Source organism: Dyella nitratireducens (assembly GCF_014642835.1).
GTDB classification, from domain to species: Bacteria; Pseudomonadota; Gammaproteobacteria; order Xanthomonadales; family Rhodanobacteraceae; genus Dyella_B; species Dyella_B nitratireducens.
Map to the genome: position 1 here is coordinate 345,940 of NZ_BMJA01000001.1, position 115,343 is coordinate 461,282.

Consider the following 115,343-nt stretch of genomic DNA (forward strand, 5'->3'; position numbering starts at 1 on the left):
GAACAAGCAACACTTTCCCAGGACAGCAGTGGGAGAAGGCCGGAATGACGGTGAGGGCTAGGTGGATTTCTCTCGAGGTTGCCCCTCACCCCAATCCTTTCCCCGCAAGGGAGAGGGAGCTGACCACGCGCTGCCAGGCAAAATCCCAAGCAATACGTTCCTGCTCCAGGCGCACTTGTTTGTAATCACCCTCACGCAATGCACGATACAAGCTCTGCTCTTCTTCGGTGAGATGTGCAAACTCCAGCGCCGCATGCTGTTTTTCTTCCTTGCCCCACAGTGGCTTGAACGCCAGCAATGTCTGCTGATCCATCAGCAACGACTGGACCTGCGGCAAATACGAACGCAAGCGACTCAAAATGGCCAAACCGTGCGTATCGATATCACCCCAGTAGTGCACGGGAAGCTGCGCCAGCCATGGCAGCTTTGCCAACGCATCTACTGCATAGCCGCGGCGCATGAAGACCAGCGTGCCGGACAGGTCTTCGCAGGCAAGACCGGTGACGAGGTTTTCCACGATCAGCACCCGCCGCGCAGGTAATTCCAACCGGATGAATTCGCCGGCTGGCGCTTCGATATCGGAAAGCCCGCCCCATGCCGCACGTAGCGCGGGATCGAGCAAACGCATACGCAAGCGATCAGGTGCCGCGCGCAAGCCTGTCAGCGCATAAAAGTCGGCCGGCACCTCGGAACCATGCAACACGCTTACCCAAGCTGCGACAACCGCGCGATGTGATTCGATCCATTTACTGTCGATGCCCGGAATCGGCAATTGACGGGGATAAAGCCCCGATGATGGATGGCGCCACAACCATTCCACCACCCGGCACAGCCGCTCGAAGTCCGCCTGGTCCAGATCAGCCAGCAGATCGAAATGGCGCGACAACTCCGTTTGCCAGGTCGCATCGGGTTTCCACGCCGCGAGCTCGTCGAAGCGCCGCCTCGCTGACAACCAGCGCGCAGACTGACCCAATTCCCTGGCCACCGCTTCCGGCGTGGCAAATTCCCAGGCACATGGCACCTGTTGCTCGCCCACGCGTGTCCATGTGCGTGTTTCATAGCGCACCACGCTCTCGCCATCGCGAGAAACGTCACGCCACTGTACAAGCCAAGCGTCGAAGCGCGCCCAGTCGTCCAGCAGTTTCGCTTCCGTGGGCGGTTCGGTGCTCAAGGGCAGCGGCCATTCGCCCACCCCTAGCAACCAGTTACGCCGCTGGTTTTGCCAACGCGACCGCAGACGCCTACGCAGTTCCTCAGGCGTCCGCATTGGCCTGGCGCGCCTTTTCGGGCAAGGCCAATCGCTTGTTGTCCTCGTCGTATTCAATCAGCAGCACGCCCGAATCGTGGCGGCCGGTGATATCGACGAAGCAGGCGCCGCCGATGAATGGCTCCAATGTCATCACGGATTTCAGCGGCGTCGCCACCACCATCTGGAAGCCGAAGTTCTCGAAGATGTTCATCGCCAGTGCGGTGAATTCGTTGTCGGCCTTGTCAAAGGCTTCGTCGAGCACGACCGGCGCGTAGCGTGGCAGATGGCCATCGTCACCGCCGAGCTGATAACGCAAGGCTGCGGCAAGGCAAGTCGTTGCGAGCTTCTGGCGCTGACCACCGGATTTTCCGGCGCCGCTGCGATACACCTCCACCGTATCCCGCGTATGGGCATCCTTTTCCACACCCACGAATTCCACATGCTGGCGAACATCAAGCACCTGTTCGCGCCAGCGCTTGTGCTCGGGATCGTCGGCGGCCAGCTTGGCCACAAGCTGCCGCAACACGGCAAACTGCGCTTCGGCGCGATCGCGGTCTTCGGTCTGGTGATGCGAGAGCACCTCGCGCAACTGCTGCTGGAAGTCACGCACCTCCGGCAAGTTGCGGTCGGTCAGTTCGATCTGCAGGAGGGTGCCGCGATTGAACGGCACGCGCTCCAGGCTTTCGTTGACCTCGTCCATGCGCTGGCCGATCGACTTGCGCGCCTCGATCATGTGTTTCTGCAGCACCAGCAGGTTCTGCTTGCTCTGGCTTTGCAGCAGTTCGAAGAAGCGCGCCTCGTGCTTGGGCAAGCCATCCAGTTCCAGGCGGCGCAAGCGTGAGAGGAAGCCTTCCACCGAATCCATGTTGGGTGTGAAGTCAGCACTGTCCTGCGGCCACTTGCGGCAAAACACTTCAAAGCACTTCTCAATAGCGTGAACAGTATCTTTGTCGCGCTCATCAAGGCTCTTCAGATCCTGACTCAGTTGGCGCTCAACCAAGTTGACTTGCACATCGAGCTGACTCAACGCAACGGGCCCATGATCGGACAGTCGCGCTTCCAGGCTTCCCGATTGGGTGGGTGAAAGCGTCATAGCCTGAGCCAACGGCAAACATGCTTCACGCCGCTTGGTGAAATCCTGCAGGTCTCGCCCAACAATGCGACGTTCGTCCTTGGCATCCTCGAGCGACGAGTTTGCCCGCTCCCATGCGATGCGTTCCGTATCAAGCTGCCGCATGATCTCCTGCAGCGTGGCGTCACCGGCACGCAGCTGCTGCAGCTGGTTTTCGATATCGCCAAGGCGGCGCAGCTTGGGCGCTACGTCGATCTCTTCCCACTCCAGGTTGGCGAGCTGCGAGGCAGCCAGGCGGCGGTCGCCGTCGGCATCGCGTTCGTTTTTCAGCTTGTCCAGCTCAGCGGCAGTTTGCGTAATCGCCTGCGCCAACTCCTGCCCTTCGCGCTCGAAGACAGACAGCTTGTCACGATTGTCGAAACCCAGCACCCAGTTGCGGCGATCATCCACCGCGCGACGGTCGTCCTTTTCATGGCGATCGCCACCATGTTTCACCAGGCCTTCGCGTGTGATGGCACGATCGGCGTTGCGCAGGGCGGCAGGTGTGTCCACGCAGGCGTAATCAAAACGGCGTGCCAATTCGTTGGCGAGCCAATCGCGATGCGCGTGATCGCGTATGTCCAGGCGATGCACCAGCGAACGCGATTCCAACATGCGATGGCCGAGCGAGTCGACGCGACCCACGCGGTAGTACACCAGCTTGCCGCCCAGATGGGTCTTGTTGACCCAGTTGGAGACTTCGGCGTACTGACGCTCGTCCACCAGCAATGACAAAGCGAAGCCGTGCAGCACGCGCTCGACAGCGCCGCGCCAGGCGGCAAATTCGGTTTTGACTTGCAATAGTTCGCCCACGAACGGCAGCGCGTTCTCCGACCAGCCCAATTCGCTGCACAGGCGCGCGCGCATCGCCTGGATCGGCGCGGGCATGTTGGACGGATTGCGCTTCAGGGCGTCGATTTCAGCACGCACACCGGCAAAGCGCTGGCTGGCCTGATCACGCTCACGCTTGAGCGCATCCATGCGTTCTTCCAGGCCAGCAGCACGATCGCGTGCGCCGTCGAGCAGTTCGCGCGAGCTGCCGACGGTCTCGGCAAAGCCTCCTGCGGTGGATGGCATGGTCCAACCCAGCTCGCCGCAGGCTCGCTCGGCTTTGTCTCGCCGCTTCATGCGTTCGTCGCGTTCACGCGAGACTTGTTCGTGTTCACGCTCGAGCTGGTCGATCAGATCGCCGCCTTGTTCGCGGCGCTGTTGTTCCAGGTCAGCCAGGTGACGCTCGTGATTTTCCAGTGTCTGGCGGCGCTGGGCGATTTCGCCTTCCAGCGCGACGTCACGTACCTTGAGTTCGGCCAGGCGCTCATCCAGCAACACCAGGCGGCGCTGCTCGCGCCAGGTGTCCACGCACAGGTGCAACTCGCGCAAAGTGCTGGTTTCGCGCCGCAGCTTTTGCAGGTTTTCGTGTGCGGTGCGTGCTGGCACCAAGGTATCAACTTGCTCGCGTGCAATCACCACAGCCTTGTGCGCAGCATCCAGCTCCCCGAAGTCCGTCACCAGGCGATTCGCCGCGCCGAATGTCTCCGGTTCATCCAGCATGAATCCGCGCAGGAAGCCGTTGAGGTCGCCCAGGTTCTTGGCCGACTGTGTCTTGTGCAGCAGCTTCAGCGCCATTTCGTTCTGGATGCCGAGCAGGCGGCGGAAGCGTTCGGCGTAGCCGGCGAAGGTATCGAAGTGATGCACGTCTTCGCCCAGGCGCGTCTTGAGCTTGCGCAGGTCCAGGTCGAAGCCTTGCATGTCGGTCGCCACGTCGAACGCGCGCTCGCACACCATGTAATGCTTCTTCACGTCCGCTGCGGTGGAGCCGTTGCCGGCGATCCAGAATAGGCGGATCAGGCTGACTGTTTCGCCTGCGGCATTGCGATATTCCAGCACCAGCGCAGACCACGTGCTGCCCTTGCGCAAATACTGCGTGGCGATTTCGCCGGATTCACCATCGTGCTGATCCGCCCAGGCACCACGTACGTAGGACACGAGGCTGCGGTCCCGTCCGCTGCGTTCGGCTTCACGCGCGGCGGCGTTGAAGTCCACCAGGTTCGGCGGCACCAGCAAGGCCGACATCGCATCGAGCAAGGTGGATTTGCCGGAACCAGAACGCCCCACGAACAAGAAGCCACGCTCGGCGATAGGCACATCGACCAAACCGCTGAAGGTGCCCCAGTTGAGCACCTGCAAGCGCCGCATGCGGAATTGCTCATCACGCGGATCCGGCAGATCCGAGAGAAACAGCGACGGTGTGGTATCGCGCTTTGGCGGCTTGCTCGCGGCTTTGGTTTTGGTCTTGGTCTTAGCGTTCATCCGCAACCTCCTCCGTGGCTTCGTCCGCTTCGCGCAGTTGACGATAGATTTGCGCCAGGTTCTGCACGTCCTCGGCGGAGAACAGCAGTTTCAATGTCGGCGACACTTCATAACGGTCTTCGCTGCCACGCAGCTTTTCCAGCACGTGGTTGTCCTTCATCTTGGTGATGGCCCCAGTGACGCGCTTGTTGAAGCCGGCGCGATCGGTGGAAAGGTTCTTTTCGTAAACCGACAAAGCATCCACCAGTACGCTTTCCTCCACCACCGCACGATGGCCTTGTGCATCGGCTTCGGCCAATTGCTGGCGCAGATGCAGCAGCAGTACCGAGTCGATGAAGGTGAGCGGCGAGGAACGCAGCAAAACCGGGGTTTCCAGTTCGCCGGTATCGGCCTGGCGTGTAAAAGCCACGCCAGCATCCCGATCAAGCACCAGTTCCAGGAACAGATCGTTGAGATGCGCGCGTAGCTGCGCTTCATAACGCAATACGGCCGGCCACAACTGGCTGTGCCGCCCTTGATCGATACTGGGACCACTCAGCAACTGGCACAACGCGCGCCGCGCATCCAGCGGCAGTGTGCCGGTGTCGCCGTCGAACAGTGCGCCATCGCGCGCGGACTTCTGTTCCTTTTCGACGGGAACTGCTTCGTCTTCGAGCAAATTCATAGCGTTTCTCTTTAACAATAGCGCTGCGTATTCATCAGGTATTCTCCCCGCTGCGATTTCCCAGCCGAGCGCGTGAGCGCTCGATGGCCTCATGCAGCTTGGCCTGCAATACTTCTTTTGGCGGCAACACGGTTAGGTACTCGGCAACATGGATACCGCTGGCATCCAGTTCCAGCAATTCAATTTGTTCCCGCTTCTTGCCGCTGCATAGGATGATACCCAGCGGTGGAGCTTCACCAGGCTCTTGCTCATGCCTGGCAAGCCAGCGCAGATAAAGCTCCATCTGGCCTTTGTATTCGGACTTGAAATCGCCCAGTTTCAGCTCGATGGCCACCAGGCGCTTCAGGCGGCGGTTGTAGAACAGGAGATCGATGTAGAAATCGTCGTGATCGATCTGGATGCGCTTTTGACGCGCCACGAAGCTAAAACCAGCCCCTAGTTCCAGCAAAAACAGTTCGAGCTCGCGCAAGATCGCGTCTTCCAGATCCTTTTCCAGATAGCGATCGTTTAGGCCCAGGAAATCCAGTACATAGGGGTCTTTGAGCAGCAGTGTGGGATTGAGCTCGTTGCTTTCGCGAAGACTTGTCAGCTCCTGCGCGATCAACTCTCCAGGCTGTTTGGACAGTGCCGTGCGCTCAAACAGCAAAGAATTCTTACGCTCGCGCAAGATTCGTACGCTCCAACGTTCCTGCATGCACATTTGCGCATAAAATTCGCGCTGTAGCGAATCTTTCAGGTAGATAAGTTCGAGAAAGTGGCTCCATGCCAATTGTCTTGACAGTGTCGAGACAATTTCGGCGTCAAGAAAGGTCTCGGCAAAGCGCAACATGTGGCGCAGATTTTTTTCCGAAAATCCACGCCCATACTCGGACATCAATTGTCTCGACAGTGCGGAGACAATCTGCTCACCATAAGCCGCTCGCTGCTCTTTGAGCACCTCCGTTCGAATGCGCTGGCCAATGTGCCAATACAGCACGGTCAAGGCACTGTTGACGGCGGCGGCCAGCTGCTGACGGCTTTGCTCGATCAGCTTACGGATGTCACCCAGCAATTGTGGGTTGATGGGCGCGGCAGAGGCGGAGGGCATATTCATGCCTCGAAATCCTCCGCTATAGACGGCATAAAGCTAGGCAAATTCATTGCGTTTCCCTTTCACAAACCACACCAGGGGAATGCGCGCCTGGCGCCATTGGCCGTCACCGCCTTTCCAACGCACGGCTTCCTGCTCTTTACCAATCACCCCGTGACGCGTAGCCAGCGAGAGATAACCCACCACGCTGCCCAGCCCCTGCTCAGCCGGCTTGCGCTCCAGCACTTGGGCGATGGAAAGCTGATCGTGCTCGGCCAGCAGTTCATGCAGATCGCGACGCAGGCTGCGGAAGTCGATTTCCGATTGCGATACCAGTTCGCTCACGCTATCCAGCGAAATCGCCGCACCTTCGCTGCGCACGATGCAGCCGTCCACCTGGGCGTTGCGCGGGTCGTGCAGGCGCCATTGCGAGAGCGAGCGCAAGCGGCTGGTAGTGAGCTGCAGGGTGTACGGGGTGCGTTGGCGCACACTGACTGAATCGCGCAATAGCAGCGCTTCGGCCTGCGCTTGTTTCAGCAATTGATTCAAGCGGCGCTGTTCGAGATAGCCACGGCTCTGCACGAAGCCACGCAAGCTGCGTGCAAACTGTTGCAGCACGTCGTGCACGTTGCCACCGCGCTCCAGCATCACGCTGGTGAAACTGCGCAGGAACTGACGCTCGTGACGCTGCAACTTTTTCGCGAAATTGCGGGAGAGCACACTCTCCAGTGCCGCATCGAGCTGCGCACTTTGCTCCATGTCGTTGAGCAAGTTCCAGAAGGCATTGAAGCTGCGTCCGGCGTCGCTCTCGGCGATCACGTCGACGCCTTCGAACAAACGATCAAGCACGTCGCCGCGCTCGCCTTCGTCATCGATGATGCGCTCGCGGAATTCGCGGTTGAGCTGTTCGAAGTCGTCGCGCACGCGGCGGAAATCTTCGGCCAGTTCATCGGCCAGCTGGATCACTTCGCGTGCGCGTTCCAGTGCGCGCTTGCCGTCCAATGCGGCCACCTTGCCGGTGCTGACGCGGGCAATTTCCGCATCAAGGCGATCACGCTCGGCATATAGCGCCTGCAAGCGCGTGGTCGGGTCGGTTTCGGTCTGCTCGGCCAAGCGCACCAACTGCAGGATCACCAATGACAGGCGACTTTCAGTCGCAGCGACACGCGGCGTGTCCAGTGTGCTGACGAAGCGAATGGCTTGCGCGGTCTGTGCGGAGAGCTCGTATTCCTCTTCGCTGGCGCCCTCAGGGAGGCGACGTTCCAGAAAACCTTTCGCAAGCCAGTCGGCAACATAAGCCTGCGCGGTGCGCGGCAATTCGCGCGGCAGGTCGGAAGCGTTGATGGCGTCGAGCTGATGTTGCAGGCGCTCGAACAAGACGGAGGCGCTGAGCTTGCGCTCGCCGTCCATCAGCAGGGTTTGCAGCAGGCCGATGATTTCCGGTGCGTGGTCTGCCGCGAGCAGGCGCCAGAGAGGTTCGTCGCGCAGACGGCGGTAGGTGGCGATGCGGGCTTGGAGTTTCATGCTTCGTTTTTCTCCCTCTCCCCTCCGGGGTGAGGGTTGGGGTGAGGGGCCACGCTCGCCGTCAATTCCATCATCGCCCTATTGATGTGCCGTCTTTCCAAGAATCGTATTTATAACCTTTGTAGCGAACCCCAGCGCGCTCCCCGAAGGAGAGAGCGCTGGTCAGGGCAAGAATCAAGATTCCCCACGCAGCCGCACATCGCCCGGCGGCATGTCAGTGCGCTCTTCCCGCGCCTCATGCTGCGCTTCAAAGAAACGCTGGATCTGCTGGCACACGTTCATGGTGTTCTCGCGCGCAATGGCCGATACCAGGAACCACGGCTGGGTCCAGCCAAGACGCTTGACGATGTCCTCGGCTACGGCCTGACGCTCATCCTCCGGCAACACGTCCGCCTTGTTGAGCACCAGCCAGCGCGGGCGCTGCAGGAGCTCCGAGTCGAACTTCTCCAGCTCATGCTCAATGGCATGCACCTGCTCGGCGACATCGGAGCCATCGATCGGCGCGATGTCCACGACGTGCAACAGCAAGCGCGTACGCGCCACGTGCCGCAGGAATTGGATACCCAGACCCGCGCCCTCTGCAGCGCCTTCGATCAAGCCAGGAATGTCGGCAATGACGAAGCTATGGTCCGTCCCAAGGCTGACCACGCCCAGGTTCGGGTGCAGGGTCGTGAACGGATAGTCGGCTACCCGCGGCGTGGCAGCGGAAACGGCCCGGATAAAGGTGGATTTGCCGGCATTGGGAAAGCCGAGCAGGCCCACATCGGCTAGCAGCTTCAGTTCCAGCTTCAGCTCGCGCACTTCGCCCGGCGTCCCCGGCGTGGATTTGCGTGGCGCGCGGTTCACCGAACTTTTGAAATGGATATTGCCCAGGCCACCCTTGCCACCCTGCGCCACCAGCAGGCGCTGGCCGTGCATGGTGAGGTCGCCGATGGTTTCGTCGGTGTCGACGTTGGTGACGACGGTACCGACCGGCACGCGGATCGTGGTGTCGTCCCCACCCTTGCCGTACATGTCGCTGCCCATGCCGTTCTCGCCGCGCTGCGCCTTGAAGCTGCGCTGGTGGCGGAAGTCGATCAGCGTGTTCAGGCCCTCATCGGCCACCAGCCACACCGAGCCGCCCGAACCGCCGTCGCCGCCGTTTGGGCCACCGAAGGGGATGAATTTTTCACGGCGGAAGCTGATGCAGCCGTTGCCGCCGTCCCCGGCGTGAACTTTGATGATCGCTTCGTCGACGAATTTCATGGGAAGAGTGCCGGGAGTCGTTATTCGGGAATCGTACCCTTAGGGCCGTCATTCCCGCGAAGGCGGGAATCCATCTTGCTCTTGGGCGAACGGGGAAAATGGATTCCCGCCTTCGCGGGAATGACGGCTCCTGAGAGGAGTCGGCGGTTGATCGATCATTGACGATCCCCGCCAATAAAACAAAAGCCCCGCCGGAGCGGGGCCTTCGTTGCAACATGAGGCCTAGATTAATTCTTGACCACGTTGACGTACTTGCGGTTGTTCGCGCCGCGGGTCTTGAACTCGACCACGCCATCGACCAACGCGTACAGGGTGTGATCACGGCCCAGGCCCACGCCATTGCCGGCATGGAACTTGGTGCCGCGCTGGCGGACGATGATATTGCCGGCTTCGATGGCCTGGCCACCATAGATCTTCACGCCGAGGTATTTCGGGTTCGAATCGCGACCGTTGCGGGATGAACCTACGCCTTTCTTATGTGCCATGACTGATTACTCCAGATTGGCGGATCAGGCGTTGATGCCCGTGATCTCGACTTCGGTGAAGTGCTGACGATGTCCCTGCTGCTTCTTGTGGTGCTTGCGGCGGCGGAACTTGATGATGCGGACCTTGTCGGCGCGGCCATGCTTGCGCACGGTGGCGGTGACGGTGGCGCCGGAAACGGTCGGAGCGCCGACGGTGATGGTTTCACCGGAGCCGACCAGCAGCACCTGGTCGAAATTCACGCTGGCGCCTTCTTCGGCGTTCAACAGTTCCACGCGCAGGACGTCGCCCTGCTGGACGCGGTATTGCTTGCCGCCGGTCTTGATGACTGCATAACTCATGGGAATGGCCCTTGTGTCGTTATTCTCTTGGGTACGCCACGGCCTTTACGGGCGTAGCGAACTGCGGATTATAGCGACGCGGCCGTTTGCTGGTCAATCACTGACCAGTTGGGCTCTGACCACCACCGGTCGCCGGGCAGCGGCCGTCGGCGCCCAGTTTCCCCTGCTTCTGGAGATCGGAAAACATGTCCGCCGTGCGCTGGCGGCTCCATTGCTGGCCGCTCTGCGCCGCCTCGACCAGGGTGGCCGGCATCTGGGCGACCAGTTTCTGGCCCAGGGGCGACTTGTAGAACTTGATCAGGCCGTCCACCTCATCGGCGGTGAAATGGTGCTGATAAGCCGGGATCATGGCGGTAATCAGCTGCTCCGTCCCCGCCTTATCGATATAGCCCTTCCAATAATCGGTAGGCACGCAGGGCAGCTGCTGCCCCATCACCTCGGCCATCTGGTCGTTCATGGCGGCGAACTGGCTGGATACGTTCATCACCTGCATCAGCTGCCGCACCTGCGCCTCGGAGGGTTGCGCCGCGAAAGCCGGACTGGCCGCCAGTGCTGCGCACGCCGCCAGGATCATCATCCGCTTGCTTGCCATATGCCCTCCGCTCATGTGATCCGGAAAATCCAAGCCGGCGAGCATAGTCGCGGCATGTGGCGTTGCCTAGGGATGCTCTGAAGCTGGCCTGCTGACATAACGCTGTCAGCAGATTTCCGTGCACACCATACGGGCTTGAGGCAACCACTTGTTATAGTGGACGGTCACCCAAAATAGTTCAGCGTGATGGACACCATACGCATTCGCGGCGCGCGCACGCACAACCTCAAGAACATCGACCTGGACCTCCCCCGCGACCGGCTGATCGTGATCACCGGCCTGTCGGGTTCGGGCAAGTCTTCGTTGGCCTTCGACACCATCTACGCGGAGGGGCAGCGGCGCTACGTCGAATCGCTGTCCGCTTATGCACGGCAATTCCTGTCGATGATGGAGAAGCCGGACGTCGACCACATCGAGGGCCTGTCTCCGGCCATCTCGATCGAGCAGAAATCCACCTCGCACAACCCACGCTCGACTGTAGGCACCATCACCGAGGTCTACGACTACCTGCGCCTGCTCTACGCTCGCGTGGGTACACCGCGCTGCCCGGACCACGGCATCCCGCTGGAAGCGCAGACGGTCAGCCAGATGGTGGACACCACGCTGGCACTGAACCCGGAAAAGCGCTTCATGCTGCTGGCACCGGTGATCCGCGAGCGCAAGGGCGAGCACGTCCAGGTGTTCGAACAGCTTCGTGCTCAGGGCTTCGTGCGCGCCCGCGTGGATGGCGCCGTCTACGATCTGGACGCCGTACCGCCGCTCACCCTGCGCCAGAAACACACCATCGAGGCCGTCATCGATCGCTTCCGTCCGCGCGATGACATCAAGCAACGCCTGGCTGAATCGTTCGAAACGGCGCTGCGGTTGGGCGATGGCTTGGCGATCGTGGTGGACATGGATGATCCCAAGGCGAGTGAACAGTTGTATTCCTCCCGCTACTCCTGCCCGGTATGCGACTACTCACTACCGGAACTGGAACCGCGCCTGTTCTCTTTCAACTCGCCGGTAGGCGCCTGCCCTACGTGCGATGGCCTGGGTGTGACCCAGGTGTTTGCACCTGAGCGCGTGGTGCACCATCCCGAGCTGTCGCTGGCCGGTGGCGCCATCCGCGGCTGGGATCGCCGCAACGCGCATTATTTCCAGCTGATCATGTCGCTGGCCAAGCACTACGGCTTCGACGTCGAAACGCCATGGCAGAAGCTGTCCAAGTCCGTGCAGCAAGCGGTGTTGTACGGCAGCGGGAAAGAGAAGATCCAGTTCCGCTACCTCACGGAACGCGGCGGCAAGGTCACGCGCGAGCATGCGTTCGAAGGCATCCTGCCGAACCTGGAACGCCGCTACAAAGAAACCGAATCGCCCGCAGTGCGCGAAGAACTGGCGAAATACATCAGCGACCAGCCGTGCCGCGAATGCGAAGGGCAACGCCTGAATCGTTCGGCGCGCAACGTGTTCGTGGTCGATCATTCGCTGCCTTCGCTGACGTCGCGCTCCATCGATGACGCCCTCGCTTTCTTCGAAACACTCAAGCTCACCGGCTGGCGCGGCGAGATCGCGGTAAAGATCGTGAAGGAAATCCGCGAGCGCCTGAGCTTCCTCAATGACGTCGGCCTGAACTACCTCACGCTCGATCGCCAGGCCGATACGTTGTCCGGTGGCGAAGCGCAGCGCATTCGTCTCGCATCGCAAATCGGTGCGGGCTTGGTCGGCGTGATGTACGTGCTGGACGAACCTTCCATCGGCCTGCACCAGCGCGACAACGAGCGCCTGCTGGGCACGCTCACACGCCTGCGCGATCTCGGCAACACCGTGATCGTGGTGGAGCACGACGAAGATGCGATCCGCGCCGCCGACCATGTTCTCGATATCGGCCCCGGTGCCGGCGTGCACGGCGGCGAAGTGGTTGCGCAAGGTTCACTGAAAGATATTCTTGCGTCGCCGCGCTCGGTCACCGGTCAATATCTTTCCGGCAAGCGTGAAATCAAAATACCGGAAGAACGCCGCGAGCAGCTCGACAAGGATTCCTGGCTGCACCTGCGCGGTGCCAGCGGCAACAACCTGAAGAATGTCGATCTGGCGATTCCAGCCGGTCTGTTCACCTGCATCACCGGCGTCTCCGGTTCCGGCAAATCCACGCTGATCAACGACACGCTGTTCGCGCTTGCCGCCGCCGAATTGAATGGCTCAAGCGTGCAGCCTGCGGCGTACAAGTCGGTAGAAAACCTGGAACTGTTCGACAAGGTGGTGGACATCGACCAGTCGCCCATCGGCCGCACGCCGCGCTCGAATCCCGCCACCTACACCGGCCTGTTTACGCCACTGCGCGAGTTGTTCGCACAGGTGCCGGAAGCGCGCTCACGCGGCTATACACCCGGCCGCTTCAGTTTCAACGTACGCGGCGGCCGCTGCGAAGCCTGCGAAGGCGACGGCATGATCAAGGTGGAGATGCACTTCCTGCCGGACGTGTATGTGCCTTGCGACGTCTGCCATGGCAAGCGCTACAACCGCGAAACGCTGGAGATTCTCTACAAGGGCCACACCATTGCCGACGTGCTCGACATGACGGTGGAAGACGCCGCCAAGCTGTTCGAGAACGTGCCGGTGATCGCACGCAAGGTAGACACGCTACGCTCGGTGGGCCTGGATTACATCAAGCTCGGCCAGAGCGCGACCACGCTGTCTGGCGGTGAAGCACAACGCGTGAAGCTGTCGAAGGAACTCTCCAAGCGTGAAACCGGCCGCACGCTGTATATCCTCGATGAACCCACCACCGGTCTGCACTTCCACGATATCGAGCAATTGCTCGATGTGCTGCATCAACTCGTAGATCAGGGCAACACCGTGGTGGTGATCGAGCACAATCTCGATGTGATCAAAACCGCCGACTGGATCGTGGATCTCGGACCGGAGGGTGGCTCCGGCGGTGGACGCATTCTTGTCACCGGCACCCCTGAAATCGTTGCGGCCACACCCAGTTCGCATACCGGCCGTTTCCTCGCCACGCATCTCAAACCCGCCAAGGTGTCGCGCATCAAAATCGAAAGCGACAACGGCAAGGCCAAACTCAAGCGAAAAGTGGCTTCATGAACACGGCAACCGACTCCTCCGTTCCCGTACTGTTGTACACCGCCGCCATCAGTGTGCGCTGGCGCGACCTGGATGCATTCAACCACGTCAACAATTCGACCTATCTCACCTATCTGGAAGAAGCGCGCGTGCAGTGGTTGCAGCATCTTCCCGGGCCGTGGTCCAGCGAACATGCCATGCCAGTGATGGCGGCCAGCACGCTCAACTATCGCTTGCCGATCGAGTGGCCTGGCGAGGTGCATATCGAGTTGTATTGCGCGCGGATGGGTAACAGCTCGATGACTGTTGCCCATCGCATCGTCGATGCTGGCGACAGCAGCAAGTTGTATTGCGACGGCAACGTGGTGATGGTGTGGATGGATCCGTCGACTGGCAAATCGGTGGCGTTGCCACCGGCGATTCGGAACGCTGCGTCGGCGTGACCGGTGGCCGCGACGCGGTCGTAGGCAGTAATACAGATAGCGGTCATTCCCGAGAAAGCGGGAATGACCAACGTGAGGAGCACCCAGATCGCAGCGCGTTTCTCCGACGCGCAGATGGGTCATCTGTCACATATTGCGCGCACGCTCAGCTCACTAGAATTCTAGTGTTCCACGCCAGGAACATCCCCTTCCCAACCACGGAGTCACGCGCATGGAAATCCAGCCTTATCTGTTCTTCGATGGTCGCTGCGAGGAAGCCATCGCTTTCTATCGCGATGCACTCGGCGCACAGGAACTCATGAAGATGCGCTTCAAGGACGCACCTGCCAGCAACGACTACCAGACCTCCCCCGAGCTCGCCGACAAGATCATGCATGCGGCTCTGGCGATCGGTGGCTCGCATCTATTGATGTCGGATGGCCAGGCCGACGAGAAGAAAGTGGCCCACTCCGGCTTCAGCCTTTCGGTCACTGCGAATGACGTGGCCTCAGGTGAAAAGTATTTCAATGCGCTGGCACAAGGCGGCCAAATCACCATGCCATTCCAGAAAACCTTCTGGACCGATGGTTTCGGCATGCTGGTGGACAAATTCGGCGTGCCGTGGATGGTGAACGTGCAGCACGAAGGCGCGTAAAGCTAAATCGCCCATCCATGGTGTTTCTTTGAGCCCTTTCGGAGCAAATCCAGGAAGGGCTCTGCACAACGCTGAACAAACCGCGCAATGCTGTTCAGCAAGCCTGACATAGGCATCGGCACCGGGAAAATTAGGACTAGACCTACTACCAGTCTGATGTGAATCAGTCACGCCTGACTGATCCAAATACCCATGATTTCTAGCATTTCCTCATCACCAACGTTCTGATGAGGAGCACGCCATGCACGTGGCAAATCGTATTAATCCCAGCCCCAAAAAGGGGCGCTTCACTCGCAGCCTGATCGCCGCTGCCCTGGCGGAAGCGATCTTGATGGGCTCGGCGATGGCTGCTGGCACCGGTGCACCGAACACGCTGGTTGCAGAAAGCGACAACATCGTGGTGCTCGACGATACCAATGATAACGATTCGACGAACAACAACCCATCGCACACTTATCTCACGCCCCCGTTATTCCCGATGAGTACGGTTCAGCGTGGTGCCATCGGCATCACGGATGTATCGGGCGAGCAATTTGCCGCCGAGGGCGTAACAGGCCTCAACTACGCATCTCTCGACAATACGAGTTTGCCCAATGCAACCGCGCTTGCCACGGGTGTGATGTCGAATGCCAACGGTGGCAACACCGTCGCCATGGGTCTGAGTGCCGTCGCCGGCTCGGATAACTCCGTTGCAGTGGGCAGCAATGTCACAACCGGTGGAAATCAGCCCTATGCCGTAGCAGTAGGGTCCGATGCCAACACCGACGGCGCGCAAGCCGTTGCCCTGGGTGCCCACGTCGTGGCGAAAGGGGACAACGCACTGGCCGTCGGCAGCAATAACACGTGGGCACTGGGCGAGAGTTCAATCGCCATGGGCAATAACGCAAAGGCAAACGTCGGCGCTACCAACTCTATCGCTATGGGTACCAATGCAACCGTAGCCAGAAGCGTCAGCAATGCGATGGCGCTTGGCGCAAACACCAGCGTGGCCACGAATGCCGACGGTAGCGTGGCATTGGGCGCTGGCGCCCAAGTCGTCGCAGGTGCTTACGGCAGTATCGCCTTGGGTGCCGGCTCCATCGCCGATCGCGCCAATGTGCTTTCGATTGGTTCCTTCGGTGTAGATCGCCAGATCATCAACGTGGCACCAGGCACACAGCTCACGGATGCGGTGAACGTAAGCCAGCTCAAAGGCGTCACGGATGTCTTGGGTGCCGGCGCCGGCATAGCGCCGGACGGCAGCATCACGCAGCCTAAATTTACGGTCTTCGGCAACGAGTATTTCACCGTCGAACAGGCCATCCAGGCCGCAGCCTCATCGGGTGCCACCGATTCGCTAGCCGTGCGATACGACCTGAATGATGACGGTTCCACCAACTATGGTTCAGTAACGTTGGGTGGCCCCGCTTCGTCGCCGGTGATTCTGACCAACGTGGCGGATGGCAAAAATCAGTATGACGCCGTCAATTTCGGCCAGCTGAGCGCGCTGCAAGGCCAGGTCGACAACTTGAACCAGACGGTCACCAGCATCGGCGACCGCGTCACCAACATCGAGAACAACGGTGGCGGTGGCGGTGGCAGCGATGGCGGTGGTTCGTGGAACTACGACGCCCAGGGCAACAAGATCACCAACGTCGGCGACGGTGCGGTGAACGCGGGAAGCAAGGACGCCGTCAACGGCTCACAGCTCGCTGCCACTGCGCAAAGCACGGCCGATGCACTCGGCGGCGGCGCCACCCTCAATGCGGATGGCACGATCAGCACGCCCACTTATACGATCGGCGGCCAGCAGGTGCGTGGTGTCGAAGGCGCGGTGAATCAGCTCGACCGCCGCATCGATGGTCTGCAAGGTCAGGTCGACGGCTTGCAAGGTCAGCTCAACAACACCACGCGCGGTGCTTACTCTGGCATTGCCGCCGCCACGGCGCTGACGATGATTCCGGGTGTCGACGTAGGTAAGACAGTGTCGGTCGGTGCCGGTGTTGCGAACTACAAGGGCTACACCGCCGCCGCATTGGGCGGGGAAGCTCGCGTCAGCGACAATTGGAAAGTTCGCGCGGGTGTGGGCCTATCCAGCAGTGGCAACACGGTGGGTGTCGGCGCTTCGTTCCAGTGGTGATGAAGCAGAGCTCCCCTGCTTACAGGGGAAGGTCGGGGTGGGGTTGTTTGAGCTTGCCGCATAGCTGCGGTTCAACGCGAGGTTGACTTCACCCCACCCCAACCCTCCCCTACTACACGTAGGGGAGGGAGCTGATCCAGCAAGTTGACGTGCTCCTTGATGTTGCGTTCCTTCAAAGCCTGGCCTCCGCCAGGCTTCTTTTTGTGCGCATCAATGCGCAGCCGGACGCGAATCAAGCTGACCACGCAATTGTTGTATCTCGGCCTTCATCGCCGCCATCTCCTCCTTGAGTTGCATCAATTGCGCAACATTCACCGCATCGTTCGGTTCCGTGCCTGCCGATACGTGGACCACCTGCCGCGTGCCAACGCTACCGCCACCAATCGAGATCGCATTGCCACGATCTGCCACCGCGCCGTGACCCAACGCAACGCTGCCGATCGCTCCTGCCGTCACGCTCGCGCCTGAACCCAGTGCCAGCGCATCGTTGACATTCCTTGCCACGGTGGCGCTCCGGCCTATGGCGATGCTGTTCTCGCCGTACGCCGTCACACCATCACCCATGGCAATGGAGCTGTCGCCGATCGCAAAGGTCCTGTTGCTACCTAGCGCCACGGAGTATTTGCCATTGGCCCGCGCTCCCGTGCCGACGGCTACCGAGTACGGAGCATTGGTTTGAACGTCCGACCCTACCGCCACGGAGTAGTCATGATCCGCGCCCGTCTGCGCCAAATACCCTAGTGCCACCGAGTAATTCGAGCCGGCCAGGTTGTGCAAGCCCATCGCAAGCGCATTGATGCCGTTGGCGGTCGAGAACGTGCCCATGGCAGCTGCCGTCGCATCATCCGGACCACCATTCAACGATGCAATGTTGTTGCCGCTGCGACCATCAATGGCCGCTACCGGATCGCTTGCGTCGTTCACGCCCGCTCCGCGGGTGGTGGCTGCGATCTCATCCAGTGCCTTACGCAGGGTATACAACTGGCTTCCGTTGATGGCGTCTTTGCTGTCAGCGTTGATCTGGCCATCGTTGACATTGATGATCCGCCGCTCACCGCCGATGGTGCCCACCGACACCACCGGATCTATTTCGTTGGCGAGGGAGTTAAAGCCAATGGCCACCGAACTTACGCTCACGGCACGCGCGTTTTTGCCAATAGCAACCCCGTTAGTCCCGGTGGCACTGCAAGCCGAGCCAATGGCGACCGTATCGGGGCCATTCACCTGGGCCGCAGCGCCGGCCGAGTTGACCTTGATGTATTTAAGATCAATGGCACCGTTACTCAGATCCGACGTCAGCTCAGTCTTCACATTGGTCAAGCCAGTCGTCAATTGCGCCACGTTGACACCGTCGGTATCGGCCGTGCCTGTTGTCATGTTGTGTAGCGGAATCGGTGTGGAGGCACCCGCGCCGCCAAGGGTCACGCCATCTTTCGATGCATCGTCATACGTGACCGCCAACGAATTACCGTTCGGATCGAGCAAGCCGCTGTTCTCCAGCGTGTCCTTGAGATTGCCGATCTGCTGATTCGTCGCGTACAGCTGCCCACCGTTCACCGCATCCGTACTCGTGGCTGATGACGCATCGCCCGGCGCCACGTTCGACACGCTTACCGGCGAAGTTGCCCCTGCACCGCCCAACGTCACACTGTTCTGCGAAGCGCCGTCATAGGTCACCGCCGCAATGGGCTGCCCGTTCTGATCCACCAATCCGGAATCAGCCAACTGGTTGTTGATGACGGTGTAGAGATTAGTCAGTGCATCGCCCACATCGTGGGCAGTTGTGCCATCGATCGCATACTGAGGCGGCGTGACGGTGCCATCCGAATTCACCGTAGCACCACCACCTAGGCCATTCGCAATGGTCTGCGCCGTACCGTACAACTGCGAACCATTGATGGCATCGGCACTGGTCGGGGCAACGTTGCCTGCGCTTACGTTGGTCAACAAGGTGCCGGCGGTGCCGCCCAGCGTGATCTCGTTTTTCGTCGTGTCGTCATACGACACGGCATTGGCATCGGTCATGCTGGCCACGGCGTCGAGGGCAGCACCGACATCGGGATAAGGCGTTCCATCTATCACGTACGAAGGCGGCACGATGCTGCCGTCCGCGCCTACGCTTGCGCCACCGCCGAGTGCGCTCACCGCCGCTTGCAGCTGGCCGATGTTCACAGCATCTGTCGCTTGCGTGCCGGCGCTCACGTTCGACACGGTCACGGGCGTACCCGCTGCGCCAAGTGCAATACCCTCCTTCGATGCGTCGACGTAGGTCACCGCTAACGAATTACCGTCCGGATCGAGGACACCACTATTGTCCAGCGCATCTGCCAACTCAGTAACTGCCTGATTCGTTGTGTACAACTGCCCACCGTTCACCGCGTCCGTACTGGTGGCTGATGACACATCGCCCGGCGCCACATTCGACACGCTTACCGGCGAAGTTGCTCCTGCACCGCCCAATGTCACACTGTTCTGCGAAGTGCCGTCATAGGTCACCGCCGCAATGGGCTGCCCGTTCTGATCCACCAACCCTGAATCAACCAGCTGGTTGTTGATCACGGTGTAGAGATTGGTGAGTGCACCGCCCACGTCATCGGCTGTCGTACCGTCGATCACATACTGAGGTGGCGAGACGGTACCGTCTGGGTTCACCGTAGCACCACCACCCAGACCGGTCGCGATGGTCCGCGCCGTACCGTACAACTGCGAACCATTGATGGCATCGGCACTGGTCGGGGTGACGTTGCCGGCGCTTACGTTGGTCAACAAGGTACCCGCGGTACCGCCCAGCGTGATCTCGTTTTTCGTCGTGTCGTCATACGACACGGCATTGGCATCGGTCATGCTGGCCACGGCGTCGAGGGCAGCACCGACATCGGGATAAGGCTTTCCATCCACCACGTACGAAGGCGGCACGATGCTGCCGTCCGCGCCTACGCCTGCACCACCGCCGAGTGCGCTCACCGCGCCTTGCAGCTGGCCGATGTTCACGGCATCCGTCGCTTGTGTGCCGGCGTTCACGTTCGACACGGTCACAGGCGTACCCGCGGTGCCGAGTGCGATACCGGTCTTCGAATTGTCGGCGTAGGTCACCGCCAGGGAATCACCTGTATCCGGATCAATAACACCGCCCTGATCCAGTGCATTCTTCAGATCGCTGACGGCTTGATCCGTCGCATCCAGCTGCTGATTCGTGGCGAACAGCTGTCCACCATTCACCGCATCCGTGCTCGTGGCCGACGACACATTGCCCGCCGCCACATTCGTCACCGTCACCTGCGCGCTTGCTCCCGTGCCACCCAGCGTCACCCTGTTCTGCAGCGTCCCGTCATAGGTCACGGCCGCAATGGGCTGCCCGTTCTGATCCACCAACCCGGAATCGGCCAACTGGCTGTTGATGACGGTGTAGAGATTGGCGAACGCCTCGCCCACATTGTCTGCGGTCGTGTTGCCGATCACGTACAGCGGTGGGTTCAGCGTGCCATCCGGATTCACCCCGGCGCCACTACCCAGACCTGTTGCAACGCTCTGCGCCGTGCCGAACAATTGCGAACCGTTGATGGCATCCGCGCTGCCCGCCGTGACGTTGCCGGCGCCCACGTTGGTCAACAAGGTGCCGGTGGCGCCGCCGAAAGTGATCTCGTCCTTCGTCGTGTCGTCATATGACACCGCATTGGGATCCACCATGTTCGCCGCAGCGTTGATGGCGGCACCGACATCGGAGTACGGCGTCCCGCCAACCATGTACGAGGGCGGCAAAATGCTGCCATCCGCACCCACGCCCGCACCACCGCCGATGGCACTCGTCACGCCTTGCAATTGCGTCACATTGACGGCATCCGTGGCTTGTGTACCGGCCGACAAGTTGATGATCTGCCGCGTACCGACCGGGGTGCTGCCGGTGGTTGCGCCTAGCGACACCGCATTGCCGCGATTGGCCACCGCACCCTGCCCCAGCGCCACCCCCCCGTTGGCATTGGCCGCGACGCTTGCATTGGTACCTATCGCAATCGCATCGTTCAAATTAGTCGCCACGCTCGTGCTGGTACCCATGGCGATACAACTGGTCGATCCGGTCAACACCGTGGCGCTCTTGCCCATCGCGATGCCGCTGACGCCACGATCCTTTGCGCTATTGCCAATCGCAATCGAGCTCGCGCCCAGCGCCCAGGTGCTATTGCTACCGACCGCCAGCGCATACTCGTTATTGGCCTGAACATGCACGCCCACGGCGACGGCTTGCCCCATCGCGGTGTTGTTAATAGGTTCGTTGACCTGTGCATCGGACCCCATCACCACCGAAAAGGGCATATTGCCGCCGACCGTGCTATTGCTGCCGAGCGCAACGGCATTGTCGGAAAAGGTGATGGCACTCAAGCCAAACGACACTGTGTCAATGCCGGAGGTGCTCGATCCCGAACCGAACGCCAGGGCTGTGTACAACGAGGGATCCCCACCATTGAGCGAAGCGATGTTGTCCGACGTCACCCCTTCCATCGCGTAGACTGGATTTTCGACATCCAAAATGCCGGCACGTGCCGTAGCCCGGGTGTTCAATGCTTCGAACAGTTGCGAGCCATTGATGGCGTCCTTGCTTTCGGCATTGACCTCGCCGTCAGCCACATTGATGATCTTGCGCTCGCTGCCGGGACTGCCTACCGATACCGTCATGGCGTAACTGGTCTGGGAATTGTTGCCAAGCGCCACGGAACCGATCTTCGTTGCGCGCGCACCGATGCCGATCGCCACGCTGCCCGTCTCACTCGCACTGGCGGTCGAGCCAATCGCCACAGAATTCGGGCCATTGGCAATGGCATTGGTGCCTGTCGAATTGACCTTGACGTAAGCGAGATTGGAGCTCAAATCGCCGCGCAGAGCACTTACCGCACTCGTCACCTGCCCGACGGTCGCCGCATCGCTGCTCACCAGGCCGTCGGCGACATTCATGATCTCCACCGGTGTGTTCAAACCACCGAGCACCACGATGTTCTTATTGGCATTGCTGTAGGTCACCGCCAGCGATGTACGGCTGACCGGATCGATCAGACCGCTGCCGGTCAATGCATCTTGCAGTTCGGCCACCTCCTGGTTCGTCTCATCCAATTGCGAACCGGTCACCGCCTCCGTGCTCGTCGCCGAGACATCGCCCTTGGCCACGTTGACGATCTTTCGTTCACTGCCCGGTGCACCCACCGACACGGTGTCGGCAGCATCCGCCTTGCTGTTCGCACCGAGCGCCACCGCATTGTTGGCGCTTGCGTTCGCACCGCTGCCCAGGCCAATGGCATCGTTCCCATTCGCTTCGGCGTCCGCACCCGTGCTGTTGATCGCCAGGTATGGATTATTGCCGCCGCCCTCGCTCACCGCCTGGTCCAGCGCATCCAGCGCCGCATCGAGACTGGTATGCACACTGCCATCGGCGAAGGTGTACGTAGGGCTGGTCACCATGCCCGTCACCGGATCGATCGCCGCGCCACCACCCAGCGCCGCTACCACCGGCTGCAACTGGCTCACGCTCACCGCATCATCCGCCGCGGCACCGGCCTCCATGTTCACCAGCCGACGCTTCAGGCCGAGCGGATTATTGCCAATCGATACCGACAAGTCGGTATCCGCCAGGCTGTCGCTGCCCAGGGCAACGGACTTCTCGACCGCGGCACGCGCCCGCACGCCGACGGCAAGCGCTTCATCCTTCGACGCCACTGCCTCCGATCCAAGCGCGACGGCATCGGCACCGCTGGCATTGGCGTCGGCGCCGGTCGAATCGACCTTGAGGTAGGCGATGCTCGGGCTCAATTCGCCACGCAGCGTGTCCATCGCCCCGTTCAACTGGCTCAGATTCACCGCGCCAGTCTGATCGACGGCCGTGGCAACATTCGTGATCGCCACCGGACGACCCGCATTGCCCAAGGGAATCATGTTCTTCGTCGCCGTGCCGTAGGTCACCGCCAGCGTGTCGCCTGTGCCCGGATCGATCACGCCGCTGTCTTTCAGGGCACTCTCCAGGGCATCCAACTGCTGGCTCGTCTCATAGAGCTGCGCGCCCGTTACCGCTTCCGTGCTTGTCACCGAGACATCGCCGCGGGCCACGTTGACGATCCTTCGTTTGATGACCACACTTCCTATCGAAACCGTATTGTCCTCGGTGGCCGTGGAGTTCATGCCAAGTGCCACGGAATCTTGTCCAAAAGCGTACGCCGGCCCCCCAATGGCGACGGCCCCCAGCCCATTGGCTTGCGCCGGTATCGAGTCTACGACGGGATTGAAAGCGAAATACTCGTTATTTCCACCAGCTCCATCACTCACCGCCTTGTCCAACGCGCTCAGCGCGCCACTAAGCGTGGTCTGCACACCGCCATTGGCAAGCGTGTAAGTAGGCCCCGTGACATCTCCTGTCGCCGGATCGATGGCAGCGCCACCGCCCAGCGCGGTCACCACCGGCTGCAACTGATTCACGTTGACGGCGTCGTAGGTTTCCAGACCGGCATCCATATTGACGATCCGATGCCGCATGCTGGTGGTTCTGTTGCCGACGGAAACGGTCATATCGGCATCTGCCAGCGTGTTGGCGCCCAGTGCTACGGATGCCGTGCCAGACAAAACCTTGGCGTTATCGCCGAGCGCGACGCCGCCGGCGTAGCTGGTGACGGCACCTCGGCCAATCGCGGTTGAGCTATTGCCGTAAGCCATGGCGCCATCACCGAGTGCAATCGATCCCGCTCCGGTTATCGAACTGTCGCCACCGCCATTATTGATTTTTGCATTGCGCCCGATCGCAATCGCGCCGTCACCGGTGTTATCGACGAGCGCATTCGAACCGATGACGATGTTTCCATCGCCGTCTACATTGGCGGTGCCCTTGCCCGATAAGGCACCCGCACCGATGACGACGGTATTGCTGCCGACGGCGCTGGCCTGGATGCCCACGGTCACCGAATAATTTCCCGCTGCCGATGCAGCCTGGCCGAGTGCGGTTGCCGCCACACCGCTCGCGTTGGAGCTATGGCCCATGGAAGTCGAGCTATCGGCGCTGGCGGTGGAAAGAGCGCCAAAGGTCGAAGAGCGCAGGCCGCTTGCCTTGGCTTGCAAACCCACTGCACTGCTGCTCTGTCCAGTTCCTTGCGCCAAGGTACCGATGGCGATGGCATTGAAGCCAGCGACGGTATTGCCACCCAGTGCCACGGCGGACTGCGCGTTCGCATTGGCATTCGGTCCCAATGCCGTGGCGCTATTGCCCGCTTGGGCATTCAAATCGTCAGCGGCAGTGCCCGCTTTGACGTTGAGATATTTGTCGTACACGCCACCGGCTGCATTGCTCACGGCTTTGTCCAAGGCACCCAGCGCACCACTGAGCGAGCTCTGCACACCGCCATTGGCGAGCGTGTAGCTGGGACCGGTTACCGCACCGGTCGCGGGATCGATGGAAGCGCCACCGCCCAAAGCCGTGATAACCGGCTTCAGCTGGTTCACATTCACCGCATCCGTGTCCAGCACACCTGCGGCCATGTTCATGACGCGACGCTCACTACGCACGGCGCCCACGGAAACCGAGTTGTCCGCCGTGGTCACCGAGTTACCACCCAGCGCGACAGCGTTGTTGTTAGTGGCGGTGGCGAGCTGACCGATGGCCACGGAAACGGTGCCGGATACGCTCGCGCTTTCGCCGACAGCAACAGAACCCGTACCAGACGTAACGGACGCCTCGCCAATGGCGATGGCGTGAACCACTGACGCGACTGCCGATATAGTCTGGCTGCCGCCAATCGCGATAGAGCCGTTGCCAGGCGCTTGGGCGCCATAGCCCAACGCCGTGGCTCCCACGCCCGATGCGTTTGCGGCCGAGCCGAGTGCCACGGTGTTAATGGTCGTTGCCTTAGATAATGATCCGATCGCGACGGACAGATTGCCCGATGCATTCACGTTGTATCCGCCAGCAAACGCCTGTGTACCAGTCGTAAATTCATTGAGGCCGTCCGCAGCACCCACATACGTGGAATAGTTACCTGTTGCAGCTGCGTTGTTACCAAGCGCAAGGGCTGAGGTACCTGAAGCATTCGAGCCGCTTCCGACGCCAACCGAACTGCTGTTGATAGCCTGCGCATTGTTGCCAACTGCAATGCTAGCGGCGCCTGATGCGTTGGCAGGGGTGTAGCCGGCACCGGGATTAGAGGATTGAACTGCAACGGCATCTAGGCCTACTGCAAGAGGGCTAATATCTTGCACATGACCATTGCCGAGAATGCGCGGTGAGGTCCCAGCCCGTGACGGTTTCAAGTCAACCCGCCGGCTGCCGATAGCCGGCCGACCTGCCGGGTTTGCAATACTTTCCCGTCCAGCCGTTTGCGCCAGCTTATGGGCAATTTTCTTGGCCAATGTGGCCTGCAGGCCGCTCGGCGAATGGCCGACTTTCGACTGGGCTTGACCATTGGAATGACCGTTGTGCTTTTTCATGACGACACGTCCTTTTAGCAATGAGAAGTGAATGGGGGTTCATTCACGCAACCACGTGCAAACCGGGCCTCGCATCGACACATCAACTTCTTTTATCAACGCTGTCGCGCTTTCGACACTCGGCATTGCCACGCAGACACGCTTGCTTCTGACTTCATGGAAAGATCCAACAGGGTGGTTGGAATGGAGTTGCTGCGATGCGTTTCGCTTGATGCATCACAGGAGATGGAAGGCGTGAAGAAGATGGCTCGTGCCTTGAAAACCCCATTTGGGATTCATGGCAAATCGCGACAGGACCGGCGTGCGCAACATCGCACGCCGGATACTTCGCTTGTTTTATTTTCCATGGCGTGAGCGAGCCATCCCTTCAGCGCGCACGCGGTGCGCCTGCCGTGGACGTCATCGCCGTTCGACGTTTGCCTCCGGTCGAACTGCGCCGGACGACGTCAATGGTCACATCGTTCATCAGTTGCCAACCCATGTAATACAGGCGATTGGAACCACACAACCATTGCGCCAATACGCCAGCCGAAAGCGTTCCTCGCGTAATAGGACCTGTCTTGACGAATTCGATCGCTCCACCCGACGTTCCATCGTCGTATCCATTACCGTAGGTTCCCGCCGCCGAGGTTTTTGGCCCGGCAGAATGTGGATCGTTCGTCGTTCCTTTACATCTAAACCCCACGCCTGCTATGCCCGTCGGGAAAAGCACCGAACTATCTTTCGGCTCACCGCCAGCCTGATTGATCAGGTAAGAGGAATAAGAGGTTGAACAAGTAAAAGAGGTCTGCGCACTAGCAGGGGCGGTAGGAGTCGTTTCGATGACAGCACCGACCGGCAGGTCTTCCGGGATCGTGATGCTTGATCGGGCAGTGCAACGATAGAAGCTGGTCGTACCGACAACGAAAGTAACATTGCCCTGCAAAGCAGGGGCTTGAATCGCCAGGCTAAGCGATAGCGACTCCCTCGGAGGCGCCTCCGGCGTGCCAGCCCGTTTGACGGTGTAATAAATCTCTACCGTCTTGTTGTTGTTGGGCGTAATCACCGTGTTGCCGACCGTAAAAAAGATCGGGCCAAGGGTTTCAATCTTCACGGCCTGCTGCTGCGATCCGGCCCCGGCCGCACCTTCCCAGATCATCGTCACGGTGTCACCGATCGCCATGTCGGCGTAGTCGATCACGACATGAACCCCATCGACGGGCTTGACCAGATTCAGCGTGTCAGTGAACGGGTCTGCTTCGGTGACGACAGGTGCAATCAGTGTCGCATCGGTAACGTGGATGGTTAGATCGTTCAGCAGTTGCCAGCCCATGTAGTACAAGCGATTGGAACCCATCAACCATTGCGCCATCACGCCAGCTGAGAGCCTTGCTCCTGATGCAATTGGACCGGTCTTGACGAATTGGATCGCTCCAGTCGTTCCGCTATTACCGGTAGTTGCCGTATCTCCAGAGATTGGCCCAGCAGTTAAAGGGCTCGGATCGGATGACGAATTTTTTGTGTAAATGAGCCTAAATCCCACACCCGGTATGCTCGTCGGAAAGAGCGTCGAGTCATCTTTCGGCTCGCTGCCAACAAGATTGATTCGGTAATACGACCGCAATGTTGAAGAACTAGTAGAGGTCTGCGCGCTAGCACTGCTTGCCGGGGTTGTCTCAATCACTGCCCCAACCGGCAAATCGTCTGGAATCGTGATGATTGATTGGGTGGTGCAACGGTAGAAGCTGGTAGTACCAACAGCAAATGTGGCCGTGCCTTGCAGGGCGAGGTTTTGAATCGCTAAATCAAGCGATGACGATTCCGCTGTCGACTCCTCCGGCTGCCCTTTCCGCAGGACGGTATAAAAAATCCGTACGGTTTTGTTGTAGTTGGGCGCGATCGTGGCACTGCTCACCGTAAAAAGGAGGGGACCAGGCGTTGTAACCTCCACAGGCTGCGTATCGGATCCGCCTCCGTCCGTGCCTTGCCAGATCATGGTTACCGTGTCACCGATCTCCATGCCGTCGTAATCGATCACGATGTGGACACCAGCATCGACGGGCTTGACCAGATTCAACGTATCGGTGAACGGGTCGGCTTCGATAACGATGGGCGCCGTCAGCGCCACCAGCACCGCAACCCTGAAGTTCCACGCAAGCGACACCGGCTCGCTGCCATACAACCCCTTAGCGGTGAAGCGGTGATTTCCATCGGCAAGCCCGGTCACTGCACGGGTCCACACGCCAGCGCTATTCACGTCGACGATACCGTGCGAAATGGTGTCGTTGTCGAACAGTTCGACGGTCGTATCAGGAGTGGCTGTGCCGCTAAGCGTCACGGTCGTGTCTTCCGTTACGCCACCTTCGAGAATCTCGCCCTTCGAATCCCTGACCGAGGTGATGGCCGGGATGATGTCCTGCGCCGCACCCACGCGCAGCGTCCGTGATGCCGATGGTCGTGGGCTTCCTACCTTCGGTGTCACCGTATAGCGGATCGTTACCGTGCCGCCGTCATTGGCGATCACGTACGCCTTGTCCACGTCGAACAGCACCGGCTTGTTGACCGTGGCGGCACGGATGTTGATCCAGTCGCTGAAGCTGCCACCGGGTCCGCTGCTGCCGATCCAATCCATATCCACGCGGTCGCCATCGGCCTTGTCGTACTCGATGCGCACCTCGGCATACAGGCCGACGGCATCCGGATCCAACGTCACGTTGTCCGGTGCTTCATCCACGGTCGGCGCAGGCAGTGTCACGCCTTGCGTGTCGCTCACCCGCAGTGTCCGCACCAGCGAAGGACGCAACGGCGTACCGTCGCCAATCATCACCTCGTACCACACCTCCACCGTGCCACCAGCCAACAGCGCAATCTCCGCCCCCGGCACTTGCAGCACCACTTCCTTGCCCACCGCACTGCCGCTGATCGTGCGGTCGAACGAATACACATGCGACTCGCCATCGGCACGCATGCCCGACCAGATCAGTGTTACCACGTCCCCCGCATCCATGCCGGGGTACGGCGGAATGCGCACCGTCGCCCGCGACAACGTCGCGTCCAGTTCATCGTAGTCGTTCGGCGCTTCGTCCACCGTCGGTGCCGGCAACTTCGCCGCCTCGCCGACGATCGTCACGCGCACCTGCTTGGAGCTGCGTCCGCTTTGCAAGCGGTACGACACCACCGCATCGCCTTGCGCGAGCGCAACCACGCTGGCGTTGGGCACGAAGAATTCCAGCGTCTGCACCGGGCCGCGCGTAACGTCTTGCGCTTCCTCATATGGTACCAACACACCTTCGGCGGTATGACCCACCCACTGCAGGGTTACGGTATCGCCGACCGCAAAGTCCGGCGCAAACGCCGTGACCAGCACCCGTACATCCTCACCGCCTAACTGCGCCAGATCGATCACGCCGTTGTCGTCGGCATTCGTCACTTCCGGCAAGAACAGCGCATTGCCTTGCACATCCACCACCACCTCAGTGGTGGGCGACCAGCCGGAGCGGTTGCCTACCAGGTCGAATACCTGATACCGCAGCACCACCGCATCACCGTCGCCAGCGGCGCGGATGGTGGCGTCGTTCACGACCACCATCACAGGTAGATTGACCTCGCTGCTATCGCGCAGGGTGTACTCCACGAAAGCACCGCCCCAGTTCAGCCGGATGCGATCGCCGACGGCCATGTTGGGATACGGCTGGATCATCACCGGCACACCGCGAGCGGCCCAAGAGGTATCCACTCCATTGCGAATAACCTCGTCAGGCAGGTTCGGCGCCGCCAGGTTCGGGTTCTCGTCCGGCGCGGGATCGACGCCGCCAGGCGGGTCCAGCTTGACCAGCACGGGCAGCAGTGGGGACAGCTCCTGGAAACCGCTGCCTGCACGCGTTACGCGGCACACCACATTGATCCAACCGGCGACCACATCGTCTTCCGGCACAGTCAGCAGCACGGCTTTGTTGACTTCTTCCGGGAATTGCAGGGTTTTGCCAGCGACCGGCGTGCCCGGATAGCCCGGGCTTTGCGGATCGTCGGGTGCACCCCAGAACAGATCGAGCCGATCACCCACCTGCATCGGCGACCACGGCTCCATCTGCACGATCACACCGCCTTCACGCACGTGCAGGCCGATACCTTGTTCGCCGTTATCGCCGATCGGCACGGATTTGAGGATCGTGGGTTGCAGCAGAATGCGCGACAGCCCAGGCGACTCACTCACGGCGGCTGTGAGAGCTTTTGCACGATGGCCGTAGCCCACCGCGGGTGCCCGCGCCTGCGTGCCAGCATAGGCCATGGATGCGTCAGCTTTTAGAACAGGGCGCGCAGGAAGCTCCGCATGGCGGGGACGCGGCTCGGCCCATACCGTCTCCCAGGGATGCGGCGTGCGACCAATGGCCGGCTGGTCATCACCGTGTTCCAACACGTGCCCGGTTTGCGTCAGCGCAGGGGGGATGTTTTCTCCCAGAGTGGCTTGAAGGCCGCTCGGCACGGGGCGGGCCTTCGACTTGCCATGATCAGTGGAGTGACCGTTGTGTTTTTTCATGACGACGCATCCTTTCTTTCAGCAATGGGGATGAGGAGGTTTACGTCACGCCGTCACATGTCATTCCAGCGTCACATCCACACACAGCTTCATAAAACCGCAACGCTTTCGGCACTTAACATGACGGCGCATGCACGCTTGCTGCTGGCTTCACGGAAAGGTTGAAACAGATTTCTTGAACACACCTCAGCTTTACCCTGAAAAACCTTCGGCGAAACGAAAGGAAGCTCAGCACAGGAGCTGATGGTTGACGCGATGGAGCAATCAATCGATGGACTTCCTCCGTGAAGCAAATATGAGGCGCAGCGAGCCCCATCACATGCCATGACACTGGCAACGCGACGAGGATTCGCTAAAGATGTGGCCGCCCGGTGGAATGGCGGTCGTACCGCATGTCAAAACGATTAACGGTTACCCATGCATCGCAAAAGATGCAGAGCATGTGAAACCATGACACGTATCCCGATAATCCCTTGTGAAGGGCATGGCAAGTTGCGATAAAGCCAGCGTGCACACCATCGCATGACGAATACTTCGCTACTAACTTCCTATAGGTTCTTACTCCCATGGAAGACACGGTGAACCGTTATCAGCGACGGCTACTCTACGGCGGAGGCATGGTCATCTCGATCATGCTTGCCGCCGCCACCTGTGTCTTGTTGTATTCGATGGCCAGGGACGAGATAGCGCGGCGCTATGCCGACTTCGCTGTTCGAAAGCTGCTCGTCCAGCTCGAATTCCAGGCGCGTGACTTCGCGGTGCGTACGTTTATCGCCCACGAAGAAGCCGTGTGGCCCACGAGGGAATCGGCCTCCCCAGCCTTGATCGCCACCTTCGCAGCGCAGCATGGACGTGTCGTGTTGCAGGGCAATCCGCATTTCGCTCCTGTCCTGGCACTGGGTGACGTGACGCCGCAACAGCCCTCCGACACCTTCGGCCGCTATCTCGCACTTGCCAATGAGATGAGCTATCGGGCTGGTGCCTATTTCAAATTGCAATCGCAAGCGATGTCGGGTTATTTGTACAGCCCGAGTCACGATTTCATCGTTTTCATTCCGGCTCCCGGACCAGACAGCACACTCCAAACCCATGACGCCAACGATGTGCGCCGTCTGATTGGGACGATTGCACCGAGTGACAACGAACCGGGCCAATCCACGACATCGGATGTGTCGGCCACTTCCCGCTTGAGCTGGCTTGTGCCTGCGCTTGATCCCATTCAGCACCAGCAAGTGATACGACTGGTCGCCACAGCCTTCGATAACGGCAAGCCATTCGCCACCCTCATCAGTAATTTGCCTACGCGTTCGGTGCTGGCAAAGCTTCCTGTAGATCAGTACGACACGGTGTCATTCATGGTTGACGGCAATGGCCAGGTCCTTTTGCACACCCGGCATGGCCTGCCGTCAGAAAATAGTATTTACTTGGCGCTACACACTCTGCCTACGCTACACAGCGAGCAGCCGGTTGCGATGTTCCGCGACGGTATGTTCATCATCAGCCAGGGCATCCAAGGCACCGACTGGACGCTGATCCATACCTTTTCGTGGGGCACCCTCATCGTCGCACTGTGGCCGAAACTGGCCGCCTGTGTAGCCACCCTGCTGCTTGTGATCGGCCTGATCTGGATTGCACTGGTGTGGCTGGACCGCAAAGTGTTCATACCTGCGTGGCGCCGCTCGCAACGCATCGTGGAAAGCGAGAACCTCAATCGCACCATGATCACTACCGCGCCGTTCGGCTTTGCGTTGATGGGTTTGCACGACAAGGCAGTGCTTCTTCAGAACGACGTGATGCGCGCTTACGATGCACAGATACAAGGTGACGAGCCGCTGCATCGCAAGCTGATGCGCCTGTTTGACCCGGATCCTGCAGCACCCGAATGGCAGCATGATCTGGAAACAGCCATCGCGATGAAAGACGACACCACCTCCGATCTGCTGGTGAGCCTTATGCGCACCCGCTACCAGGGCAACGACGTGGTGCTATGCAATTTCACGGACATCACTGCGCGCAAGAACACCGAGCGCAAGCTGGATGAAGCACGCCGCGCGGCTGATACCGCGAATGAGGCGAAATCGGCCTTTCTCGCCACCATGAGCCACGAAATACGCACGCCGCTCAACGCTATCCTCGGCAATCTCGAATTGCTCGATCGATCGCCGCTGCTGCCCGAACAAAGCGAACGCCTGAACACCATCACCTCGTCTTCTTATGCACTGCTGGACACGATCAGCAGCGTGCTGGATTTCTCCAAGATCGAATCGGGAGAAATGCCCATCGAAACCCTGCGCTTCGACCTGGCCGATCTGATTCGCCAGATCGGCGCGATGTTTGCGCCGATCGTGGCAGCCAAAGGTATCCAGTTCGATTGCGTGATCGACGATGCGCTTGCATCGCATTACCTCGGCGATCCGACACGTATCCGACAGATCGTCACGAATCTGCTCAGCAATGCCGTGAAGTTTACAGCGCAAGGTGACATTACGCTGGAGGTTTATCTTGGTGGCGATACCGGCGAAGACTCGCCCATTGTTGTTGGTGTCAGCGATACGGGCGTGGGCATCACACTGGAGCAGCAGCGAGTGCTGTTCCAACCCTTTGCTCAGGCGGATTCATCCGTCGCGCGACGCTTTGGTGGAACCGGGCTCGGGCTTGCGTTATGCAAGCGGCTTACTGAATTGATGCATGGGACGATCGCGGTAAAGAGCGAGCTTGGTGTCGGCAGCACATTCATGGTCACGCTGCCGCTGCGAGTGGCCACGCCTGCAGATCATGTACTCCGCAACACCGATGCCATGCCACGTCCCATCGGACATATACCTGATCGCGAGCACCCGCTACGCATGCTGGTGGTAGACGATCATCCCGCCAATCGCGTGCTGATCCAGGAGCAAATGAAAACACTCGGCTACCAGACCGATGTTTCCGAAGATGGCCACCACGCCCTGCAGTGCTTTGCCCAGGCGCGTTACGACGTGGTCATGACCGACCTCAGCATGCCGGGCATGGATGGCTATACGCTCGCACAAACCTTGCGTTCGCAGGGTGTGACCATTCCCATCATCGCCATCACCGCCAGCGCGAGCATTACCGAGCACGAACGCTGTGCCGCAGTGGGTATGGATGCCGTGCTGGTGAGACCTATCCTGCTGGATACGATCGATCGCCTGATACGCCAGCTCGTCAGCCGAACGGTCGAGTCGGACCGCCCTATCGCTGCGCCGCAGGATCTGGCCTATGGCCCGTTACCAGCGAAAGTCCACGCGCTGATGCAGCAAACCTTGCAGCAGTCGATGGAAGCCCTGAGCGCGGCATTGGACCAGGGTGATTGGAAAAGCGTGCGCGATCATTTGCATGCGTTGCGTGGATCGTTCGCCTTGATTGGCGAGTTGGAAACGGCCGATAGCGTCAGGCAGATGGAAGAACTGGCCGCCAACCATGACCAGCAGGCGTTGAAAACGGCCATGCGTGTGTTTGCTGAGCGTGCGTCGTCCGTGTTGGATCAACGCCCGGCCGTGTGACCGTAGGTTGGGGTGTAAAACCCAACATCGCCATGCGCACAGACATCATGATGTTGGGGTTTGCACCCCAACCTACGAACCTTTCGGCGCACCCGGCTGCGATGAGGACGCGACAATCCCGTGCTCCATCGCATAACGCAACAGATCGACATCGCGCTCGATGCCCAGCTTCTGCATCGCGCGCGCTTTCTGCGTGCTGATCGTCTTCTTGCTACGGCTCACGCGCTCCGCAATCTCGTTGATGGTCAGGCCGCTCGCATAGAGCCGCAGCACCTCCAGCTCACGCTTGCTCAACGGTTGCGGTGCATTCCCGCCGCGCCGATCCATGTCGCGCAGGCTCATGCTTTTTTCGATGGATGGCGAGTAATAGGTGCCACCCGTTGCAGCGGCATGAATAGCGGGAATCAGATGGCTCACTGCGTCCGACTTGCTGACAATGCAGACGATACCTTGCCCCTGCAATGCACTGAGCACGGCCGGATTGTCCAGCATGGTCAATACGACCAGCTTCACCGAAGGGTAGCGCCGCTGGAGAAAGGAAAAAAACGCGATGCCGTCACCGTGTTCGTTGCCCGGCATGGAATAGTCGGAAACGAGCACATCGCAACAGCCGGTATCCAGGATGCGGATCAGCTCGGTCGAGTTGCCCGCCGTGCCGGTCAATTGAATGGTGCTAACGGAAGAGAGGCGATATTCGACACCTGCGATCATCCCCGGATGATCGTCCGCAAGCACCACTCTTAGTGAAAAGCCATCCATTTGCCGCCCTTGGGTCCGTTGCGCATTCGACCATGAAAGTATCCGGCGGCGAATCGATGCGTATTCGTGTCGCACCGGTGAACGGGAACGGCGCCGATGGTACGCCAGTTGGGTCGCCTAAGACACCGTCCTGAAGCAGGCAAGAACGGCTGGCTGCTGCAGCACATACGCCACCGCAGCCGGCTCGTTATGATCGGCCCCACCCGTCGACAAAGGAGTGCATCATGCCGATCAACTACCGAACTGTTCTGGCCGTCGCTATCGCCACGTTATGCGGTGTCTCGCGCGCCGAAGCCGCCGATGGTGCGTCGATGACCCTGTATCGCAGCGATAGTCCTGCTTTGTACTCAAGCAGCGGCGACAGCGACGTCAACAACGGTTACGCCGTGGTGCGCGAGCAGCGCAACGTGACGTTGCAGTCTGGCGTACACGACCTGGTACTGGGCGATCTGCCCAATCATCTGGACGCCGAGGCCATGGCACTTGGGTTTCCCGGTGGCGAGGCCAAAGTCATCTCCCAGCGGCTGCTGCTTGGCCAAGGCCCCAACGCGGCATTGACTGGCTTGACAGGCAGCAGCATCAACGTGCTGGGCGACAACGGTCAAGCGCTGGCGAGCGGCACGTTGCTGCGTGCCGGTGAAGATGGGTTGGTGGTGAGCACGGATCACGGCACCACACTGATTCGCCAATATGCCGCAGTCAGTACGGCAGGCGACCATTTTCCGACCGGCTCCAGCCTGCGCCTGCGCGTCGATGCCTCGCGCAGCGGCCAGGCTGATGCCACGCTGAGCTATCCCACCTCCGGCATCGGCTGGCGCGCGGCCTATGTCGCCACGCTGCAACCAGGCAATACGTGCAGCATGCAATTCGAATCGCGCGCCAGCATTGCCAATCGCAGCGGCCGCGACTGGCACGATACGAACCTCACCCTGATTGCCGGCGAACCCAACTTTGCCAAAACCACAGGCCCGCGCCCGATGATGATGCGTGCCATGGCGGCGGCAGCGCCGGCCGAGCCATTGCCGGAACAATCGTCCATGGGTGATTACCGCAGTTACACCCTGCCTGCGCCCGTCGATCTCCCTGATGGCAGCATCAGCCAGGTGCCGCTCTACGCTGCGCGCACGGTGAGCTGCGAGCGCACGTCGCTTTACGAGAACGGCGGCAATTGGATGCCGCCGCAGCCGATGCTCAACGAAACGTTTAATACCGACAGCAACACCAGTGTCATCAGCACGCTGCGCTTCACCGCTTTCGATAGCCTGCCTGCCGGTTACCTGCGTGTGCTCACCGCCGATCGCAACGGCGTGCCGCAATTCATCGGCGAAGGACGCATCAACGACACGCCCAAGGGCAGCGATGCCACGATGACGCTGGGCACGGCTTTCGATTTACGCGGTCAGCGCGAGCGCACCGGTTTTCATGTCGACAAGGCCGGCCGCACCATGGACGAAGCGTTCCGAATTACGCTCACCAATGCTGGTGAGAGTGCACGCACGGTCACGGTGCGTGAGCATCCGAACCGCTGGCGCGAGTGGACGGTCACGTCGTCGACCGTGAAGCCCAGCAAACAAACTACGGATACGTTGGAATTCAAGGTCGATGTGCCCGCCAACGGCAAGGCCGTGCTCGACTATGGCGTACGCTATACCTGGACGGCTGACGTGCAGCCGCAATCCTGATCAGGGGAATCTCTTCATGCTCAACATCATCAGGCACGAGGCCGTTGTCGAAATCCAGATGGCGCGTCCGCCGGTCAATGCGCTGAATCTGGATCTGTTGCAAGCGTTGCAAAAGGCATTGGCGGATGCCGTGCACGAAGAGGCGCGCGGCGTCTTGCTATCCGGCGCACAAGGCATGTTCTCGGCCGGCGTGGATGTGCCGGCGCTGCTGACGCGCGACCGTGCTGGCGTACGTGAATACTGGCGCGAGTTCTTCGCCACCTGTGCCGCCCTCGCCCACTTGCCGATACCGGTCGTCGCCGCGATCACCGGCCATAGCCCTGCTGGCGGTGCGGTGCTTTCGCTGTTCTGCGATTACCGCGTGATGGCGCAAGGCCCCTACCGCATCGGCTTGAACGAGGTGCAGGTGGGGTTGATTGCGCCGGATTGCATCCAGATGGCGTTGCGTCGCGTGGTGGGTGCGTATCGTGCGGAGCGCTTGCTGGTTTCCGGTGCGCTGATTGATGCGGAGCAGGCGCTGGCCTTTGGCTTTGTCGACGAACTCACCGCCGTGGATCAAGTCGCTACGCGCGCGTTGCATTGGCTGGGTGAAACCATTGCCCTGCCCTCACACGCCATGCTGGAAACACGCAAGATTGCACGCGCGGATTTGACGCGCACGTATGCGGATATCGATGCCTTGCCGATTGATGCGTTCGTGGATGCGTTCTTCCATCCGCAAACGCAGGCGACATTGCAGGCTTTGGTGGAGAGGCTAAAAAACAAAGCCAAATGAGGCGTTATTGCCTTAAAAACGAACCTTGCCATATGGCCGTCATGCCCGCGAAAGCGGGCATCCACCTTGCTCCGATGCATCCTTAAAAATGGATGCCCGCTTTCGTGGGCATGATGGCCGTGAGGTAATAGCACATACGGCGTGTTAAGCACTCAACACGAGTTTTGCGTGCTTCGCACGGCGAATTTGACCGGATCCCGGTCTTTGCCGGGATGACGAGAAAAAACGTCAACCTACCCGTTTCCGGTTGCGACCGGGCGTGATGTATCACTGATCCACCCGCTCCACGACGGCGCATACAAACGCGAACCTGTAAGCCCTGCATGCTCCATCGCCAGCAAGTTGTGGCAAGCGGTAACACCGGAGCCGCACATATGCACCACCTGTTCCGGTGCGTGGTCACCGATCACGGCGCGAAATGCTTCACGCAATTCGGCCGGTGACTTGAATCGTCCATCCGCCTGCAGGTTGTCGGTAAACGGCCGATTCGCCGCGCCAGGCACATGGCCCGCGACGCGATCGATCGGCTCCACCTCACCGCGATAACGCGGCGTAGCGCGTGCATCGATGAGTAGTTCATCCCGCCTGCTGCCGATTGCCGCGTGATCGATGACTACCTGGCTGCTCTCGTAGTGCACGCTGACCTGCGTCGGCTGGCGTTGCGGAATCTCCCGCGACACCGGCAGGTTCGCCGCCTTCCACGCCGCATGGCCGCCATTCAGCACGGCCGCTTCGCGTACGCCGCACAAACGCAGCAGCCACCACAAGCGCGCTGCCGCGAGCGAACCGTTGTTGGCGTCGTAGCTCACCACCTGCAAGCCGGGACGCCAGCCCAGGCGCGAAAGCAGCGCAGAAAAGGCTTCTTCGGTGGGCAACGGATGACGGCCCAGACCAAGCTTGACGCGCCCCAGATCAGACAGGTCGCGATCGAGATGCGCAAACATCGCACCGGGAATATGTTCAGCGCGGTAATCGCGCTCACCCTTGTCGGCGTCGGCGAGATCGAAACGGCAATCGACGATCAGCACACCATCCGGCGACATCGCCGCCAGTTCTTCGGCTGTGATCAAGGTGCTTTTCATGGCTGTTCCATCCTTTGCAGAAGATTCATCAAGATGGCGGCCGTAGCGCCCCAGATGCGACGGCCTTCGTACTGGAACTCCACCATCTCGCGCCGATGGCCGCGGAAGTTCATGGTGTAGCGTTTCACGTTCGACGGATCGACGAAGAACGCCAGCGGCACCTCGAACACCTCGGCCACTTCATCAGGCGCCGGATGAAAACGTGCCTCGGCGTCGATGCGCGCCACCACCGGCGTGATGCAGAAGCCGCTGATGGTTTCGAAGCAATCCAGATAGCCCAGAGGGGTTACCAGTGTGGGGTTGAGGCCGATCTCTTCTTCCGTTTCACGCAGTGCGGTGGTCAGCGCATCGGCGTCCGTGGGATCGGCGCTGCCGCCGGGGAACGCAACCTGCCCTGCGTGTGAGCTGAGATGATCCGTACGCACCGTGAAAACCATGCGCAGCTGCTGTTCGTCGCGCACGCCGATCAGCACGGCAGCCGAGCGGCGCTCAACTTCACCGATCAACTCGGTCATCTCGGCATGATTCCAGCCAGGCGGCAGCGGTGGCTGCGACAGCGGACGCAGGGCGCGCTGCAGGGTTTGCATCATGCGGGTTCGCGTGCGGGCAGCACCACGTCCATGAAGTGTGAACGTTCGAGGTCGCTCATGCTGCGCCAGCGGGCGATTTCATCGCCGGTGCGGAAGCAGCCTTCGCAATAGCCGCGTGCATCGAGTCGGCAAATGCCGACGCACGGACTCAGAATGGCTTGAGGGGGAAGCGGGGACGGGTTTGACATGCGGCCGACATGCTAACGCACACGCCGTGCCGGCGTCAGGGCCCTGCGGCTTGGGGATTCGGCGGCTTGATATCCAGCAACTCGATGTCGAATACCAGTGCCTGGTTCGGGCCGATGCGCGGCAGCGCACCCTGCTCGCCATAGGCAAGTGCAGGCGGAATAACCACCTTCCACCGGTCGCCCACATGCATGCGCGGAATCACGTACTGCCAGCCGCGAAGCACCTTGTCGACGCCAAACGTTACAGGGTGGCCATGCGCCCAGGTGCTATCGAACTCGGTACCGTCGATCAGCATGCCGCGATAGTTGACGGTGACCTGACTATCGATACCCGGATTGAGCGTGCCGTCGCCCGTTTTGATCACCGAATACTGGATGCCGGAGGGAAGCTGCACCACACCGGCCAGCGTCGCGTTGTGCGCCAGGTAGTCGGCGCTTTTCTTGGCATTCTCGGCGGCGATACGGTTGAACTCGGCCATGGCCTGTTCGTGCATGCGCTCGCCCAGGCTGACCAGCTGGTTGTACATGTCTTGCCGGGACACGGACGGTGGACGCTTGGCGTAGGCGTCCTCAATAGCTTTCTGCAGCACAGCCATGTCCACCGGGATATCGCCGTCGGAGAATTGCGTGCCGATGCGGTAGCCGATGGCGTAGGAAAGCTTGTGCTTGTCGAGCTTTGCCGCCGGGGGTTGCGGTTGCGACGAGCCGGACGCGTCCGTTCCCTGTGCATGGACCGCGCATGCGGCAAGCAACAGTAGAACAGGCATCAACCAACGCGCAGGTGTCATTGCATTCTCCAGGCTACAAAACCGCCCAACGCTCCCTGGCAGCCGACATCCTTGAGCGGCCGCCATACGGGTAAACAAAACTGGCGAGTACGACTTGGAGACATGGGGCGGGCTCTAAGCATACGGCGAAAGCCGTCATCGTAGGCAGTTCACTGGCTCGATGCCGCTATAACGAACGTTCAGCGCAGCGAGGGGACTGCTCAACATCCCCACGGGCGGCGATCACCGGATGGCATGGCAGAGACATCGAACTGGCAGTGAGAAAGCCAGGAGCGGCAAAGGTTCCCGCTGCTAAAATCAGTGCCTTATCCTTCTCAGGGAGCCCAACGTGGCCTATCGCAATCTCGACATCGGCAATCGTGGTGCGGTGCGCACCATTACCGTCAACCGGCCGGACAAGCTCAATGCGCTCAACCGCGAAACCTTGAACGAGCTGACCCTGGCCTTCAACCAGGCCGCGCAGGACGACGCCGTACGGGCCATCGTGCTGGCCGGTGCCGGCGACAAGGCGTTCGTGGCCGGTGCCGACATCAGCGAGATGAACGGTTACACGCCGATGCAGGCACAGAGTTTTTCGCGCACCGGCCAGCGGCTGATGAGCGGCGTCGAACGATTGGGCAAACCGGTGATTGCACGTATCCAGGGTTTCGCCCTGGGCGGCGGCATGGAACTGGCGATGTGCTGCCACCTGCGCATCGCCAGCGAGAGAGCCAAGTTCGGCCAGCCCGAGATCAACCTCGGCCTGATCCCCGGCTTCGGCGGCACCCAGCGCCTGCTGCGCCTGGCCGGCCGCGGTGCGGCGCTGGAACTGTGTCTCACCGGCAGCACCATGACGGCGCAGCGCGCGTATGAATTGGGTGTGGTCAATCGTGTGGTGGCGCCGGAAGCGCTGGATGAAACGGTGAATGCGCTGGCCGACCAGTTTGCTGCCGCTGCACCGCTGGCTGCCGCAAGCATTCTGGATACTGTGTTGCAGGGTGGCGAAACGTCGCTGGACCAAGGGTTGGAGTTTGAGACCCAGGCGTTTGCGCTGATGTTTGCGACGGAGGATATGAAGGAAGGAACGAGTGCGTTTCTTGAGAAGCGCAAGGCTGCGTTCCAAGGGAAGTGAAAATGAGCCACGTAGCAGCGTAGGCTGGGGTGCAAACCCCAGCACTGCCATGCACGCACATTGCGATGTTGGGGTTTACACCCCAACCTACGCAGCACTCAATGCCCGCCGCGGTATTTCTTTTCGCCCGCGGTAATCCGCAGATCCAGCCGATTCTCCGGCGGCGCCAATGGACAAGTCGCAAACGGGGTAAAGGAGCAAGGCGGGTTGTAAGCCTTGTTGAAATCCAGCACCACTTTGCCGTTCTGCGGCAGTGCGGCGTAGAGGAAGCGTGCGGCGCCGTAGGTTTCATGACCGGACGTACGATCGGCGAGCACGAAGAACAATTCACCGCCCGGTTCTTCCTGATACGGCAGCAATTCGTAGGTGTGGCCATCGCGCGTGAACACGGCCTTGCCCGGCACTTTGACGGTATCGATGGTGCCGATCACCGAACCCATCTTCAAATCATGCGGCGGATCGAAGGGCACCCAGTCGGCCACGATGTGCCATGAGGGATCGACCGGGAAGTAGTCGATGCCGAGGAAGTGCTTGCGCGTCGCAGCATCAGGATCCTTCACACGCAGCGCCTTGCGGCCTTCGCGATCGATCACGTAGAAACTCGCCGAGCCGAACGCTACCTTGGTGGGTGCTGCATCGCCGGTGACGTGCATATCGTCGATCAGCGTGGCTTCCTCGACCAGCTTGCCATCGACCGTTGCCCCACTGTCTTTGGCCAGCTTGATATGCACCTGCCCCGACTTGTCCAGCGTGATCTCGCCCAGATGCGCGGGACCTGCCTGCAGGATGATGTCGTTGTCGGAAGCAGTGCCAACTTTGTTGGCACCTTCCTGCACCCATTCCAGCCCGATCAAGCTGAGCCAACCATCCGGCGCCGTCAGCTTGGCAACGCGCTCGGCACGCCATTTCTCGATGCTTTGCTGGTAGGCATCCGGCGCTGCAGTGGGTTGAGAGGTATCGGCATGCACGAGGGCCACTCCTGTACTTAGGATCAGTCCGGCCAGGACATTACGCCACATGGGGTTTGCTCCGCTCGATGCAAGTAAACCCGAGTATGGACGTCTATTTATAGGGGAAACAAGAACCGCTTAACGACCACGTAGAAAAAGCTTATCCAATTCGGTCATGCCCAGCTGCACCCAGGTCGGGCGGCCGTGGTTGCATTGACCAGAGCGCTCGGTGGCTTCCATTTCGCGCAGCAGTGCATTCATTTCCGGAAGCGTGAGGCGGCGCCCTGCGCGTACCGAGCCATGGCAAGCCATGGTGGATAACAGCTCGTTTTCCAGTTCCTGCAATTGGCGCGAGCTGCCATGCTGCGCGAGTTCACCGAGCACACTGCGCGTAAGTTCGGCGACATCCGCGCCTTCCAGCAACGCAGGAATGCGGCGCACGACAACGGCAGAAGGACCGCTGCGTGAAAGTTCCAGACCCCAGTCAGCCAACGCGTCGCCATGTTCTTCGGCAGCGGCGGCTTCCTTCGCGCTGACCGGCACCGACAAAGGTACCAGCAGTATTTGTGAACGAAGATTGCTGCACGCGCGGCCGGTTTTCAGTTTTTCGTAGGTGATGCGTTCGTGCGCGGCATGCATGTCGACCAGCACCAGGCCATGCGTATTTTCTGCCAGGATGTAGATGGTTTTCAGCTGCGCAAGCGCATAGCCCAACGGCGGTGCTTCGCTGTCGTCGGCCGCCGGCATGGGTTGCTGGGTCATGGCCGGCAACTCGGGCACCGGTTCGCCAAGCAAGGTGGCGTAATCAGCCAAAGGCTCTTCGCGGACACCTAAATGCAGGCGGCTTTGTGATGCACTTGCCGGCCAGCTGCTCACTTGCCGATTTGCTTCCTGCACCGCACTCGTTACGACGCCAGCTGCGCCATTCCATGTCGGCGCTTCCACCGGCACATGCTGACCGGCGCGTGTTTCGGCGAGTGCTTCGTGCAGTGTGCGGAACAAGAAATCGTGTACCAGGCGCTGCTCGCGAAAGCGCACTTCGCTCTTGGCCGGATGCACGTTGACGTCGACGCCGGCAGGATCCAGTTCCAGGTAAAGCACAAACGCCGGATGACGACCATGGAACAGCACATCGGCATACGCTTGCCGCACTGCGTGCGCCACCACACGATCGCGTACCAGTCGGCCGTTGACGTAAAAATATTGCGCATCGGCCTGCGGACGCGAAGCGGTTGGCAAACCGACCCAACCGGACAAGCGCATGCCCGCCGACGCGTGATCGATACGCAAGCTCTGTTGCGGGAAGGTTTCGCCGAGCATTTCCGCCACACGCATCAGCATGGCGTTGTCGTCACGCGCGGCCTTCCACACGCGCACGGATTTGCTGTTGTGGCTTAGACGAAATTCCACGCCACCACGGGCGAGCGCGAGCGACTTGAGTAGATCATCGATGTGCGCAAATTCGGTGCGCTCTGCACGCAGAAACTTTCTGCGCGCCGGCACGTTGTAGAACAGATCGCGAACTTCCACGCTGGTGCCTTGTGGGTGCTGCGCGGGACGCACGTCCTGCATGCGTCCGCTGTCGACTTCGAGGCGGAAGGCATTATCCGCACCACGTAGACGCGAAGTCATCGCGAAACGCCCTACCGATGCCATCGACGCCAGCGCTTCACCGCGAAAGCCCATGCTTGCCACGTGCTCGAGATCATCGAAGCTGCCGATCTTGCTGGTGGCGTGTGAGGCGACGGCTAGCGGCAAATCGTCGGCGGCGATGCCGTCGCCGTCGTCGCGGACGCGAATCAGACGCGCGCCACCAAGTTCGATATCGACTTCGATGCGCGTGGCGCCAGCGTCGAGGCTGTTTTCAACCAGCTCTTTGACGACCGAAGAGGGCCTTTCGATCACTTCGCCAGCGGCTATCTGGTTGATGAGCTCGGGAGGGAGGGGGCGGATGCGGGACATGGGGCGCAAGCTTAGCAGCGTGCGTTAGCATCAACTATCCGGAAATCAACTCGTAGGTTGGGGTGCAAACCCCAACATTGCCATGCGTGCCTGGAGCACGGAGTTGGGGTTTGCACCCCAACCTACGCTTAGCTACTGGGGATCACCAGCATCGTGCCGGTGCGCACGCTGTTGCTGTTGATGCCGTTCACGCTCTTGAGCGAATCCAGGCTCACCCCGTACTGCTTGGCAATGCTGCGCAAGGTTTCGCCATTGGCGACGCGATGCATGTCTCGCACGTCAGCATCGGCAGCCTGATCGGTGCTGGCCACCGTATCGGTCTTGGCATCATTCGGCAGCACGCCCTTGCGGCGTGCGGCTTCCACCGCAAACCAGGTGCCCGGCGGCGGGTTGCTCAGGAAATAACCTTTCACGCCATCCATGATCGCCGTGGCCAGTTGCTCTTGATGGCCGGGGTCGCGCAGCTTGTGCTCTTCGGTCGGATTACTGATGAAGGCCGTTTCCACCAGGATCGACGGCACGTCCGGTGAGCGCAGCACCACGAAATTGGCGCGCTCCACATAACCGCGATGCGTGGGACCGAGCGCCGAGAGCGCATTCAACACGTTTTGCGCCACCGTTTCGCTGGCCTGCACGGCCCAACCCTGCTGCATGTCGAGCAGCACGGAAGCCAAGCTGTCGTTCTCGGCAGCCAGCGATACGCCACCGATCAGGTCGGAGCTGTTTTCACGATCGGCCAGCATCTGCGCGGCGACCGAGCTCTTGCCGCGCGGCGAGAGCACCCACACGGAGGAGCCTTTTGCGTCGCTGCTGGTATACGAGTCGGCGTGGATCGACACGAACAGGTCGGCCTGGTTCTGACGAGCGATCTCGTAGCGCTGATTGAGCGGAATGAAGTAATCGCCATCGCGAGTAAGGACGGCCTTCATGCCGGGCTGGCGGTTGATCAAGGCAGCAAGATTGCGCGCCACGGCAAGCGTGACGTTCTTTTCCAGCGTGCCATCCGGACCGTGCGCACCCTGATCCTTGCCGCCGTGACCGGCGTCCACCGCCACGACGACCTGGCGCTGGCTGTTGAGCAGCACCGCCGCCTGGCGGGTGGTGACACCCTTACGGGACGTCAGCTTGCTGCTGGCATTGATCACGACCGGTGCGGGCGCATCGGCCTTGTCGGCGCTGGCCGGGACCGGCTTGCTCGACGCCACGGCGGCGTCGTTGTCCGTATCAGGCACAGCCTTGGACGACACATCCTGCTGTTTGCCATGGCCCGGGTAGAGATCAAGTACGAGGCGATAACCAGCCTGACCGGATGGACCCAGCACGAAGGTCTTCGGCTGGCTATTGGGCGCCACCGAAGCGGTCAGGCGCAGCGCACCACCTTGGGACGCGCTGCTCAGCCCTTTGAGCAGGCCCTGCGCGGAAGGCACGAGCCCGCGATCGGCGGTGCTGTCGGCAAGCTCCAGCACGACCTGGTCGCCTTGCTGGCTAAGTTTGTACTTTGCCGGGCCGGAAAGATCGAACACTACGCGGGTGTACTCGGCGCCGGCCCAGACGCGGGCATCTTTCACTTCCGCCGCCTGCAGGGCGAAGCCAGGCGCCGCGGCAAGTATCGCGGTGGCGGTCAGGCAATAAATGCGAGTGAGATAGCCCCTCATGGTGGCGCATTGAAGCTCACCACATTCCTGAATGCAAGAGGTTTTTCTTTAAATTTCCATGACCTGCGAGGTTTTTGTCAGATCAGGTCAAGGTATTGGCCCTAAGCGGCGCATTTTTCAGGCTCCCCGCCAAGGGTCCATTTGTTCAGTTTTCCCAGCGGACACCGGCACTTATGGCATCAGCCCAGGCGAGCCAGCGCCCGCTCGCCCCGCGTGGTCTTGGCTTGCAGGCGTGCATGCCGACCGATGCCGCGGTAGTCCAGGTGCACTTCCATGTCCGGTGCCGGCAATGCCCCCTGCCCGCGTTCGGGCCATTCCACCAGCACCACGGCCGCGGGGTCGGATAATGCGTCCAAGCCCAGCCATTCCAGTTCGCCGGGGTCGGCGATGCGATAGAGGTCCAGATGCCAGGCTGGCCGGCCATGCCGGGTCTGATAGCCCTCGACCAGGCTGTAGGTGGGGCTCTTGATGCGTTCGCCTACGCCCAGTGCCGCCAGCAGAGCCCGCGCGAAACTAGTCTTGCCGGCACCCAGTTCGCCACGCAGGTAAATGACCAGGCCACTGTCGAGTGCACCGGCAAGCTGCGAGCCTAGCGTACGCGTAGCGTCTTCGTCGGGTAGCTCCCAATGTTCTTCAGTCATGCTCGAGCCCGTTACTGAGTGCACGCAGCGGATCGAGCAGATCGCTGGCCAATAAACCGCGCTCGCCTTTCCGCGCGGCTACGTCGCCAGCCCGTGCATGCAAGCCGACGCCGATGCGTGCGGCATCCCAGGCCGAACAGCCTTGGGCCATCAAGGCAGCGATCACGCCAGTCAACAAGTCACCCATGCCGCCGCTGCCCATGCCGGGGTTGCCCCAGATACAGACGTCTAGACGGCCATCTGGATTGGCGATCAGGCTGCCGGAACCTTTCAATACGACCACAGCGCCGTAGCGTTGCGCCAGTTCGCGTGCTGCGGCGAATCGATCTGTCTGCACGTCAGCCGTGCTTTTGCCTAGCAACCGTCCCGCCTCGCCAGGATGCGGCGTCAATACCGCAGGCGTCGTGAAACGGCGTTGCTCGCGCGCAAGCAGATTGAGTCCATCGGCATCCAACACCAATGGCTTGCCGCTGTCGAGCGCCGTGAGCCACAGCGCATGGCCCCATGCACCCTGCCCCAACCCAGGCCCCACGGCCAGCATGGTGGCACGCTCCAGCATGGGTTGCAGTTCTTGCGGACCATGGACGCCGTGCGCCATCAATTCCGGCCGCGCGCCATTCAACGCCGTAAGATTCTCGCCACGTGTGGCGATGCTCACGAGGCCAGCACCACAACGCAACGTCGCTTCGCCGCACAAGCGAATCGCGCCTGCCGTGCCGTGATCGCCGCCGATCGCCAGTACATGTCCGGAATCACCCTTGTGCGCGTCGCGGGCTCGCGGCCCCAAGTGCATGGCATCAAGCAGCGTGGCGTCGGCAGGCATGCCTTGCCAAAGGATGTCGGGCAAGCGGAGCGTATCGATATGCAGCACACCGGTCCTGGTTGCGGCTTGTCCCGTGTACATACCACGCTTGGCGGCGATGAAGCTGATCGTCGCCTGTGCGCGAATCGCGGCACCCGGGCAATGCCCGGTATCCGCATTCAAGCCGGACGGGATATCCACCGCCAGCACGGGAATGCCTGACGCGTTGATGCGTTCGATCAAGGCGGTTGCCGCAGCCTCCGGCGCACGATTCAGACCGGTGCCATACAGCGCATCCACATACACGTCCGCCTGCGGTAACGAGGCGCCCTGCTGCCAGCGGTGCGTGATGCCGCCGCAGCGTTGCCATGTATCGCGCGCCAGCGCCGCATCCCCGCGTGCCGCATCGCTCAACTCGACCACTTCGACACCAACGCCAGCCTCGTAGGCAAGATTGGCAATCAAGTAACCATCGCCGCCGTTGTTGCCCGGACCGCAGAGCACGGCGATGCGCCGCGCATGCGGCCATTGGCGGCACAAGCAGGCAAAGGCCGCGGTGGCCGCCCGGTTCATCAGTTCGAAGCCGCTGATGCCCAGATCGTCGATGGCGCGCCGGTCGAGGGCGCGTACCTGTTCGACGGTGTAGAGATCGCGAAGGTGCCGGTCTGCGTGCATCGGCGGATTATAAGAGCCTGGCTCATGCTTCCGCGTAGTTCGCGTTGTGTCTGAGCGACCGTCAGGTGGCAGCGCGTGGCGCAGCGCCAGACTGGCCGTCTGGTCAAGCCACGCGCTGTCGCATGTCGGTCGCTCAGACGCAACCCGAAGGGCCAAGTCTGTTTGCACCCAAACAGACTCGGCGCGAACCACGCGGGAGCATGGGCCAGGCTCTGCCCGCATTAAACTATGCACATGCCAACCGATGTCACGCCCGATTACGCCGCTCTCGCCCGCGATATCAAGCGCTGGGCGCGCGAACTCGGCTTCGCCGAGGCCGGCATCAGCGGTGTGACGCTGGAGCAGGACGAGCAGCATCTCCAGCGCTGGCTGGAGGATGGCTATCACGGCGAGATGGATTACATGGCGCGCCATGGCACCAAGCGCAGCCGGCCGGATGAACTGGAGCCAGGCACGCAGCGCGTGATTTCAGTGCGCATGGATTACCTGCCACCAGGAACCCGGCATGCGTGGGATGTACTGCGCGATGCCGAGGCCGGTTACGTGGCGCGCTATGCACTGGGCCGTGATTATCACAAACTGATGCGCAACCGCCTGCAGAAGCTCGCCGAGCGCATTCGCGAGGCGGTCGGCGATTTCGGCTATCGCGCTTATGTCGATTCCGCGCCGGTGCTGGAAAAGGCGCTCGCACGGAATGCGGGCCTGGGCTGGATCGGCAAGCACACGGTGCTGATCAATCGCCAAGCGGGCTCGTATTTCTTTCTCGGCGAGCTGTACACCAATCTGCCGCTGCCGGTGGACGATGCGGCGACTGCGCATTGCGGCACGTGCCGCAAGTGCATCGACATCTGCCCGACGCAGGCGATTGTTGGGCCTTATCGCCTGGATGCACGCCGCTGCATTTCCTATCTCACCATCGAGCTGAAAGGCTCGATTCCAGAAGAACTGCGCGCACCGATGGGCAACCGCATTTTCGGTTGCGACGATTGTCAGCTGATCTGTCCGTGGAACAAGTTTGCGCAGGATGCGAGCGAACCCGATTTCGCGCCACGGCATAGCCTTGATGGCGCCAAGTTGGTGGAGCTGTTTGGCTGGAGCGAGGAGGAGTTTCTGCGGCGCACGGAAGGCATGGCGATTCGGCGCACGGGTTATGAAGGGTGGTTGCGCAATATTGCGGTGGCGCTGGGAAATGCGCCGTCGTCGGAGGAAGTGCGCTTAGCACTGCAAGCGCGGAAAGAGCACCCTTCAGAGATTGTTCGCGAGCATGTTGCATGGGCGCTCGCACAGCATCACTAAAACCCGATAGCCGTCATTCCCGCGAAAGCGGAGGCGCTTTACAACGGCGAATGCCGGTCAATTCATCTTGCTCTGATGCATCCTTGAAAATGGATTCCCGCTTTCGCGGGAATGACGGCAAAGAGTAGCTATGACGTGCGGGTTCTTACGCCGCCGCCATCTGTTTCGGAATCGAGCGATTCGTATGGCTGATGCGGTTGTCCTTGTCCACATACACCAGCGTCGGCTGGAATTTCTCCACTTCCGCCTGATCGAGATGCACGAAGGCCGCGATGATGACCAAGTCACCCGGCTGTGCGCGATGCGCAGCGCTGCCATTCACGGAGATGATGCCGGAGCCTTCTTCGGCACGCAGTGCGTACGTGACGAAGCGCTTGCCGTTGTTGATGTTCCAGGCGTGAATCTGTTCGTATTCACGGATGCCCGATGCGTCGAGCAGCAGGCCATCGATAGCGATCGAACCTTCATAGTGCAGCTCCGCGTGGGTCACGGTGGCACGATGGATCTTCGCCTTGAGCATGTTCAGGTGCATGACTTTTTCCAGCAGGAACTGCCTGCGTAGCCCGTTATTATCCTGCCGCGGCGGCCATGGCCGCAACGGCACCTGGCCCGTAAATGGGGCTGGCCACTAGCCGTTCAATAGCCCAGCAATGTTTCAATCAAACAACAAGTTATCGATAAGCCGGGTCGTTCCCAGGCGGGCCGCGATCAGCGCGACCAGACCCTCATGCTCGCCGTCCGCCGGCTCGGCCAGGTCTTCAGCACGCCGGATGGCGGCGTAATCGGGGACGAAACCGGCACGTTCCAGCTTGGATGCTGCCGCCTGCTCCACCACCTTGCGTGCGTGGCCCTTGGCGATCAGGTCGCGCATCTGCTGCAGGGTTTCGTAGATCAGCGGGGCTGTTGCCCGATCGTTCGGCGACAGGTACTGGTTGCGCGAACTCAGCGCCAGCCCGTCTTCGGCACGCAGCGTGGGTGCGCTCATCACTTTCACCGGCAGGGACAGATCACGCACCAGACGCTCGATCACTTTCAACTGCTGGAAATCCTTCTGGCCGAAGATCGCGATGTCGGGCTGCACCAGGTTGAACAGTTTGCACACCACGGTCGCCACACCATCGAAATGGCCCGGGCGATGTGCGCCTTCCAGCGTTTCGGTGAGTTCCGGTACGTGCAGGCTCACGCTCCTGTCTGCACCGAACGGATAGATCGTCGCGACGTCCGGTGCAAACAGCAGGTCGCACTCCGCTTCGGCCAGACCCACCTGATCCTGCGCAAGCGTGCGCGGGTAACGCTCAAAATCTTCGCCAGGCCCGAACTGCGTAGGATTGACGAACACACTGGCCACCACGCGATCGGTACGGGCGCGCGCCAGTTTCACCAGTGAATGATGCCCCGCGTGCAGGTTGCCCAGGGTCGGCACGAAGCCGATCGTGTGCCCTTGCGCGCGCCAGCCGCGAATGGTGGCGCGCAGGCCTGCTGCGTCTTGAAGCGTTTGCATGTAATCAGATCTTCTTCAGTTGTAACCGTGTTCGGCCGCGGGGAATGCGCCGCTGCGCACGTCAGCGACGTAAGCGGCAATCGCCTCCTGCACCGAGCCGCGGCCGGCAAGGAAATCCTTGCTGAACTTGGGACGCTTGCCGGGCGTGATGCCCAGCATGTCGTAAATCACCAGCACTTGGCCATCGCAGTGCGGGCCAGCGCCAATACCGATGACAGGAATGTCCAGTGCTTTGGTGACACGTTCACCCAGCGGCGTAGGCACCCCTTCCAGCACCAGAATGTTGGCACCGGCTTGCTGCACGGCCAGCGCTTCGCTCAGCACACGCTCCGCCGCTTCGTGTTCGCGGCCTTGCACCTTGTAGCCGCCGAACTTGTGCACGGACTGCGGCGTGAGCCCCAGATGCGCACACACTGGAATGGCGCGCTCCGTTAGCGCATGGATCGATTCAAGAATATGCGGCGCGGCGCCTTCAATCTTCACCATCGCCGCACCGGCCTCACCGACCAGTCGCGCGCCGGCTTCCAACGCATAGTCGACGTTGCGATCGGCCATGAAGGGCATGTCGGCCACCAGCAACGTCGCAGACAAACCGCGCGCCACCATGCCGGTGTGATAGACCATTTGGTCGAGCGTCACCGGCAGCGTGCTGCGTTGGCCTTGCACCACCATGCCCAGCGAGTCGCCGACCAATGCAACGTCAACACCGGCGATTTCCAGCTGCGTGGCGAAGCTCGCATCGTATGCGGTGAGCATCACGATCTTGCGCCCTTCCGCCTTCATCGCGTGCAAGTTAGGGACTGTCACCGGCTTGCGGGCAGGAGCGCTGGCGTTTTCCACGTACACGGTGGTTCCTCTGATGTTGCGGTGAACAATTATCGGGCGCGGAACGGCCGCCGCTCAAGCGAGCGGTGTACAGCCTTGTGTATCAACGGCCCGTAGAAGGTCTGCGACCTTGCCCTGCCCGGGAACGTCCAGCTCGGGGGCGACATCATGCAGCGGCAGCAGCACGAAGGCACGATTGGCGATGTGTGGATGGGGCAAGGTCAAGCGCTCGCTGTTCACGGCCTTGCCGGCGACATACAGCAGATCCAGATCGAGCGTGCGTGGTCCCCAGCGTTCGCCGTTGCGCTCACGCCCTGCCGCGCGCTCGATATTCAGCAAAGCATCGAGCAGGTCATGCGGTTCCCGTGACGTTTCAATCGCCACCACCGCGTTGAGAAAATCCGGCTGATCGAGCTTACCCCACGGCGGGGTGCGATAAATGCGCGAGCGCGCGATCAGGCTGGTATCCGGCAACACCGCCAGCGCCTCGATGGCATCCAGCAGGTGTTGTTTTGAATCGCCAAGGTTGCTGCCTAGCGCGACATAAGCGCGCATCAGGCCGCCCCGGATTTGCCGGTGGTGGGCTTGCGTCGCCGCTTGCGCTTACGTGGTGCGGTTGCGCGCACCGGCTCTGCGTCGCTCGCTGAGTTGGCCTGGTGCAACGGCAGCGCGGCGGCCAGCGTTTCATGCGGCAATTGCTGGGCATGCGCCCACCACTGGCCAAGCTCACCGATCGCTGGCGATTCAGCCGCGCGCAGCAACAGGAAGTCGAACGCAGCCCGGAAACGCGGATGCGTCAGCAAGCGGAATACTTTCTTGCGCTGGATCTGTTCGAAACGCGGCTGCAGCGACCAGATTTCTTCCATGGTGATCGTGAAACGCCGTGGGATCGCCACACGCTGGCACTGCTCGGCCACCACATGCACGGCGGCGCGGCTCCAGGCCTCGTTGACATCCTTGCCTTGCGTACTCCAGGTATGTGCCAGATCGCGCACTTCGCCCCACAACAGCACGGCGAACAGGAAGGCCGGCGTGACCGACTTGCCTTCGGCCACGCGTGCATCGGTGTTTTCCAGACCTTGCTCGATCAGCGCGCGCAGCGCCTTGTCGCCGCGCCTGAGTGCGCGGGCCGTAGCCGGGAACATGAACTTGAGCAGCCCGCATTCTTCGAGCATGCGGAAGCTCTTGCGGCCGTAGCCGGCCAGGAACATCTTCAGCGATTCGTCGAACAGCCGCGCCGGCGCCACGTTGCTGAGCAACGGCCCGAGTTGCGCGAACGGCGCGGACGCGGACGGATCGATGCGGAAATCCAGCTTGGCCGCCAAGCGCACAGCGCGCAGCATGCGCACCGGGTCTTCGCGATAGCGCGTGGCCGAATCGCCGATCAGGTGCAGCACGCCATTCTGCAGGTCCTGCATGCCGCCAACATAGTCGCGCACGGAGAAATCGCTGATGTCGTAGTACATCGCGTTGACGCGGAAGTCGCGGCGCAGCGCATCTTCTTCGATGGAGCCCCAGACGTTGTCGCGCACGATGCGGCCGTCGACGATGTGACGGTCACCCTCGACGCCTTCCTCTTCGCTGGCACCGCGGAATGTCGCCACTTCGATGATCTCGGTGCCGTACACCACGTGCGCGAGACGGAAGCGGCGGCCAATCAGGCGGCAGTTGCGGAATAGCTTCTTCACTTCTTCCGGCGTGGCGTTGGTGGCCACGTCAAAATCCTTGGGATGCCCGCCCAGCAACAGGTCGCGAACGGCGCCACCGACCAGATAGGCGTCGTAGCCGGCCTCGTTCAGGCGATAGAGCACCCGCAAGGCAGCCTTGCTGATGTTCTTGCGGGAAATCGTGTGCTGCTCGCGCGGAAAGATGCGCAGGGCAAGCTTGGCGTCGTTCCTGGCTGTGGGGTTCAAGCGATCGAAATCCTTGCGGGTTTCCAAATCCGGGGCGGTATGGCCGAGCATGTCCGGCATGCTTCGATGCCATCCTGTGCCGGCCTTAACACATTGTCCTGCAAGCATTCCTGCTTAGGCGAGGGCACTGTCTCAAGGCGTTGCCGGACGAGACAATTCAGCTATACTAGCGCGCTTCGCAACAATCCGCTCCCATCGTCTAGTGGCCTAGGACACCGCCCTCTCAAGGCGGGAACACGAGTTCGAACCTCGTTGGGAGCGCCACCGCCCATTCAGTATGATCGGCTTTCCGATCCATAAGTAGGCACACGGCAGCATGACCTTCGTCGTCACCGACAACTGCATCAAGTGCAAATACACCGATTGCGTCGAAGTCTGTCCCGTCGACGCGTTCCACGAAGGCCCCAATTTCCTCGCGATCAATCCTGACGAGTGCATCGACTGCACTTTGTGCGAGCCGGAGTGCCCGATCAATGCGATCTATCCGGAAGATGACGTTCCCGCCGGGCAGGAGCACTTCGTCAAGCTGAACAAGGAATTGGCCGAAGCATGGCCGGTGATCACGGTGCGCAAAGACGCGCTGCCGGATGCCAAGGAATGGGAGAACAAGCCGGAGAAGATCAAGCTGCTCGAACGCTGAGCGTCGCTGATCCGGTACATAAAAAAACGCCGCTCAATGAGCGGCGTTTTTGTTTGGGCCGTTCAAGCCGAGCGTGTTGCTCAACCCTTGCCACCCATGCGCGATTTCAGGCTGTCGACCACTTTGGCCACGGCCGCCGCCTCGCCCTGTGCACGCACTTCGCTCGAGCCTTGGCCGCTGCTGTTGACGGTAACCACGACTTGGCGCGGCGCCACGTTCGGGCCGGCTGAATGGCCGCCACCAATACCCAGCATGCGGCTGAGGAAGCCCGGCTTTTCTGCCGGTTGGTCGGAAGCCATCACACTCAGGCTGTAGCTGTGCGCAGCATCGTCATGGCTCTGCAGCGTGCCGATTTCGCCGTTGCTCAGCGCCTCGCCCACGCGACGATAAGTGTTGTCCACGGTATCGGCCAGGATGAAACCGTCCGTGATCGTGCCGACGTTATTGCCCACGCGCGCCGTAGCGCCGTTCGCGGTTGGCTGGTTGCCGCCCGTCGGCGGAATCACCAGCGCGGCGCTGGCGTTCGGCGTATCCATGCCCGGCGGAATTTCCAGCGGCGATTGCTGCTTGGCCGTCTGCCAGGCTTTTTCGGAACGGAACATGCCGCAGCCCGAAAGGAGCAAGCCAGTCAAAACCAAGGCCGGCAGGGCGACGGCGAGGGAAGATTTCTTCATGTAGTGAATTCCGTTGTGTTCCGAAAGGATATTGAGAAGCCGGCCAGATTATGCGGCATCCGCCAAGGATGCCAGAGTCGCCAAGGCCTTGCGCAGCTGCTCGCGCGCCGGACCCTGTTCCAGTTCCACCAGCGGCAGGCGGGGTACCGCCGTACCCAGCCCCAGGTCCGGCAGGCCGGCCTTTACCGCGATGGGGTTGGGCGCGCAATTGAGCGCCTGCACCAGCGGTTCGAGCGCGGCGTTGCAGTGCGTGGTGGCTGCGCGGTCACCCGACGTGGCCGCATCGCACAACGCACGGAAAGCCCTGGGCGCCAGGTTGGCTACCACCGAGATGACGCCGGCGGCGCCTGCCAGCATGGCTTGCGCCCCGCTGCCATCGTCGCCGGACAGATAGACGAAATCCGACCGTACAAGTTCCGCGGTGTGCCGGATGCGCTCCGCATCGCTGCGCGCTTCCTTGATGCCGATGATCGCAGGGTGATCGCGCAACACCGCCGTGGTTTCCGGCGCCAGGTCGCACGCGGTACGACTAGGCACGTTGTAGAGGATGACCGGCAAACCACCGTGATCGGCCACTTCCAGGAAATGGCGGCGCAGGCCTTCCTGCGTGGGACGCACGTAATACGGCGCTACCACCAACGCGGCATCCGCGCCGAGCGAACGGGCACGTTTCGTAAGCGCTACGGTTTTGGCGGAACCGGCCTCGCCGGTTCCCGCAACGACCGGAATACGGCCACCGACATGCTCGACCGCGAAGGCCAGCAGTCGATCGTATTCATCGTGTTCGAGCATGTGGGCTTCGCCGGTGGAACCAGCGACGACCACCGCCTGGGTGCCGCCCGCGATCTGGAAATCGAGCAGGCGGCCGAATGCCGCCAAGTCGAGCGCCCCATCCAAGCCGAATGGAGTGACCAGCGCGCAGACGCTTCCGTGAATCTTCATGGCGCGATCCGCACAATACAAAATATGGACATGGCATCTTACTTGCGGGCTCGCGGGACGGGCAAGTAAGCTGGCGTATCGTTCGTCGTCATCCCGCACGACGCGGGGTCGCCACCATCCATGTCCACCAACCCTTTCTCCGCGCGATCCAGCAACGACCATCAACTGCTGATCCAGACGCTGACGCCGGCCACACGTACGCCGCTGCTCGCACTGGCCCGGCGCATTGCCGATGCCGGCTGCAATTTGTCCGATGCACGCGTATCCACCATCGGTGCGGATACCTCACTCACCCTCCTCGCCAGCGGTGCCTGGGACGCGGTGGCCAAGCTCGAAACCGCACTGGCCAAACTGGCACGCGAGGAAGAGCTGCGTCTTACGCATTACCGCACCAATCTGCGCGAACCCAGCGGACACCTGCTGCCGTATCTGGTGGAAGTGGTGTCGTCCGATCGCCCCGGCATCCTGGTAAAGATCGTCGATTTCTTCAGCCGCCACGACATCAGCGTGGAGCAGCTGAGTTCCATGCGTTACCAGGCCATGCAGACGGGTGCCGCGATGTTCCAGGCGCAGTTCACGATCGGAGTACCGGACAAATTGCACATCGCCGCCTTGCGCGATGATTTCCTGGAGTTCTGCGATGGCCTGAATCTGGACGCCATCATGGACCCGGTGAAGTTCTAGGATGCGCCGCTTCCAGTCATCTGACAAGGCTGTTTCCGTCACATAACACGCGCTAGTCTCCGCTCCAGCAGTTGCTAAACGTAAGTCTGGCTACCGGAGAGCCCATGCCCGAACTAGGCAAGAAAGTCCCCAAGCTGCAAGGCGTCACCGGCGACGGCAGTACGCTGAAGCTCGATTCACTGAAAGGCCAATGGGTAGTCATCTACTTCTACCCCAAAGACAGCACCCCGGGTTGCACCAACGAAGCCAAAGACTTCCGCGACCTCTATCCCAAGTTCAAAAAGCGCCATGCCGAGATCATCGGTGTCTCGCGCGACTCGGTGAAATCCCACGCCAACTTCGCCAGCAAGCAGGAACTGCCGTTCCCGCTGGTATCCGATGCGGACGAAACCTGGTGCAGTGCTTTCGACGTGATCCACGAAAAAGTGCTGTACGGTAAACGTCACATGGGCGTGGTACGCAGTACCTTCCTGATCGATCCCGACGGCAAGCTCGCCGCGGAGTGGCGGGGCGTAAAAGTGCCCGGCCATGCCCAGGCGGTGCTCGACACCATTCCTGCTCGGTGAGTCTTACGTCCGTCCACATCGCCATCGATTACGTGACGCAATCCATCCCTCCTGCCTCGTGAGGTTCCTTCCGCATGACCGGAAGCAAGCGCATTTACGCCCTCGACACCAACGTGCTGCTGCATGATCCGACCTCGCTGTTCCGCTTCGAGGAGCACGACGTCTTCATCCCGATGACCGTTCTGGAGGAACTGGATGAAAAGAAGAAAGGCGCCTCGGAAGTTTCCCGCAACGGGCGCCAGGTCAGCCGCTTTCTCAATGAATTGATCGAACGCGGCAACGGCCACGGCATCAGCAATGGCTTGGAACTGCAAAGCCCCCAAGGCGTCTCGCTCAGGCGCGGCGCGGCGGTTGGCCGGCTGTATTTCCAGCAACGCACCACCAATGGACATGGCAAGGCCGACAACCAGATTCTTTCCGCAGTCATCGAGCTGAAGGAAGAAAATCCGGGTCGCTCCGTCATCCTGGTCACCAAGGACATCAACCTGCGCATCAAGGCCAAGATCTATGGCATCGATGCGGAGGATTACGAAAACGACCGTGCACTGGACGATTTCGCCCTGCTATATACCGGCTCGTCCGAACTGCCGGAGGATTTCTGGGATCGCCATCCGGAAGTGCAATCATGGAACGAACGCGGCCGCACCTTCTACAAAGTCGATCGCCGCAAAGACGAGGATTGGCATCCGCAACAGTGTCTGTTTCTGCCCGGCGACAACAGCGTGGAACTTCGGGTGCTGCATGTCGACGAAGTGCGCGCCACACTGGTGCTACTCGATGATCACAGCCACACCAATCACAGCGTGTGGGGCATTGCTTCGCGCAATCGCGAGCAGAATTTCGCGCTGAATGTACTGATGGATCCCGATGTCGACTTCGTCACCCTGCTTGGTACTGCCGGCACCGGCAAGACCTTGCTGGCGCTCGCGGCAGGTTTGGCGCAGGTGATGGATCAACAGCGCTACCGCGAAATCATCATGACGCGCGCCACCGTGTCGGTTGGTGAAGACATCGGTTTTCTTCCCGGCACCGAAGAAGAAAAGATGACGCCGTGGATGGGTGCGCTCACCGACAACCTCGAAGTGCTCGCCAATCCGGAAGAAGGCGGTAGTTGGGGACGGCAGGCCACCAACGACCTGCTTGCCTCGCGCATCAAGATCCGTTCGCTCAATTTCATGCGCGGACGTACCTTTCTGTCGCGCTATCTGATCATCGATGAGGCGCAGAACCTCACGCCGAAGCAGATGAAAACGCTGATTACGCGCGCGGGTCCTGGTACCAAGATCGTGTGCCTGGGCAATGTGGAGCAGATCGACACGCCTTACCTCACCGAAACCACCTCGGGTTTGACGTATGCAGTCGATCGCTTCAAGCATTGGGCGCATTCGGCACATATCACGCTGCGGCGTGGCGAGCGTTCGCGGTTGGCGGATTTTGCGTCCGAGGCGTTGTAATGCTTCGCTATGCGAAGGCGCATCCCGATGTTCGCCGGGATGCCCTTCAGGGCAAATCGTCATTCCGGCGAAAGCCGGAATCCAGTCAAGTACGATGTGCGAAGCACGCAAAACCTTTTTATGTCGTGTGCTTGCGCACGGGTTTATTTAACTGGATTCCGGCTTCCGCCGGAATGACGAGCAAAGAGCGTGGCAGTTCCCAACCAGCCAATCATCGCCCTCACCATCGCCGGTTCCGATTCCGGTGGTGGTGCCGGTATTCAAGCGGATCTGAAAACCTTCCATGCACATGGCGTGCACGGCCTCTCCGCCATCGCCGCCATAACCTCGCAAAATACCCGCGGTGTCACCGCCGTGCACCCGGTACCGCTCTTACATATCCGCAGCCAGATCGAGGCTGTATTCGATGATTTCCCCATCGCCGCCGTAAAGACCGGCATGCTGGGCAACGCGGCGACGGTGCGCTTGGTGGCGAAGGCACTGCGCAAACGCAAGCCGGCATGGGTGGTGATCGATCCGGTGATGATCTCGACCAGCGGCTCGCGCTTGCTGGATGAAGATGCGATCGAGGCGGTAATCAAACACCTGATTCCGCTGGCCGACGTGCTCACGCCCAACCTGCCCGAAGCCGAGGCCTTGCTGGGCCATCGGCTGCGCACGACGAAACAACTTGCGGAGGCCGGGCACGCCCTGCTCGCGCTTGGCGCGCGCGGCGTGTTGCTCAAAGGTGGTCATGGCCGCGGCAATGAAGTGATCGACCGTTATTTCGACAAGGAGGGCACGATGGAAATCCGCCACGCCCGTCTTCCACGAGAAGGCCATGGCACAGGTTGTACGCTGGCCTCGGCGATCGCCGCGGAACTGGCCAAGGGCGCAACGCCACGCCAGGCGGTACGCCGGGCCGTAGCCTACGTACAACGCGCACTGAAAAACGGCTACCGCCCGGGTAGCGGTACGGCCTACGTTCTCCATCACTAAGCAACATTTGCCGTAAAATTGCCTAGCGGCCATCCGGCCCCATATCCAGGCCATTCCCTTAAAGCCGCCTTCACGATGGATTTCCTCAGCCCCCGATTCATCATCCTCTACGTGCTGCTGGCCTTCGTGCTGTGCGTGCTGCTGATACATCTGCGCGGCCGCGCGCGACTGCGCTTCGATCGCCAGCTGGTGGATCACTCCGCCGTGTTCGCGCCGTACAACCTCCTGATGTACGCCTTCTCGGCCGTACCGGCGCGGCCGATCCTGGATCGCAACGGCTTTCCGCAACTGGACCTGCTGAAAGACAACTGGCAAACGATCCGCGACGAAGCGCTGCAGTTGTTCGACGAAGGCCATATCCGCGCCGCCGAAAAACACAACGACGCCAGCTTCAACAGCTTCTTCAAACAGGGTTGGAAGCGCTTCTACTTGAAGTGGTACGGCGAGCCGCTGGCCTCAGCTGAAACGCTGTGCCCAAAGACCGTGGCGCTGCTCAATGCCATTCCCAGCGTCAAAGCGGCGATGTTCGCCACGCTGGCACCGCAAAGCAAACTCAATCCGCATCGTGATCCGTTCGCGGGTTCGCTGCGCTACCACCTCGGCTTGATCACGCCGAACTCGCGCGATTGCCGCATTTTCGTCGACGGCGAAGAACATGCCTGGGGCGACGGCAAGGACATCGTGTTCGACGAAACCTACGTGCACTGGGTGGAAAACAAGACCGACCAGACGCGCGTGATCCTGTTCGCCGATGTCGAACGTCCGCTGCGCACGCGGCTGATGGGCGCCATCAATCATCGCGTGGGGGCCTTTATGGGCAAGATCACCGCCTCGCCGAATACCGAATCGCCGGAAGAGAAAACCGGCTTCGTCAATCGCATGTTCGCACTCAACCAGCGTAGCCGCGAGCGCAGCCGTGCGTTCAAGAAGAAGTATCCGAAGCTGTTCCGCGCGGTGAAATACGTCGGCATGCTGATCTTTATCTGGCTGGTGTTTCTCGCCCCCTGGCCATTCGTGCACTGAGGCCGTCACATTTCAGCTGTCTTCCACGTCCTGGCTGTAGGCCCTCACCGGAAACGACCATGGATGCGCACACCCAACTCTTCCAGAAACACCGCCCCCGCCTGCTGGGCCTTGCCTATCGCATGCTCGGTACGCAGGCGGATGCCGAAGACGTACTGCACGATGCATGGCTGCGCTGGCATGCGCAGGACAAAGTCAGCCTGGATGATCCTGAAGCGTGGCTAGTCACCGTCACGACTCGCCTGGCATTGGACCGGCTCCGCCGAGCCAAAGTAGAGCGCCAGCATTACACCGGCCCGTGGCTGCCCGAGCCACTGATCGACGCGGAAGAACAACCGGACACCCAAGCCGAGCAGGCTGAAACGCTCACCTTGTCGTTTCTGTTGATGCTCGAACGACTCACCCCGGAAGAACGGGCCGCATTCCTGCTGCGCGAAGTGTTCGACTACAGCCATGCGGAAGCGGCAATCATCCTCGGCATCACGGAAGAAGCATGCCGCCAGCGCACGCATCGCGCCAAGCAGCGGCTACGCGAAGAGCGTGCTCGCTTCACCACCAACGCACAAACCCAGCGGTATCTGCTCGAACGTTTTGCGCAAGCGCTGCAGCATCCCACCGAGGAAAACCTGCGCGTTCTGCTTGCCGAAGATGCCATGCACGTCGCCGATGGCGGTGGCCTGGTCTCCGCGACATTGCGGCCGCTGCTGGGCAGCGAGCGCATCGCACGGTTGTATGTGCAGATCAACAAGAAGGAGCAAGGCCACGATGTACATCGGGAGCTGCAGACGGTGAACGGTGCGCCTGCGCTGCTGACCTGGGTAGATGGCCAGCTGACCACGGCCATCTGGATCGAATGCGACAACGATCGCATCGTCTCCCTGCAGGTATTGCGCAACCCCGAAAAATTGGCCCGTCTGGCTGCTGTCACGAAATGGCTGGGTGGCTCGTCCTTGCATTGAAACGGCCAACAATGGCCGCCCAAACGAGGACCCTTCCATGTCACGTCTTTCCTACCAAACCTATCCCGAAGCCCTGAAGCCGCTGTTCGCGATGAAGGCGCACATCGACAAATCCGGCCTTGAAAAAAGCCTGACGCATTTAGTGATGATGCGCGCTTCGCAGCTCAACGGCTGCGCTTATTGCATGGACATGCATAGCAAGGAAGCACGCGCCGATGGCGAAACCGAGCAGCGCCTGTACGTGCTGCAAGCATGGCGCGAAACGCCGTTCTACAGTGATCGCGAACGTGCGGCGCTGGCATGGTGCGAAGCCGTGACGCGGCTTGATCCGGTTCACGGCGTGCCGGATGACGTCTACGAACAGGCGCGTGCGCAGTTCAGCGAGAAGGAACTGATGGATCTGAATCTGCTGGTGATCCTGATCAACAGCTGGAATCGCATTGCGATTCCATCGAAGAAGGAGCCGGACTATCAGCTGCCGGAGCGCAAGGTGGCTTGACGCCACGCGAGACCATCAAGCCCCTCTCCCAAAGGGAGAGGGGAATACAACAATTAAGCCTTCACCCGCTTCGCAATCGCCTCGCCAAAGCTCTGCGTCGAGCCCTTGCCGCCGATATCCGGCGTGACGTGTTCGCGATCATTCGCCATCGTGTCGCGAATCGCCTCACGCAGCTTGGTGCCCTTCTCCACCATGCCCAGGTGATCGATCATGTCGGCCGCGGCCAGCAGCAGCGCGCACGGATTGGCGATGCCCTTGCCAGCAATATCAGGCGCAGAGCCGTGCACCGCTTCAAAGATCGCTGCGTGCTCGCCAATGTTGTCACCCGGTGCAAGACCGAGACCGCCAACCAGTCCGGCGCACAGGTCCGACAAGATGTCGCCGAACAGATTGGTGGTGACGATCACGTCGAACTGTTCGGGGCGCATCACCAACTGCATGCAGGCGTTGTCCACGATCATCTCGTTGAACTCGATCTGCGGAAAATCCTTCGCAATCTCGCGCGCCACGTTGAGGAACAGGCCCGACGCGGTCTTGATGATGTTGGCCTTGTGCACGGCCGTGACTTTCTTGCGGCCTTTCTTCACCGCCATCTCAAAGGCATAGCGCACAATGCGCGCGCAGCCCTTGCGCGTGACGCGGATCATCGAGGTGGCCAGTTCGCCGTCTTCCGACAACGTCTGCCCTTCGGAGAGGTACGCGCCTTCAGTGTTCTCTCGCACCGTGATGATGTCGATGTTGTCGTAGCGCGCCTTGGTGCCGGGGAAGCTGATCGCCGGACGCACATTGGCGTAGAGATCGAAATGGCGGCGCAGCGTGACATTGATCGAGGTGAAGCCGCCACCCACCGGCGTGGTCAGCGGACCCTTCAACGCCACCTTATGCTTGGCGATCGCATCGAGTGTGGGCTTGGGCAACAGGTCACCCTGCTTTTCGAGCGCGATCATGCCGGCTTCGACAGTGTCGTAGGTGAGACCGCAATCGAGGGCGTCGAGCACGTGCAGCGTGGCGGCCATGATCTCCGGGCCGATGCCATCGCCCGGGATCACCGCAATGGTCTTGCTCATGGTGGGAACTCCTTGGGGAATGAAGCGGGGATGCCGGCACGCAGGGGAAGGCGCCTGGCTGAAAACTGCGCAATTATCCCTGATGCGCCTGTCGGCGAACAGCCTGAGAAGGCTGGCAGGCGTTGGAAATGCTCGTATGGAGCGTTGCTTCAATTCGAATGAAGGATTTCCCCGCGCAAACCTCAAATTCGTCGTCCCAGCGAAAGCCGGGACCCAGCGACTTTGCTTTTCCCGCTTGAAAGGCACTGGGTCCCGGCTTTCGCCGGGACGACGGTTCAAGGCTCTTTTAGCCCCTGCGCCGAGAAGGCCATTCGATTAATCGTGCTCGCCGCAACCTTCCGCCTGCCCGACCGCAGTACCACCTTCCAGCCGATCCAGAAAATCCACCGCCCGTCGCAAATGCGGAATCACGATCGATCCACCCACCACCAGGCCCACGCTGAACACTTCAAAGAATTCATCGCGCGTCACGCCCACGTCCTTGCACTGCGCAATGTGATAGCTGATGCAATCATCGCAACGCAGCACCATCGAAGCGACCAGGCCGAGCATCTCCTTGGTCTTCACATCCAGCGCGCCGGGCTTGTAGGTCTGTGTGTCCAGCGCAAAAAAGCGGCGAACCACCTGGTTGTCTTCCGCCAGAATCCGTTCGTTCATGCGTTGGCGGAAAGCCGTGAATTCGGCGACGCGATCCTTCTCGGAGCTCATGCGGCGGCTCCCAGCAATTGGGCCAGTTTGCCGCTGCGATCGGCGGCGACCAGGTCGTCATAACCACCCACGTGCTGATCGTTGATGAAGATCTGCGGCACGGTGCGACGCCCACCGCTGCGCCGGAGCATGGTGTCGCGCTGGGCCGGATCGGTATCCACCATCACCTCTTCCCACGCCAGGCCTTTAGCCTTCAGCAGGTTCTTGGCGGCTACGCAGTACGGGCATACCGCGGTGGAATAGACTTCGATCTTGGGCATCACGAAACTCCGGAATAACTTGCGCCGTAAATGGCGGCAGCGCTGATGAAAGCAACCCGTTCGGGGCTGAACTGACACACTGTCGAACGGTCTCAGTGATATTGTCGTTCATCTATGACCACACCGCATCGCCATCTCCGTAAACGCCTGCTGATCACGCTGGCCGCCGCCAGCGTGGCCTTTGCCGCGGGCGCGCAAGACAAGCCCGACGATATCCGCCTACCCGATCTCGGCAGCTCGGCCAACGCACTGATCACACCACAGGAAGCGCAGGACTACGGCGCCATGATGCTGCAGCAGATGCGTGCGCTGGACATGGTGGTGGACGACCCGCTACTGGATGACTACATCAATAACCTTGGCTTCCGCCTGGTCGCGAACTCAGCCAAGCCGAAGGACCACTTCGCTTTCTTCATCGCCAAGGACCCGGTGATCAATGCGTTTTCGGCACCCGGCGGCTACATCGGCATCGACTCCGGCTTGATCGTCATCACGCGCAACGAAGATGAGCTGGCTGCCGTGATGGCACACGAAATCGGCCATATCACGCAAAACCATCTGCAGCGCGCTTACGAATCGGCCAAGAAGGACACGCCACTGATGGCGCTGATCGCCCTGGGCGCGATCGCCGCGGGCGGTGCAGCCGGTGGGCAGGCCGCGGCGGCCACCTTGCTCGGCGGCCAGGGCGTGCTGATGCAGAAGGAAATCAACTTCACCCGCAAGGACGAAGCCGAGGCGGACCGCACCGGCATCGAAACGCTGGCCAAATCCGGTTACGACCCGAACGCCATGGCCGGTTTCTTCCAGCGCATGGAAGATGAGATGAGCGCCGACTCCGGTGGCTTCCAGGTGCCTTCCCTGCTGCAAGACCACCCGGTCACCGCCGAGCGCATCAGCGATGCCAAAGCACGCGCCGGCACGCTGATTGCCGCGCAAAAGCTGCAACCCAGCGGCAACCTGCTCGACAAGAACCGCTGGGCACAGCAGACCGCTCCGATCGCCTACGTCAAAGATCCGACCACCCTGCTCCCTGCCAAGCGCAGCTCAGGCCAAGGCCCCAACACCTACCTGCTGATGCGTGAGCGCGTGCGCGTGTTGTCCGACGACGCCTATCGCATGGCCAACTATTACGCAGGCCTGCTCGGCCGCCAGGATGGCCGCTACAACACCCCGGAGAACCACTACGGCTATGCGCTGGCATTGACGCGCAGTGGCCAGGGCGGCAAGGCCGTCGCTCAGTTGCAGCCCCTGCTGGATAAGTCTCCTGACAATCTGATCATTCGCCTGGCCATGGCCGATGCGCGCCTGCAGGCCGGTGAACGCGGTGCCGCCCTGGATATCTACGCTGCGCTTAACACCGAATCCCCGCGCAACAAGGCCGTCGGCGTGGCTTACGCCAATGCGCTCACCTTTGGTGGCAGCACCGAACAGGCCACCCAGGCCGCCCAGCTGCTGCGCCCGATGCTGGAAGACACGGACGAACCAAGCCTGTTCACCGCCTATGCCCGCGCCAGCGAAAAGGCCGGTGACAAGGTGCGTGCTGGCGAGGCCTACGCCCAGGCCAGCTACCTCTCCGGACGACCCTTCGATGCCATGGAGCAGCTCAAGACCCTGCTCAAGCGCAACGATCTGGACTACTACGCCCGCGCCCGCATCCAGGCGCACATCGCCGAACTCACTCCGCTGGTGATGGAGCTGCGCAAGCGGCGCGTATCCACGGATGACAATCCGGATGGCACCAGTCAAACGCAGCAGCAATTCGGTTCGGGTTGCAAGGGCAGGCTTTGTTTCAGCATGGGGGCGAATGGCCAATAGGCTGGGCAGTCCCACCTGCGAAGGGCTTCAAATGCGCGCCAAGACACTGTTTTCACAAGCTGTCATAGGCTCGTAACATTGCACCGCTGCAATATTTGCGTCATAGGCCACCCCTCCGGACCTGAGCGTGCACAAACGCATCCTGATTGTTGAAGACGAAGCCTCCATCCGCGACATGGTCGCCTTCGCCCTGCGCAAGGCCGGCATGGATACCGCACAAGCGGCCGATGCACGCACGGCACAAATGTCCATCGCCGAACAGGTGCCGGATCTGATCCTGCTCGACTGGATGCTGCCCGGCACCAGCGGCCTGGACCTGGCCCGCCGCCTGCGCAAGGAAGAACTCAGTCGCGAGATCCCGATCATCATGCTCACCGCGCGCGGCGAGGAAATGGATCGTGTGAATGGCCTGGAAGCTGGCGTGGACGACTATGTCGTCAAACCCTTCTCCACCCGCGAGCTGATCGCCCGCATCAAGGCCGTGCTGCGGCGCAGCCAGGGCGACGACGGTTCGGGCATGGTGGAACTTGGCCGCCTGCGCATCGATGGTCCGGCGCACCGCGTGTTCGCCGGTGACGAGCCGGTGCCGATCGGTCCCACCGAATACCGCCTGCTGTATTTCTTCATGACCCATCCGGAACGCGTCTACTCTCGCGCGCAATTGCTCGACCATGTGTGGGGCGGCAGCGTGTATGTGGAAGAGCGCACGGTTGACGTGCATATCCGCCGCCTGCGCAAGACACTCGAGCCGTGGAAGCTCGAGGACATGGTGCAAACGGTAAGAGGCGCCGGTTATCGTTTCTCGGCGAGCCCCTGAGGCAAAGCCCTGATGAAAAACCTGGTCGAAAGCGCCTGGAAACTTCCCCTCGCGCTGGCCGGGGGGCTGGTCGTGGGCGCCTTCGGCGGCTGGCTGGCGGGTGGTCACGTGGCCACCGGTGTGGCGCTGGTCGCTATAGCAGAGATTGTCTTGCTGCTGACGCATTTGCGTCACATTCCTAAGCCCATCATGAGCTTACCCTCCGCCCCCCCGGTTGGTACTTCCGACCCCTCCCGGCATGACCGATTCATGATGCGCTCCCGACGCCTAGCCGCCAATCTGCATGATCTACGCCGTGCCGCAGGCAGCCTGCCGGACGCCATCGTGCTGCTCGACCAGGAGCAGCACGTGCGGTGGTTCAACCATGCCGCCGAAAGCCTGCTCGGCCTGCGCCGCCCGCAAGATCGTGGCGTGGTGCTGAAGGAACGCCTGCATAACTCCGAACTGGCTGGCTGGCTGGAAGAACCCTCGCCTGAGCCGCTCAACGACGTCAGCGCACCGGGCGCACCCAGCCGCCACATCAACGTGACCTTGCTGCCGTTCGGCGCACGCCAACGCTTGCTGCTGGCGCGCGACATCAGTCACATGTCGCGGCTGGAACAGATTCGCCGCGATTTCGTGGCCAACGTGTCGCATGAATTGCGCACGCCGCTCACCGTGATTCACGGCTATCTGGAACTGCTCGATCCAGAAGACGTACCGCACCTGGCGCCCGTGCTCAACGAGATGCGCGCGCAATCCAAGCGCATGGGCCAGATCGTGGAAGACCTGCTCACGCTGTCGCGCCTGGAAACGCAGGATCACGTCAGCGAAGAACGCGTGCCGATGGCACCGCTGCTTGCCACGCTGCGCAAGGAAGCCGAAGCGCTAAGCCAAGGACGCCACAGCATTACCGTGGAAAACATGGCGAACATCGACCTGCTCGGTTCGCCGAAAGATCTGCACAGCGCGTTGTCCAATCTGGTCAGCAACGCAGTGCGCTATACGCCCACCGGCGGGCGCATCACCATTCGCTGGGAACGCACGGCGGAAGGTGCCAACTATTCGGTCACCGACACCGGCTACGGCATTCCTGCCGATCACCTGTCACGCCTTACCGAACGCTTCTACCGCGTCTCCTCCAGTCGTTCGCGCGACAGCGGCGGCACGGGCCTGGGACTTTCCATCGTCAAGCACGTGCTTGGCTTGCATCAGGCGCGTCTGGATATCCGCAGCACGCCGGGCCAGGGTTCCACCTTTACGTGCTGCTTTGGCCGTGAGCGGTTGATGGGGCCGGAAACGCAGGAGTCCCGGCCGGAGTGAACAGGCTGGGTCCGCATCGCATTACAAAACGTTGAACAGCTTCTTACAAACACATAGGCGCAACACCGGCTCCTGAGTAAGAATGTGTGGATGCCGCGTCGCCAAGCCACCCAATCCGCTATTGTCGAAACGCCCCAGCCCGAGCTGTTCCTGAGCCGTGAGCTGGCCACGCTTGAGTTCAATTTCCGAGTGCTGGCGCAAGCGCGCGACACCCGCATTCCGCTGCTGGAACGCCTGCGCTATCTCAGCATCGTGGCCAACAACCTCGATGAATTCTTCGAAGTGCGCGTGGCAATGCTCAAGCATCACCACCAGTTCGGTTCGGCCGCACCCGGTCCTGACGGCATCCCTTCCGGCGATCTGCTGGCACGCATCCGCGAACGCGTGCTCGATCTGGTCAGCGCGCAATACACCACCTGGCAGGACGAACTCGGCCCGGCACTGGCTGCCGAGAACATCCACTTCCTCACGCGCTCGCAGTGGACGCCGCGCCAGCGCCGCTGGTTGCACGGCTACTTTGAAAACGAAGTGCTGCCGGTGTTGTCGCCGCTGGGACTCGATCCCGCGCATCCATTCCCGCGCATCCTCAACAAGACCTTGAACATCGCGGTGGTGCTGCAAGGCCGTGACGCCTTCGGTCACGAAGGCCACATGGCGCTGGTGCGCGCACCGCGTTCGCTGCCACGCATCATCCGCATTCCCAACGAGGTATGCGGCCCCGGCGATCACTACGTGTTCCTGGCCGAGTTGCTGCAAGCCTTCGTCGACATGATGTTCCCCGGCTTCAAGGTCGCCGGCTCCTATCAATTCCGCGTCACCCGCAACAGCGAGCTGATCGTGGAAGAGGAAGAAGTCGAGAACCTCGCCCGCGCCCTGGCGGAAGAGCTGCACGGCCGCGGCTATGCGCGTCCGGTACGGCTGGAGATCGGCGTCGATTGCCCGCAGTCGATCGTGTCGATGTTGATCAACAACTTCCAGCTCGAAGAAAGCGACGTCTATCGTTGCAACGGCCCGGTCAACATCATCCGCGCCGGGCTGGTCTACGACGAACTTGATCATCCCGCGCTGAAATTTCCACGCTTCACCTCAGCCTTGCCCGCAGCGCTGAGCGGTGGACGGAATATCTTCGACGTACTCAACCAGCGCGACATCCTGCTGCATCATCCCTACGAATCTTTCAACGCCGTGGTCGATCTGCTGCGCGAAGCCGTGCAGGATCCGGACGTGCTCGCCATCAAGCAGACGCTGTACCGCGCCGGCAAGGACACCCCGCTGGTGGACTTGCTTATCGAGGCTGCACGCAGCGGCAAGGACGTCACCGTGGTGATCGAACTGCGCGCGCGGTTCGATGAAGAAGCCAACATCCGCTTCGCCACACTTCTGCAGGAAGCCGGCGTGCAGGTGGTGTACGGCGTGGTGGGCTTCAAGACGCACGCCAAGATGATGCTGATCGTGCGGCGCGAGAATGGCCACCTGCGTCGCTACGTGCACCTTTCCACCGGCAACTACCATCAAGCCAACAGCCGTCTCTACACCGACATCGGCCTGATGACGGCCAATCCGGAGTTCGGCGAAGACCTGCACAAGATTTTCCAGCAGCTCTCGGGCCTTGGGCCGATGATCAACCTCAAGCGCCTGCTGCACTCGCCGTTCACGCTGTACAAGAACGTGGTGGAGAAGATCGAACGGGAGACCGCGCACGCACGCAACGGCAAGCCAGCGCGGATCGTCGCCAAGCTCAACGCGATGAACGAGTCGCATGTGATCGAAGCGCTCTACACCGCAGCGCAGGCGGGCGTGGAGATCGACCTGATCGTGCGCGGCGCCTGCACGCTACGCCCGGGCTTGCCCGGCATTTCCGAACGCATCCGCGTGCGCTCGATCGTGGGGCGCTTCCTTGAACACAGCCGCGTGTACTGGTTCGCCAACGATGGCAAACCAGAGCTTTACTGCGCCAGCGCGGACTGGATGGAACGAAACCTGATACGACGCATCGAAGTAGCCTTCCCCATTCTCGATCCGCAGCTCGCAACGCGCGTGTATGAGGAAACGCTGGCCAATTACCTGGCAGACAACACGGACGCCTGGTTGCTGGACAGCGGCGGCCAATACACGCGCGCCACACCCGGTGAGGACAAGCCGCATTCGGCGCAAGAAGCCTTGTTGGAGAAGCTGTGCAGTGCGTCGGTAATCACGCCTGCTCGCTCCCCCATTGCGTCAACGCTCCGGACCGGCCAGTAGGTTGGGGTGCAAACCCCAACATCGCCATGCCCATTCTTGCGTTGGGGTTTGCACCCCAACCTACGAAACCTACAGGGTTGATGATGTTCGCATCCATGCGAGAATCCCCGGCAGTTCGAACAGGAGTCCCGCGTGAGCCTCGGTGACCAGATGCAGATCAAGGATGGCGAGCTCATGGCCGCCGTCGACATCGGCTCAAACAGTTTTCACATGGTCGTCGCGCGCATGGAGCATGGCGAACCGCGGGTGATCGACCGCCTGCGCGAAACGGTGCGCATGGCCGCCGGCCTGCGTGCCGATGGCACCCTGGATGCCGAGCATCGCGCCCGTGCCCTCAATTGCCTGGCCCGCTTCGGTCAGCGCATTGCCGGCATTCCCACCGCCCGTGTACGCGCGGTGGCCACGAATACAGTGCGCCGCCTCGCTTCGCCACAAGCCTTCCTCACCGCCGCAGAAGCCGCGCTCGGACATCCGGTGGAAGTGGTATCCGGCCGCGAGGAAGGCCGTCTGATCTTCCTGGGCGTGTCGCATGACCTGCCCACTTCGCGCGATCCCCGCCTGGTCATCGACATCGGCGGTGGCAGTACCGAATTCATCATCGGCCGCGGCCTCGCCCCGCTGCACACTGAAAGCGTGCAGGTAGGCTGCATTGCCACCACGCAACGGTTTTTCCCCGGCGGCAAGCTCACACGCAAGCGCTGGCAACGGGCGCGCGGTGAAATCGGTGTCTTGCTGCAACAGTTCTCGGAGGAGTACCTGGAAGCCGGCTGGATCGACGCCTTCGGCTCTTCCGGCAGCGCCAAGGCGATCGGCGCCGTGGTGCAAGCCATGAAGTTTTCCGATCACGGCGTGACTCCCACATCACTGGCCATGTTGCGCGATGCGCTGCTTGAACAGGGACAGATCAGCGCACTGAAGCTGCCGGGCCTGTCCGACGATCGCGCGCCGGTGTTTACCGGTGCCGTGGTGATTTTCGAAGCAGCGTTCGCCGCGCTCGGCATCGAACGTCTGCAAGTATGCGAAAGCTCGATGCGCGAAGGCCTGCTATGGGATCTGATCGGCCGCGCCGGCGGCACCGATCCACGTACGTCCAGCATTGATGCGCTGGCCAACCGTTATGCCGTGGATCGCGCGCAAGCGCGCCGCGTGGAATCCACGGCGCTGATGCTGTTCGACCAGGCGGCTCCGAACTGGAAGCTGGATGGCGAAGCGCGCGAGTGGCTGTCATGGATCGCGCGTGTGCATGAAATCGGCCTGGCGATCGCACACAGCCAGTATCACCAGCATGGTGCCTACATCCTGCGCAACGCCGACCTCGCCGGCTTCTCCAAGCAGGAACAGCATCTACTCGCCACCATCGTGCAAGCGCATCGGCGCAAGCCGGACAAGACCAGCTTCTCCGCCCTGCCGCAGCGCTACCGCCAGCTCGCCCGCTACATCACCGCCCTGCTGCGCCTGGCTGTGCTATTCCGCCGTGCACGCCGCCCCGAATCGCTGCCACCGTTGCGCCTCTCGGCCAGCGCCCAGCGCCTGGGACTGAGCCTGCCGGCAACGTGGCTGGAACAGCATCCGCTCACGCAGGCGGACCTGGAGCAGGAAATCACGCCCATGGCCGAGCTGGGTCTGGCGTTGTCGATCGGCACCGAATGAAACCCATCTTCCCACCAGGCGAGGTGCATCGGCACCCATCAGCCATAAGCAGACGCCACCCGCGTATCATGCCCGGATATTTCAGCCGTACCGCCCCTATCATGCCCAAGTACCTGCTGACCGCCCTCTTCCTGCTCGCTGCTCCGCTCGCCGTTGCGCAGACCGCCAAGCCGTCTGCCGCACCCACTGCGCCCGCGGCCGCCAATCCCCAAGTGACGCTGCATACTTCGCAGGGCGACATCACGCTGGAGCTCTACGCGGACAAATCGCCCAAGAGCGTGGCGAATTTCCTGCGCTACGTGCACGAAGGCTTTTATGCCGGCACCGTGTTCCATCGGGTCATTCCCGGCTATTTGATTCAAGGCGGCCTCTATACCGCCGAGCTGCAGCCGCGCCGCACGCATTCACCGGTCGCCAGCGAAGCGGACAACGGCCTGTCCAATCTGCGCGGCACCGTTGCCGTCGCGCGCGGTGCCGATCCGAATTCGGGCACCTCGCAGTTCTTCATCAACCTCGTAGACGATCGCCGTCTCGACTACGCCGGCAACCAGAGCGGCCTCACCTGGGGCTACACCGTGTTCGGCAAAATCATCAAGGGCATAGACGTGGTGGACAAGATCGCCGCCCTTCCCACGCATGCACAAGGGCCGTTCGCCGCTGACGTGCCCACACCGCTGGTGGTGATCGAAAGCGCAAGCGTGGCCGGCGAAGAAGCACCGGCAGCGCCCAGCACCATGGCAAAGCCATCCCCCATGGCGCCACGCAAGTCGAAATGAGCACGCTGTTCATTTCCGACCTGCACCTGGACGATAGCCGCCCGCACATCACCTCGCTGTTCGAGCACTACCTGGCCGGTGACGAAGTGCGCCGTGCCGATGCGCTGTACATCCTCGGCGACCTGGTCGAGGCATGGGTGGGCGATGACGACGATGCCGAACTGCCCAACCGCATAGCCCGCGCCACCACCGCCGTACGCGATGCGGGCGTGCCGGTGTACTTCATCGTCGGCAACCGGGACTTCCTGCTCGGCGAAGCCTTCGCGACGCGTGCCGGTTTTACATTGCTCGAAGACGGCGCCGTGCACGATCTGTATGGCACGCCCACACTGCTGATGCATGGTGACGTGCTCTGCACCGATGACGTGGCCTATCAGCAATTGCGCCGCCAACTGCGCTCACCCCAATGGAAAGCACACGTCTTGTCCATGCCCCTGGATGCACGCCGAGCCCTGGCCGCCAAAGCGCGCGCCGAAAGCCGCAGCTACACCAGCAGCGCCGAAGAAACACTGATGGATGTGAACGCTGACGCCGTCGCTGAAGCGATGCGCCATGCAGGTGTCACGCATTTGATCCATGGACACACGCATCGCCCTGCGGTCCACCATTTCGAATTGGACGGCCAGACCGCCGAGCGTATCGTGCTGGGCGATTGGTACGAGCAAGGCTCCGTGCTGCGAGTCAGCCCAGAAGGCCGCAAATTGCGGGCCATCAGCAACTAGCCGCGAAGCGGGCTTGTTTGGCTTTTTGCTGATGCCGACTTCGTGTCGACGCGTCCCTCTGACCTCGTAGAGAAGCGTAGGAATAGAGCATCCATTCTGAAGGTCTAACTGCAGACCTTTTTCAGCTGCGCCCGACAGACCCAGCTTCAGCCGCTCAATTAGCGTATGGGCCACATACTCCCTCGCTAAGCCTGTGGCACGCCCATGACACCTCTCTCGCTCACTTTCAACCGCATCTTCGACGTGCCACCGGAAAAACTGTACGACGCCTTCACCAGGAAGGAGATCATCCAGAGTTGGTTCGGCCCCGAAGGCTTTACTATCCCGCGTGCAGATGTCGACGCGCGAGCCGGCGGCAAATACCGATGTGAAATGCATTCGCCCGTCGGCGCCGCGTATGTCGTGGTGGGCGAGTTTCGCGAACTCGTCCCACACGAAAGAATCGCCTTCACCTGGGCCTGGCTGGCAAACGGCGAGCTAGGGCCGGAAACGCTAGTGACCTTGCACTTCGCCGACCGCGCTGGACGCACCGAGTTGACGCTCGAACATACCGGCTTTGCGACCGAGGACGCACGTGATTCGCATCAGGGCGGCTGGACCTCCTCCTTCGAAAGCCTCACCCATATGCTGGCCGGCAAGCCGCAACCGATGGAAAGCCGTATCAGCGTGGTGGGTGATCCGCGCAGTACGTATGTGCGCTCGGTGCGCATGGCGCTCATCGAAAAAGGCATCTCTTACACGCTCGATCCGCAACCGCCACATGGCGACATCGTCAACGCACTGAACCCCTTCGGCAAAATTCCCGCCTTCCGGGCCGGCGATTTCGTGCTGTTCGAATCGTCAGCCATCCTGCGCTACATCGACGAAGCTCATCCCGGCCCAAGACTGATGCCGGATACACCCGCTGAGCGAGCCAAGGTCGAACAATGGATCAGCAGCATCAACGGCTATGGCTATGACGCCATGATCCGCCGCTTCCTGATGCAATTCCTTTTTCCGAAAGGCCCCAACGGCACACCGAACCGCGCGGTGATCAACACGGCCATCGTCGACATGCATAAACAGCTGACGATTCTCGACCGGGCGTACGGCGAGCGGGATTTCCTGGTCGGCCATCAACTCAGCCTTGCCGATCTTGAACTGGCGCCGATCATCGCCTATCTGGTCAGCCACCCCGAGAGCAAGGACATCCTCGCTCCGTTTACCAACCTGATGCGCGGCCACGCCGTGATGGTGCGGCGCGCGAGCTTTGCGCAAACCGCTCCGCCTGAATTTTGATTTAAATCCATCGCCTGGCGTCTTTAGGTGTTGAAAGCAAAACGGCCACTCAACGGGTGGCCGTTTACTTGGCAGTGGCAAAACCGCGAATTACTTCTTCGCAAACAAATGCTCGACGCCAGCACGCTCTTCGCGCAGCTCCTTGTCGGTAGCATCCATGCGCGCACGCGAGAAGTTGTTGATCTCAAGACCCTGCACGATCTCGTACTTGCCGCCCTTCACCGTCACCGGGTAGCCGTAGATCACGCCCGGCTGGATGCCGTAGGAGCCATCGGACGGAATGCCCATCGACACCCAGTCACCTTCTGCAGTGCCCAGCGCCCAGGTGCGCATATGGTCGATGGCAGCGGAAGCGGCCGAAGCGGCCGAGGAAGCGCCACGCGCCTTGATGATCGCCGCACCGCGCTGCTGCACGGTGGGGATGAAGTCCTTTTCGTACCAGGTCTGGTCGACCAGGCTCAACGCCGGCTTGCCGCCCACGGTGGCATGGTGCAGGTCCGGATACTGGGTGGAGCTGTGGTTGCCCCAGATGGTGACCTTCTTGATGTCAGTGGTGTGCTTGCCGGTCTTCTCGGCCAACTGCGACAGCGCGCGGTTGTGGTCCAGGCGAACCATCGCGGTGAAGCACTTCGGATCGAGATCGGGAGCGTTCTGCTGCGCGATCAGCGAATTGGTGTTGGCCGGGTTGCCGACGACCAGCACGCGCACGTCGCGCTTGGCGTGGTCGTTCAGTGCCTTGCCCTGCGGAGCGAAGATCGCGCCGTTGGCTTCCAGCAGGTCCTTGCGCTCCATGCCCGGGCCGCGCGGACGCGCGCCAACCAGCAGCGCGTAGTCGACGTCCTTGAAGGCCACGTTGACGTCGTCGGTCGCGACCACGCCAGCCAGCAGCGGGAACGCGCAGTCGTTGAGCTCCATCACCACGCCCTGCAACGCGGGCAGCGCAGGCGTGATTTCGAGCAGATGCAGAATCACCGGCTGATCCGGACCGAGCATGTCGCCAGCGGCGATACGGAACAGCAGGGCGTAACCGATCTGGCCGGCTGCGCCGGTCACGGCAACACGAACGGGGGCTTTCATCGTGGCAACTCCTTCAGGTACATAAAACGACAAAGCCCGCATCCTAACGGTGCGGGCCGTAAAAAGAGATCAACTCAGCTCGGCGAAGAACTCGGCGATACGTGCCAGCCCCGGCTCAAGCTGCGCCGTTGGGCAGGTATAGGAAATACGCATCGCGCGCGGCTCGCCAAAGGCCGAGCCCGGTACACACGCCACCCCTTTCGCGCCCAGCAACGCAGCGCAGAAATCCACATCGGATTCGATGCGCGTGCCGTTGTGGCTTTTACCGAACGCCACCGAGATATCCGGGAACGCATAGAACGCACCCTGCGGACGCGGGCACACCACGCCGGGGATGTTCGCCAGCGCAGCCAGCACCACATCACGCTTCTGCGCGAATTCCTTGCACTTGGCTTGTGGCACATCCTGCGGACCGCTGAACGCGGCGATGGCTGCCGCCGCGACCACTTCCGGCACGCTGGTGATGTGATTGGAATTGAGCGTGGTCACCGCCTTGGCGACGTTTTCCGGCCCGGCGATCAGGCCCACGCGCCAACCCGGCATGCCATACGTCTTGGAAATCGAATCGACGAAGATCAGCCGATCACGCAACTCCGGCCGCGCGAACACGAAGTTGTGATAGCCGATGCCGTCGAACACCATCGAGTTGTAGATGTCGTCGGTAACGATCCAGGTGTCCGGATACTGCGCCAGCACGTCGGCCAGCGCAGCGATTTCCTCGCGCGTGTAGACCATGCCGGTGGGGTTGGACGGATTGTTGAACAGAAACACTTTCGGCTTGCGCGCCAATGCCGTTTCCAGCTGCTGCGGCGTGAGCTTGTAGTTCTGGTCAGGGCCGCAATGCAGCACATTGGCCTTCGCGCCCACGATGTCGGCGATGTCGCGATAGGTCGTCCAGTACGGCGCGGGGAAGCAGATTTCGTCGCCGTCGTTGAGCAGTGCTTCGGCCAAGTTGTAGAGAATCTGCTTGGCGCCAATGCCCACCGACAGATTCAAACGCCCGTAGCCGGTAAAGCCCAAGGCTTCGATGTGCCTGAGGAAGGCATCCAGCAATGCATCCGAACCGCGGTTGCTGCCGTACTGGCCGCTGTCATGCGAAAGCGATTCGCGGGCGGCTGCGTACACATGCTCGCCAGGCAGGAAGTTCGGCACGCCGATGGAGAAGCTGATGATGTCGCGGCCTGCGGCCTTCAGTTGCTTGGCCGTTTCGGCGATGACCATGATCGCGCTGGGTTTGGCGCGGCCGATGCGCTGGGCGAGCTGGGGCATGGCTTTCCTCGGTGGGGTACGGGGCAGCAAACCGGCGGATTTTAGCATGTGGCGATGCGTCATCCCGCAGGGTCGGGCGGCGGACCCAGAAAATTCCTATTGATCCGGGATCGCTCGCTGGCATCATGTCGCAGGGCCGCCGCAAGATCGGGCGGTGGGGTGTCATGCGATTAACAGCAACGTCTTAGACGCGAGGGGTTATCCATGTTCAGCATCATCTGGTCGATCATTGTTGGTTTCGTTGTCGGTCTTATCGCACGCTGGATCGTTCCGGGCGCCGCCCACATGGGGTTCATGATGACCACCATCGTGGGCATCGTCGGCTCGGTCATCGGTGGCTTCATCGGCATGCTGTTCAAGAAGCCGGAGCCGGGTCAGAAATTCCACACGGCCGGCTTTATCCTGTCGATCATCGGCGCGATCATCCTGCTGTATCTGCTGCGTTTCTTTCAGCACTGACAAGCACGCACAAAAAAAGCACGGCGTTTTTTCCGCCGTGCTTTTTTCTTTGTCTGTGTTGCTCAGGCCGTGCGCGAAGCGAGCAGCTTCTCGGCCAGGCCGCCGAGCATCGAGAGATCGAAACCGCCGCCGGAAGGCACGTCGCCATTCGGCGTCGCATGATCCACGGCATGCGGCAATACCTGCGCCAGTTGCCCAACCAGTTGGCCAGGATCGACGCCAAGCTTGCCGGCCGCGTTATTGACCACCGAGTCCAGTCCGGTCTTCTGCAACACCTGATTGAGCTGATCACCGGAGATGGCCTGGTTCGCACCCGTGCCGATCCAGGACTGCACCGCATCACCCAATCCGTGCTGCTGCAGCTTGTCAGCCAGACCCTGCACGCCACCGGCCTGCTGGATCAACTGCCCGGCCACCGAGACCAGCGAACCGGCCCCCTCACTCTGATTGCCACCTAACAGACTGCCCAAGCTGTCGAGTAACGACATGGCTGTTCTCCTTTGGGAAAGATTCCAAGCCGGTTGATTCTATGCGGACGCGCGCTACACAGACGTAACAGTAGTGTGAAAGCACGGCCATGCTTGATGACCATCGCCCCAGCCTGACGACCTGCCGCTCGATCCCGGCATTTGCCGGGACGAACCTGCGATGTCTTCCAGAGCCTCAGAGAAGAGACACGCGGCAGCTCAACCGCGCTGTTCCAACACCGCGTTCCACTCCGTCACGCGATCGGAGTGTGCCGCCAGCAAGGCATCCACGTCGCCTTCGACCGTCACTTTCTCGATCGTGTCGCCTTGCTTGATCGCATCCACCACCTTCTGGTCGTCAACGCCGACCACCTCGCCGAACACGCTGTGCTTGCCATCCAGCCAAGGCGTAGCGCCATGCGTGATGAAGAACTGGCTGCCATTGGTCCGCGGGCCGGCATTGGCCATGGACAGGACACCCGGCTTGTCATGACGCAAGGAAGGGTGGAATTCGTCTTCGAAGCGATAACCGGGACCGCCGCGGCCACTACCCTCCGGGCAACCGCCCTGGATCATGAAGTCGGCGATCACGCGATGGAATGAGAGGCCATCGTAGTAACCGCGACGTGCAAGGTTGACGAAACTCGCCACCGTGACCGGCGTCTTGTCGTCATGCAAGCGCAGGTGGATGGGGCCGCGGCTGGTGGTGATCGTGACATTGATAGCCATGGGGATTCCTTGAAGTTGCAGGGTACGGACGCTTGCCCGGCGGGCGCGATCGGCAAGCATAACGCCAGCGCCGCCAGGTTGTAACAAACCACGACATCTTCCGATGAGGCACCCGATGAAGCAGTGGCCGAAGGAACCAGTCAGCTATCCGTAAGCTGGGGCGCATACCCCAACATCACCCTGCTCATGCCAACGGCCATGGTGGGGTTTGCCCCAACCTACAGGCCAAGCATGCTCTGCTCTAACGCGCCGGCACCACGCGCCGTACCTGCCGGTGTCGGCAACTCGGTGGGCCAAGGCTGCTTCTGAAACAGATGCGCCCACAACCGATCCAGCGCCGCATAGCCATACGGCAACAACGGTAGATGCTGGTCGCCGAAGCCCGGTAACGCGAGGAACGCATCGAAGTGCTGTGCATGCGGCACTTTCCAATACAACGGGCGCCGGTCTTCAGCGTGCAGCCACGCCACATAGGGTTCGGAGGTGAATGCGGTCGGCAGCAGGCCGTCGCTTGCGCCATGCAAGATCCACATCGGCAAATCCTTGCGCGGCAGCTTCACCGCCAGCGCACTCACCGATGCATGCAATGCCTGCGCATCCGCATCGTCACCCGTCCATAGCTTGCGCAGGCAGGTGATGCCGGCCAGATGCGGATCGGCGCTGTCATCGCTGCCGCCGAACAAACCAATTCCGTTGCCGGGAGGAATGCCGGAACCATCCGCCCACCAGCTTGCACGCGTGGCTTCGTCGGCCACACCCGGCTTGCCGTTGACGATGGCGGCGTAGTGATAACCACATGGCATGTGATTCGCACCGCGACGCAGATAGGCCGACGCATACGCGGCGCTGATCACGCGCCATAAATCCAGTGCCGTGGAGGATGCCGCCGTGGCCATCGCCTGATCGGTCCAACCGGTGCCGTGCAGATGGTCATAGGCTTCGGCAACTTGCTGCTCGAGCGTAGAAGCTTTCAACAGGCCCTGCGCATGCAGACTCGCACAACGCGCTGCCCACGCAGCATGTTGCGCACCCTTGGCATCACGTGCGAAGGGCGTTGATGCAAAACGTGCATCCATCAAAGCACACGGCAACCACACCGCCGCTTCGCTGGCGTAGTCGTACAGCGCGCGGCCATGATTGGGCGTGTGCACATTCGGCTCCAGTGCCACCACACCGGCAAGCAGGTGATGTTCATCCACCCCCGCCGCCTGCAACACGGCACCGCCGCCATTGGAAAGACCTGTCGCGACGATCTTGGTGTTCTGCGGCGTAAAGGGCGCCTGATCCGGAAACGCACGATCCAGCATCGCCAGCCCGAACTGCGCCGCCTGCAAGACGTCACGTCCCCAATCGGCTTCCGGGTTGTCACCCGAATGCGCGTGCTTGAAAGCGATACCCTCGCCCTTCGTCTCTGTCGGCTCGAACTCCAGCACCGCCGTGCCGCGCTTGGCGCGCTCGCCATTCAAGGCCACGCCGCTGTCATCGGCATAATCGAAGTAGCCGGAGCCGGTGCCCTTGTCGGTATACGCCACGGCGCAACCATGTGGCAGACCCCACGCACCGGCCAATGCGATCGCGCCGTAAACACCACGCGAGCCCGACGAGGCCGTCACGACCAGGCAACGATGCGTCTGATCGAAATGATCCGGTATTTGCACCAGCACACGATGCGGCTGATGTGCACCGGGAATCTTTGCAAACGCCTGGTACTCGCGTCCCGGCACATCGGGCACAGCGCCGTAGACGGTGCCATAGCCACCCAGCGGACCGAGATCGGCTATGCCCTTCCAGCTCGTCTGGATCGCGCGCCGGCGCAGCTCCTGAACGGTGGGTTGCACCGGGTTTGCAAACGGCGCCGGCGGTCCTTTCAAACCGTCGAGACCGAGTCCCGCACTGAGCAAATCGTCATGGCCGCGGTGCGTGGTGACACTCACCTCGCCCTGCACAAAATCGGTCCCTTGCATGGATGGCTCCGTCGCAAACGCCTGCGTCGCGCAGGCAAACAGGGCCAGCGCGGCGATACTTGCCAAAGGGTGTCGGATGTTCATCCGCCCACGATAGCAAGCCCACGCTCGCCGGCCATCGTACGAAAGTACAACAGGCTCTTACATCTCGACGTGACCGCTTACCGCGGTTATGGTCCGCGTCATGCCGCGACTCCTTATCGCCGACGACCATCCCCTCTTCCGCGCCGCGCTGCGCCAGGCCGCCAGCGAGCACCTGGACGACTGCAGTGTGCGCGAAGCCTGCGATCTGCAAGGCGTGCTCGACGCGCTGGCGACCGACCCGGATATCGACCTGGTGTTGCTGGATCTGCACATGCCCGGCAGCCAGGGGCTTTCCGGCCTTGCCGCTATGCGCGGGCAATATCCGGCGGTAGCGGTGCTGGTGGTATCCGCGCACGATGAGCCGCACGTCGTGCGACGCGTGCTCGATCACGGTGCAGCGGGCTTTATTCCGAAGAGCGCCAATCCAGGTGAGATCAGCGAAGCGGTACATGCGGTATTGAATTGCGGCAACTGGCTGCCGCCCGCCCTGGCGCGCAGCGTCGCAGCCCTGCCGAGCAATCCCGCCGACGCGGACCTCGCTGCGCGCCTGGCGCGTCTGACCGAGCAGCAATATCGCGTGCTCGCGCTACTGGCGGAAGGTTTGCTCAATAAGCAAATTGCGGATCGACTGGGCATTCAGGAGCGCACGGTGAAGGCGCATGCGACGGCGATTTTTGAAAAGCTGGGCGTGCGCAATCGCACGCAGGCCGGCGTACTGTTGCACATGCTGGATCTCGGTGAGCCGGGTGCCTCCGCCGCAGCGTCGTAACCCATGACCGTCATTCCGGCGAAAGCCGGAATCCAGTTTAAATATGCGTCCGAAGGACACAACATTTTCTATATTGAGTGCTGCGCACGACGTATTTGAACTGGATTCCGGCTTTCGCCGGAATGACAACCATAAATTGAATTAAATAGGCGCCGACTCCCTCCCCACCATCACCTTCTGCATCACCTGCCGCATCGCCAGCGGCTTCAGCGGCTTGTACAACACCACCACGCCCGCATCGAGCAAGCGCTGCCGCAACTCACCATCGCGATCGGCCGTCAGCATCACCGCCGGCACATCCGGATAGTCGCGACGCAAGTTCAGCAGCACATCCCAACCGGTCTGCCCACGATCGAGGTGATAATCGAGCACACATAAATCCGGCCGCCACGGCGTCGTCAAAACCTGTCCGGCATGCGACGCGGCATGCACCTCCCAGCCCCAGCTGTTCAACAACGCGCCGAGTGCAGCGAGCGCCGCTGGTTCGTTATCCAGAATCAGCGCGCGCCCTGCGGGCAAGGGACGCATATCTGCCGCCGTGGGTGCCGTAACGTGATACGCCGTGGTGGCACGCGGCACGTCGACATAAAACACGCTGCCATGTCCAGGCCACGAACGCAGACCAAGCGGATGCTCCAGCAGCGCCGCCACACGTTGCGCAATCGACAGGCCCAGGCCGAGCCCTTGCCCACCCGCCGTGCTACCGCGACGAAACTGCTCGAAGATCAAGCCACGCTCTTCCTCGGCAATGCCTGGCCCCGTATCCCACACTTCCAACCGTAAACCGCCTGCCCGACGCCGCACACCAAGCAGGACGCGTCCACGCTCGCTGTAGCGCAAGGCATTCGACAAAAAGTTCTGCAACACGCGCCGCAACAGCAAGGGATCGGAATGCACCCACACCCGGCTGTCGACCACGCTCAAGCGCACGCCACGATCACGCGCCAGCGCACGGCACTCCGCCGCCAACGGCTCCCACACTTCCGCCAAGGGAAAATCGCGCGGCTGCGGATGCAATCGCCCGCCTTCCAAACGCGCGATATCGAGCAAGCCGGCCAGCAAACCCTCCGTCGCCGCCAGCGAATCATTGAGATGCCGCACGCTGGCCGCGTCATATCCACGCTCCGCCAAGGCATGCGCAAACAACTGCGCCGCATGCAGCGGTTGCATCAAGTCGTGACTCACCGCGGCGAGGAAGTGGCTTTTCGCTTCGTTCGCCTGCGCGAGCGCACGCGTGCGCTCGACCACGCGCAACTCCAGCGTTTCATTGGTGAGCATCAACTCGTGCGCGGTTTCGCGGAATATCGTGACGTCGGTGAAGGTTGCCACGTAACCGCCGCCCGGCATCGGATGGCCGCGTATCTCCACCACCGTGCCATCGGGAAAGCGCCGCTCGGACATCAATTCCGTGCCGGCGCGCATATGCGCCAGGCGCCGCCGCACGCGTCCCTCTACATCGCCGGGACCGATGATGCCTGCCGCGATATTGCGGCGGATCAGATCCGCCACCGGCCGCCCCACCTGCAGTAGTTCGGGCGGATAACCGAACAACGCAGCGTAGCGGCCGTTCCACGCCACCAGCCGCAATTCCGAATCCACCACGCAGATGCCTTGGCTCATGTTTTCCAGGGCCGCCTCCAGCACACGCTGGCTGAAATGCAGATCCTGCGCCGCTTCGCCGACGATCGCCGCGACCGTGTCGAACTCGGCCTGCCCTTGGCGATGCACCACTTCCAGCAACAGTCGCGCGGAAGCCGCACCGATCACTGCCGCCAGCTCGTGCTCCACTTCCGCCACACGCGCATTGCCCGCGCGCGCTTGCATGGTCGTGCCTGCAAACACCCGTTCCACGCGCTCGGCGGGCAGAAAGCGTTCCGCCAATGCGCGCAGTTCGGCCACGGTGACGTTGCTGACGCCGGGCCGCCAGCGACGGCGGCCGTAACGCGTATTCGCCACCGCCAGCATGGCCAGCACGTTCGCCACCAGGCTCAGCATCACCGCGCGGCCGAGGCGGCTCCAATCGTCCAGCCCTATAAAGCCATCAGGAGTGAGCCAACGCAGACCGAACGGCCCTTGCTGCAGCCAATAAGGCTGATGGGAAAGCCCAGCCGGCAGCAACACGTACAACCACATCAGCGTGCCGATCGCCAAACCCCACATCACGGCACGCGGGCCAAGCTGTGGCCGATACACCGCCGCCAGCAGCGCCGGTGCAAGCCCCGCCAACGCAGAGAACGAGATCGCGCCGATATCCGCGAGCGCATCATTGCGCGCCAGCATGCGGCTGTACGCCCAGGCCAGCAGGATTACCGCAAGAATCGCCGCACGGCGCTGATTCAACACTTCGCCACGCAAATCGCCTTGCTCGTCGCGCCCCCAGCCAGCACGCACACGCAGCGGCGCAATGAAGTGATTCACCACCATCAGGCTCAAGGCCAGCGTCGCCACCACCACCATGCTCGTCGCCGCGCTCAAGCCACCGAGAAACGCCACCAGCGCCAGCCCATCCTGATTGCGCGCCAGCGGCAGGGCCAGCACGTAGAGATCGGAAGGCACGCCACTCGGCGCCAGCCATGCATCGCCCAGTTTCGCCAGCGGCAGGATCGGCAACGCGATCAGCAGCATGTACAACGGAAACAGCCAGCGCGCCGTGCGTACGTGCGAACTGTCACGACATTCGACCACGCCCGCATGAAATTGATGCGGCAACGTAAACATCGCGAGCGCGCCGAGCAAAATCAACGCCGGAAAGCCGCTGCTTTCGTGTGGCGGCGGCGAACCGATCGCGGCGCCTGCCGGCAACGGGGTAAACAGCAAGGTACCCAGCGCCAGCATCGCGCCGAGCTTGAACAAAGACTCGAACGCCATCGCCAACACCAGCCCGCGATTGTGTGCCATGGCCGAGGCGCGCCGCGTGCCGAACAACATCGCGAACAGCGCCATCAGCAGGGCCACGTACAAGGCGATGTCGTGCCACGGCGCCGATTCCGCCGTCTCGCCACGGCGCAGCAACATGTAGCTCATCGCCACCGCTTTCAGCTGCAAGGCGATGTACGGAACGATGCCCACCAGCACCACGCAAGTCACCAACGCCGCCAGCCCCGCATGCCGGCCCAACCGAACCACGATCAAGTCTGCGATGGAACCCGCGTTGTACTCGCGTGCCAACTGCACCAACTTGCGCAATACCGACACGGCGAAGACGTACATCAGGATCGCGCCCACGAACGTCGGCGGCAGCCACCAGCCGGAACGGCTCGCCTGCGTGACGGTGCCGTAGAACGTCCATGAGGTGCAGTGAATCGCCAGCGAAAGCGCGTAGACGATGGCCCAATGTTTTTCGAACAAATGCGGACGGCGTTCGCCGGTCAGTGCGACACCGAATAGCAAGCCGAGCCAGATCAGCGCGGCAGTGGTGATCACGCCAATACTCAGCATGCGATGCACCGTAGGTTGGGGTGCAAACCCCAACATCGCCATGCTTGGTTTTGCGCCATGTTGGGGTTTGCACCCCAACCTACGGCAAACCCAGTGCCCTCACGGCATTGACCACCCACCGCGGCTGCACACCCTGCCGCGTGTCGTAGTTGCTGCCCGAATAACCCCACCAGTCCCAGCATGCCTGCGGATTCAACGGCGCGAAACTTGCCCGCGTCTGAGGATACAGGATGACCACGTCGTAGACGTCGGCCCAGCGATTGAAGCCGGCATCCTTCACAAATGCCTGGCCCACTGCATCGGCGTTCTGCTTGCAGCCATGGAATGCCACCAGCAAACCGCAGCGCTTGCCGGCTGCGCAATCCGGCGGCACGTAGAGGTAGCCGGTGGAAGCCAGCAAAGCATCCGCTCCGCCCGGCTTCAGCGCATCCTGATCGAAGCGTTGCAAGTTGCCGCGTGCATCGGCCGCTACCGCATGCGGAGCGGGGCCAAACAGGTGTGTGAAGACCGCGCCTGCGGCATCGAAGCCACAATGGCCCAGGTAAGGCGAAACGGATTTGCTGCAGTCGTCGCCCGTGGCCGCTATCGGCAGGTTATGCGCAAAAGCTCGCTGGCCGTCATCGTCCACCTGCAAGCCGGATAGCCCAGGCTCACTACGCAAGGCTTCGTAAAAATGCGCACCCGCTTCCGCCACCATCGGTGCTACGACGGCATCTTGCGTGCCATGCAGCAGATAGACGCGGCCATGCGCGAGATTCTTCAATGGCCCGTTTTCGCCGCTCGCGGCACGCTGCTTTGCAGTTTTCACCAGCGCTGAAACATCCGGTGCCGGCTGGCCTTTCATGCATGTGCTCAACGCGGTTTGCAGCTTGCCTTCGGCGCAGCCGTAAGGGCCGCCGGCTACCAAGGCGGCGTTCGGAAACAGCTCGGGGTAAGCGATCTGCATCTGGGTGGCCATGTAAGCACCGGACGAAAGTCCGACCACTGCCGTCCGTGACGAGTCGAGTTTCAACTTGGGCAGCGGCTGCACAGCATCATCTGCATGTGCCGTCCCAGCCATCAACATCAAACCCATGCATAACGTGCCAATCAAACGCATGACTTTCATCCTAAAAAGGTAGTTCAAGCCTCACCGTCATTCCGGCGAAAGCCGGAATCCAGTTTCAATAACCTGTGCGTAGCACACTCAACATAAAATCTGTTGTGTCCTTCGGACGCATATTCAAACTGGATTCCGGCTTTCGCCGGAATGACGGTGAGGCGGTAGCGTACATCTCAAAAAATCAGAACGCGTACTTCGCCGACAACGTCACCATCCGCGGCGGCCCATAAAAGCCCGTTACGATGCCCAGCGCCGCAATGTTGTAGCCCGTGGTGCGATACGACTTGTTACCCAGATTCGTGCCCTGCAAACTGATCGACCACGGCTGATCGATCTGCCAGATCAAACCTGCGTTGAGCAACCCGTACGAGCCCTGCTTGATCAGTGGCGACAAGGTCGTCTCCGGCCACACGGACGTCTGGTACTGGTAATTCAGGCGTGCATTCAAGTCGCCATACGCACCCAACGGGAAACTACGCTGCAGGGTGAAGCCGCCCGACCACTTTGGTGCATTGGTGAAAAACTGCGTATTGGCGATGTTGACCCCGCCGCTAAGAAACTCGGTGTACTTGGTGTGCAGATAGGAGAAGTTGCCGCTGAGCGTCCACGCCTGCGAGGGATACCAGGCGAACTCCTCTTCGAAGCCGTCGATATGGCCTCTGCCTGCATTGGTGAAGTCGCCGAAGAAACCCTGCGTGCCGTTCGGCAGCGTGTATGACGTAAACACGGAGAGCTGGATGTTCGAGTAGACGTTGTGGAACACCGCCGAGTTCAGCATCAGCTTGTCATCGAAGAAACTCATCTTGCTACCCAGCTCGAACGACTGCACCTTCTCGTCCTGGATCGGGCGGCAGGATTCGGGGATCGCCGCACAGTTCGCGCGAATGTTGTAGCCGCCCGAGTGGAAACCTTCGCTGTAGCTGCCGTAAAGCTTGATCTGCTGGTTGACGGTGTAATCCAGCGATACCTTGGGCGACACATTGTGCGAAGTATGCGAACCGGTGAAGTCCGCCAGCACGCCAATCGGCACGCTAAAGGTGGCGTCGGAATATTCGTAGTTCTGGATGATTGCCGTCTTCTTCTCGTCCGTCGCGCGCACGCCAACGTCCAGACTCCACGATGGACTGATATCCCAGGTGAAATCGCCATAGGCCGCATAGCTGCGCGTCCCCATGCTGCCACCGGTGCTGCCGTACTCGGAGAAGCCCAGCAGGCTGTACGGCGGTGAGCCGAGGAAAATGTTGTGGATTTCGCCGGCAGCCGAGCCACTGAAGTAATACAGGCCCATCACGCCGTGCACCGCACCGCCGGAGTCGTAGTTCGCCTGGATTTCCTGACTGAATTGATGGTCTTTGTAAATCGCGCCGACGTCAGCCACCGCCACCGGCAAGGTATCGAAATCGATGTTGCTGTCCGTCTTCGACGAGCGATAGGCGCTGATCGATTTCAACGTCCAGTCCGAGCTAACGATCCAGTTCAACGTCAGCGCTGCACCCTTCATCTTGGTCCAGTTGAGCTGCTGCATGCCGCTGCGCGTGTTGTAGTCGCTGGTCAGCGGCTGGTACTGCGGATAGAAAGAATTGGCCTCCAGCATCTTCGCGCCGCGCGGATTGGAATTGTCGTGCATGCCGTCAATTTCCAACTGCGCATTGAAATTCTGCGAAGGGAAGAAACCCAGCGTGCCGCGCGCCGCATTGGTGTTCTTGTTGCCGTTGCGGCTGCCGGTAAGGATGTCGCTGCCGAAACCGTTGTTGTGTTCGCTAGCTACGGCAACACGCCCGCGCCACACACCATCAGCCGAAGCACCACCTAGCGCCGCCTTTACGTCCTTCTCGCCATGCGTACCGGTGGTCACTTCCACCGAACCTTCGGTCTTGGTCGGCAGCGGCTTGGAGACGTATTTGATGGCACCACCGATGGTGTTCTTGCCATACAGCGTGCCCTGCGGACCACGCAGCACTTCGATGCGGTCCACGTCGAACACATCCAGCAGCGTGCCTTGCGGGCGTGCCATGTAGACGTCGTCGAGATAAATGCCGACGGCAGGATCGAAGCCCCAGGTGGGATCGGCCTGGCCCAGGCCACGGATATATGCCGTGAGCGTGGTGTTGGAGCCACGCGCGGCATAGATCTGCAGGTTCGGCACCTTGCCTTGCAGATCACTCAGGTCTTGTACGTTCTGGTTGTAGAGCGATTGCGCCGTGAACGCACTGACCGCAATCGGCACGTCCTGCAGGGTTTCTTCGCGTTTGCGCGCGGTGACGGTGATCTGGTCGAGCTTCTTGGGGCTGCTGCCCTGGCTCGTCTGGGTGGCGCCGGACGTATTGGTGTTGCCCGCGGTTTGCTGCGCGTACAGCGGTGCGGCGCAGGCCAAACTCAAACCAATGGCCAGACTCAAATGGCTACGCTTCATGTCTCCCCTCGCATTGACGTGCATCCACCCACGGATGCCCATGCTGCGCAGCTTAGGCAAGGGGTGGATGGGTGGCACTTGTACCTTCGTACAGTGCCGTTGTGTGCAGGCCTACCGGGATACTCGTCGCACTCCTAATTTCCTGGGAGAGAGGTATCTGCACACTTGAGGCCATGCCTTGCCGTCATTCCGGCGAACGCCGGAATCCAGTCAAACATGCTGTGCGAAGCACACGACATAAAGGTTCTGAGTGCTTCGCACGACGTATTGAAACTGGATTCCGGCCTTCGCCGGAATGACGCTGAGGCATGGCGGGGTTACACCTGCAAGATGCAGATGGCATGGAGTGATGCGTTGCGTCACTGAGTAGATCAAAAAGGAATAACGGAATGGCTTTTCTCATCGTGCTGGCAGCACTGTGCTTTTTGATGCTGGCAGCGTATCGCGGCTACAGCGTGATCCTGTTTGCACCGATCGCCGCACTCGGCGCTGTGCTGCTCACCGATCCGTCGCTGGTCGCACCGATGTTCACCGGCCTGTTCATGGAAAAAATGGTGGGCTTTCTCAAGCTCTACTTTCCCGTGTTCATGCTCGGCGCGGTGTTCGGCAAGGTGATCGAGCTGTCCGGTTTTTCCAAGGCCATCGTCGCCTCCACCATCGGCCTGGTCGGCCGCAGCCGCGCGATGCTTTCCATCGTGCTGGTATGTGCCCTGCTCACCTATGGCGGTGTATCGCTGTTCGTGGTGGTGTTCGCGGTGTATCCGTTTGCGGTGGAGCTGTTTCGCGAATCGAATATTCCCAAGCGCCTGATTCCCGGAACGATCGCGCTGGGTGCCTTCACCTTCACCATGGATTCGCTGCCTGGTACGCCGCAGATCCAGAACATCATTCCCACCGCCTTCTTCGGTACCACAGCGTGGGCAGCGCCATGGCTGGGCAGTTTGGGCGCGTTGTTCATCCTCGTCGTCGGCATGCTTTATCTGGAATCACGCCGCCGCAAAGCCGCGGCGGCCGGCGAAGGTTATGGCGACAACCTGATCAATGAACCCGCACCGTTCGATGGCAGCAAACTGGCGCATCCGTTGATCGCCTTGCTGCCGCTGGTGCTGGTGGGCGTTGCCAATCTGGTCTTCACGCATGTGATCCCGCGCCTCTACGGCCACACGCAATCGTTCGTGCCGGCAGTGATCGGCAATCCGCCGCCCGTGGTGCAAGAAGTCTCGAAGATCGCCGCCATCTGGGCCGTCGAAGGTGCGTTGCTGCTGGGCATCCTGTGCGTCTTGTTGTTTGCCTGGCGTCCCGTCACCAGACACTTCGCCGAAGGCAGCAAAGCGGCTGTGAGCGGTGCGCTGCTGGCATCGATGAACACGGCTTCCGAATACGGCTTCGGCGCCGTGATCGCCGCCCTGCCCGGTTTCCGTGTGGTAGCCGACGCCCTGCGCGCCGTACCCAACCCGCTGGTCAACGAAGCCGTTTCGGTAACCTCGTTGGCCGGCATCACCGGCTCCGCCTCCGGCGGCATGAGCATCGCCCTGGCCGCGATGGCCGATACCTTCGTGCAAAACGCCAAAGCGGCAGGCATTCCGATGGACGTACTGCATCGCGTGGCCGCGATGGCGTCCGGCGGCATGGATACGCTGCCGCACAATGGTGCGGTGATCACCTTGTTGGCCGTCACAGGACTGACACACCGCCAGTCGTATCGCGATGTGTTTGCCGTCACGCTGATCAAGACGGCGGCGGTGTTCGTGGTGATCGGGTGGTTCTATCTCACCGGATGGGTTTGAACACCGCACAACGGCGCGCACGTCCGCCTGCGCGCTTGCCAATGTCATGAACGCCGGGCAAGCTTGCGCGCCTTTCAGCACGCGGAGCCGCCCATGTCCAAGCAAACGAACATCCTGCAAATCCTTCCCGGCAACGGTTGGGTTGCCGTCTACGACGAAAGCGGCGAAGAAAGCGCCGCTCCTCTGGTCTGCTTCGCCCTGGTGGAAACCCTCGACAACGGCAACAAGACCCAGGACGTCCGCCCGATGTGTGCCGACGGCAAGCGCATCGTCTTCGCTGACGACGCCGCCAACTTCGTGCGCGTCGAAGAGCTGGCGGAGTTCGAGGAAGGCGAAGAGGACGAGGAAGAAGAGGAAGACGCCGAGGCCTGATCGGCATCGCCCAACTCCAATATGGAAACAAACGAGTTAGCGGCGCATACGCCGCTAACCGGTCGCACAGGACGCGCACCTGCTCTTCCCGGCCCCCATCGGGTGCTGTGAAGTGTCGGAGGACAAGGCGCCCCGCCAGGGGGCATGGGCACGGATACCCGTGCTCCACGCAAGATTCAAAATGGATTCCGGCCTTCGCCGGAATGACAACAAGGTGATGGCAAACATCACTTCGAGATTGCCCCTCACCCCCACCCCTTTCTCCTGGAAAGGAGAGGGCGTTCAAGGGACGCAAGCAACCTGTCACATAACCCCGTATAATCCACGGGTTAACCCTGACCAAAATCTGCGCGGCGGCCTTACAGCCCGCCCAAGCCCGGCACTCATGTCCATCGAAAATCTGCGCAATATCGCCATCGTCGCCCACGTCGACCACGGCAAAACCACCCTCGTCGACCAGCTGCTGAAGCAGTCGGGCACCCTGTCCGAACGCACGGTGCTGGCCGAACGCGTGATGGACAGCAACGACCAGGAAAAGGAACGCGGCATCACCATCCTGGCCAAGAACACCGCCATCACCTGGCGTGAAAACCGCATCAACATCGTCGACACCCCAGGCCACGCCGATTTCGGCGGCGAGGTGGAGCGCGTGCTGTCGATGGTGGACACCGTGCTAATCCTGGTCGACGCGATGGACGGCCCGATGCCGCAGACCCGCTTCGTGACGCAGAAGGCGTTCGCGATGGGCTTCAAGCCGATCGTGGTGGTCAACAAGATCGACCGTCCCGGCGCCCGTCCGGAGTGGGTGGTCGAGCAGGTGTGGGATCTTTTCGACCGCCTCGGCGCCACGCCGGAGCAGATGGAATTCCCGATCGTCTACGCCTCGGCGCTGAACGGCTACGCCTCGCTCGACCAGGACGCCCGCGAAGGCGACATGACGCCGCTGTACCAGGCCATCATGGACCACGCGCCGAAGCCGGAAGTGGATCCGGAAGGTCCGTTCCAGATGCGCATCAGCCAGTTGGACTACAACAACTTCGTCGGCGTCATCGGCATCGGCCGCATCCAGCGCGGCACGCTGAAGAAGAACATGCCGGTCGCCGTGATCGATCGCGAAGGCAAGAAGCGCCAGGGCAAGGTATTGCAGGTGCTCGGCTTCCTGGGCCTGGAGCGCATCGAGCAGGATTCTGCGGAAGCGGGCGACATCGTCGCCATCTCCGGTATCCAGGAACTCACCATTTCCGACACCGTCTGCGCGCTGGACAAGCCGGAAGCGCTGCCGGCCCTGACCGTCGACGAACCGACGATCAGCATGACCTTCCAGGTGAACAACTCGCCGTTCGCCGGCAACAAGGATCTCTCCGGCGGCAAGTTCCTCACCAGCCGCCAGCTCAAGGATCGTCTGGAGCGCGAGCAGGTGCACAACGTGGCGCTGCGCGTCGAGCAGGGTTCCGATGCTGACAAGTTCCTGGTCTCCGGCCGCGGCGAACTGCATCTGTCGGTGCTGATCGAGAACATGCGCCGTGAAGGCTATGAGCTCGCCGTATCGCGCCCCGAAGTGATCATCAAGGACATCGATGGCCAGAAGATGGAGCCGATCGAGCAGTTGGTGGTCGACGTGGAAGAAAACCACCAGGGCCCGGTGATGGAACGCCTGGGCGTGCGCAAGGGCCAGCTGAAGAACATGGAGCCGGACGGCAAGGGTCGCGTGCGCCTGGAGTACATGATCCCGGCGCGTGGCCTGATTGGTTTCCAGAACCAGTTCAAGACCCTCACCCAGGGTTCGGGCCTGCTGTTCCACGTGTTCGACCATTACGGTCCGAAGGAAGAAGGCCAGATCGCCAAGCGCCTCAACGGCGTGATGATCGCCAACGCCGGCGGCACCACCCCGGCTTACTCGCTCGGCCCGCTGCAGGAACGCGGCAAGCTGTTCGCTGCCGAAGGCGACAATGTGTATGAAGGCCAGCTGGTCGGCATCCACGCCAAGGACAACGACCTTACCGTCAACGCCATCAAGCCCAAGCCGCTGACCAATATGCGCGCCTCGGGCAAGGACGATGCAATCCAGCTGACCCCGGCGACCAAGTTCTCGCTGGAGCAGGCGCTGGATTTCATCGACGATGACGAGCTGGTCGAAGTCACGCCGAAGGAAATCCGTCTGCGCAAGAAGCACCTGACTGAGAACGATCGCAAGAAGGCTTCGCGTGGCGCTGGTTGATTAGCGTTTACGCGCTGACATGAAAGGCCGCCGCCGGGCGGCCTTTTTATTGGCCACACGATATGCCGGCATTCGTAGGTTGGGGTGCAAACCCCAACATCGTCATGTAACCATGCACAGCCATGTTGGGGTTTGCACCCCAACCTACACCTAACATCCGCGCTCATGCCCCTGATAGCAAAACGTCATCAGCTTTTGTCCTGCCTGCTATTCGCAGTACTGCCGCAGTGCTCACACGCCGACGACGCCCCGCTCTTCATCCCCCAATGGCTCGGCGCGCAATACACCTTCGTCGACCAAAATCAATCGCGCGTGCACTCGCCCTACGCTGGCCCACTCAGCCTGAAGCCGGATGGCTCCACCGCACGTTCGCACACCTTCGGCGCCTACTTCGGCATCGCCCTGCCCTGGCACTTCCAGTACTACTGGGACGTGGAGATGTTCAAAGGCGAAGGTGTCAGCAATGCCACGGGCTTGGGCGGGCTTACCAACGGCGACATCATCCGCTCCGGCGTAGCCAGCCTGGGCAAGCGGCCGTATGTCGCGCGCAACTATCTGCGCTGGGTGCTGCCGTTAGGCGATGAAACCAATGAAGTGGAACGCGGCCAGGACCAACTGCCCGGCCACGAAGCGATCAAGCACATCGAAGTAAAAATCGGCCTGATGGCCGCGAACGACGACTTCGACAAAAACCGCTACGCCAACGCCACCCGCACGCAGTTCATGAACTGGTCGCTGTGGAACAACACGACCTGGGATTTTGCATCCGACACACGCGGCTACACCGACGGCGTCATGATCGGCTGGATGATGAAAGGCTGGACCTTGCGCTACGGCATCTATCGCATGCCGGTGGAAGCAAACGGGCAAGCGCTGGTGAAATCACTCAGCGCATCCAGCGGACAACAGCTTGAATTGACACTGCAACCGAAGCCCGACGGTTGGGCACTGCGCTTCCTCGGCTATTACAACAAAGGCAATCTCGGGATTTACCAGCAGGCGATCGAGATTGCGCAGCTCACCGGGCAGGTGCCGGATATCCATGCTGACGATGCACCCGATCGCCACAAGTTCGGCTTCGGCATCAATGGCGAACTGCCGGTGGCAGACAACGGCGACACCGGCTTCTTCATGCGCGCCGGCTGGAACGATGGACATACCGAGTCCTTCATCTTCGCCGAGGTCGATCGTTTGCTCAGCGGCGGCTTTCAGCTGTCCGGTGCACATTGGCAACGCTCGGATGACCGGCTTGGCGTTGGCATCGCGATCGAGGGGCTCTCACGCGATCACGCGCAGTACCTGCAGATGGGCGGTGATGGTTTTCTGCTCGGCGATGGTGGATTGCGTTACGGTCCGGAGCAGATTGCCGAGGTGTATTACAGCATCGCGGTGATCAACCATCTCACCATCAGCCCGGATCTGCAGTTCATTCGCAATCCGGGGTACAACCGCGATCGCGGGCCGGCGAGGTTTGCGGGGTTGCGCGCGCACGTCCAGTTCTGACTGCATGCGTGCGTTGGCGTTGACGTAGGTTGGGTTAGCGCAGCGTAACCCAACAAACCTCACGTCGAAGCATCGTTGGGTTACGCTGCGCTAACCCAACCTACCATTGCAACCGATCACTGCAACGAATGGCCGTCGGCATCACCTTGTGCATGTCGAACACCAGCACTTCATTGCGCCCGCGCCACAACCAGGGCCCCGGACAAAACAATCGCTGTTGCGGCCCAATGTGCCAATAGCGTCCAAGCAAATGGCCGTTGACCCACACGTAGCCTTTATCCCAATCGCTCATGTCGATATAGCAATCGCCAACCTTGTCGAGCGTGAAGACAGATTTGAAGAACATGCCTGGACGCAAGCGCGAAGGCGAATCCGCCCGCATCGGCGGCAAGCCGGCGATATAGGTTTCATCCAGCGGCAGGCTGTGCGCCTGCCAACCATGCAATTCCTCGCCATCGAGGGTGACGGCACCAACGATGCCTTTGAAGTCATACATCGCCTGGCCATAGCCCACGTGGCCGAAGCTGTCGACCAGGACATCCACCACGGTGCCGGCACCGTTGGCCGGTGGCGGGATGTTCACATAGTGCTTTACGCTCAATCCCGGCTTGTCGACACGCGAAACATAGTCCAGATACTTGCCATCACTGAACACCGTGCCGTAATCGCGCAAACCTTCCATGTTCAACATGCCGCCGTTCAACAGCGTCTTGCGGTACACCACCATGCCCTGGTTCTGCGCGAACAGGATCTCATTCGGGTCGGGCTTCTTCACCATCCGTGATGGCAGCGGCAGGTTGTCCCAGATCGATGCGTAAGGTTGCGCGATCAGCTCGGGAAAATGCGCCAGCGGCACCGGCGGCGGCAGCTCAGGCGGAGAGTGCGGCAGATGCGCGGCGATGGTTTTGCGGAAGGCATGGTAATCGCGCGTGGGATCACCGCGCTCATTGATCGGCGCGCCGTAGTCGTAGCTGGTGATCACCGGCTCGAAGTTGGCGTAATCGTTGCGCGCGTTGGCGCCTGCGGTGAAGCCGAAATTGGTGCCGCCGTGCACCACATACATGCTGAAGGAACGGCCTTCCTCCATCAGCTTGCGCAAGGTAGGCAGATACTGGCCGGTCTGGAACGTCGGATCGCCCCAGTGCGTGATCCAGCCAGGATAGCCTTCGCTCATCCACACCGGCGCGTCGCCGGCGATGGTCTGCGCGGCGGCAAAATCCGTATCGCCATCCAGGCCCAGCGCGGCGCCCGGCACATAGGTGCCCTCCTTCTGCAACTGCCCCAAGCCATCGGCAATCGCGAAGGGACCATCCATGCCTTGCGCCTGCCACATCGTGCGCAAGCGCAACAGATAGGGAAGGTCGTGGCCAAACGAGGCGTATTCGTTCTCGAGCTGCACCATCAGGATCGGGCCGCCGTTTTTTGCCATCAGCGGCACGATCTTCGGCCCTACCGCATCCATGTAGCGCTGCACCGCCTGCATGTAGCGTGCATCGTCCTTGGTGCGCACACGAATGGAAGGATCGCGCAACAGATAAGCCGGCAAGCCGCCCAGATCCCACTCGGCACAGACGTAAGGGCCGGGCCGCAGATACACCCACATGCCTTCCGCCTGGCACAGCTTGATAAAGCGCACGAAATCGCGATTCTCGGTGGTGAAGTCGAACACACCGGGTTCGCTTTCGAAGTAATTCCACATCAGGCAGATCGCGATGGTATTGAGGCCCATCGCCTTGGCCATGTGGATGCGGTGCCGCCAGTAATCGTTCGGAATGCGCGCGGGATGCATCTCGCCGCTGCGGATCTGGAAGGGTGCGCCGTCAAGCAGGAATTGCTGGTGGCCGAGTTCGAAGGAGCGCGGTTTGCCGTCGGGCGTGGGTTCGATGGAGGGCTTGCTGCCGACTTCGGCTTGGGCCACCGGAAGGGTTGCCGCCAACGGCGTCAGCAAAGCGAATCGAAGAAAATCGCGTCGTTGCATCAATCCCACAGCCTCCATGAATTGTAGGTTGGGGTGCAAACCCCAACATCGCCATGCCATGCAGATGGCAGCGTTGGGGTTTGCACCCCAACCTACGTCACACAGCCGCCGGAGGTTACCTCAAGGCGTCAGTTCAAGGGTCAATACTTCAAACGGCGCCAGCGTGATCGTGCTCACATGATCGGCATCCAGCTGCCCCGGCACATTGCCACCGCTCTGCCACACGTCACGCACATGGAATCGGCGCACCGCAGTTTTAGGCAATTCCAACTGCCTCTGCAGATCGATCACAACGGCCTGTGGATGCGCGTCCGGATTGCGCAAGGTGATGATCGACTTGCCCGGCGACCACGCTGCCCAGCCGTACACATCGAGCCGCCCAGGATCACCGCCGATCCAATGCGTATCACGCAATACGTCGGCGTTGGCACGCGACCACTTCGCCGCATCCGCCAGCACATCCCAATCTTCTTTGCTCAGCAAGGAAGGCGTGATGTACATCTCCTGTAACTGCGTGCCAGTAGCGAAGTAGGAATGCACTTCATTGGCAAAGTCGTGCCCCGGATCGGTATTCAGCCGCTTGTTCATTTGCGCATAGATGATGCCGTGAAGCATCAGCGAGTTGAGCGGATACAGCGGGCCCTGGATCACGATGTTCTCGTAGGTCTGTTGATCGCGATAGGTGATCCACTGCTCGCGTTCCGTCCCCACGCCTGCGTGCCAATCATCCTCGCCACCACGCCAGATCGAATCGGCATAGCGCAGCCAGAACGGCGAGGCCCAGGTGCCGGTGGTGAGATTGATGAAGGTATCAGGCTTGTCGGCGCGGATGTCCTTGATCAACTCGATCGCCGCCGCGAAATCGCTGTCGAATCGACTCCCGGGAAACACACTGTCCGCATTGCCTGTACCGTCGAACTTGAATTGATTGATGCCATCCTCATTCAGCAGCTTCATCACCACGTCGTGGAAGCGCTGGTAGTACTTCGGTCCGGACAGTGCCAGACCATCATTGACGATCTCGTAACCAGCTGCCTTGCCGTTTTTCACGCGCTCGTCCTTGGGCGTGCTGTAGCCACCCCATGGCGACAGCCACATGCCGGGCGCTGCGCCGTATTGCGCTGCCGCTTCACGCAGCGGAATAAAGCCATGCGGGAAATCCTTGCTGAAATTCCAGCTGCCCGAACGATCATCCCAGCCGTCGTCGAACAGGAAGGAATCGAGCTTTACGCCGCGCTTCACACTCAGCTCCTCGCCGAACGCATGAATGCGATCCAGCGCCTGTGCTTCGGTATAAGGCGTGAAGTAGCCGATGTCGTACCAGGAGTTGTAGTGCAGAAAGGTTCGATACGGATGCGCCCGCTCGCGCTCCACATACGTAGCAAAGTCGCGGCGGAGCTGGCCGTCACGCACCACGCCTACCACGGCGGAATAGGTAATCGACTGCCCTTTCCGCAACGGCAAGCTGCGCGCCATCGACAAGAGCACATGCTTCCCACGCACATCGCTATCGGAAAGCGGATTCTCCAGGCCCATGTAGAGATTGCCAGCCACCACCGGCGAGCCTTTCACCACCCCATCCACTTCGGCGTGATCGATGCTGGACGGCAACAGAGCAACACTGGTGAGCGGCTCATTCTGTTTCAGCGCGGTGATGACCACCACTTCGCGCAGGTAGGGCGAACCTTCACGCTGGAGGAGTTGCCATTGGACGCGGAAACGATGATCCGTATCGCCGAAGACCGCCCTGATGGCCGTGCCCGGCAGACGATCGGCGAGCATGGAAGCTTTTGGGTCGACGGGTAACGCCTGCTGCGATGGCGGTACAAGCAGCTGCATGTCGCCGCCCTTGATGGACTGCTTGTTGGGCAGCATCAAGGCGAACAGATCATCGACCTTCAGCACCTGCCCATTGTCGCGATCGGTGACGGTGATGCCAGAAAGCTTTCCGTCCGCTACATTCCAACGTGCCTCAATGGCCGCATTACCGAAGCTTGCCTGGCCGTTGTTGAGTGCATAGGCGGGTGCGCCAGGGTCGAGGATGGCGGCATCATTGGCGTGTACCAGTCCCAACCATGCGCACAGAACGCTCAAGGCGAGTACTTTTTTATAGTGTTTTTGATTCATGCAAAGCCTCATGTTCACACTGATCTCGTAGGTTGGGGTGCAAACCCCAACACCGTCATCCTGGTCGACATGGCAATGTTGGGGTTTTCACCCCAACCTACGCCCGCTTAATGCGCTGTCTCAAAACTTCTGCTGATAACGCATATACACAAACCGCCCGATGTCATACGACGCGTTGTAATCGTTGTAGCTATCCGTACCGGAGTTGAAACCTCCGCCGTAAATGTACGGCCCCACGTGATTGAAGATATTGTTCACGCCCAGTGAGAACGTACCATTCCATGGCGTCTTCCAGTGCACTTGTGCATCGTTGAAGGTGGCCGAGGCTTCCTGCGTCATCGGTGAAATACCCACGCCTGGTGCGTAATAGTTCGGCAAGGTACACGGGAAGATCGTGGTCGTGCTCGGCGGCGGATAAGTGCAAGGCCCCTTGAGCGGTGAGAAGTAACGCACCGTCCAGTCGACTCCAAAATCGTGCCAGTCCCAGCTCACGGTAAAGGTGCCGCGTACGCGCCATACCGCGCCATCCAGATTGCCCAAGGACGTACCTGCCGTGTACTGCACGGCGGCACCGACGGTGGGCTGCACGTTGTTGGTAGCGATGTACGTGCTTTGCAGCGCCAGCTTGAACTTGCCGACGCTGAACTCGGGCAACGCATAATTCACGCCGAAATCCCAACCACGCTCCTTCAGCCAACCGGCGTTGGTTTCCAGGTTCATCAGGTTGATGATCTGGCCGGCCAGCGGACCCGTACCACCCTCGCGCTGGAACTGCGAGCACGCAGCGCTAATACCGAACTCGTAGCAGTCGGCAAGCACCTGGTTGTTACTGATGCCGGTGATCAGATTGCGGATGTTGTAGCTCCACCAATCGATCGTCGTGTTGAAACCCGGCAACCACGATGGGCTGTACACCACGCCGATATCGCTGTTGTACGCAGTCTCCGGCTTCAGATTCGGATTGCCGCCGTTGTAGCTGTTGGTAATACCTGCTGCATTGGGCCCTTGCACCGGCGTGCCGGTGATATCAGTCTGCCGGAAATTCGCCGCCACACCAGGCAATCCGCCAAAACCCGTGAGGCAGCGCTGCGCCACCACCGGGCTGTAGCCATATTGCGACGGGCCGTATACGGCATCGCAGGGATCGGTGAAGCCGCCTGCCAGGTACAAGCCCTGGTACAGATCATTGATGGTCGGCGCACGGAAGTTGTTGCTGTAGCTGGCGCGCACCATCACGTCATCGATGGGTTTCCAGGCCAGCTTGAACGAATAATTGCGAGTGCCGCCGAAGTTGCTGTAGTACGACCAGCGCCGCGCCGCGTCGATCGACAGGCTCTGCACGCCCGGCAAATCCTTCAGCAGCGGCGCATACACTTCCAGATAGCCTTCATTGAGGCTAAAGCTGCCGCTGTTGGGCTCCACCGAGTAGTCGCTGGAATAGCCGGCGGTAGCGAAAGGATCGGTCGCGTCGTAACCGGATTCGTTGCGATGCTGCACGCCTGCCGCAATCGTCAGGTCGCCGCCGGGCAGTTCGTAGACGTCGCCACTGATGTCGGCCACGAAGGCTTTCTCGTCGTAGCCGGTGTGTTCGTCATTGTTGATCGCAATGTAGTTGAGCATTTGCTGGGTAATCGTGCCCAGCGGATTCAACGGCACACAGCCAGCGATGATATTGCCCGGCGTACCGCAATGAACGATACCATCGCCACCCATGAAGGACGGCCCCAACGCCTGCGTCACATTGATCAGGTTGTATTGGCCGGGACGAATATCGATGTCGCGGATCTTGCTGTCGTAGTAGTAGGCATCCCAATTGAAAAGATGCTCGCCGACGCCGAAATCGCCTTCCAGTCCGGCGCTATAGCGAAAATTCCGCGAGGTGTTGTCGTTGAGATAGAGGTTCTGCGGAAACGCCCGCACGAATTGCACATCCTGCGGCGTCTGGCCCGGCACGTTGTAAGGGTTGTAATAGCTCTGTGCCGAAAGCACGATTGGGAATTGTGGCAGGTTAGGCGGATTGCTGGACTGGCCGCTGTACAAATAGCTCGGGCCACCCGCGCCGCCGTTCCAACTCTGGTTGTAGCCCAGTTCGACGTGCGCCGTGATGTGGGGGGTGATCTTGTAGCGGTCGGCCAAGTACAGGTTCTTGGTCCGGTTAGGGCTGAGAATCGTGCTGAGGTTGTTGTAGTTGTAGATGTACGAACCTGCGTTGGCCAGGCTGGCCACATTGCCATCAGCGCTGTAGCTGCGCGGCTGCAGGAAGGAATAATCGGCCAAATTGGTCGAATTGCCGCCTGGATTCAGCACCAGTGTGTGGTCGTTGGGAATGTTCGGATTGGTCAGCGGCGAATTGGTGATCACGCCACTGTTCGGGGGAGAGTACGTAAGCCCGAAATAAGGGTAATGATCCGTCTGCGGATAGGCCGACCAGGGACGCGCACCGCCCCATACCGAGCCCTGGTATTGATAGGAAACGCTGCCGATCAGCGAGTTGCGCTCGGTGGTCGAGCCGGCGGTGATGCTGTATTGAGCTTGCGTTCCATCCCCGTGCGGGACGTATTCGCCGGCATAAGTATCGACCTGCACACCCTGGAAGTTCTTGATCGTGACGATGTTGATCACACCGGCAATCGCATCCGAGCCATAGATTGCCGAAGCACCGCTGCCGAGCACGTCGATGTGATCGACGATCGAAGCCGGAATCACACTGATGTCGGTATAACCACCGTGTACGGCACCGATGCGCTGGCCATCCACCAATACCAGCGTGCGTTGCGCGCCAAGTCCACGCAAATCGATAAAGGTACCGCCCTGGTTCGGCCCCAGTGACGCGGCGTCACCACGACTAAGATCGGGCGTCGCCGCGGCCGGAAGGTTTTGCAGCAACTGGCCAACCGTAGCAAAACCCTGGCGCTGAATATCCTGCCGCGTAATGGTGATGGTCGGCAGTGCCGTTTCCATATCCACACCACGGATATTGGTGCCGGTGACCGTTACCGCCTTGAGCTCCTTCACCGGCTTTTGTGACGATTCGGCATTCGATGCAGGCGTGGCGCCTTGATTGGCCGACGTAGAACTCTGCGCCGGATTGGTTCCGGACGATGTTGCGGGCGTATTCGTTTGCGCCGAGGCACTTCCCGCCAACACCAAGCCACCTGTGACACAAACCATCTGCATCGCGATCAGCGATTTGCGAATGGATACGGCCAACAACGCCCTGCTCTTGCCATCGACGGCAAGACAACTACGTTTCACAGCAAGCATGATCACCCTCCCAGTTTTTGCCGCCTTGCGCAGATATGCGTTTCTCCCCTCTGCTGCAGGCAGCTTTGGATATCCGTGGAAATGTCCCCTTCCACGTTTTTTGGAAAATTCAGGCGCAGACGTCCCCGTCCGGACGATTAGCCGTCCGGTTGAGCGCTTCACCGTTTGTCATGTCAGGCGCTGTCTCCGTACTTGCGGCAACAACGCTTCGATCACTCCCTCCCCTGCTTGGCAGGGGAGGGAGCGGGTCCCTGCGGATTGAAATTCAACGTCAAGTAGCCGCCGTAGGTTGGGGTGCAAACCCCAACATTGCCGCACCGATCAGGGTGATGCTGTTGGGGTTTGCACCCCAACCTACAGCGGCTTCGTTTTGCAATTCAGTATTCAAAAATTCTTCGTCTTCGCACCGCTAAAGCCGACGTACAACCACATCAGCCACTAGTGCATCCACCTTGCTGCGCTCCGCAAAACCGGTTTCTTCCGATTCCGCATTCGCTACGCCGCAGGCCACCGCCAAACGCAGCGCCTGTTCCAGCGGCAGCTCGCGCTTGATCGCCACCGCCATGCCGGCAAGAAAGCAATCGCCAGAACCCACGGCATTGCGCAGGCGCGCCGAGGCAAGCTGCGCATGCCACACGCCGGTGTCGTCCGCAGCGATGGCGCCCAGTTCGCCCAGCGTCACGACCGGCATCGCAATGCCGCGCTCACGCAGCGCCGTCACTGCCATGTGCGCTGCCTCGATGTTGATGACGGGATGCCCGACCAGCTCGCTGATCTCGTCACGATTCGGCTTCACCAGGTACGGCTTTGCATTCACCGCCTGGCGCAACACTTCGCCGCTGGCGTCGACCAGGCAATGCTTGCCGAGGTCGCGCACGTATTCGACCAAGCCGGCATACAGGTTCTCGGCAAAGCCGCGCGGCAGACTGCCGGAAAGAATCACCAGATCGCTCTTCTGTGCGCTACGGCCGAACTCGCGCAACAGATCGTCCTGCTCGAGCTGAGTGAGTTGCGGTCCCTGCCCCAGCACTTCGGTAATGCTGCCGCCCGTTTCCTGCAATGCCAGACAGTGGCGTAGCTCGCTTTCGATCTCCACGCCACGGAACAACACGCCGCGCGCACTCATCTGGCGAGCGATAAACGCCTGGTACGCGTCATCCACCGGGCCAACCAGACGCACGCGCTCACCGAGCGACGCGATGGTCTGCGCGACATGCACGCCTTTGCCGCCGGGATAGATTCTTTCGTCGCGTACCCGATGCACTTCGCCGGGCGTCAAGGCATCGATCTGGATGAAACGATCGATCGCAGTATTGAAGCCGGCGACGGTGATCATGGTGTTTCCCTCATCAAGGTCTCTGCCTCAATCGCCGTGGCTTGCCGCGTGGTGCCGCCAACGCCACGCGTGGACAGGCCGCCGCACGCACTGCCCCAGCGCATGCAATCGACCCACGGCATGTCGCGCAGCCAGGCATGCAGGAAACCGGCATCGAAGGAATCACCGGCGCCCGTGGTGTCGATGGCATGGATGGGATAAGCGGGCACGTTCAACCATTGCTCACCTTGCAAGCTTGTAGCGCCTTGCCGCCCGCGCTTCACCACGGTGCGCGTGTGTCCGTTCTGTGCGAAGCGCAACGCAGCATGCAGGTCGCTGCAACCGGTGATGGCCAGCAGCTCCTTTTCGTTGGGCAGAAAGATGTCGACTTCGCTCAAGGTCTCGAGCAGATCGTCGCCCCATTGCTGTGCAGGGTCGAAGCCCGGATCGAGTGATGTACTCAACCCGGCCGACTTCGCGCGCGCAAACAGTTCTCGACATCCCGCGCGCAAACCCTTTTGCAGGTAATACGAGGAGATATGCAGATGGCTGGCGGCTTGCAGCCATTCGTCCACGATTTCATCGGCACGCAGTTCCGACATCGCGCCAGGAAAGGTCACCAGCGCGCGGTCCTGCGGCGTGGACAACGATGCCGTCACACCCGTGCGCAACGCAGGATCGGGACTCAGCGACGACACATCGATGCCTGCATCGCGCAAGGCCTGCATGCAGAACAGGCCGGACGCATCGGTTCCCAGCAAGCCGTGAAACATCACCCGGTTGCCCAGGCGCGCCAGGCCCATCGCACAAATCATCGACGAGCTGCCCGGCGTCATCACGAAATCATCGGCCAGCACTTCGCAGCCTGGCGCGGGAAAGGCATGGCAGCCCTTGAACACGAAATCGACATTGATTTCGCCGATCACCAGGATGCGCGCGGGCGATGTCATGGCGTCGCTCCATGCAACGCGAAATCCTCAACGACGCGCGTCAACACGCCTTCGGAAGGTGTATCCGGCTTGCCGCCCAATTGCAGGCAGCGGAAGAACGCCAGCAATTGCCCTGCCACCACGCCTGCCAGCAAGGGCGGCACATCCGGGTTCGATGCGCTTGCCGAAGTCGTGATCGCAACATCGCCCATGGAGAGCACATCCGCCGGAATCTCATCGCCCACGATGAGCTTGGCCATGCCAAGTTGCTTGCGCGACAACTCACGCAGCAGGTCGCATTCGTAGCGGCGCACGGCGGGATCGGCCGACAGCACGGCCACCACCATCGTGTGCGGATGGACGAAGGACATCGGCCCATGGCGCAGGCCAAGAAAGGTTTCCGCCATCGTGACGACCTTGCCGCCGGTCATCTCCAGCATCTTCAAGGCGCCTTCGCGCGCAGCACCGAAAGCGGCACCGCTGCCCAGATAGACGGCCGAATGCATATCGCGCCGGGCCAGTGCGGCAATGGCATCGGCATGCGTATCGAAAATGCCTTGCGCATTCGCCGCCGCTTTCTCGATGGCTTCGGCAGTCATGGCGTCACGCAGCAAACCCAGACCGCCCAGCAGCAGATTGGTAAAGCTGCTGGTCATCACCAGGCTGCGGTCGTTGGTGCGCTCATCCAGCACGAGCGCACTCACGCGTGGCTCATCACGATACTGCGTGGCCAGCTTGCCCTCGGCATTGCAGGTGATCACCAGATGCCGCCATGCCGGCGCCTCGGCCAGCACGGTGTTCACCACGGCGGCGCTTTCCGGGCTATCGCCCGAACGCGCCAGCGAAATCAGCAAGCCAGGCCCCGGCGGCAGTACGCTGCGCCAATGCGTGAGCAAGGTGCCTGCGGCGATCGCCTGCACCGGCAACCCCAAACTCGCCTGCAGCAGCGGCGCCAGGCACTCGCCAATGTAGATGGAGCTGCCCGAGCCGGTCAGCACGATATGCGCAGGGCGTGGATCGAGGGCTCTGGTCAACAAGGATTGCGCTGCCGAGGCGTGAGTCAGCTGGAAAGTGCCCTCCCACGTGGCAGGTTGCTGCAGGATCTCGCGCAGGGTGTCGGCGTAGCCGGCGGCGCGCTGTACCTCGGCGGGTCTTTCCAGCAAGGCTGCCAGCATGTCGTTTTCTTTCGTTTTCTTATGAAGACTTGACATTTTGTCCAATTCGCCCGAATGTGAAACCATTCGATGACGCCTCCAGAGTATTCGAAATGAAAGATCAGTTACAAGAGCTTTCGAAAGCTTCCGAAAAATTTTCCAAGCTTGCACTTTCCCATGGCAAGCGCACCCGTCTATGGCGCCTGATGTACGGCCATGGCCCACGCAACGGCAGCCTCCTGGTACTGCCGCTGGACCAGGGCCTGGAACACGGCCCCACCGATTTCTTTCCCAACCCGCCGGCCATCGACCCGGACTACCAGTTCCGCCTTGCCGTGGAGGGTAATTTCTCCGCCATCGCCCTGGGTGTTGGCCTGGCGGAAAAGTACATGGGTGAGTGGTGCGGGCGGATTCCGCTGATTCTCAAGCTCAACGGCAAAACCAACATTCCCAGCGACGCCGAAGCCACCTCCCCCCTGTTCGCCTCGGTCGAAGACGCGGTGCGCCTGGGTGCGGACGCGGTCGGCTACACCATGTATGTCGGCTCGCCGCGCCAGCACGACGAATTCCGCCAGTTCGAAAAAGTGCGCCAGGATTGCGAGCGCTTCGGCATGCCGCTGGTGCTGTGGTCGTACCCGCGCGGTGCCGCGATCGATGCCAAGGGCGGCAAGGGCAGTCTGTACGCGCAGGATTACGCCGCGCGTGTGGCGCTGGAACTGGGTGCAGACATCGTGAAGCTGCATGAGCCCGATGACAGTACCGCCAACGCACCCAAGCCGTACAACGCGCTGCAGGAAGATGCCGCAGCACGTACGCAGCGCGTCGTGCGTTCGGCCGGACGCACCATGGTGTTGTTCTCCGGCGGCGAGAAGAACGACGACGACACGGCGGTGCTGCGCAAGGTGGAGTTCTACATGGCATCCGGCGCCACCGGCGTGATGTTCGGCCGCAACATGTGGCTGCGCCCGCTCGACCAGGCGATTGCGCTGGTGCGGCAGGTGCATCAGATCATGGTGAAGCATCCGCGCTGAGTGTTGAAGCGTAGGTTGGGGTGCAAACCCCAACATCGCCATGCTGACTATCACGCCATGTTGGGGTTTGCACCCCAACCTACGCACTCATAATCTTTCATATGTCGTGTGCTTCGCACGCCGTGTTTGTACTGGATTCCGGCCTTCGCCGGAATGACGGCATGTAGTATCCGAGCCATCCAGACATCTCTAGCCAGCCATGCCAAACAGCCAGCGCAAACCAGCCACGCCACACTGGTCCTTCCGCACCCAAACCCGCGCCGGCTGCTTCTGCTGCGCGCCACCCCACGGCGCCGGCACCATCCAGGCAAGCAGCAAAAACCCGCTGCAAACGGCCCCTGGCCACAACAAAAGCGATCTGCAGCTTAAAGACTTCAAACCACGCAGCATGCTACGCGTACCGAAGACGCGCATCGAGCAACCACGCTTTCCGGTGATCGACGCGCACACACATCTCACCTGGTCCACCCACGTACGCAACGGCGTATCCGTGGGCGAAGACATCACCGTGTTCGCCAAGCCGGAAGACTTGCTGCCCGTGATGGACCGCAAAGGCATACGCACCCTGGTCAATCTCACGGGTGGTGTCGGCAAGGGCTTGGAGCAAAGCATCGAACTGTTCGACAAGGCGGCGCCAGGGCGTTTCATCACACTCACCGAGCCGTCGTTCGGACACGTTCCGCAAGCAAACTATCCGCAGTTGCAAGCAGATGCCATCGCGCATGCCCATCGCGTCGGTGCGCGCGGTTTGAAACTGCTGAAAACGCTAGGGCTGTATCTGCGCGAACAACTCGACAGCGGTCCGCTGGTAGCCATCGATGACCGCCGCTTCGATCCGATGTGGGAAGCCTGTGCCGCTTACGACATGCCGGTATTCATGCATGTTTCCGATCCAGAGGCATTTTTCCTCCCGACCGACGCCAACAACGAGCGCTACGAAGAACTGAGCAAGCACCCGGACTGGTCGTTCTACGGTCCCGAATTTCCCAGCAACGAGGAACTGCTTGCCGCACGCGACCGCGTGATCGCACGTCACCCCAAGACCACCTTCGCACTCATGCACGTCGGCAATTGGGCCGAGAATCTCGAAGCCGTAGCCGATTGCCTCGACCGCTTTCCCAACACCCTGGTGGACATCAGCGCGCGCATCGGTGAACTCGGGCGCCAGCCGCGCACGGCGCAGCGCTTTTTCGATCGGTATCAGGATCGCATCCTGTTCGGCACCGACGCCGTGCCCTCTCCCTACGGCGACGACGTGCCGCAACAGCTGTTCTGCGACGAGCTCTACGATATCTACTACCGCTTCCTCGAAACCGAGGACGAATACTTCGACTATGCCCCCGCCGAGACACCCCCTCAGGGCCGCTGGTCCATCTATGGGCTGGGCCTGAAAGACAGCGTGCTGCGCAAGATATACCATGACAACGCCGTCAGACTGCTGGGGATGCGCTGATCCATTCTACGTGGGTGGCATGATGTCCAGAAGGCTTGCAGGGTGTGTTGCGCGGCGCCGGGAAGACTGGCCGTCTTGCCAAGCCGCGCGGCGCAGCCTGCGAGCCTTCTGGACATCACCCTTCGGGCCGGCCCTGTCTGTCCGCATCTCTTCGGTCCATCGTCTCGACAGACGGCCAGTCTGCCTTCGCCGATGGCCCTGCGATCTGCGAACAGACAGGGCCGGTGACACCCACGTAGAATGGATCAGCGCATCCCCTGAGCTTCCGTCGTCATGAATGAATCCCGCGCCGCCGCCCCCACGCAACGCCTGCTTGTTGAAGAGCGCCGACGCCTGATCGTCGAATACATCGAAGGCAACGGACGCGCCACGGTCGAAGAACTCGCCGCCCGTTTTGGCACCTCCACCGTCACCATCCGCAACGACCTGGAATCGCTGGCCCGCGTCGGCGCCATCGCCCGCTCGCACGGCGGCGCACTACCCGCCACGCAAACCTTCACCAACGACGTGCCCTTGAACATCAAGGAAACGCGCTCCCATCCGCAAAAACTGCGCATCGGCCAAGCCGCCGCCAAGCTCATCAACGAGGGCGACACCATCATCCTCGATTCCGGCTCCACCACTGCGGAAATCGCGCGGCAGATCCGACAGATGAAATTCGAGTCGCTGACGGTGGTGACCAATGCGCTCAATATCGCATTGGAGCTATCCGGCCTGCCCAACATCCGCGTGATGATGCTCGGCGGCCTGCTGCGTCCAACCGCCTATTCGCTGGTAGGCCCGGACGCGGAACAGGCGTTGTCGCGTATCTCGGCTGACAAGTTGTTTCTGGGCGTGGATGGTATTGATCCGCTGGTTGGCGTCACTACTCCCGATCCGCTGGAAGCGTCACTCAATGCTTTGATGATTCGAGTTTCCCGAGAGACCATCGCGGTATTCGATGCCAGCAAGCTGGGGCAGCGCAGCCTTTCGGTGATTACGCCGGTGTCGACGTTGAATACGGTAATTACTGATGAAAGCGCGCCGGAGGAGATGGTGGAGGCGCTGCGTGGTGCGGGTGTGAATGTAATGCTGGTCTGAAGACCTATTTCTCGTAGGTTGGGGTGCAAACCCCAACGTCGTGGTCTACACACGCAGGGCAATGTTGGGGTTTGCACCCCAACCTACAAAATCGAATCAAATCGACTGCGCTCGCTCCAACGCCGCCACCTGCCTCTCCAGCCGCGGCCCCAAATAACAATGCGACCCGCACGCCAACAACCCCACCTCGCGAAACTCCCGCAAATACCAAGCCGGTGAGCGCAGCGTCAGCTCATGCCGATCGCCTTCCAAGTCATCGCGATTAGTGAACACCTCCAGAAACGCAATCCCTTCCAGCATCTCCCCAATGCCGATCAAACCGGCGCGAATCTCCGCCGGCTTCAGGTAATGCAACACATCCGTGCATACGATCACATCAAAACGCGTATCGAAGCGCAGATGCGCCAGTTGCTCGAAGCGTGCCAAGCCAATATTCCGGCGGCTTCCATAGCGACGCACGGCATACTCACTGGAATCCAGCCCGCGGTACTCAACGCCCGGCCGCAAGGCCAGCAGCGGTGCCCGCCACACACCCTCCCCGCAGCCCACATCAAGCACATTGCGGATCGGCCGGCCCAGGTAATACTCCGCCTGCGCCACCACCATCGCCACCTTGCGCTTCAACGCCGCCGTCGAGCGCACGGCATGCTTTGGATCGCGGTACCACTTGTCGAAATAGGCCTGATCGTAAGTTTTGCGCATGCTTCAGCTCCATGGGATCGACGATGGTAACCGTGCTTTAACAGGCAGAGCGCAAATTCGTGAATCACAGCCGAATATTTCTTTACGCTTGAGCCTGGCCCGGTCAGCGCAGCAAGCAGCCGGACGTTGAGGGCCTATGCGCCAACGGGGAAGCCACCCACCATGCCCGCACCACGTTTGAAATGCCTGGGCCTGCTGTTTCTTGCCGCAGCGCCGCTCGCCACAGCCTTGCCATTGCAGGCGGCAGGCAGCGCACCACTGAGTGCAGACGATATCGCCTGGCTGCGCCGCGCCAGCTTTGGCCTGGATAGCGCCACCGTCGAGCGCTATCACGAACTAGGCCGTACACGTTTCCTCGATGAACAACTGGCGGGTGGCGATGATCCCCTTCCACCCGCCGTCGCCCCACTGATCAACAGCTACGAGGTGTACAACACCTCGCCCGCCAAACTGATCGCCGACTACCGCGACGAAGCGAAAAAAGTAAAAGAAGTGGACGCGGCGGATGCCAACGCCAAGGAGATGGCGAAGAAAGATTTCCAGAAATATCGCCGCGATCTCTACAAACAAAGTGCAGAAGTGGAATTGCTGCGCGCGATCTACGGCCAGAATCAGCTCAAGGAACAAATGGTCTGGTTCTGGCTCAACCACTTCAACATCTATGCACCGAAAGCTGCCGTGGGCCTGTTCGCCACGGACTACGAAGAGAACGACATCCGCCCGCACGCGCTGGGCAAGTTCAAAGACCTGGTGATGGCCACGCTGGAAAGCCCGGCCATGCAGCTGTACCTGGACAATGCACACAACGTGCGCGGCAAGACCAATGAAAATTACGCGCGCGAATTGATGGAATTGCATACGCTTGGCGTGCATGCCGGTTACACGCAACAGGATGTGCAGCAGCTGTCATTGATACTCACTGGCGCCGGCATCGTGCCGCAGCGCAAAGACAACGTCATCGATGGGATCGACGGCAACTTTCTCAATCCGCGCGCGGGCGTGGTACGCAACGGCCTGTTCGTTTTCCTGCCGGGCCGGCACGATTACAGCACCAAGCAATTCCTCGGGCACACCATCAAAGGCAGCGGCTTCGATGAAATCGATCAGGCCGTCGATCTGATCGTGCATCAGCCGGCGTGTGCGCAATTCATCTCGCACCAGCTGGCGGCGTATTTCATTTCCGACGACCCGCCGCCGGCCCTGGTGAACGCCATGGCAGAAACCTTCCAGCGCACCGATGGCGATATCGCCGCCGTGTTGCGCACCATGTTCCTGTCCAAATATGCCACCACCGGCTCCGGCAAGAAATTCAAGGACCCCATGCAATTCGTGGTCTCCGCGATGCGCATGAGCTACGACGGCAAGCCGATCACCGATGCCGATCCGTTGGTGAACTGGCTCAACCAGATGGCCGAACCGATGTACGGCCATATCACGCCGGATGGCTACCCCAGCGACAGCACAAGCTGGTCCAGCTCCGGCCAGATGGCCAAGCGCTTCGATGTAGCGCGTGCCATCGGCAGCGGCCGCAACCGGTTGTTCGCGAATGCCGATGGCGACGTGCAGCGCGCCGATCCGCCGATGTTGAACTCCGCTTTGTTCCAGCAGACCTTGCAACCCACGCTATCCACCGCCACGCGTGACGCTCTCACCAAGGCCAACACGCCCGTGGAATGGAACACTTTCCTGCTGTCCTCACCCGACTTCAATTACCGCTGAGCCAAGAGGGACCGTTATGAACCGTCGCGAATTTCTGCTCGCCGCCGCCAGCGCCGCCGCACTGCCTGCGCTCTCTTTCTCGGGCCGGCTTTTTGCAGCGCCCGCCAACTCGCCACGCTTCCTGTTTGTGTTCCTGCGCGGCGGCTACGACTGCAACAACTTCCTGGTGCCGTATAGCAGCGACTTCTATTACGAATCGCGCCCCACCATCGCCATCGCCAAGCCGGATCGCAACAACCCGAATTCAGCGCTTCCGCTCGACGCGAATTGGGGCATGAACCCGGTGCTGCGCGATTCGATCTATCCGCTATGGGAGAAAAAGCAGATCGCCTTCATCCCGTTTGCCGGCACCGATGATCTCTCGCGCAGCCACTTCGAAACGCAGGACAGCATCGAGCGCGGCGAACCCTTGAACACCTCCGGCAATTACCGCTCCGGGTTCCTGGCGCGCCTGTCCAGCCAGCTCACCGGCATACCGGCCATCGCCTTCACCAACAGCCTGCCGCTGAGCTTCCAGGGTGCAGGCAAGGACATTCCCAATATCTCGCTGAAGGGCAACACCAAGGCGAATTTCGATGAGCGGCAGTCCGCCATCCTGGCCGGCATGTACAAGGACACCTCGCTCGCCTCAGCCGCTGCTGATGGCCTGAGCCTGCGCAGCACCGTCTCGATGGACCTGCAGAAAGAAATGACTGCCGCCAGCCGCGGTGCACCGAATGCCTCCGGCTTCGCGCAGGAAACGCAACGCATCGCCGCCCTGATGCGCGATCAATACCGCCTTGGCTTCGTCGACGTCGGCGGTTGGGATACGCACGTCAACCAGGGCAACGTCACCGGCGGCCTCGCCAACAACCTGCATAACCTCGGCAACGGCCTTGCCGCGTACGCTGCGGCGCTCGGCAACGAATGGAACAACACGGTGGTGGTCGTGGTATCCGAATTCGGCCGCACCTTCCGCGAAAATGGCGACCGCGGTACCGACCATGGCCACGGCACCGTGCACTGGGTGCTGGGCGGGAAGGTCAACGGTGGCCGTATCGCCGGCGAACAGGTGGCGGTGACACAGCAGAACCTGCTGCAGAATCGCGATTATCAGGTGCTCAATAATTATCGGGATGTGTATAGCGGGTTGCTCGGGCGCATCTGGGGCTTGCGCGGCAATCAATTGCAGGATGTGTTTCCGCAGGCAAAACCACGCGATCTGCAATTGGTCTGAAGTTAGTTGCACCCTCAAGGCTGTCATTCCCGCGAAAGCGGGAATGACGGCTCCGAGGCAGTTGCGTAGGTTGGGGTGCAAACCCCAACATCGCCATGCAAAGTGGCTCCGGTATGTTGGGGTTTGCACCCCAACCTACATCATCCCACTCTCTGGAGACGAGACCTGCCGCATGCGCCCCATCGCCCTAGCCACCCTCACGCTATCGCTAAGCCTGCTACTCGCTCCTACCCTCACCCAGGCGGCCAGCACCAGCTTCACCTCCAACGACATCGCCTGGCTGCGCCGCGATAGCTTCGGCCTCAACTCCTCGACCGTCGCGCAATACCGCTCGCTGGGCCGCAACACATTGCTGACCAAGCAACTCAACAACCAACTCGGCGATACCCTGCCCGCCCCCATCGCCGCGCAAATCGATAGCTACGACGCTTTCCACACCCCGCTCGACCAGTTGCTCACCTCACTGCAACAGGAACAACAGCAACTGCGCAACATACCCGACGGCCCTGAAAAACAGGCTGCCAACAAAGCCATCCAAGAGCGTGGCAATCAGATCGGGCTGCAAGCACAGCAAGCCGAATTGCTTCACGCCATCTACGGCCCGAACCAGCTCAAAGAACAACTGGTGTGGTTCTGGCTCAATCACTTCAGCGTCTATGCCGCCAAAGGGCGCGTGCGCTGGGAACTGGCCGATTACGAAAACACCATCCGCGCGCATGCACTCGGCAAATTCCGCGACCTGGTGATGGCCACGCTGCAGAGCCCGGCCATGCTGGAATTTCTCGACAACGCGCAAAACGCCAAAGGCCACGTCAACGAAAACTACGCCCGCGAACTGATGGAGCTGCACACACTGGGCGTCAATGCCGGCTACACCCAGCAGGATGTGCAGCAACTGGCGTTGATCCTCACTGGCGTCGGCATCACCCCGGTGGATGGCAGGCCGCAGAACTTCAATCCGAAGATGGCCCCGCTGGTCGTGCAGGACGGCATGTTCCAGTTCAACCCGCAGCGGCATGATTTCAGCGACAAGCAGCTGCTCGGCAAGACCATCAAGGGCAGCGGCTACGATGAAGTGAAGCAAGCCGTCGACCTGATCGTGAAACAACCCGCCTGCGCACAATTCGTCTCGCGCAAGCTCGCCGAATACTTCGTGGCCGACAATCCGCCACCCGCGCTGGTAGCCAAAATGGCGCACACCTTCCAACGCACCGATGGCGATATCGCGCAAGTGATGCGCGTGATGTTCCAGTCACCGGAACTGCTTAGCGGCAGCGGCAAGAAGTTCAAAGACCCCGCGCAGTTCATCGTCTCATCCGTGCGCCTTGCTTACGATGGTTCGCCCATCGTCAATGCGCAGCCCTTGGTAGGCTGGCTTAACCAACTGGATCAGCCGCTATTCGGCCGAATCACACCAGACGGCTGGCCACTCGACGGCGAAGCCTGGTCCAGCTCCGGACAGATGGCCAAACGCTTCGACATCGCCCACGCCATCGGCACCGGCAACAACCAACTCTTCACCCCCGCCGGCAGCGCCGCACGCACCGCCGGCTTCCCGATGCTGACTACACGCCTCTACTACGACGCCATCGATCCGTACTTGTCGAAAGCCACCCGCGACGCGTTGGCGAAGGCAACGTCGCAGCAGGAGTGGAACACCTTTCTGCTCTCGTCGCCGGATCTCAATTACCGCTAAACCGCTTGTTACTCGACATGCAGCTCTCCCCTGCGCGGCAGGGGATCGTCACCCCTCACCGTCATTCCGGCGAACGAACACCAGAATCCAGTCTAAATACGTTGTGCGAAGCACTCCTAACTTTTTATTTTGAGTGCTTCGCACGGCATGTTTGTACTGGATTCCGGCGTTCGCCGGAATGACGATCAGGCCATGGAAGAAACATCCCGGGCGGCTTACACATCCACCCGCCGATACTCCCCCTCCATCACCCTCTCCCAATTCACCCCACCATCAAACGAACTCTCCAACACCAACCGATAAACCCCGTCCACCACCCACTCATAAATATGTCGCGTCTGCCCGCGCTGCGAACTGCGCAGAAACACCAGCCGCTTTCCATCCCAATGCCCTGTCGCCGGCTGCGCAGGCGTAAATCCATAACTATCGAACCAATACAACGCGTACTCGCCAGGCTCCTGCCCTGAAACAAGCACTGCATGCGCCTGCAACGCCAGCCTCCCATCGCGCTCTTCGCGGTAATCCAGCAACAACACCTTGCCACCAAGATCGAACCGCGCACTGACGCTGCCTATCGCAGGACCACCCTGTCCCCAGCGCGTGGTAGCAATCGTTTCATCGCCAACCCATTCACCTGCCAGCGCATCCAACACATTGCCTTCCAGAACGTCCATGGCCGATCACTCCTTTGCGCTTCCCGCCACCAACAGGTGCTTGGCGATCTGTCCATGCAGATAACCCAGCCCACGTACGATATGCAGCGTGGCGAACAACATGACGATGCCGATAATCGACGCGCAAATCGTGCCCGGCCAACCACCCCACCAGGTCACCCATTCGCATATCCACGCCGAACCATTGCAGCTGGCGTACGGGATGCCGAACGACTCCAGCACCACCTTTGCAATCGGCGACAACGCCAGCGCAAGCGATGTGGAAAGCATCGTCACCGCAATCGTGAAATAGGCAATGCCAAGCGGCAGCATCAGAACCATGTAGGCCAACGTGCCCCACGTGCGCGGATCACTGAGCACCGCACCAATGCGTTGCCAGAACGACATGCCACGCGTGGAGAACGGTGGCCGCCGCGGCATGCGCACACCGAGCATGGTTTCCACGATGCGCCCTTCCATCAGCGACAACATGCGCACGGAACCGAGGAACAACAACGCAAACGGAATGCCGATGATCAACACAAACAGGCCAAACGACAGCGAGATGCCCGTCACCGCCCAGGTAAAATAGAAGATACCCGTGGCGAGCGACAACACCATGTAGAACAGCGCACCGTAAGTGTGCGGATCCGCGGCCACACCGAAAAATTGTCCCAGCCACGAAGCCTGTTTCGGCGGCTTTGGCGGACGCAGTGCACGCTGAATCTTTATTTCCTGATCACGATAAATATCCGCCACTTCCTCCGGCGCGCCGTAGCTGCTGACCACTTTCGCCAGCATGTCCGCCTCGCTGCGCCCCGGCTGATCGGCCAGTTCGGCGCGCAGATGTTCTTCGGCGTCATACAACGCATCCTGGATCAACGCCGGATCTGCGCCACGCAGCGCAGCGCGCAGTTGTTCCAGATACTCGGCAATCGTCCTTGGCATCTTTGGTGCATCCGCATTCATCGCCAGTCTCCTTGCAGAACCTTGTCAACCGAATCGCGCGTAGCCCCCCACGCCGCAATCCACTCACGCAGCACCTCACGTCCCAATTTGGTGATGCGGTAATAACGCCGCGGCGGCCCGCTCACCGAGGGCTCCACCTCGCTGGCCAACAGACCGCTCCCTTCCAGATTGCGCAGCACCGGATAAAGCGCGCTTTGCTTACCCGCCAGCACGCCCTCTTCCCCCAGCTCTTCCAAGCGCTTGGCAATCTGATAGCCATACAACGGCTGCCGCGACTGCCCCAGCACCGCCAGCAAAACCAGCGACACAGTACCCGCCGACAGCTCTTTCTGAAACTTCTTGATTTGGGCCGCAATGTCTTCCACGGCTGCCCTGCCCTTCCACTTATAGTGGAGGGAATAGTAGTGCGAAGTTCGTACTAGTGTATGGGTATGAAGTCATGGGCTAGCCGGGCGCTGCGTTTTGGGCACAACACCAATGTATGTACCGGTTTCACATGCTTTGGTGTTCGCTGACATGTACAAACATTGGTGTTAAGAAGGGCGCTGACCAGGGCCTGGGGACAACCGTTTTCGAATCTGAACAGATATCAGGCAATATATCGGCGGCCATTGGCCTAAAAACCAAGGACTTGCCCGCGGACGGGGGCAATGCGTCAGAACGCATAGAAGCCACTACGGATAGAACATAGGGAGGAGAAACATGCCGCGACTTACCGACGTAAATGAGTTAATCCAGTCGGAGGGATTGACGCAAGCGCAGGCTGATGCGGTGGTTGACGATGCCCAGGCAATCCTGTGCATAGCGTGCGCCGGATC

Annotated in this window: 84 protein-coding genes, 1 tRNA gene and 2 pseudogenes (1 of these 87 running past the window's edge); 39 read left to right on the plus strand and 48 right to left on the minus strand. The window is 61.0% G+C overall.

What is annotated here, in order from left to right; genetic code table 11:
* Nucleotides 1-85: 85 nt before the first annotated feature.
* The 9 genes and pseudogenes from IEX75_RS01675 to IEX75_RS01715 all read right to left on the minus strand — a co-directional run bounded on the left by IEX75_RS01675 (nucleotide 86) and on the right by IEX75_RS01715 (nucleotide 10,588).
* Nucleotides 86-1,267: a Wadjet anti-phage system protein JetD domain-containing protein gene (locus IEX75_RS01675; RefSeq protein ID WP_188792523.1), complete on the minus strand. Its 1,182-nt coding sequence runs from the start codon at nucleotides 1,265-1,267 to the stop codon at nucleotides 86-88.
* Between the two features lie 7 nt (nucleotides 1,268-1,274).
* A pseudogene (locus IEX75_RS01680) lies at nucleotides 1,275-4,670 on the minus strand (ATP-binding protein); the annotation flags it as partial.
* Entirely contained in the window at nucleotides 4,660-5,334 is a 675-nt protein-coding gene (locus tag IEX75_RS01685; RefSeq protein WP_188792525.1) for a DUF4194 domain-containing protein, read from the minus strand. The pseudogene IEX75_RS01680 and the gene IEX75_RS01685, both read right to left, overlap by 11 nt.
* Before the next feature lie 34 nt (nucleotides 5,335-5,368).
* Nucleotides 5,369-6,427 (minus strand): PDDEXK nuclease domain-containing protein, encoded by a 1,059-nt coding sequence (locus IEX75_RS01690; protein ID WP_229720594.1) that lies wholly within the window; start codon nucleotides 6,425-6,427, stop codon nucleotides 5,369-5,371.
* 33 nt (nucleotides 6,428-6,460) lie between these two features.
* Nucleotides 6,461-7,927, minus strand: coding sequence for a DUF3375 domain-containing protein (locus IEX75_RS01695; RefSeq protein ID WP_188792526.1), 1,467 nt, complete (start codon nucleotides 7,925-7,927; stop codon nucleotides 6,461-6,463).
* Nucleotides 7,928-8,101: 174 nt separating this feature from the next.
* Nucleotides 8,102-9,172: an Obg family GTPase CgtA gene (gene cgtA / locus IEX75_RS01700; protein WP_188792527.1), complete on the minus strand. Its 1,071-nt coding sequence runs from the start codon at nucleotides 9,170-9,172 to the stop codon at nucleotides 8,102-8,104.
* 227 nt (nucleotides 9,173-9,399) lie between these two features.
* A complete protein-coding gene (rpmA, locus tag IEX75_RS01705; protein WP_188792528.1) occupies nucleotides 9,400-9,657 on the minus strand; it encodes a 50S ribosomal protein L27 in 258 nt (85 codons plus the stop codon).
* Between the two features lie 24 nt (nucleotides 9,658-9,681).
* Nucleotides 9,682-9,996 (minus strand): 50S ribosomal protein L21, encoded by a 315-nt coding sequence (gene rplU / locus IEX75_RS01710; RefSeq protein ID WP_188792529.1) that lies wholly within the window; start codon nucleotides 9,994-9,996, stop codon nucleotides 9,682-9,684.
* Nucleotides 9,997-10,093: 97 nt separating this feature from the next.
* Nucleotides 10,094-10,588 (minus strand): DUF2059 domain-containing protein, encoded by a 495-nt coding sequence (locus tag IEX75_RS01715; protein WP_229720595.1) that lies wholly within the window; start codon nucleotides 10,586-10,588, stop codon nucleotides 10,094-10,096.
* A gap of 186 nt (nucleotides 10,589-10,774) precedes the next feature.
* Here IEX75_RS01715 and uvrA point away from each other — a divergent pair, with 186 nt between their 5' ends.
* The 4 genes from uvrA to IEX75_RS01735 all read left to right on the plus strand — a co-directional run bounded on the left by uvrA (nucleotide 10,775) and on the right by IEX75_RS01735 (nucleotide 16,847).
* Nucleotides 10,775-13,672: an excinuclease ABC subunit UvrA gene (gene uvrA, locus IEX75_RS01720; RefSeq protein ID WP_188792530.1), complete on the plus strand. Its 2,898-nt coding sequence runs from the start codon at nucleotides 10,775-10,777 to the stop codon at nucleotides 13,670-13,672.
* A complete protein-coding gene (locus IEX75_RS01725; RefSeq protein ID WP_188792531.1) occupies nucleotides 13,669-14,094 on the plus strand; it encodes an acyl-CoA thioesterase in 426 nt (141 codons plus the stop codon). The genes uvrA and IEX75_RS01725 overlap by 4 nt, the downstream gene beginning before the upstream one ends.
* A gap of 211 nt (nucleotides 14,095-14,305) precedes the next feature.
* Entirely contained in the window at nucleotides 14,306-14,728 is a 423-nt protein-coding gene (gene yjdN / locus IEX75_RS01730; protein WP_188792532.1) for a VOC family metalloprotein YjdN, read from the plus strand.
* Between the two features lie 241 nt (nucleotides 14,729-14,969).
* Nucleotides 14,970-16,847: a YadA-like family protein gene (locus tag IEX75_RS01735; RefSeq protein WP_188792533.1), complete on the plus strand. Its 1,878-nt coding sequence runs from the start codon at nucleotides 14,970-14,972 to the stop codon at nucleotides 16,845-16,847.
* Nucleotides 16,848-17,057: 210 nt separating this feature from the next.
* On the opposite strand, the gene IEX75_RS01740 is transcribed toward IEX75_RS01735, so the two are convergent.
* Nucleotides 17,058-25,298: a hypothetical protein gene (locus IEX75_RS01740; RefSeq protein WP_188792534.1), complete on the minus strand. Its 8,241-nt coding sequence runs from the start codon at nucleotides 25,296-25,298 to the stop codon at nucleotides 17,058-17,060.
* Between the two features lie 367 nt (nucleotides 25,299-25,665).
* Entirely contained in the window at nucleotides 25,666-29,814 is a 4,149-nt protein-coding gene (locus tag IEX75_RS01745) for an Ig-like domain-containing protein (RefSeq protein ID WP_188792535.1), read from the minus strand.
* Nucleotides 29,815-30,380: 566 nt separating this feature from the next.
* Between IEX75_RS01745 and IEX75_RS01750 the strand changes: the two genes are divergently transcribed.
* Nucleotides 30,381-33,338: a hybrid sensor histidine kinase/response regulator gene (locus IEX75_RS01750; RefSeq protein ID WP_188792536.1), complete on the plus strand. Its 2,958-nt coding sequence runs from the start codon at nucleotides 30,381-30,383 to the stop codon at nucleotides 33,336-33,338.
* 72 nt (nucleotides 33,339-33,410) lie between these two features.
* Here IEX75_RS01750 and IEX75_RS01755 read toward each other — a convergent pair whose 3' ends face one another.
* Nucleotides 33,411-34,097, minus strand: coding sequence for a LuxR C-terminal-related transcriptional regulator (locus IEX75_RS01755; protein ID WP_188792537.1), 687 nt, complete (start codon nucleotides 34,095-34,097; stop codon nucleotides 33,411-33,413).
* A 224-nt stretch (nucleotides 34,098-34,321) separates the two neighbouring features.
* On the opposite strand from IEX75_RS01755, the gene IEX75_RS01760 reads away from it, so the two are divergent.
* Both IEX75_RS01760 and IEX75_RS01765 read left to right on the plus strand, forming a co-directional pair.
* Nucleotides 34,322-35,779, plus strand: a complete 1,458-nt coding sequence (locus IEX75_RS01760) for a DUF4139 domain-containing protein (protein WP_188792538.1) — start codon at nucleotides 34,322-34,324, stop codon at nucleotides 35,777-35,779.
* 16 nt (nucleotides 35,780-35,795) lie between these two features.
* Nucleotides 35,796-36,554, plus strand: a complete 759-nt coding sequence (locus IEX75_RS01765) for an enoyl-CoA hydratase/isomerase family protein (RefSeq protein WP_188792539.1) — start codon at nucleotides 35,796-35,798, stop codon at nucleotides 36,552-36,554.
* Nucleotides 36,555-36,787: 233 nt separating this feature from the next.
* Here IEX75_RS01765 and IEX75_RS01770 read toward each other — a convergent pair whose 3' ends face one another.
* From IEX75_RS01770 to bamJ, 3 genes and pseudogenes are all read right to left on the minus strand, one after another.
* On the minus strand, nucleotides 36,788-37,636 hold the full coding sequence (locus IEX75_RS01770) for a sulfurtransferase (protein WP_188792540.1): 849 nt from the start codon (nucleotides 37,634-37,636) through the stop codon (nucleotides 36,788-36,790).
* Nucleotides 37,633-38,414, minus strand: a pseudogene (locus IEX75_RS01775) (CoA pyrophosphatase). The gene IEX75_RS01770 and the pseudogene IEX75_RS01775 overlap by 4 nt, the downstream one beginning before the upstream one ends.
* Nucleotides 38,415-38,449: 35 nt before the next feature.
* Entirely contained in the window at nucleotides 38,450-39,202 is a 753-nt protein-coding gene (gene bamJ, locus IEX75_RS01780; protein ID WP_188792541.1) for a BamJ family beta-barrel-assembly machinery protein, read from the minus strand.
* Between the two features lie 328 nt (nucleotides 39,203-39,530).
* On the opposite strand from bamJ, the gene IEX75_RS01785 reads away from it, so the two are divergent.
* A complete protein-coding gene (locus IEX75_RS01785; protein ID WP_188792542.1) occupies nucleotides 39,531-40,313 on the plus strand; it encodes an enoyl-CoA hydratase/isomerase family protein in 783 nt (260 codons plus the stop codon).
* 98 nt (nucleotides 40,314-40,411) lie between these two features.
* Here the strand turns inward: IEX75_RS01785 and IEX75_RS01790 are convergent, their stop codons facing one another.
* From IEX75_RS01790 to IEX75_RS01810, 5 genes are all read right to left on the minus strand, one after another.
* Nucleotides 40,412-41,332, minus strand: coding sequence for a DUF1684 domain-containing protein (locus IEX75_RS01790; protein WP_188792543.1), 921 nt, complete (start codon nucleotides 41,330-41,332; stop codon nucleotides 40,412-40,414).
* A gap of 69 nt (nucleotides 41,333-41,401) precedes the next feature.
* Nucleotides 41,402-43,225: a DNA mismatch repair endonuclease MutL gene (mutL, locus tag IEX75_RS01795; RefSeq protein ID WP_188792544.1), complete on the minus strand. Its 1,824-nt coding sequence runs from the start codon at nucleotides 43,223-43,225 to the stop codon at nucleotides 41,402-41,404.
* 128 nt (nucleotides 43,226-43,353) lie between these two features.
* On the minus strand, nucleotides 43,354-44,880 hold the full coding sequence (locus tag IEX75_RS01800; protein WP_188792545.1) for an N-acetylmuramoyl-L-alanine amidase: 1,527 nt from the start codon (nucleotides 44,878-44,880) through the stop codon (nucleotides 43,354-43,356).
* A 179-nt stretch (nucleotides 44,881-45,059) separates the two neighbouring features.
* Nucleotides 45,060-45,521 carry a tRNA (adenosine(37)-N6)-threonylcarbamoyltransferase complex ATPase subunit type 1 TsaE gene (gene tsaE / locus IEX75_RS01805; protein WP_188792546.1) on the minus strand — a complete coding sequence of 154 codons (462 nt, stop codon included), beginning with the start codon at nucleotides 45,519-45,521 and terminating at the stop codon, nucleotides 45,060-45,062.
* Nucleotides 45,514-46,998 carry an NAD(P)H-hydrate dehydratase gene (locus tag IEX75_RS01810; protein ID WP_188792547.1) on the minus strand — a complete coding sequence of 495 codons (1,485 nt, stop codon included), beginning with the start codon at nucleotides 46,996-46,998 and terminating at the stop codon, nucleotides 45,514-45,516. The genes tsaE and IEX75_RS01810 overlap by 8 nt, the downstream gene beginning before the upstream one ends.
* Nucleotides 46,999-47,226: 228 nt before the next feature.
* Here IEX75_RS01810 and queG point away from each other — a divergent pair, with 228 nt between their 5' ends.
* A complete protein-coding gene (queG, locus tag IEX75_RS01815) occupies nucleotides 47,227-48,294 on the plus strand; it encodes a tRNA epoxyqueuosine(34) reductase QueG (protein ID WP_423373154.1) in 1,068 nt (355 codons plus the stop codon).
* A gap of 145 nt (nucleotides 48,295-48,439) precedes the next feature.
* Here the strand turns inward: queG and panD are convergent, their stop codons facing one another.
* The 5 genes from panD to pcnB all read right to left on the minus strand — a co-directional run bounded on the left by panD (nucleotide 48,440) and on the right by pcnB (nucleotide 52,593).
* The gene (gene panD / locus IEX75_RS01820; protein ID WP_188792548.1) at nucleotides 48,440-48,826 is read right to left on the minus strand and encodes an aspartate 1-decarboxylase; all 387 of its coding nucleotides are present in this window, start codon (nucleotides 48,824-48,826) and stop codon (nucleotides 48,440-48,442) included.
* A 123-nt stretch (nucleotides 48,827-48,949) separates the two neighbouring features.
* Nucleotides 48,950-49,795: a pantoate--beta-alanine ligase gene (gene panC, locus IEX75_RS01825; protein WP_188792549.1), complete on the minus strand. Its 846-nt coding sequence runs from the start codon at nucleotides 49,793-49,795 to the stop codon at nucleotides 48,950-48,952.
* Nucleotides 49,796-49,810: 15 nt separating this feature from the next.
* Nucleotides 49,811-50,641 (minus strand): 3-methyl-2-oxobutanoate hydroxymethyltransferase, encoded by an 831-nt coding sequence (panB, locus tag IEX75_RS01830; protein WP_188792550.1) that lies wholly within the window; start codon nucleotides 50,639-50,641, stop codon nucleotides 49,811-49,813.
* 54 nt (nucleotides 50,642-50,695) lie between these two features.
* On the minus strand, nucleotides 50,696-51,178 hold the full coding sequence (folK, locus tag IEX75_RS01835; protein ID WP_188794287.1) for a 2-amino-4-hydroxy-6-hydroxymethyldihydropteridine diphosphokinase: 483 nt from the start codon (nucleotides 51,176-51,178) through the stop codon (nucleotides 50,696-50,698).
* Nucleotides 51,175-52,593 (minus strand): polynucleotide adenylyltransferase PcnB, encoded by a 1,419-nt coding sequence (gene pcnB / locus IEX75_RS01840; RefSeq protein WP_423373153.1) that lies wholly within the window; start codon nucleotides 52,591-52,593, stop codon nucleotides 51,175-51,177. The genes folK and pcnB overlap by 4 nt, the downstream gene beginning before the upstream one ends.
* Nucleotides 52,594-52,721: 128 nt before the next feature.
* Between pcnB and IEX75_RS01845 the strand changes: the two genes are divergently transcribed.
* Nucleotides 52,722-52,797: transfer RNA gene (locus IEX75_RS01845), tRNA-Glu, on the plus strand.
* Nucleotides 52,798-52,849: 52 nt separating this feature from the next.
* Nucleotides 52,850-53,173 carry a ferredoxin FdxA gene (fdxA, locus tag IEX75_RS01850; RefSeq protein ID WP_188792551.1) on the plus strand — a complete coding sequence of 108 codons (324 nt, stop codon included), beginning with the start codon at nucleotides 52,850-52,852 and terminating at the stop codon, nucleotides 53,171-53,173.
* 80 nt (nucleotides 53,174-53,253) lie between these two features.
* Here the strand turns inward: fdxA and IEX75_RS01855 are convergent, their stop codons facing one another.
* A complete protein-coding gene (locus IEX75_RS01855) occupies nucleotides 53,254-53,847 on the minus strand; it encodes a hypothetical protein (RefSeq protein WP_188792552.1) in 594 nt (197 codons plus the stop codon).
* A gap of 48 nt (nucleotides 53,848-53,895) precedes the next feature.
* Nucleotides 53,896-54,789, minus strand: a complete 894-nt coding sequence (gene dapA, locus IEX75_RS01860) for a 4-hydroxy-tetrahydrodipicolinate synthase (protein ID WP_188792553.1) — start codon at nucleotides 54,787-54,789, stop codon at nucleotides 53,896-53,898.
* A gap of 120 nt (nucleotides 54,790-54,909) precedes the next feature.
* On the opposite strand from dapA, the gene IEX75_RS01865 reads away from it, so the two are divergent.
* The 7 genes from IEX75_RS01865 to IEX75_RS01895 all read left to right on the plus strand — a co-directional run bounded on the left by IEX75_RS01865 (nucleotide 54,910) and on the right by IEX75_RS01895 (nucleotide 60,952).
* Entirely contained in the window at nucleotides 54,910-55,473 is a 564-nt protein-coding gene (locus tag IEX75_RS01865) for a glycine cleavage system transcriptional repressor (RefSeq protein ID WP_188792554.1), read from the plus strand.
* 104 nt (nucleotides 55,474-55,577) lie between these two features.
* Nucleotides 55,578-56,039 (plus strand): peroxiredoxin, encoded by a 462-nt coding sequence (locus IEX75_RS01870; protein ID WP_188792555.1) that lies wholly within the window; start codon nucleotides 55,578-55,580, stop codon nucleotides 56,037-56,039.
* Between the two features lie 74 nt (nucleotides 56,040-56,113).
* Nucleotides 56,114-57,493 carry a PhoH family protein gene (locus tag IEX75_RS01875; RefSeq protein ID WP_188792556.1) on the plus strand — a complete coding sequence of 460 codons (1,380 nt, stop codon included), beginning with the start codon at nucleotides 56,114-56,116 and terminating at the stop codon, nucleotides 57,491-57,493.
* A gap of 189 nt (nucleotides 57,494-57,682) precedes the next feature.
* Entirely contained in the window at nucleotides 57,683-58,471 is a 789-nt protein-coding gene (gene thiD, locus IEX75_RS01880; RefSeq protein WP_188792557.1) for a bifunctional hydroxymethylpyrimidine kinase/phosphomethylpyrimidine kinase, read from the plus strand.
* A gap of 99 nt (nucleotides 58,472-58,570) precedes the next feature.
* Nucleotides 58,571-59,494, plus strand: coding sequence for an aspartyl/asparaginyl beta-hydroxylase domain-containing protein (locus IEX75_RS01885; RefSeq protein WP_284358307.1), 924 nt, complete (start codon nucleotides 58,571-58,573; stop codon nucleotides 59,492-59,494).
* 59 nt (nucleotides 59,495-59,553) lie between these two features.
* The gene (gene sigJ / locus IEX75_RS01890; protein ID WP_188792559.1) at nucleotides 59,554-60,453 is read left to right on the plus strand and encodes an RNA polymerase sigma factor SigJ; all 900 of its coding nucleotides are present in this window, start codon (nucleotides 59,554-59,556) and stop codon (nucleotides 60,451-60,453) included.
* Between the two features lie 37 nt (nucleotides 60,454-60,490).
* The gene (locus IEX75_RS01895) at nucleotides 60,491-60,952 is read left to right on the plus strand and encodes a carboxymuconolactone decarboxylase family protein (RefSeq protein WP_188792560.1); all 462 of its coding nucleotides are present in this window, start codon (nucleotides 60,491-60,493) and stop codon (nucleotides 60,950-60,952) included.
* Between the two features lie 53 nt (nucleotides 60,953-61,005).
* On the opposite strand, the gene IEX75_RS01900 is transcribed toward IEX75_RS01895, so the two are convergent.
* The 3 genes from IEX75_RS01900 to grxC all read right to left on the minus strand — a co-directional run bounded on the left by IEX75_RS01900 (nucleotide 61,006) and on the right by grxC (nucleotide 62,987).
* Nucleotides 61,006-62,019 (minus strand): isocitrate dehydrogenase, encoded by a 1,014-nt coding sequence (locus IEX75_RS01900; protein WP_188792561.1) that lies wholly within the window; start codon nucleotides 62,017-62,019, stop codon nucleotides 61,006-61,008.
* Nucleotides 62,020-62,334: 315 nt separating this feature from the next.
* The gene (locus IEX75_RS01905) at nucleotides 62,335-62,727 is read right to left on the minus strand and encodes a carboxymuconolactone decarboxylase family protein (RefSeq protein ID WP_188792562.1); all 393 of its coding nucleotides are present in this window, start codon (nucleotides 62,725-62,727) and stop codon (nucleotides 62,335-62,337) included.
* Entirely contained in the window at nucleotides 62,724-62,987 is a 264-nt protein-coding gene (grxC, locus tag IEX75_RS01910; RefSeq protein ID WP_188792563.1) for a glutaredoxin 3, read from the minus strand. The genes IEX75_RS01905 and grxC overlap by 4 nt, the downstream gene beginning before the upstream one ends.
* Before the next feature lie 114 nt (nucleotides 62,988-63,101).
* Between grxC and IEX75_RS01915 the strand changes: the two genes are divergently transcribed.
* The 8 genes from IEX75_RS01915 (at nucleotide 63,102) to IEX75_RS01950 (ending at nucleotide 73,588) form a co-directional block, all read left to right on the plus strand.
* Nucleotides 63,102-64,802, plus strand: coding sequence for a M48 family metalloprotease (locus IEX75_RS01915; protein WP_188792564.1), 1,701 nt, complete (start codon nucleotides 63,102-63,104; stop codon nucleotides 64,800-64,802).
* Between the two features lie 127 nt (nucleotides 64,803-64,929).
* Nucleotides 64,930-65,619, plus strand: a complete 690-nt coding sequence (gene phoB / locus IEX75_RS01920; protein ID WP_188792565.1) for a phosphate regulon transcriptional regulator PhoB — start codon at nucleotides 64,930-64,932, stop codon at nucleotides 65,617-65,619.
* A gap of 12 nt (nucleotides 65,620-65,631) precedes the next feature.
* Entirely contained in the window at nucleotides 65,632-66,921 is a 1,290-nt protein-coding gene (gene phoR, locus IEX75_RS01925) for a phosphate regulon sensor histidine kinase PhoR (protein ID WP_188792566.1), read from the plus strand.
* Nucleotides 66,922-67,011: 90 nt separating this feature from the next.
* On the plus strand, nucleotides 67,012-69,162 hold the full coding sequence (ppk1, locus tag IEX75_RS01930) for a polyphosphate kinase 1 (RefSeq protein WP_188792567.1): 2,151 nt from the start codon (nucleotides 67,012-67,014) through the stop codon (nucleotides 69,160-69,162).
* A 150-nt stretch (nucleotides 69,163-69,312) separates the two neighbouring features.
* The gene (locus IEX75_RS01935) at nucleotides 69,313-70,812 is read left to right on the plus strand and encodes a Ppx/GppA phosphatase family protein (RefSeq protein ID WP_423373281.1); all 1,500 of its coding nucleotides are present in this window, start codon (nucleotides 69,313-69,315) and stop codon (nucleotides 70,810-70,812) included.
* Between the two features lie 101 nt (nucleotides 70,813-70,913).
* A complete protein-coding gene (locus IEX75_RS01940) occupies nucleotides 70,914-71,588 on the plus strand; it encodes a peptidylprolyl isomerase (RefSeq protein ID WP_188792569.1) in 675 nt (224 codons plus the stop codon).
* Entirely contained in the window at nucleotides 71,585-72,310 is a 726-nt protein-coding gene (gene lpxH, locus IEX75_RS01945; protein ID WP_188792570.1) for a UDP-2,3-diacylglucosamine diphosphatase, read from the plus strand. Before IEX75_RS01940 ends, lpxH begins: the two co-directional genes overlap by 4 nt.
* A gap of 204 nt (nucleotides 72,311-72,514) precedes the next feature.
* Entirely contained in the window at nucleotides 72,515-73,588 is a 1,074-nt protein-coding gene (locus IEX75_RS01950) for an SRPBCC domain-containing protein (RefSeq protein ID WP_188792571.1), read from the plus strand.
* Between the two features lie 90 nt (nucleotides 73,589-73,678).
* Here IEX75_RS01950 and IEX75_RS01955 read toward each other — a convergent pair whose 3' ends face one another.
* Complete coding sequence (locus tag IEX75_RS01955) at nucleotides 73,679-74,665, minus strand: malate dehydrogenase (protein ID WP_188792572.1); 987 nt, start codon at nucleotides 74,663-74,665, stop codon at nucleotides 73,679-73,681.
* A 69-nt stretch (nucleotides 74,666-74,734) separates the two neighbouring features.
* Complete coding sequence (locus IEX75_RS01960; protein ID WP_188792573.1) at nucleotides 74,735-75,934, minus strand: aminotransferase class I/II-fold pyridoxal phosphate-dependent enzyme; 1,200 nt, start codon at nucleotides 75,932-75,934, stop codon at nucleotides 74,735-74,737.
* A gap of 204 nt (nucleotides 75,935-76,138) precedes the next feature.
* Here IEX75_RS01960 and IEX75_RS01965 point away from each other — a divergent pair, with 204 nt between their 5' ends.
* The gene (locus tag IEX75_RS01965) at nucleotides 76,139-76,393 is read left to right on the plus strand and encodes a GlsB/YeaQ/YmgE family stress response membrane protein (RefSeq protein WP_188792574.1); all 255 of its coding nucleotides are present in this window, start codon (nucleotides 76,139-76,141) and stop codon (nucleotides 76,391-76,393) included.
* A gap of 62 nt (nucleotides 76,394-76,455) precedes the next feature.
* Here the strand turns inward: IEX75_RS01965 and IEX75_RS01970 are convergent, their stop codons facing one another.
* From IEX75_RS01970 to IEX75_RS01980, 3 genes are all read right to left on the minus strand, one after another.
* Nucleotides 76,456-76,881 (minus strand): YidB family protein, encoded by a 426-nt coding sequence (locus IEX75_RS01970; protein ID WP_188792575.1) that lies wholly within the window; start codon nucleotides 76,879-76,881, stop codon nucleotides 76,456-76,458.
* Between the two features lie 198 nt (nucleotides 76,882-77,079).
* Entirely contained in the window at nucleotides 77,080-77,589 is a 510-nt protein-coding gene (locus IEX75_RS01975; RefSeq protein WP_188792576.1) for a peptidylprolyl isomerase, read from the minus strand.
* Nucleotides 77,590-77,807: 218 nt separating this feature from the next.
* Nucleotides 77,808-79,637, minus strand: a complete 1,830-nt coding sequence (locus IEX75_RS01980; RefSeq protein WP_188792577.1) for a 3-hydroxybutyrate oligomer hydrolase family protein — start codon at nucleotides 79,635-79,637, stop codon at nucleotides 77,808-77,810.
* Nucleotides 79,638-79,737: 100 nt separating this feature from the next.
* On the opposite strand from IEX75_RS01980, the gene IEX75_RS01985 reads away from it, so the two are divergent.
* Nucleotides 79,738-80,406 (plus strand): response regulator transcription factor, encoded by a 669-nt coding sequence (locus IEX75_RS01985; RefSeq protein ID WP_188792578.1) that lies wholly within the window; start codon nucleotides 79,738-79,740, stop codon nucleotides 80,404-80,406.
* A 141-nt stretch (nucleotides 80,407-80,547) separates the two neighbouring features.
* On the opposite strand, the gene IEX75_RS01990 is transcribed toward IEX75_RS01985, so the two are convergent.
* The 3 genes from IEX75_RS01990 to IEX75_RS02000 form a co-directional block, all read right to left on the minus strand.
* The gene (locus tag IEX75_RS01990; protein WP_188792579.1) at nucleotides 80,548-83,844 is read right to left on the minus strand and encodes a hybrid sensor histidine kinase/response regulator; all 3,297 of its coding nucleotides are present in this window, start codon (nucleotides 83,842-83,844) and stop codon (nucleotides 80,548-80,550) included.
* A gap of 79 nt (nucleotides 83,845-83,923) precedes the next feature.
* Nucleotides 83,924-84,943 carry an extracellular catalytic domain type 2 short-chain-length polyhydroxyalkanoate depolymerase gene (locus IEX75_RS01995; protein WP_188792580.1) on the minus strand — a complete coding sequence of 340 codons (1,020 nt, stop codon included), beginning with the start codon at nucleotides 84,941-84,943 and terminating at the stop codon, nucleotides 83,924-83,926.
* A gap of 184 nt (nucleotides 84,944-85,127) precedes the next feature.
* Entirely contained in the window at nucleotides 85,128-87,359 is a 2,232-nt protein-coding gene (locus tag IEX75_RS02000; RefSeq protein WP_188792581.1) for a TonB-dependent receptor, read from the minus strand.
* A 389-nt stretch (nucleotides 87,360-87,748) separates the two neighbouring features.
* Here IEX75_RS02000 and IEX75_RS02005 point away from each other — a divergent pair, with 389 nt between their 5' ends.
* From IEX75_RS02005 to IEX75_RS02020, 4 genes are all read left to right on the plus strand, one after another.
* Nucleotides 87,749-89,146, plus strand: coding sequence for a GntP family permease (locus tag IEX75_RS02005; protein ID WP_188792582.1), 1,398 nt, complete (start codon nucleotides 87,749-87,751; stop codon nucleotides 89,144-89,146).
* A 93-nt stretch (nucleotides 89,147-89,239) separates the two neighbouring features.
* Nucleotides 89,240-89,518 carry a hypothetical protein gene (locus IEX75_RS02010; RefSeq protein ID WP_188792583.1) on the plus strand — a complete coding sequence of 93 codons (279 nt, stop codon included), beginning with the start codon at nucleotides 89,240-89,242 and terminating at the stop codon, nucleotides 89,516-89,518.
* A gap of 385 nt (nucleotides 89,519-89,903) precedes the next feature.
* Nucleotides 89,904-91,736, plus strand: a complete 1,833-nt coding sequence (typA, locus tag IEX75_RS02015; protein WP_188792584.1) for a translational GTPase TypA — start codon at nucleotides 89,904-89,906, stop codon at nucleotides 91,734-91,736.
* Nucleotides 91,737-91,901: 165 nt separating this feature from the next.
* Nucleotides 91,902-93,239 (plus strand): carbohydrate porin, encoded by a 1,338-nt coding sequence (locus IEX75_RS02020; RefSeq protein ID WP_188792585.1) that lies wholly within the window; start codon nucleotides 91,902-91,904, stop codon nucleotides 93,237-93,239.
* Between the two features lie 100 nt (nucleotides 93,240-93,339).
* Here the strand turns inward: IEX75_RS02020 and IEX75_RS02025 are convergent, their stop codons facing one another.
* The 6 genes from IEX75_RS02025 to IEX75_RS02050 form a co-directional block, all read right to left on the minus strand.
* Complete coding sequence (locus IEX75_RS02025; protein ID WP_188792586.1) at nucleotides 93,340-95,217, minus strand: beta-galactosidase; 1,878 nt, start codon at nucleotides 95,215-95,217, stop codon at nucleotides 93,340-93,342.
* 120 nt (nucleotides 95,218-95,337) lie between these two features.
* The gene (locus IEX75_RS02030; protein ID WP_229720597.1) at nucleotides 95,338-97,344 is read right to left on the minus strand and encodes an alpha-galactosidase; all 2,007 of its coding nucleotides are present in this window, start codon (nucleotides 97,342-97,344) and stop codon (nucleotides 95,338-95,340) included.
* Between the two features lie 120 nt (nucleotides 97,345-97,464).
* Entirely contained in the window at nucleotides 97,465-100,608 is a 3,144-nt protein-coding gene (locus tag IEX75_RS02035; protein WP_188792587.1) for a TonB-dependent receptor domain-containing protein, read from the minus strand.
* A gap of 409 nt (nucleotides 100,609-101,017) precedes the next feature.
* On the minus strand, nucleotides 101,018-101,944 hold the full coding sequence (locus IEX75_RS02040) for a 1-phosphofructokinase family hexose kinase (RefSeq protein ID WP_188792588.1): 927 nt from the start codon (nucleotides 101,942-101,944) through the stop codon (nucleotides 101,018-101,020).
* On the minus strand, nucleotides 101,941-102,873 hold the full coding sequence (locus tag IEX75_RS02045) for a carbohydrate kinase family protein (RefSeq protein WP_188792589.1): 933 nt from the start codon (nucleotides 102,871-102,873) through the stop codon (nucleotides 101,941-101,943). Before IEX75_RS02045 ends, IEX75_RS02040 begins: the two co-directional genes overlap by 4 nt.
* Entirely contained in the window at nucleotides 102,870-104,063 is a 1,194-nt protein-coding gene (locus tag IEX75_RS02050) for an SIS domain-containing protein (protein WP_229720598.1), read from the minus strand. Before IEX75_RS02050 ends, IEX75_RS02045 begins: the two co-directional genes overlap by 4 nt.
* 56 nt (nucleotides 104,064-104,119) lie before the next feature.
* On the opposite strand from IEX75_RS02050, the gene IEX75_RS02055 reads away from it, so the two are divergent.
* The 3 genes from IEX75_RS02055 (at nucleotide 104,120) to agaR (ending at nucleotide 107,570) form a co-directional block, all read left to right on the plus strand.
* Complete coding sequence (locus tag IEX75_RS02055) at nucleotides 104,120-105,037, plus strand: class I fructose-bisphosphate aldolase (protein ID WP_188792590.1); 918 nt, start codon at nucleotides 104,120-104,122, stop codon at nucleotides 105,035-105,037.
* Between the two features lie 199 nt (nucleotides 105,038-105,236).
* Nucleotides 105,237-106,490: an amidohydrolase family protein gene (locus tag IEX75_RS02060; RefSeq protein ID WP_188792591.1), complete on the plus strand. Its 1,254-nt coding sequence runs from the start codon at nucleotides 105,237-105,239 to the stop codon at nucleotides 106,488-106,490.
* Nucleotides 106,491-106,763: 273 nt separating this feature from the next.
* Nucleotides 106,764-107,570, plus strand: a complete 807-nt coding sequence (gene agaR, locus IEX75_RS02065) for a transcriptional repressor AgaR (RefSeq protein WP_188792592.1) — start codon at nucleotides 106,764-106,766, stop codon at nucleotides 107,568-107,570.
* 96 nt (nucleotides 107,571-107,666) lie between these two features.
* Here agaR and IEX75_RS02070 read toward each other — a convergent pair whose 3' ends face one another.
* The gene (locus IEX75_RS02070) at nucleotides 107,667-108,272 is read right to left on the minus strand and encodes a methyltransferase (protein WP_188792593.1); all 606 of its coding nucleotides are present in this window, start codon (nucleotides 108,270-108,272) and stop codon (nucleotides 107,667-107,669) included.
* Nucleotides 108,273-108,434: 162 nt separating this feature from the next.
* On the opposite strand from IEX75_RS02070, the gene IEX75_RS02075 reads away from it, so the two are divergent.
* The 3 genes from IEX75_RS02075 (at nucleotide 108,435) to IEX75_RS02085 (ending at nucleotide 112,903) form a co-directional block, all read left to right on the plus strand.
* Complete coding sequence (locus IEX75_RS02075) at nucleotides 108,435-109,991, plus strand: DUF1800 domain-containing protein (protein WP_188792594.1); 1,557 nt, start codon at nucleotides 108,435-108,437, stop codon at nucleotides 109,989-109,991.
* A gap of 16 nt (nucleotides 109,992-110,007) precedes the next feature.
* The gene (locus IEX75_RS02080) at nucleotides 110,008-111,207 is read left to right on the plus strand and encodes a DUF1501 domain-containing protein (RefSeq protein WP_188792595.1); all 1,200 of its coding nucleotides are present in this window, start codon (nucleotides 110,008-110,010) and stop codon (nucleotides 111,205-111,207) included.
* Between the two features lie 172 nt (nucleotides 111,208-111,379).
* A complete protein-coding gene (locus tag IEX75_RS02085) occupies nucleotides 111,380-112,903 on the plus strand; it encodes a DUF1800 domain-containing protein (RefSeq protein WP_188792596.1) in 1,524 nt (507 codons plus the stop codon).
* 215 nt (nucleotides 112,904-113,118) lie between these two features.
* Here IEX75_RS02085 and IEX75_RS02090 read toward each other — a convergent pair whose 3' ends face one another.
* From IEX75_RS02090 to IEX75_RS02100, 3 genes are read right to left on the minus strand one after another with little or no spacing between them, the layout of a single operon-like run.
* On the minus strand, nucleotides 113,119-113,577 hold the full coding sequence (locus tag IEX75_RS02090; protein ID WP_188792597.1) for a DUF1579 family protein: 459 nt from the start codon (nucleotides 113,575-113,577) through the stop codon (nucleotides 113,119-113,121).
* A gap of 6 nt (nucleotides 113,578-113,583) precedes the next feature.
* Nucleotides 113,584-114,525 carry a sensor domain-containing protein gene (locus IEX75_RS02095; RefSeq protein ID WP_188792598.1) on the minus strand — a complete coding sequence of 314 codons (942 nt, stop codon included), beginning with the start codon at nucleotides 114,523-114,525 and terminating at the stop codon, nucleotides 113,584-113,586.
* Complete coding sequence (locus IEX75_RS02100; RefSeq protein WP_188792599.1) at nucleotides 114,522-114,890, minus strand: PadR family transcriptional regulator; 369 nt, start codon at nucleotides 114,888-114,890, stop codon at nucleotides 114,522-114,524. The genes IEX75_RS02095 and IEX75_RS02100 overlap by 4 nt, the downstream gene beginning before the upstream one ends.
* A gap of 337 nt (nucleotides 114,891-115,227) precedes the next feature.
* On the opposite strand from IEX75_RS02100, the gene IEX75_RS02105 reads away from it, so the two are divergent.
* Nucleotides 115,228-115,343 carry the start of an ATP-dependent helicase gene (locus tag IEX75_RS02105; RefSeq protein WP_188792600.1) on the plus strand. Its footprint extends 2,797 nt past the window's final position, so only the first 116 of its 2,913 coding nucleotides appear in the window; it begins with the start codon at nucleotides 115,228-115,230; its stop codon lies beyond the right edge, outside the window.

Bases quoted from the DNA above. Each gene is read 5' to 3' on its own strand.
- IEX75_RS01675 (WP_188792523.1), bottom strand. From the start codon at position 1,267: ATGCGGACGCCTGAGGAACTGCGTAGGCGTCTGCGGTCGCGTTGGCAA.
- IEX75_RS01685 (WP_188792525.1), bottom strand. From the start codon at position 5,334: ATGAATTTGCTCGAAGACGAAGCAGTTCCCGTCGAAAAGGAACAGAAG.
- IEX75_RS01690 (WP_229720594.1), bottom strand. From the start codon at position 6,427: ATGAATATGCCCTCCGCCTCTGCCGCGCCCATCAACCCACAATTGCTG.
- IEX75_RS01695 (WP_188792526.1), bottom strand. From the start codon at position 7,927: ATGAAACTCCAAGCCCGCATCGCCACCTACCGCCGTCTGCGCGACGAA.
- cgtA (WP_188792527.1), bottom strand. From the start codon at position 9,172: ATGAAATTCGTCGACGAAGCGATCATCAAAGTTCACGCCGGGGACGGC.
- rpmA (WP_188792528.1), bottom strand. From the start codon at position 9,657: ATGGCACATAAGAAAGGCGTAGGTTCATCCCGCAACGGTCGCGATTCG.
- rplU (WP_188792529.1), bottom strand. From the start codon at position 9,996: ATGAGTTATGCAGTCATCAAGACCGGCGGCAAGCAATACCGCGTCCAG.
- IEX75_RS01715 (WP_229720595.1), bottom strand. From the start codon at position 10,588: ATGGCAAGCAAGCGGATGATGATCCTGGCGGCGTGCGCAGCACTGGCG.
- uvrA (WP_188792530.1), top strand. From the start codon at position 10,775: ATGGACACCATACGCATTCGCGGCGCGCGCACGCACAACCTCAAGAAC.
- IEX75_RS01725 (WP_188792531.1), top strand. From the start codon at position 13,669: ATGAACACGGCAACCGACTCCTCCGTTCCCGTACTGTTGTACACCGCC.
- yjdN (WP_188792532.1), top strand. From the start codon at position 14,306: ATGGAAATCCAGCCTTATCTGTTCTTCGATGGTCGCTGCGAGGAAGCC.
- IEX75_RS01735 (WP_188792533.1), top strand. From the start codon at position 14,970: ATGCACGTGGCAAATCGTATTAATCCCAGCCCCAAAAAGGGGCGCTTC.
- IEX75_RS01740 (WP_188792534.1), bottom strand. From the start codon at position 25,298: ATGAAAAAGCACAACGGTCATTCCAATGGTCAAGCCCAGTCGAAAGTC.
- IEX75_RS01745 (WP_188792535.1), bottom strand. From the start codon at position 29,814: ATGAAAAAACACAACGGTCACTCCACTGATCATGGCAAGTCGAAGGCC.
- IEX75_RS01750 (WP_188792536.1), top strand. From the start codon at position 30,381: ATGGAAGACACGGTGAACCGTTATCAGCGACGGCTACTCTACGGCGGA.
- IEX75_RS01755 (WP_188792537.1), bottom strand. From the start codon at position 34,097: ATGGATGGCTTTTCACTAAGAGTGGTGCTTGCGGACGATCATCCGGGG.
- IEX75_RS01760 (WP_188792538.1), top strand. From the start codon at position 34,322: ATGCCGATCAACTACCGAACTGTTCTGGCCGTCGCTATCGCCACGTTA.
- IEX75_RS01765 (WP_188792539.1), top strand. From the start codon at position 35,796: ATGCTCAACATCATCAGGCACGAGGCCGTTGTCGAAATCCAGATGGCG.
- IEX75_RS01770 (WP_188792540.1), bottom strand. From the start codon at position 37,636: ATGAAAAGCACCTTGATCACAGCCGAAGAACTGGCGGCGATGTCGCCG.
- bamJ (WP_188792541.1), bottom strand. From the start codon at position 39,202: ATGACACCTGCGCGTTGGTTGATGCCTGTTCTACTGTTGCTTGCCGCA.
- IEX75_RS01790 (WP_188792543.1), bottom strand. From the start codon at position 41,332: ATGTGGCGTAATGTCCTGGCCGGACTGATCCTAAGTACAGGAGTGGCC.
- mutL (WP_188792544.1), bottom strand. From the start codon at position 43,225: ATGTCCCGCATCCGCCCCCTCCCTCCCGAGCTCATCAACCAGATAGCC.
- IEX75_RS01800 (WP_188792545.1), bottom strand. From the start codon at position 44,880: ATGAGGGGCTATCTCACTCGCATTTATTGCCTGACCGCCACCGCGATA.
- tsaE (WP_188792546.1), bottom strand. From the start codon at position 45,521: ATGACTGAAGAACATTGGGAGCTACCCGACGAAGACGCTACGCGTACG.
- IEX75_RS01810 (WP_188792547.1), bottom strand. From the start codon at position 46,998: ATGCACGCAGACCGGCACCTTCGCGATCTCTACACCGTCGAACAGGTA.
- queG (WP_423373154.1), top strand. From the start codon at position 47,227: ATGCACATGCCAACCGATGTCACGCCCGATTACGCCGCTCTCGCCCGC.
- panD (WP_188792548.1), bottom strand. From the start codon at position 48,826: ATGCACCTGAACATGCTCAAGGCGAAGATCCATCGTGCCACCGTGACC.
- panC (WP_188792549.1), bottom strand. From the start codon at position 49,795: ATGCAAACGCTTCAAGACGCAGCAGGCCTGCGCGCCACCATTCGCGGC.
- pcnB (WP_423373153.1), bottom strand. From the start codon at position 52,593: ATGCCGGACATGCTCGGCCATACCGCCCCGGATTTGGAAACCCGCAAG.
- fdxA (WP_188792551.1), top strand. From the start codon at position 52,850: ATGACCTTCGTCGTCACCGACAACTGCATCAAGTGCAAATACACCGAT.
- IEX75_RS01855 (WP_188792552.1), bottom strand. From the start codon at position 53,847: ATGAAGAAATCTTCCCTCGCCGTCGCCCTGCCGGCCTTGGTTTTGACT.
- dapA (WP_188792553.1), bottom strand. From the start codon at position 54,789: ATGAAGATTCACGGAAGCGTCTGCGCGCTGGTCACTCCATTCGGCTTG.
- IEX75_RS01865 (WP_188792554.1), top strand. From the start codon at position 54,910: ATGTCCACCAACCCTTTCTCCGCGCGATCCAGCAACGACCATCAACTG.
- IEX75_RS01870 (WP_188792555.1), top strand. From the start codon at position 55,578: ATGCCCGAACTAGGCAAGAAAGTCCCCAAGCTGCAAGGCGTCACCGGC.
- IEX75_RS01875 (WP_188792556.1), top strand. From the start codon at position 56,114: ATGACCGGAAGCAAGCGCATTTACGCCCTCGACACCAACGTGCTGCTG.
- sigJ (WP_188792559.1), top strand. From the start codon at position 59,554: ATGGATGCGCACACCCAACTCTTCCAGAAACACCGCCCCCGCCTGCTG.
- IEX75_RS01895 (WP_188792560.1), top strand. From the start codon at position 60,491: ATGTCACGTCTTTCCTACCAAACCTATCCCGAAGCCCTGAAGCCGCTG.
- IEX75_RS01900 (WP_188792561.1), bottom strand. From the start codon at position 62,019: ATGAGCAAGACCATTGCGGTGATCCCGGGCGATGGCATCGGCCCGGAG.
- IEX75_RS01905 (WP_188792562.1), bottom strand. From the start codon at position 62,727: ATGAGCTCCGAGAAGGATCGCGTCGCCGAATTCACGGCTTTCCGCCAA.
- grxC (WP_188792563.1), bottom strand. From the start codon at position 62,987: ATGCCCAAGATCGAAGTCTATTCCACCGCGGTATGCCCGTACTGCGTA.
- IEX75_RS01915 (WP_188792564.1), top strand. From the start codon at position 63,102: ATGACCACACCGCATCGCCATCTCCGTAAACGCCTGCTGATCACGCTG.
- phoR (WP_188792566.1), top strand. From the start codon at position 65,632: ATGAAAAACCTGGTCGAAAGCGCCTGGAAACTTCCCCTCGCGCTGGCC.
- ppk1 (WP_188792567.1), top strand. From the start codon at position 67,012: ATGCCGCGTCGCCAAGCCACCCAATCCGCTATTGTCGAAACGCCCCAG.
- IEX75_RS01935 (WP_423373281.1), top strand. From the start codon at position 69,313: ATGCAGATCAAGGATGGCGAGCTCATGGCCGCCGTCGACATCGGCTCA.
- IEX75_RS01940 (WP_188792569.1), top strand. From the start codon at position 70,914: ATGCCCAAGTACCTGCTGACCGCCCTCTTCCTGCTCGCTGCTCCGCTC.
- lpxH (WP_188792570.1), top strand. From the start codon at position 71,585: ATGAGCACGCTGTTCATTTCCGACCTGCACCTGGACGATAGCCGCCCG.
- IEX75_RS01950 (WP_188792571.1), top strand. From the start codon at position 72,515: ATGACACCTCTCTCGCTCACTTTCAACCGCATCTTCGACGTGCCACCG.
- IEX75_RS01955 (WP_188792572.1), bottom strand. From the start codon at position 74,665: ATGAAAGCCCCCGTTCGTGTTGCCGTGACCGGCGCAGCCGGCCAGATC.
- IEX75_RS01960 (WP_188792573.1), bottom strand. From the start codon at position 75,934: ATGCCCCAGCTCGCCCAGCGCATCGGCCGCGCCAAACCCAGCGCGATC.
- IEX75_RS01965 (WP_188792574.1), top strand. From the start codon at position 76,139: ATGTTCAGCATCATCTGGTCGATCATTGTTGGTTTCGTTGTCGGTCTT.
- IEX75_RS01970 (WP_188792575.1), bottom strand. From the start codon at position 76,881: ATGTCGTTACTCGACAGCTTGGGCAGTCTGTTAGGTGGCAATCAGAGT.
- IEX75_RS01975 (WP_188792576.1), bottom strand. From the start codon at position 77,589: ATGGCTATCAATGTCACGATCACCACCAGCCGCGGCCCCATCCACCTG.
- IEX75_RS01980 (WP_188792577.1), bottom strand. From the start codon at position 79,637: ATGAACATCCGACACCCTTTGGCAAGTATCGCCGCGCTGGCCCTGTTT.
- IEX75_RS01985 (WP_188792578.1), top strand. From the start codon at position 79,738: ATGCCGCGACTCCTTATCGCCGACGACCATCCCCTCTTCCGCGCCGCG.
- IEX75_RS01990 (WP_188792579.1), bottom strand. From the start codon at position 83,844: ATGCTGAGTATTGGCGTGATCACCACTGCCGCGCTGATCTGGCTCGGC.
- IEX75_RS01995 (WP_188792580.1), bottom strand. From the start codon at position 84,943: ATGCGTTTGATTGGCACGTTATGCATGGGTTTGATGTTGATGGCTGGG.
- IEX75_RS02000 (WP_188792581.1), bottom strand. From the start codon at position 87,359: ATGAAGCGTAGCCATTTGAGTCTGGCCATTGGTTTGAGTTTGGCCTGC.
- IEX75_RS02005 (WP_188792582.1), top strand. From the start codon at position 87,749: ATGGCTTTTCTCATCGTGCTGGCAGCACTGTGCTTTTTGATGCTGGCA.
- IEX75_RS02010 (WP_188792583.1), top strand. From the start codon at position 89,240: ATGTCCAAGCAAACGAACATCCTGCAAATCCTTCCCGGCAACGGTTGG.
- typA (WP_188792584.1), top strand. From the start codon at position 89,904: ATGTCCATCGAAAATCTGCGCAATATCGCCATCGTCGCCCACGTCGAC.
- IEX75_RS02020 (WP_188792585.1), top strand. From the start codon at position 91,902: ATGCCCCTGATAGCAAAACGTCATCAGCTTTTGTCCTGCCTGCTATTC.
- IEX75_RS02025 (WP_188792586.1), bottom strand. From the start codon at position 95,217: ATGCAACGACGCGATTTTCTTCGATTCGCTTTGCTGACGCCGTTGGCG.
- IEX75_RS02030 (WP_229720597.1), bottom strand. From the start codon at position 97,344: ATGAATCAAAAACACTATAAAAAAGTACTCGCCTTGAGCGTTCTGTGC.
- IEX75_RS02035 (WP_188792587.1), bottom strand. From the start codon at position 100,608: ATGCTTGCTGTGAAACGTAGTTGTCTTGCCGTCGATGGCAAGAGCAGG.
- IEX75_RS02040 (WP_188792588.1), bottom strand. From the start codon at position 101,944: ATGATCACCGTCGCCGGCTTCAATACTGCGATCGATCGTTTCATCCAG.
- IEX75_RS02045 (WP_188792589.1), bottom strand. From the start codon at position 102,873: ATGACATCGCCCGCGCGCATCCTGGTGATCGGCGAAATCAATGTCGAT.
- IEX75_RS02050 (WP_229720598.1), bottom strand. From the start codon at position 104,063: ATGTCAAGTCTTCATAAGAAAACGAAAGAAAACGACATGCTGGCAGCC.
- IEX75_RS02055 (WP_188792590.1), top strand. From the start codon at position 104,120: ATGAAAGATCAGTTACAAGAGCTTTCGAAAGCTTCCGAAAAATTTTCC.
- IEX75_RS02060 (WP_188792591.1), top strand. From the start codon at position 105,237: ATGCCAAACAGCCAGCGCAAACCAGCCACGCCACACTGGTCCTTCCGC.
- agaR (WP_188792592.1), top strand. From the start codon at position 106,764: ATGAATGAATCCCGCGCCGCCGCCCCCACGCAACGCCTGCTTGTTGAA.
- IEX75_RS02070 (WP_188792593.1), bottom strand. From the start codon at position 108,272: ATGCGCAAAACTTACGATCAGGCCTATTTCGACAAGTGGTACCGCGAT.
- IEX75_RS02075 (WP_188792594.1), top strand. From the start codon at position 108,435: ATGCCCGCACCACGTTTGAAATGCCTGGGCCTGCTGTTTCTTGCCGCA.
- IEX75_RS02080 (WP_188792595.1), top strand. From the start codon at position 110,008: ATGAACCGTCGCGAATTTCTGCTCGCCGCCGCCAGCGCCGCCGCACTG.
- IEX75_RS02085 (WP_188792596.1), top strand. From the start codon at position 111,380: ATGCGCCCCATCGCCCTAGCCACCCTCACGCTATCGCTAAGCCTGCTA.
- IEX75_RS02090 (WP_188792597.1), bottom strand. From the start codon at position 113,577: ATGGACGTTCTGGAAGGCAATGTGTTGGATGCGCTGGCAGGTGAATGG.
- IEX75_RS02095 (WP_188792598.1), bottom strand. From the start codon at position 114,525: ATGAATGCGGATGCACCAAAGATGCCAAGGACGATTGCCGAGTATCTG.